The sequence below is a fragment of the Mesorhizobium sp. B283B1A genome (assembly GCF_020165735.1).
In the GTDB taxonomy this organism is placed as follows: Bacteria; Pseudomonadota; Alphaproteobacteria; order Rhizobiales; family Rhizobiaceae; genus Mesorhizobium; species Mesorhizobium opportunistum.
Genome location: NZ_JAIUIQ010000025.1, coordinates 1 through 92,219, shown reverse-complemented (window position 1 = coordinate 92,219; position 92,219 = coordinate 1). Strand labels below are relative to the sequence as shown.

The window sequence follows — 92,219 nt, the reverse complement described above, 5'->3', positions numbered from 1 at the left end:
CCCCCCCCCCCCCCCCCCCCCCCCCCCCCCCGGGTCTCTCTCGGTCAGGGGAGGTGAACCTACATCGGGCCCTTGTCGCCGGGCTTGCCGGGAAGCTCCTCAGGGAAGAGTTCGTATTTCGCCTGCTTGTCGGCGGTGACGAAGACACGTTCACGGACGATCGAATCCTCGGCCCAGTTGAACATGAAGATCGGCGTACCCTGCGGGATATTGGAGAAGCGCTTGTTGACGATCAGCGCCCCGGGATACTCCGTCAGGCCGATATTGTAGACGTGTTCCGTCGATATCTTCTGGAACTCCTTCATCAGGCTGGCGCGCTCGTCATTGTCCGACGAGGAGACGAACTTGTTGACGATGTCGACGAGGTCCTTTTCGAAAGGCATCAGGTCGACCTGGCCGCTTTCCGGCGCGCGGTGATCCCAGCTGGTCTTGGGACCGACCGGCGCGAGCTGTTCGGTGTTCTGCACGACCGAGGTCAGTTCCTGGTCGTTACGCCGGATCAGCCAGTCGAAGCGGCCGGAATATTGCGAGGCGTCGCGCTGGGTGCCGTTGAGGCCGTTCAGCACAACCCGAAGCCCGAGCTTCTCCATCTGGGCGACGACGCCTTCGGCGAGGCTCTTGTCGGTGCCGTAATCGTTGTTGACCAGCATCACGATCTCGACGTTCTTGCCGCCGGCGGTGCCGGCCGGGAAGTTCACGAAACCGTCGCCATCCGTGTCCTTGAGGCCGGCCTTGGCGAGTTCGGCCTTGGCGCCCTCGAGGTCGAAGGGATAATACACGGTCGACTTGCGGTCATAGAAGCTGGTGCCAGACGAGAAGCCGCCGGGATAGATGGCGGTGAACGGCCCTTTGACCAGGGAGTCGCCAAGCGCCTTGCGGTCGAGCGCCATGGTGACGGCCTTGCGGAAGTCCTCGTTGCGGTTCAGTTCGCGGATCGCCTGGCCACGCTCGTCAGGGTTGCCCCAGCCATTGGCGGAAAAATTCAGGCGCAGATTGTAGCCGATGAGCCGCGGGCCGAAGGCCAGACGTGCCGGCGCGTTCGCCACCGCCGCGCGCTTCAGCGAGGCGACGAAGTTTTCCGGCTGCTCGAGGTTGGAGAAATCGCCCGAGCCGGCGACCGCCTGGACGTCGCGGTCGGCCCAGGTCGATAGCTTGTATTGCAGTTCGTCGAGGTAGGGCAGCTGGTTGCCCTTTTCGTCGACCTTCCAATAGTAGGGGTTGCGGCGCATGACGATGATGTCGTCCGGCCGGTAATCGACCGGCACCCAGGCGCCCATCACCGGCATGTTCATATATTCCGGCGGGAAGGCATTCTTGAACTGGTCGTAGGTGTTCTTCGAATATTTGGGATGCTGCGGCTTCAATATGTGCGCGGGGCCGGGGCAGAAAGTGCCGTAGGCCATGGCGTAGAGGTACTGTTTCGGGAAAGCGTCCTTGAAGGTCCACTCGACGGTGTAATCGTCGATCTTTTTCAGCGTCGTGCCGACGCCGAAGGTTTCCTGTGTCGCACCATTCAACGGAGAGACGTTTGGGTCGATGACCTCGTCGTCCCAGTAGAACATGACGTCGTCGGCGGTGAAGGCAACGCCATCGGACCATTTTGCGCCCTCGACCAGATGCATGGTCAACTTGTGGCCGTCCTTCGACCACTCCCAGCTTTTGGCCAGGTTCGGCAGCGGCTCGGTGTCCTTGGCTTCGACCTGGAACAGCGGCGCGGTGCGCGTCAGGCACTCGGAGAGGCCGATGTCGATGCCGCCCCAGCCTTGCGTCTGGCCGGCGCCATAGTTCCAGCCTTCCGGCCGCCCGCCGATGACATGGCGCATCGTATCGCCGTAGACGCCAATGCCATTGGGCATGTTGGCGGTCTTGAAGACCAGCGGCTCCTTCGGCAGCCTGTCCTTCACCGGCGGCAGCTTGCCGGCCTTGACGTATTTTTCCGTCACCCAACCCGGCTCGTGATATTCCGGCAGCGCCTTGAACTCCAAGATGGAGTCGCGCGCCACATACTTGATCTTGCCTTCGGCCGGAAACGTCGCCGGCGTCGGCGGGACCGTCGGTTCGGAAGCGAAGGCGTTGAGCGCCGGAACGGAGACGCTCAGCGCCAGTCCAGCGACAATGCCAATGTTGCGTAGGTTCCTCATTATCTCCTCCCTCGTGTTCAGACTTTTTCTGCTGCTGGTCTTCTGCCTTGGCGGCTGACTGCGGCGGACCTGCCTCCCGTGGATCCGCGGCCGCTCCCGGGTTCAGCCGGTCTGCTTCAGCGCGGCCTTTTCGGCGCGCAACTCGTCCATCGAGCGCACCTTGCGCCGCGCGGCACCGGCCCATTCGCGGGTCTGGACCACGGATTTCGACAACCGCTCCTTGGCGGCCGGAACTGCATGCGCGTATTGCGGCAACCAGGCGGCCTGGGCGACGACCATTTCGTCGACCATCTGCCAGACCTCCTCCGGGGTCGACACCGCGCCAACCAGTGGATCATGCAGCACGGCGAGCTTCAGGAGATCGATATCGCCCGATATCGCGGCATGGACCGACATGCGCTGGACGTTGATCGAAGACATGCAGGTCGCCGCACAGGCCTCCGGCAGCGTGATGCCGGCGGCCATGTTGATGCCGAAACGGTCGACGAAGCCGGGCGACTCGATGATCGCGTCCTGCGGCAAATTGGTGATCACGCCGTTGTTCTTGACGTTGAAGTGGCCGCGATAGACGCGGTTGGTCTCCAGCGCCTCCAATATGTGGCTGGCATGCTCGTTGGAGCGCTTGGCCACGTCGATCGGCTTCGACGCCGCTTCAAGGAACTGCGGATACTCCGTCTCGAACCAGTTGCGGGTCTCGGTGGAGTAGCGGAGGTAGCCGCCGGTCTCGCCATGGATCCAGTCCGACATGTCGATCCAGCGCATGATTTCGTCCGGACGCTTCCGGTACCAGGGCAGGTATTCGGACAGATGGCCGTTGCTTTCGGTCGAATAGACGCCAAAGCGCTTCAGCACGTCGATGCGCAGCTTCTCCTGCTGCGAGTAGACCGGATGCGCCTCGAAGGCGGCAACCAGTTCGTCCTTGCCGATCTTGCGGCCATTCAGGCGCAGATCGATGAACCAGGTCTGATGGTTGATGCCGGAGCAGACATAGTCGAGCTCCCGAGGCGACTCCGCACCCAGCACCTTGGCGATCTGCTCGGCGCCGTGCTGGACCCCGTGGCAGAGCCCGACCGTATCGACCTTGCCGTACTCGATGGCCGCCCAGGTGTTCATGGCCATCGGGTTGGCGTAGTTGAGGAACTTGGCGTTGGTGTCGGCGACCTCGCGGATGTCCTTGCAGAAGTCGAGGATCACCGGGATGTTTCGTTGGCCGTAGAGAATGCCGCCGGCGCAGATCGTATCGCCGACGCACTGGTCGATACCGTATTTCAGGGGAATGCGGATGTCGTCGGCATAGGCTTCCAGGCCGCCGACCCGAACGCAGCTGATGATATAGCGCGCGCCTTCGAGCGCCTTGCGGCGGTCGGTGGTCGCCGTCACCCTGGTCGGCAATCCGTTCGCGTCGACAATCCTGTCGAGGATCGCCTTGATCATCTGCAGATTGTGCTCGCTGAGATCGGTCAGCGCGAATTCGATGTCCTTGAATTCGGGCACGCAGAGAATGTCGGTGAACAGTTTCTTGGTGAACCCGACGCTGCCGGCGCCGATAATAGCGATTTTGAAACTCATCACCTTCACCTCGATCCGATCGAATGCTAGGCAAGGAGCAACAAGCGGAGGATAAGGCCACGCGCCAAGGCGCGCCTGCCATTCAAGCCGGAATCCGGCTTTTCTCCTCCCGCCCGCTCCTCGACCGCGGGTCTTTCGCGTTCTTCGAGGCGGGATTATGCGCTTATTCGCGAGCGCGACCAGAGAAGGATTATGCTTTCAGGGGTAATTTTGTGCTGCAGGATTTGATCGCCAACGGACAGTCGATGCGCACGATCTCGCTGCCACGCGGCCGCCAGCGCCTGCATGCCATGCCGACAAGCACGGGCTATGAAGTGCGCGAGGACGAAATCTACGACTGGGATGGGCGCAAACGCGGCCAGACGCCATTCACCGTGCTCCAGCACACGATCAGCGGAACCGGCCGGCTGCGCTACGAGAACCGCGACTATCGCCTGCAGCGGAACGACACATTGCTGGTGCTGGTGCCGCACAACCACCGCTACTGGCTGGCCAGGGACGAGCGCTGGGAATATTTCTGGATCTCGATGAACGGCGAGGAGGCGCTGCGCATCCACAAGTCGATCCTCAGCGTTTCGGGTCCGGTGTTCCGGCTGCAGCCGGCGACGATCGATCATCTCGCCGATTGCAGCTTGCGGCTCGTCAAGGGCGCCGCTTCGCCGGGCGCTGCTTCGGCGATCGCCTACGAGGCCGCGATGGCGCTTTATGACGATGTCTTCGGCTCACACGCCTTTGCCGAGAAACAGAGCGCCATGCAGCCGGTCATCGATCACATCAACGCCAACCTCGACAAATCGCTGCCGGTGGCGGAGCTGGTCCAGATCAGCGGCCTCAGCCGGGCCCATTTCTCGCGCTGCTTCGCCGAGAGCGAAGGCCTGCCGCCAGCCGAATTCGTGCTGCAGCAACGCCTGCAGCGCGCGGCGAAGCTTTTGACCAAGGCCGACTTCCTGCCGGTGAAGGAAGTCGCCATCCTGTGCGGCATCGAGGACGCGAACTATTTTTCAAAGGTGTTCCGCCGGCTCTACGGAACCACGCCCAGCCAATTCCGCACCACCGGCATGTATGCCAGCTTGCGGACACCGCCCCGGGGTGGCGTCAGGGCGTCTGACGACGAGACCTGACGCCGCTTTTTGTTTCATGCGTGTCAGGCGGCGTGCAGCCTGCCACTATCCAGCCATTCGAGATCGGCCGGCGAAAGCTTGATGTCGAGGGCGCGCAGGCTGTCGTCCAGCTCGCCCAGCGTGCGCGGCCCGATCAATGGAATGGACGGGAAGGGCTGATTGAGCACATAGGCCAGCGCGATGTGGATCGGGCTCTTGCCCAGTCGTGCGGCGAGTTCGATCGCCCGGTCGCGGCGGCCGAAATTGCGCTCCGAATACCAGACCCGCACCAGTTCCTCATTGTCGCGCCGGTCGCGCCCGGCACGGTCGGTGAAGAAGCCGCGGCCCTGGCTCGACCAAGCGAAATTCGGCATCTGCCTGGATGTCAGCCAGGCCTTCCAGTCATCGGTGGAGGAGGTGATGCATCCTGCCCAGATCGGCTCCAGCATCTCGGCCAGCGAGAAATTGTTGGAGAGTGCGCCCGGCTTCTGCTTGCCGGTACGCTGCGCATAGGCAATCGCCTCGTCCATGCGCTGCATCGTCCAGTTCGAGCCGCCGAACGGGCCGCGAATGCGGCCTGCCTTGACCTCGCGGTCCATCGCATCGACGAACTCGCCGACCGGCACATCAGGGTTGTCGCGGTGCATGAAATAGATGTCGACATGATCGGTCTGCAGCCGGTCGAGCGACTGGGCGAGCTGCTTGGCGATCACGTCGGGATAGCAGAGCGGCGAATGCGCGCCCTTGGCGATGATCACCGACTTTTCGCGCACGCCACGGTTCTTCAACCATTGGCCGAGCAGCGTCTCGGTGTAGCCGCCGCCATAGACATAGCCGGTGTCGAACAGATTGCCGCCGGCTTCGAAGAAAGCGTCGAGCAGGATCGAGCCCGAGGAAAACGTACGGAAATCCTCGAAGCCGAGCGCCACTATGGATGCCTTTTTCGCCAGGCCTGGGATGGCGCGCTTGGCGATCGCTGTGCCGCCGGGGCGCAGCGGCCGGCCGGAAATGGTGCTGGTGCGCAGCGGGGCCTTTTCGATCTCATACTCCAGCCCGACGGCGGCGCGCCATCTGTCGAGCACGCGCAAGGTGCCGAGACTGTCGGCCCAGCCCATCCCCGGCCAGGCGAATTCCTGCCGCCCGGCGCGGATCGCCTCGCCGGCGCCGTCGACCTCGAAGGAATAGACATGGCGTTTTTCGTTGACGCTGATCGTCTCTCGCGATCCATCGGCGCCGATCACGTCGATGTGGCCGAGGCCGACGTCCCGGTTGCCGCCGGCGAACCAGAAGTCCGGCACTTCGATCCGCCCCTTGGTGCCGAGGATGCGCAGGACATTGTCCTGGTTGAGCGAGATGCTGCAGGAGACCTCGGCGACGATGCCATCAGGGAAATGCAGCAGCGCCGAAGCCCACTCATCGACGCCGGACTGGCCGAGATGGGCGGTACCCACCACCCTGTCGGGCTCGGCAAAGGGTTGTCCCGATGCCGCCCCGGCAATCAGCCGGACCATCGAGACGGGATAGCCGCCGACGTCCAGGATGCCGCCGCCGGCGAGATCGTTGGCATAAAGCCGGTGTTGTGGCATGAAGCCCGGCATGGCGAAGCCGAAGCTCGACTTGATCATCCTGATCTCGCCGATGACGCCGGACTTGATGAGTTCCACCAGCTTCAGCGTCTGCGGATGCAGCCGGTACATGAAGGCTTCGCCGAGAAAGGTACCAGCCTTGCGCGCGGCGTGGATCATGGCGTCGGCCTCGAAGGCGGTCAGCGCCAATGGCTTTTCGCACAGCACATGCTTGCCCGCTTCCGCCGCCCGGATCGCCCATTGCGCATGGCCGGGATGCGGTACCGCGATGTAGACGGCATCGACCTGCGGATCGTCGAGCAAGGCCTCATAGCCGTCGAGGATGCGGGCACCGGGGAAATTCTCCGCAAGGCCCGGCTTGGCGGGATTGCGCGCGCCGATGGCGACCAGTTTTCCGGTGTGCGAAGCGGCCACGCCGCCGGCAAAAGCCTGGGCGATGCCGCCCGGACCAAGAATGCCCCAGCGAATGGGCGTGGTTGCAGTCATTGTCATTCTCCTTGAAGGCTGGGAGGGGCGGCCAGTCAGCGCAGCCGCAGCCCCTTTTCGTCGAACAGGTAGGATTTGCGGATGGAAACGGTGACTTCGGACGTGTCGGGAACCTTGGCCGCGTCGCGCTGGATCACCACGTCTTCGCCGTGCGCAGTGCGGGCATAAAGAAAGCTCGTGCCGCCAAGGTGTTCGATCACGTCGATGGCGACGACGAGATCGGTTTCGCCTTCTCCGGCGACGCCGAAATGTTCGGGCCGCACGCCGACAATGACCTTCGTCCCGGCCTCCGGCGCGGTGCCGGTCAGCGGCTGGGTGATGCGGGTTTTCTCCTGGCCCGCCAGCTCGACCACGACACCGCGCGCATCGCGCCCGACGATGCGGCCCTTGATGAAGTTCATCTTCGGCGAGCCGACAAACCCCGCCACGAACAAATTGTCGGGATCGTCGTAGAGTTCGAGCGGCCTGCCGATCTGCTCGATATGGCCGGCGCGCAGCACGACGATCCGGTCAGCCAGCGTCATCGCCTCGGTCTGGTCGTGCGTGACATAGACCATGGTGGCGCCGAGCTCCTTGTGCAGGCGCGATATCTCGACCCGCATCTGCACGCGCAGTTCGGCGTCGAGATTGGAGAGCGGCTCGTCGAACAGGAACACCTGCGGCTCGCGCACGATGGCCCGGCCGATGGCGACGCGCTGGCGCTGGCCGCCGGAGAGCTTTTTCGGGCGCCGGTCCATCAGTTCGCTGATGCGCAGGATCTCGGCCGCGCGCTTCACCCGCCGCTCCGTGTCGGCTTTCGGATTGCCGGTCATGCGCAATCCGAAGGAGAGGTTCTGCTCGACGCTCATATGCGGATAGAGCGCATAGGACTGGAAGACCATGGCGATGCCGCGGTCGGCCGGTTCGACGTCGTTGACAACCTTGCCGCCGATGGAAATCTCGCCGCCGCTGATGTCCTCGAGCCCGGCGATCATCCTGAGCAGCGTGGACTTGCCGCATCCGGAAGGGCCGACGAAGACCACGAACTCTCCGTGCTTAATGTCGATGTTGGCGCCGTGGACGACCTCGAAGGTGCCGAAGCGCTTGACGACATTGTTGAGCGTGACCGTTGCCATGCTGCCCCTTACTTGATCGCGCCGGCGGCGATGCCGGCGATGAAATGGCGCTGCAGCAGCACGAAGACGACAAGCATCGGCACGGTCAGCATTACGGCGCCGGCCATGATGCCGCCCCACGATACCTTGGTGAGGCCGATCAGCGTGCCTAGCGCCACGGGTGCGGTCATCGAGCCCGGCTGGCTGTTGATCAAAAGCGGCCAGAGATAATTGTTCCAGGACGCGAGGAACAGGATGATGGCGAGTGCGGCCAACATCGGCCGCGCCAGCGGCAGTGCGACGAACAGGAAGATGCGCCATTCCTTCACGCCTTCGACCCGCGCGGCGTCGAACAGGTCGTCCGGCATCATCGAGAAGCTCTGGCGCATGAACAAGACGCCCAGCGAATTGAATAGTGGCGGCACGATCAGCGCTACCCAGGTGTTGGCGAGTTGGAAGTCGCGCGCCACCATGATGAATTGCGGGATCAGCACGACCGCATAGGGCAGCGTGATGGTGCCGAGGATGATGGCGACGACCACGCCCTTGCCGAAGAACTGGTAGCGCGCCAGCGCCCAGCCGGCCATCGAGGTCAAGAGCACCGACAGGAAGGTGTAGGTCACCGCCACCGAGACGGAGATGCCGATGGCGCCGACGAAGTTGGTGTCGCGTTGCAGATTGTTGAAATTGTCGACGAAATTGCCGTGCGGCAGCAACTCGATGCCAGGGCTGAAGATGCCGTTGTCGGGCATGGTCGAGAACACCACCATCATCCACAACGGAAACAGCCAGATCAGCGCCAGCGGCGTCAGGAAGAGATGCAGCAAGAGGCTGCGTCTCAGCCGGGTCGAGGAGAGCGAGCTCATTGCCTTTCCCTCGTCAGCCACAGTTGCACCAGCGTGATGGCGATCGCCAGCCCCGCCATTGTATAGGCGACGGCCGAGGCGTAACCGAAATTGAGCGAGCGGAAGCCTTGGCGGTAGAGCAGCAGGCCGAGCGTCTCGGTGCCGCCGCCCGGTCCGCCGCGCTCGGTGATCAGGAACGGCTCGGTGAACAACTGCATGGTGCCGATGATCGACAGCACCGTGCAGAACACGATGACCGGCTTCAACAGCGGCAAGGTTATGTAGAAGAATTGCTTGAGCTTGCTGACGCGGTCGAGCGTCGCCGCCTCGTAGACGTCCTCGGGGATGGATTGCATGCCGGCCAGAAGGATGATGGCGTTGTAGCCGGCCCAACGCCAGGTGACCGCGATCATGATCAAAGCCATCGCCGGCGTGACGTTGGAGAACCAGTCGATCTTGGGCAACCCGACGCTGTTCAGGAGCTTGTTGACGATGCCGAAATCGAGGCTGAACATCAGCCGGAAAACCGCCGAATAGGCGACCTCGCCTACCACGACCGGAGCGAAGAAGGCGAAGCGGTAAAGCCCCCTCGCCTTCAACAGCGGCGAATTCAAGAGCACCGCCATCACCATGGCCAGCGCGATCATCACCGGCACCTGGATGACGAGGATGAGCAGCGTGTTCTTCAGCGCGTTGAAGAAGGCCGGATCGCCGATCAGCCGGCCCCAGTTGAAGCCGGGGGCAAAGCGCCAGGGCACTGTGCGCGTCGCCTGGAACGAGATCATGAACGAGGAGATGATCGGCCACAGCCAGAAGACGGAGAAGATCAGGAGATAGGGGGCGAGGAAACGATAGGCCGTGGCGTTACGGTTGCGCATCTTCGTCCTCCTTCTCCCGATTGTTGTTTTAGGCCATCGTTTGGGCTGCCGTTCTCCCCTTGTGGGAGAAGGTGTCGTCGAAGGCGACGGATGAGGTGTTCCAGGGAACGCAAACGTCTCACTCCGCTGGGGCACCCCTCATTCGTCGCGGCGCTCACTCCTTGACCGGCAGTCCGGTCGCCGCGGCGATCTGGCTGGCGGCATCGTCGAGCGCTGCCTTGGCGTCGGCATAGCCGCCGGCGAGATATTTGGTCTGCACCGCGCGCATGATGATTTCGGCGTCGCTCTGGAACTGCGTGCCACGGCTGGGGACGACCTTGGGCAACGTGCCGAGGATATCCTTCCACACAGCCTGGCCACCCCAATAGGGCAGGCCTTCCGAGACGTAGGGATCATTCAGCGCCGACACCAGCGAGGGGACGAGACCGAATTCCTTCAGCATCGTGATCTGGCCCTCATTGGTTCCGAGCGTGTATTTAAGGTACTCGTAAGCCGCCTCCTTGTTCTTCGATACCGAGGTGATGGCCAGCGATGAGCCGCCGAGATTGGCGGCGCGCGGGCCGTCGGAGGTCAGGCTCGGCATCAGATAGACGCCCCATTTGCCGTTTTCGCCGGCCGATTCGGTGCGGATGGTGCCTTCATACCAGCCGCCATAGACCTGGGTGGCGACCGTGCCGGCGGTGTTGTTGGTGATCTTGGTGCCCCAGTCGGCCGAGGACATGATGCCGGCATCCTTCATGTCCTTGATCTTGGCCAGCGTATCGACACATTTCGGCTGGTTGACCGTGATCGACTGGCCATCCTCGGCGAAATAGGAGCAGCCTTGCTCGTTGGAGATCATACGGAAGAATTCGGTGTCGCCGTTGAAATCGGCATTGGTCATCGAGACGCCCGGATTGGCGGCTTGGATCTTCTTGCCGGCGGCGATGAAATCGTCCCAGGTCTTGATCGACGCCGGATCGACACCGGCCTTTTCGTAGAAGTCGCGGCGATAGAAGGCGGCGACCGGGCCGGAATCCCACGGCATCGCATAGGCCTTGTCGCCGACTTCCAGCTCCGTGCGCTTGAAATCGGGGAATTTCTTCTGGTCTTCGGCGCTGTAGCCCAGCGTGTGCAGGTCGACGAAGCAGTCGGGGAACTGGCTCCAGTAATTCTCGGCCTCGCCGTTCTCTATGGTGACGATGTCGGGCAGGCCGACACCGCCTGCGGCACAGCCGGCGATCGACTTGTCATAAGTCGGCTGGTTGCCGAGATCCTGGACCGTGACCTTGATGTCAGGATGCAGCTTGTTGAAGCCGGCGACCGTCGCCTTCAGCGACGAAGCGGCGACGTTCCAGCTCCAGATGGTGATTTCGCCAGATTGCGCGAATGCCGGGGCTGAGCCCAGGGCAAGCGCAAGCGCGGCGCAGGACAGTGTGATGCGCATTGAAATCCTCCCATTTCATTTGCTCTCTCTGCGAGCCGGGCTAGACTATGCAGCACGGAAGGCTTGTCCCCGACAAAGGGAATAAGGAATTGGCGGAAAGTAAGATGCCGGAACGGCCGTTTTACCAGCCTGGCGCCAGCAGCGTGGAAGGCCTGCCGCTGCTGTTGCAGATGTTTCACACCACTCCCCTGGTGATGCTCAAGCCGCACTGGCATGCCCAGGTCGAGGTGAATTTCATCGTGCGCGGCAGCGTGCACTACCGCATGAACGAGCACGAAATCTCGCTTTCGGCCGGTGAGATGTGCCTGTTCTGGGGCGGCCTGCCGCACCAGATGGACGATTTGAGCGACGACGCCGTCTATGCCGGCGCGCATCTGCCGCTGGTGCATTTTTTCCGGCTGCATCTGCCGGCGGACGTGCGCCACCGGCTGATGACGGGCGCCACGCTGGTGACCGGCGCCACCGATCAATCCGACAACGACAATTTCGCCCGCTGGAACCGCTATGCCCGCTCGGGCGACCCGGCCAAGGCCGAGCATGCCGTCAATGAACTTCTGCTGCGGCTGGAGCGGGTGCGGTTCGAGCCTTACCGGCTGGTGCCCGAAACCGCAGCCGGGCACGAGACGGGCAGTCCCTTCGACCAGCAGTCGTCGCGCAATGTCGGGCGCATGTGCGACTTCATCGCGGAAAACTTCCTCTACGACATCGATTGCGTGAACATTGCCGGGGCGGCCGACATCCATCCCAAATACGCCATGAGCCTGTTCAAGAAATCGACCGGCATGACGTTGAACGAATATGTCAACCTTCTGCGGTTGAGCTACGCACAGGCGCTGTTGATGCATCAGGACGCCAATGTGCTCCGCGTTGCCATGGATTCGGGCTTCGGTTCGCTCAGCGCCTTCAACAAATCGTTCCGCAAGCTGGCCGGCATGACCCCCTCCGATTTTCGCAAGGGCCTGGCCAGCGCCAGATAGCCCGCCGGCCGGTTGGGGCCTCGCCAGGGATGCGAGCACATTTCAGGATCTCGCCCATCGCCGCATCTCGATTATCGACTGGAATGCAGGCCGGGCTGCCGGCAAAGGGCTATCGCGGGCTGTGGCAAGGATGCCGAGGCCTGAAACAGTCCAGGCCGCGCACCATTCCGGGGATGAAAGCAGCATGGAAAGGCACCCACCACACGGCACGTCTTTTCCTGTCTGAAATCGCAACCTAGGCGCTGGACAGGCCGAATTCCCGTGCTATAACCCACGCGCTTTCAAGGGGCGCCCCACGGCGCCTTCATGAAATCCGGTCAACGCAATTTCAGTTACCGGAACAGGCCCAGATAGCTCAGTTGGTAGAGCAGCGGACTGAAAATCCGCGTGTCGGTGGTTCGAATCCGCCTCTGGGCACCATCCCCTCTTCTCTCGACAGTCTTTTTCGCCGAAGCCTCTACGCTTACGCCTCGGCAACCAGCTGAAATCCTTGCTGATTTCGGCGCGCAAAGCGCGGATGGTCGGGTTTTGTGGAATTTCGGCGCAATTGGTCCAACGAGGCGGGGGGCTGGTATTTTAGCTGGTATTGGAGATCCTGATGGTATCGATGCAGCCAAATGGAGGTCCCGAAAATGGCCCTTTCCGACGTAAAATGCCGAAATGCCCGACCCGTTTCCAAGCTCGTGAAATTGTCTGATGGTGGCGGGCTCCAGCTTTGGGTTCAGACTACCGGATCTCGCCTATGGCGCCTCGCGTATCGTTTTGGCGGCAAGCAGAAGCTTCTGGCATTGGGCAGCTATCCCCTCATCTCCCTCGCTGAGGCACGCGAGGCGCGCGATACCGCCAAACGTCTCCTCCTACGTGGCATCGACCCCGCACAGGAGCGTAAGTCGCAAAAGGCTTCGGCAGAGGACACCTTTCGCTCAATCGCGGAAGACTATGTCGACAAGCTGAAGAAGGAGGGACGTGCCGACCGGACCATCACTAAGGTCAAATGGTTGCTCGACTTTGCCTATCCAACGTTTGGGGACAAAAGTGTTCGGGAGATCGATCCGGCCACAATTCTTGCCGCTCTCCGCAGCGTGGAGGTTCGCGGTCGATACGAGTCAGCTAGGCGACTGCGCTCCACCATCGGCAGCGTGTTTCGGTATGCAATCGCAACCGCACGCGCCGATACAGATCCAACGATCGCCCTGAGGGGCGCACTCGTCGGTCCGACGGTCACGCCGCGTGCCGCGGTTACCGATCCAAGGGCATTGGGAGGCTTGCTGAGGGCGATCAAGGCATTCGACGGACAGCCTACAACCCGAGCCGCCCTGAAGCTGATGGCCCTGCTGTTTCCCCGCCCCGGCGAACTGCGCGCGGCCGGATGGGACGAGTTCGATTTCGAAAGCTCCGTGTGGAGCATCCCTGAAGGACGCATGAAGATGCGACGGCCGCACCGCGTACCTCTTTCCAGGCAGGCCGTCAGCGTCCTGACCTCACTTAGAGAAATCTCTGGTGGTGGATCGCTGTTGTTTCCTAGCGTTCGATCGGGATCGCGTCCGATTTCCGACAACACGCTTAACGCTGCCCTTCGCCGTATGGGCTATGGCAAAGAAGAAGCTACCGCGCACGGTTTTCGAGCAACGGCATCAACTCTGCTAAACGAATGCGGAAAGTGGCATCCGGACGCCATTGAGCGGCAACTGGCCCACATTGAGAACAACGACGTTCGTCGCGCCTACGCCCGGGCAGAGCACTGGGAAGAGCGCGTCAGGATGATGCAATGGTGGGCCGATTATCTGGATGAACTCGAGAGCAAAAACCCGCGGGCGATTTTCATTTCGAGCCCAACAGCGGCTTTTCAGCGGCCGCCGATACGAACCTCCAACCTCCGGAAATCATCCTGACGGTCGAATGGTTATCAAAACTGGACGGCCAAATGGACACCCGAAGGGTCCTACATTGCCAACCGTTATGGCGCCAGCAAGCACACCGGCCTTGTCGAAGACCTCAGGCGCGTAGGCGTCGAAATGGAACCACCATTCGAACACTTTCCACGGCTTGTAGATCGGCCAGCCGGCTGCAACGAACCAGGGCGCTCCGAGTGGCGGCTGATGGCCTAGCATGTGAGCGCACCATTGCGTTGCTGCCCAGACGCTGGAAACGACGATTGCGAACACGACGGCGATCTGCCCGATTAGCAGCTTGGTGGGCGTCATTGGCTTGCTCCGCGGCACCGACCCGCGGACAAATCATCGTGTCGCGCGGTGGGAACCGAAATGCAGCTTTCGTACGAGACCGTCCCAAAAGACGTGGACCCAAGTCAGATTCTGAATGCGGCATCAGCGAGCGCGCCGGGCCGCAATTAAGATCCCGTGTATAGCGACCTAACGCCCTCGAACGTCAAAATCTCCCAATCGGCGGGATTCAAAGCGCGGAACTGGGATTCGTAGACGGAGCCCTCTGCCCGCCGCTCAAGAGCATACATGGTGTTAGAAAGGGTAGCATAAACCCATTTTCGATCGGATCTCTCCTGGAAAGACGACTCGGCGATCATCGCTGATAGAATTTCGACGAGCGATATTCTCGTCTTCTTAGCACTCATGCGATCGAAGAGAACTTCATCTCGGTCGATTTGCTCTGCAGCTCTCATATCAAAACATGTGGCCAAATTCTCGCCATTGTAATAATCGCGCCTGACCTCGAACCCTCGACCATAAAGGCGTAATGCTTTATCCAAGTAAACCCGATCTTTTCTGAGCAACCAGAGCCGTTTGTAGACCGCTCCGGTGATCCCCAGCGTCTCGGGATCGTTAGAATCTTCAGGTTGGAGCTGATCTATGATCCGTAGGGCGCTAAGTAAGGCTTCTTCCTCGGTGGGAAGCTTGGTTTTGTAAGTCGCGAGAGCATATTGCTGTCGAAATGACGCTTCCTCAGGCTTAAGCTCGCAGGCTCTAGCGAAAGCAGCTGCTGCAGCCTTCATATCACTTCGTTCGAAAGCCTCCCGGCCTTCCCGCAAAACGCTGCTCAACGCCTCATGATGTTCTTCCGCTTCGTCAAGCAATTCGGCATATTCTTCATCGGACAGTCGAGGGCGCCGTAGCTTCGGCAAGAAGGTATATACAGGGCTGTCTGGAGTTGTCGATGCCATTGCCTTCACGATGAGGTCCGCCAGCTCGTTGCTGGCGCGAATGGCCTCGCGGTTGCCGATATCCTCGCCTAGATGCTTATAGTGAAACGTGTTGATGTGATTGAGGTCGAAATGCAGTTTGCCTTGATCCTCCTTCATTATAACCGTCGTATTGGGCCTAAGCGCATGCCGCACGCCTAGCTCATAGACCGCGTTCACGTTGCCTGTCGAAATGTCAGCTACAACCACATCTGCGCGCAGAAGCAGGTCATACATGGAGACGTCAATGACACCACTTCCATTGATATCGGTAGCACGGATTGCTCGGAGACCCGCCCTCTCGGCCGCCGGCTTGATTATGGCATCAAATGTCGCGTCAAGGTCAAGCGTTCGGCCGCTTTCATAATCAGTCTTTTTGCCAAATCCCATTACGACAAAGCATACTGGGCGCACATCAACATTGTGTTCTACGGTCTGCATATGGAACCCAGTCCTATTTGGATCATCTTACGCAACAAAACGCGCCACGGCATCTTATCGAGGCACTACTCCACTGGCTTATTTTGCGCATCGTCTAAGGTGGTTTTTCCCTCTTTGAATCCTGCGTTGGAGAAATTTCGTATGGAAATCGTAGGCGGTCTCTATCGGGAGCTATGCCTTCACCCGTCGTGGAATGTTGTTTTGGGTTCCGGCGGGCGAGCGGCCCGCGCTCTGTTACGTCTATCGCCTGAAAGCCAGCTGCACTGCTATTTCGAAAGCGAGAGCAGCTTCGATCGAGTTCGGCAGGATCTGGCAATCCGGGCAACCTTTGCCGGTCGAAGTACCCCAATCGTATTTGCCTATTTCCACCCCCTATCTCGCCCCCTTCTTCAGCCCCCGATAGCAGAAATTGAGAGAATGCCGGCTATCACGGTTGACGGTGACGCCGTGCTGCGTTTTGGTTTTGTCGAAGGCGACGCGGTCATTTCGGCCGATAGAGCGGTTTATGATCCTCAAGGCACTGACAACGTCATTCCGTTTCATGAGAATGGTTCACGTGCCAACGAATTGGCGCTGGTACTCAATGAACAAGAACTCCTTGCCGCAGCTCGAACCAGTAACCTGATGGATGGCGCAGCTGCGATGCTGATGGATCAACGCACTGCTTGCGTCATTGTGAAGAGAAGCGTCAAAGGTGCTGTCGTGTTCTCCCACGGCTCGGCGCCATCTGTCGTACCTGCATTTCTCAGCAAACGCGTCTTCAAAATTGGGACGGGCGACATATTTTCCGCTGCGTTCGCACACTATTGGGCCGAGGCTAAACATAACCCGCACGATGCCGCCTGCTTGGCCTCCATGCACGTCGCCTCCTATTGCGACAATCCTTTTGCGCCGCTCAATTCGATCGCTCCGGGCGAAGCGGTCGAAAAACGTCCCATAAGTGACACGGGAAACGTGCTTCTACTAGGGGCCATAGACACTTTGGGACGGCGCTACACAGTTGAAGAGGCCCGATTTGGCCTGATGGAACTCGGTTTGAATGTAATTTGCCCGGCCCTGGTGGCAGTCGATTTTGAGACGGCGCAGCCTTCGACCGTTCTGGTGTTGGTAGACGGCATTGACCAGGATGGGATTCGACTGGCCAAGCGGCTCAACAGCGACGGTGTGCGGTGCGTCGCACTAGTGGAGGCTAAATCCTTAGAGACTCTTTTTTCTGATTTTACGAACTGCGAAACAACCGACGACTTTTCAACGGCGCTGTACTTGGCCGGATGGAGTGCCTAACTCCACGAATTCTGCAAACGAGCGTTGCGCGGCCAACTGCATAGATCTACAGCTGCGACTGTTCACGTTGCGATTCGGAGGGGACGTGGCTGATATCTATTTAATTTACGCAAAAGAAGATCGAAATCGGATCGCAAAGTTATTCGAATTCTTTTCACAGACCTGGAGCGTGTGGTGGGACCAAATGATCCGCCATCGCTTTGCGATCGAGATTGAAGAGGAAATCAAGAAGGCCCGGTGTGTGCTTGTCTTCTGGTCTGAGGCATCTCGGCGGAAGGATACGGTACGTGATGAGGTGCGCCTCGCCGAGAAGAACGAAGTGCCGGTCGTCTCTGTCACCTTGGACGGAAGCGACGCGGCGTATGGCTTCGGCGGCTATTCAAACAGCGATCTGTCTGCGTGGGACGAGCGGCAGGATCATCCCGATTTAAAGATGCTGGTCAATCGGATTAACGCGGTTGTGCCAACCCGCAATCGGCCGAAGCGGCCCGCTTCTCTTACTGGGTTAGATCTGCCGTGTCTTTTCCTGTCTACTTCTTCGTTCGAAACGCAGCTAAAACCGAGCGAGGCAGTCAAGGCGCTAAATGTTTCACGATACCCTACGCTCCTGGTGTCAGCATGGGACCTAGTTTCGCGGCGCAGGCCAGAGCAATTGAGATCAGCGTTGGAGGAATACCGTAAGAACGGCGGATTTGTGCTTGTGGATTCCGGAAACTACGAAGCCTCACGGCTTACCAACAAGCGGTGGAAACCTTCCGATCTGGCCGCAGCTTTGAGCAATACCTCATACGACTGGATCTTTTGCTTCGACGACATGCGGCCAAGCAAAAAACCCGACGTCGCCGCCCGATCGATCATAAACGCCGTTGAGCGCGACCGGTCAGCGACATGCCTGAAGACTCTACCGGTTGTCCATGCGCCAAAAAAGGCATCGGGAGGGCATGATATTGAGGTGCTCATTGATACGGTTGTTGGGGTCGCACAAGGGCTGCAGCCAGAGTTGATAGGCATTCCGGAGCGGGAGCTTGGAGCTGGCCTCCTCCAGCGCTGTCGGACAATGATGGCGATTAGAGCTAGGCTCGGTCAGCTTCCGTTCTATCAGCCGGTTCACCTCCTCGGCACCGGTAACCCGTGGAGCATCGCGATTTTGACTGCAGCGGGCGCGGACACCTTCGATGGCCTCGAATGGTGTAGGGTTGTCGTTGACATGGAACACGACCGCCTTCACCACTTCCAGCATTACGACTTTTTCAACTTTCAGACGGGAGTAGCTGATTCTCCAGTTACGCGCGCAGCCTTCCTCGACGACAAGATCGACTTCGCGGGGAAGGTCGCCTTCCACAACATCGACTATTACAGTGCCTTTATGCGCGAACTGCGGAGCGCCATTTCGAACAATCGGCTGGAAGCCTTCGTCGCTGAACGGATTGGGAAAGCGGCCGCGCAACAATTGAACCGAGAGGTAGAAGGTTTGTTCCGATGAAAGCCTTCTCTGCCGCACAGCTGTCTATCGCCGTCTGCGCCATCTGCCCGGAGATCGAGACCCGGATCGCAATGAATCCAGAAGCAATGAGCGAGCGGCGGATGTGGTGGGAACTTTCAGCGTGCGTTCTGAGCAGTCAAGTTCCGTACGTGCTCGCCGCCAACGCTGCCTCTGCGATCGATGCCCAGGGAATTCTGCATGAGAGGGATTTTGACGATGAGCTCACCGACCATCTAACCAGCATACTCAGGAGCCCCGGGGGGGGGCGGAGTTATCGGTTCCCTGTTGCCCGTGCTCGGCAGTTGGCGGTCACGAAGCGACGCGTAGCCGACCAGTTCGGAACGCTCGGATCCCTTTTGACAGTGTCTGAAAGCCCTGATGCGGTTCGACGTTGGTTGGTTGAAAGCGCCCCTGGACTTGGTCCGAAGCAGGCGAGCATGTTTTTGAGAAATGTAGGAGCCAGCTACCAGCTCGCTATCCTAGATCGGCACGTATTAGAATACATGCGGCTGATTGGCCTCCGAACTGCGCAGTCAAAGCCGCTTACCACCATGAAGCAATACCGGCGCGACGAAGAAAGCATGCGTGACCATGCTCACGACCTTGGATTTCCCGTGGGAATCTTGGACTGGGCAATCTGGATTGTAATGAGAGTGGCAAAGAGGCAGGAAGGGGCCAGGATATGAGCATCGTAACGTTGGTATCGGGCGGCCTCGACTCAACGCTTGTCGCAACATTGGCTCGAGAGGAGGGCCTCTCTCAGTATCCCCTCTTCATTGATTATGGGCAACGGTCGAGAGATCGGGAACTTGCCGCGTGCAAAGGGGCGATGGCGAGGCTCGGTCTTCCAGAGCCAAAGATCGCAGACCTATCAGGCTTCGGATCGCTCGTTCGGTCGGGTTTGACGGACCCCTCGCTGGATATCGTCAGCGATGCGTTCACCCCTGGTCGCAACCTACTTTTCCTTCTTGTCGCTGCCGCCTTCGCCTTTCAGAAGAATGCCGATGCCGTGTCAATTGGCCTGCTCCATGAGGAAACCAGTCTTTTCCCAGATCAAACATCGGCCTTCCTCTCGGATGCGGAGAGCATGATCGAACGCAGCATGGGCCGAACCATCAGAGTGTTGGCGCCCCTCTCGCAGTTCCACAAAATCGACGTTGTGGAGCTTGCCCGACTCAAAGGGATAGTAGGCACCTATTCCTGCCACGAAGGCGGCGAACAAGCGTGCGGTGAGTGCATTGCGTGCAACGAATTCAAATTCGGAAGGGCTGAATAATGGGCGGAGGAGGAGGAGGAAATTGGAACCGCCTGGGAGACGTTCGATCTCTGGAGGAGAAAGCGAAAGCCGCTCTCGCTGGCGGAAAACGGAACGTCTTCATCAGCTTCGCGACCGAAGACATGGCCGAGGTAAATCTGCTGCGCGGTCAAGCCAAGAACGAAAACAGCGATATTGAGTTCAACGATCATTCAGTTCGCGAGCCGTATGACAGCGAACGGGCGGACTACATCAAGAGCAAGATTACCGAACGGATAACGCGGTGTTCGACCACTGTGGTGTACGTTTCTGAAAGCACGGCGCAAAGCCGCTGGGTCCGCTGGGAGGTCGAAAAGAGCTTGGCTCTCGGAAAGACTGTGATCGCGACACATGCAGGTCCGGCGTCATCCGCGTTGATCCCAACATGGCTTGCTCATCCGGCGATAAAGGTGGTGCCGTGGAGCAAGCTGGCGACCGAACTGAAATGATCCGAAAATCCCCCTTGGACCACGATCACCGGGACCGATTATGAAGTACCCCGTATTGTACGAAAGCGCTAACGATGCATCCAACAGAAGCCAATGGTGGTTTCTAGCGCTCGTGCGCCTTGAATATTTTCTGCTGTTGGTCGCTGCGATGTTTTCGCTCGGTTGGAGTTCCAGCCGTGCCTACTTTGCTGCGTACGCTGGGTTCTTCGCATGTTCGATGATGGTGATGGTCTATCGCTCCATGAAGAAACCTGAACGAACGTGGTATCAGGCGCGGGCGCTCGCCGAGTCGGTGAAGACCCTTACGTGGCGGTTCGCTATGCGCGCCGAGCCGTTCGACGATGTCAGGTCAAGCGACGCTCGCCGCGACTTTCGCGATTTGCTTGGAGAGGTGCTTAAGTCCAATCACTCCGTCAGCGACGCACTTGTCGGTCTACAGTCGACAGGAGATCAGCTTCCTGACGAAATGCAGGAAATGCGTGAGAGAGACTTGGAGGAACGGCGGCAGTGTTATCTTAAGAAGCGAATTGCGGATCAGCGAGAATGGTACGGGAGGAAGGCTCTGGCTAACAAGGCTGCGGCACGCCGTTGGCTCGTCATTTCGTGCACGGCTTACGCGCTCGGTCTGATTTTTATTGTAGCGCGCGTTGTTGACCCATCATCGGAAGGTTGGCCGACGGAGCCGCTTGTTGTGTTCGCGTCAGCCGTAGTCGGGTGGACGCAAATCAAGAAATTCAATGAGCTGGCGGCGGCATACACCCTAACGGCTCAGGAGATCGGCCTGGCGGAGGTCTTGATCCGAGATGCTGCAACTGCAGCAGCGTTTTCCGCCGCGGTCAACGAAACCGAGCTTGCGTTTTCTCGCGAACATACTCAGTGGGCTGCACGCCAACAGCAGGGGGGCTGAGATGACGTCGCATACAGATCTGACTTACGTCATTTTCGACGGTGACAACGATGGTTGGGCTTATCGGTACATGAGAGGCTGGCAGGCAAACGAGAAGATCGACTTCAACTTCTTGGATGCACACGATCTCGACAGCATGACAAGCAGCGCTCAGAGCGAAGGGTACGTCAAGCGGAATTTGAGGGAGCGAATGCGTCAGTCTTCGGCCGTGATTGTGCTGATCGGCGAGAAGACCAAAAATCTTTACCGTTTTGTACGTTGGGAACTGGAATTCGCGCTCTCTCTTGACCTTCCGATCGTAGCGGCCAATCTGAACGAAAGCCGCGAGCAGGATACTAATTGTCCAAGCATCGTCCGAGACCAATGCGTTCTGCACGTCCCATTCAAGATGCGGGCAATCCGATTTGCATTAGATAATTGGCCAGACGAATATCGGCGTCTAAGCCAAGCACAGAGAAGCGAGGGAGCGAGGCACTACAACTCCGTTGTATACAAAGGGTTGGACTTGTAGCAACGGGGTCAACCAACGGTATACGGAGATCGTCGCGACTCAACGGCAGCAGTCTATGAAACGCCAGGCCCTCTCCTTTGCTGACCGATGTCCCAAGAAATCCTCTTTCCGCTCACGATCCCGGATCCCGCCTTGCCGAGGTGCCGCTCGAGCACCGGCCGCCATGGCACCAGTGTGAACCGCGCGACTTTTCAACGACGGCATATTTCCTCTGGCAAGCGCGACGGAGCGGCGGAGCCTATCTCCTTCGCGATGGCGTCCACATTGCGCAACCGGAAGCACTCGACAACAGTATCGTGCGCGTCAACCCGTCGGCCCGCAAGCGCGGCTACTTTCATTCAGTATCCAATGATCGCTGATTTGAGAGCCGCCACAATTCTATCGCGGGTGAAGCTGGTGGCCCATGCGGTACCGACCCCCAGAAGCCCCGACGGCGTCGTGTAGAGGCTCGATAGCTTAACAGCCGCTAACTTTAGCCTTACGTCCGATTGCCTTGCTCTTTCAATTTCCCAAGTCATCCACTTGCTCGTCGAACTTTTTTCACCCACGATCACAAGAAGATGGGATGACTCCTTCATCTTCTTGGTCAAGGACGATTTTATTACTGGAGCGTCGTCGCTGTCTATTGCAACATTCGGTCCGCGACTGTCGAATTCAAAATCAAAGTCTGGATTAGCATCCCAAGCCTGCAAAAGGCGCTTGTAATGGGCGTCCTCAGAGTGATCGTAGCTTACAAATGTTCTCGCCGTAGACATGACAGCCCCCTCTCGTTTATTATTACAGCATCGGCGATTCACACCGCAAAATCAACCGCGGAAGACTCTGCAGGCAATACCGGGGTCAAATGACGTGGAAGGCTGCCTTAGAGTCCGTGTCGGAGTTGGTCAGGGCGACCTGCTTCCGAGACACCTTTCGAAGAGGCAGAGTCCGGCTCACCTAACTCTAGATTCCGTGTGATTGCCTATTCTATAAACCCTCCGTCAAGATTGCAGCGGCGACAAGCTACCCAAACATTATGCGCCCGCCCAATCGAACCTGAAATCACACAGTCGGCGGACTTGCGCGGAGTGGGTCAATTTTGCACGCGGCCAGTGAGCAGCGCGTGAAAGAGCAAATGAATAGGCGTGTCGCCAATATTTTCGCATTGCTCTAATCGATTATAGTTGTGAAGAGCGATTTCAGCCCGTTTACTTGCCGCTTAAGTCACGCATAAAAGATGGGTAGCACCGATTCGGTAGCTTATCCCCTATCTTTCGCGTACTCGCGGCCCGTGGCGCCGTGTGGACGATTGAAGATCGCCGGTCTCACTAGCAGGTGGGCACAAGGCTTGGGGCGGTTGGCAAGCCACAGGAGTAGGACAATGTCGAAGGATTCGGATAAGGGCGATAATCACGGCGGCGGGCCAGGCAAGATCGAGATTTCAGTGGTGGTGAACGGCCAGCCCACGCAGGTCGAAGCCAATCCCAACCAGCCGCTGCACGTCGTTCTTACCAAAGCCCTTGAAAACACGCAGAACGTCGCCCAACCGGCCGAGAATTGGGAATTGAAGGATGAGGCCGGCAACTTGCTCGACGTCGACAAGAAAGTTGGCGATTTCGGCTTCGCGAATCCCGTGACCTTGTACCTCAGCCTGAAGGCGGGCGTCGCAGGTGCCTGAACCCCAAACCGTCGATCCTGTGGTCTCCCGAGCGAAATTCGATCGGGAGATCGGCTGGTTCCTTGGACAAGCGGGCGTTTATCGGGCGCATGGATGCTTCCTGATCGAAGCAGTCTTCCCGAGCGCCTTCTTCATCTTTGCGCCGCCGAAGTTAAAGCCACAGGTAATCGGTGCAGCTGTCGAGATCGACTTTTCCAATTACGACCTCCGACCTCCATCGGTGGTCTTCGTCGACCCATTTAAGCGCCAGCCGATTGCCCGCAAGGATCTACAACTTAAGATGCTGAGACGGTCGCCGCTACCCGGACCCCCGACGGAGATTGTTCCGGTCTTGCCGCAGAACACCGTGCAGCTGCAGCTGACGGACTTCATCCAGGCCAATAGTATGGAACACGCGCCCTTCCTCTGCATGGCAGGCGTGCGGGAATACCACGACAATCCAGCCCATTCAGGTGATTCATGGCTTCTCCACCGGGGTTCTGGAGAAGGCTGTTTGGCCTTCATCCTGTACCAAATAATCAAATACGGACTCACTCCAGTAGAGCAGCTTCAGCTTCAAATTTCAGTGGTGGGGCTGGCAGCACCCCTGCCAGCCATCCCGGAATGACCGCTCTGGAGGCCGTCAGTACAGTTGACCTCCCCCGAGACTGTGTGTCCGCTGTACAGGCGCATTTGCGCTCTGTTGGACAGCAGGGCCATGAAGGCATGGCGCTCTGGGTCGGCGTTCAGCAAGAACAGCACTTTGCCGTAACAGAAGCGGTTATCCCGGCGCAACGTCACATCCGCACGAGCGACGGCGTATGCGTGATGGTTCCTGCCGAAGAACTGCACCGGCTCAATGTTTGGCTCTACAGACGTGGCCTGACGCTCCTGGCGCAGATTCATAGCCATCCGGGCCGGGCCTACCATTCGACGACCGATGACGCCTACGCGATAGCAACCACGGTGGGGTGCCTGTCGCTAGTGGTGCCGAATTTCGCGCGCGATCCCTTCGATCTTGCTCGGGTCGCTGCCTATCGACTTGACGCGGAGGCGAACTGGAATGAGGTCGCGCCCGCAGCCCTGATGCGAATGATCACGATAACGAGCTGACGATGACCCTTGCTAATTTCATCGACCGCGCTGCTACGGCAGCATCTCAGGTCCTGACCGACTTTCATCTGGGTGACTTCAAGGCAGCTCTCGAAAAGCAGGTCGTGGCCATCGCTTTCGACAATCAGGCGGCCTCGTGCGCCGAAGGCCAGGCGACGCTGGATCTTGCGGTGAGGTTGCTCGCCAGACTCTATCCGGTTCTGGCAATACTCCCCTTGGACAGCGCAGCGAGTTCTCAAGCCCAAGCGCTAGAGCGCCTGGCAAAGTCGATCAATCCAAGAATCGGCATCCGGCGTTCCGGCAAGTTCGCGACGGTCGGCATCGTTGCAGGGGCGACGCGCCCATCACTTCGGTGCCCAACCTTCTTCATTGGATCGGACGGCTGGGCAGCAAAGCTGTCGCATACGGACCCGGTGAGCTCCGGCTCGAGTTTGCTGCCCTATGGAGCTGGGGCCGCCAGTTGCTTCGCCGCCGCCAACGTCTTTCGAACGATCTTCGCCGCCCAGCTGACCGGCGCCGAGTCGGACGAAAACATCGATCTCTCCTTATACAGCTATAACAAGACCAAAGTACGCGACGCAGGCCCGACCAAGTTTAGTGTCGACCTTGGTGAAATGCACTTCGTTGGGCTGGGCGCGATAGGCCATGGCTCGCTTTGGACGCTGGCGAAGCAACCCGACCTTTCGGGTCGGCTGCATGTAGTCGATCACGAAACGATCGAGCTCTCAAACCTGCAGCGCTACGTATTGGCCGGCCAGGCAGAGGTCGGCATGTCCAAGGCGGTCCTTGCAACCACCGTCCTTCGATCGACCGCTCTCGAGGTCGAGGCGCATCCGCTGAAGTGGGCAGAATATGTTGCGCGCCGCGGCGACTGGGTCTTCGACCGAGTGGGTGTGGCGCTTGACACCGCTGCCGACCGTCTGGCGGTCCAAGGTGCTCTGCCCCGATGGATCGCGAACGCCTGGACGCAGGAGCACGACCTCGGCATCTCACGGCACGGTTTCGATGACGGCCAGGCTTGCCTTTGTTGCATGTACATGCCGTCCGTGAAATCCAAGGACGAGCACCAACTGATTGCCGAGGAACTCGGACTACCGGATGCACACGAGCAGGTGAAAACGCTGCTGCAGACCAATGCCGGCGTTCCTGACGACTTTGTAGCTCGAGTGGCCACAGCGATGGCGGTCCCCTTTGAGCCGCTCGCCCCGTTTGTTGGCCAGCCGCTGCGTTCCTTTTATCAGCAGGCTATCTGCGGCGGTCTGGTGTTCCAGCTTAGCGGCGGCAGTCGTCTCGTACGGGCCGTGGTTCCAATGGCCTTTCAGTCAGCGCTTGCCGGGATTATGCTTGCCGCGGAGCTGGTCAAACATAGTGCGGGCTTTCCTATGAGCTCGACGACGAGCACCCGCGTCAATCTCCTTCGACCTCTTGGACCTCACCTGCACGATCCCAAGGCCAAAGATTCCAGCGGCCGCTGCATCTGTAGTGACGAGGATTTCATTGCCGCGTATCGGAGCAAATACGGCGAACAGCTAAACAACGTGTCCGCCGCCTAAGCTAAGCACAGTCTCCGTTACGCACGGCGGGGCGACGGGTTGTGTGCGATGACGCCGTATAGCGCCACTATGACACGCTCGGCCCGCTCCTCTGCCGCTCGATAGTCCAGGAAATCCCCTCCCTGCGCATGATCCCGGACACCTCCTTGCCGATGTGCCGCTCGAGCACCGGCCGCCATGGCACCAGTGTGAACTCGCGCGACTTTTTAACGACGGCATATTTTCCGCTGGCAAGCTCGATCGATCGGCGCAGCGTTCCTTCGATTCGATCGCCACTCCGCGCTTCGGTATAAGTGAGCCCGAGCTCGTCCGACAGCTGCCGGGCAACACGGTTCAGTTCGCGCTGGCGCAACATCGAAAGCATGTTGGCGCGGTAAATGATCCGATCCTGCTCTTCATGCGAGAGGCCCTGCGCCATCAGCCACTGCCGCCGACGGGCTTGCGCCTCCTGGACTTCACGCCCGAACCCAGAGTCGCGGAACGCCGCCGGTCTCTCCGCAACCAGCTCCCGGTCGATCCAGGTGGCACCGTCAAAGCGGACCTGCTGCTCCAGTGGCATAGAGGAGAGCTTGTCGACGGCAACAGGCTCGGCCCTGGCCCGTTGGCGCTCGTAACCTCCGACGCGCTCGAGATGGCCCGGGGCGATGATCCACGTGCCGTTCGGCTTGCGCTCGACGCCCCCGGTGGCGCGGCGGATCGCCTCTAGGCGGCGAACATGGGTTTCGGCAAAGCGTTCGGTGGCGGAGGGATCATACTTGAGGTGAATGTCGATGCTGTAGCGACCATCGTGGGCGGCCGCGATCCCGGCAATCGCCCGATCGACTTGCCTGGGCTCGGTATTCCTCGGCGCGACACGCACGATGCAGCCGTAGGGCGTCGGTTCCGTCGCCTCGCCTCCAGGCCAGCCGAAACAGGTTGTCCTTGGCTAGGCGCGCAGCGATCCGGTAGCCGCTGCTCAGTTTCGCGCCCTGGATTTGCCGCTGGAAGGACGAGCGGCGATCCTCGATGCGCGATAGCAGCGGTCGATATAGAACCGTACTCCCCTGCATCGCCAGCACGCGGGAAGCCCGGATGCGTATCGAGCCAAGCCTGGATGCCTTCCTGGACCATGCCGAGCGACAGCTCGTCGAAATTTCGCTCCATCCCGGGATGGTTGGACAGGAAGATCGATCGCTTCCATTGCCAGATACAGGTCGACGCGGACGGTATGCGCCATGATATCGACGCGCCGGCGCCGAGCAGCAGCATGTGGCCCACCTCGGTGTTGACGGAGATCGAACGGACGAACGCGTCGAGGGGAAGGATGCTATCATCACGACCGGCGGTGCGGGCGAGGGTATGATCCTGATGGTTCATCGTCACTCCGCCAGCTCGAGCAAATGGCCAAATGGTTAGGCGCTCTGCGCGATTCCTTCCAGTATTGCCACTCGGAGCATGCTGTTCGAATCGGATAGTTTCATCCCACATCAGATAATCCGCGAGAGCGCCGCAAGAATCGCAGCAGTAGCGTTGTCGGGATGGCACTCCGAGTGTCGGCTTTCGTCAAGGTGGAACCACAGCTTCTCGCGACTCAATCCCAAGACCTGTCAGTCCGCTCCCGTGAAGAGTTTCGGGCGCCGGCAGGCGTACGCAAAAACCCTGCGCGACGTCTGAGTAGTGGCTCACGGATCGCCAGCTCAGCGAAAAGCCGTCCGCCGACTTGCCCATGGCTTGCTCTCCTGCCGGAATGCATCCGTAGACAAGTTGCTGCCAGCTTATACCGAACGAACTAGTCAGGCCGCTTCCGCTTAAAGCCCTTTCCTTCTAAGTCGGCACGATCTCCTCGCTGCGAAAGGGCAACAAGGATGCAGCTTTGTGCTTCGACAACAACACGCCACGAGTCTCAGAAGCGAGACCGCGTCCATGAAGAGTGATGCAATTTCTTATCCCCCACGAGGTCTAACTCGTGAGGAAGCTGCTCGCTACATCGGTGTCGGATCAACGCTTTTTGATGAAATGGTTGCCGATGGCCGCATGCCGAAGCCCAAGCGCATCAATAGCCGCGCTGTCTGGGATCGTGTGGCCCTCGACATGGCTTTCACCTCGTTGCCCGATAAAGATGGTGATCTTCAGGAACTGCTGGAAAGAAGCAACCGGGACAGTGAAAGAAGAAGATAAATACGCTATTTGCGTATGCGCCGTAGGCGTAGTATGAGCATTGCCGGGCGAAAGGCACGACATGAACGAGAATGAGAAACTTGCGCAGGACGTGAAAGCCTGGCGGGCCAAGGAAGGATTCACTGCAGAAGCCGCGGCCAAGGCATTAGGAATACCAAGGCGCACGTTTGAGGGCATCGAGCAAGGAAGAGGCTTCCCCTATCCGCTCCTGCTGCGCGTTGCCATGGAAAGCAATGCTCTTTCGCTTACGGGAGTGCAGGAGAAAACGCACCGTAAGGATTAGCTGCGGCAGAACTGCCGGAGGAGGATTTTGATGGCCAGACCCTATAAGGATGCCCGCTACCCCGGCGTCTCTTCGCGCGTCAAGAACGGCCGGATCGTTTATCGCTATCGGGTAAAGGGCATGCCCGAAATCCGCCTTCCGGGTAAGCCCGGCGATCCCGAGTTCGAGGCCGCTTACGAGAAGGCCACGCAGGGCCAACACAAGAAGGCAGCTATCATCGATTTACCCGGTCGGGCATTGCCAAAAACTTTTGGCCATGCCGCGCGCCGGCTTGAAACGACAATGGAGTGGCTCGATTTTGATGAAGCGACGCAGCGGAAGAATGCGCGACTGATTGAGCGTTTTCTTAATCTGCGGGTCGATCCAAATTACCCACTCACTTGGCGCGATACTCCGGTGCAACATCTCGACGCGGATCGGCTTCGCGCCATTATCGAAAGCATCTTCAGGAGCAACCGCACAGTCGCCAAACATATGCTGGTTGCCATCAAGAAGCTTTTATGGGTCGCGACCGATGTCGAGAAATGGATAAAGCCGCAGGATGATCCTTCACTGTCAATTCGCGTACGCGTGCCCAAATCGACCAAGAACCCGGCTTGGCCAATTGCGATCCGAGAAAAGTACGAGGAGCGGCATCCGATCGGAACGCCGGCTCGGACGTGCTACGCGCTTGGTTTCTGGCTCGGCAACCGACGAGGCGACATCGCTGACCTTGAATGGGATGATCTCGTGACCGAGGAGATCGAACTGTTCGACGGTTCCTTGGCATTGATCGAGGCGTTCGCCTTCCGACAGAAGAAGAACCGAAATCGTCATGGCGGACGGGAGATGTTTATCCCGGTGGTGGACAAACTGGCGGCTGCGCTAGACCCGCTTGACCGCTCGAAGGGTGGAACCGTCTTGAAGAATGGCTATGGCAACCCGTTTTCAGAAAAGAGCCTGACAGGCATGATGCAGCATTGGGCACGACAGGCCGATATTCCTGACGGCTATACGCTTCACGGCCTGCGCCGTACCTTCGGCACCTACCTCGCTGAATGCAACATCCAGGCCCGGGCCATCATGGACGCCATGGGGCATTCCTCCATGACGGTGACGGATGACTACGTGCGTGAGGCCAACAAGAAGCGGATCGCGGTTGATATTGCTCGCGCGATCAACGAGCGCGAGGCCAAACGCGACGCCATGAAGCGACGGGCAAACCTCCGCATCGTCAGATAATCACACCGAGTCGGAACAAACCGGGACCACGGCCCTTGTTTTGGCCCATAATGGACCCAAAACGTTTTGGGCCGAGGGCACTTTTCCGAAATAAAATCAATGGTCATGGTGGGCCCGGAGGGACTCGAACCCCCAACCAAGCGGTTATGAGCCGCCGGCTCTAACCATTGAGCTACAGGCCCCACGTGCGCTGGATTAATGTTTTTCGCATCGCGGCACAAGGCTTTCCCGACGGGCTTCCGCAGATCGCCCAAATCAACCCATAATCGCGCTCTACGCGACGCTTGCGACCTGATCGCAGACCAAGGAGATTTTCATGACCAGACATTTTTTGCCCCTCGCGCTCGCCGCTGCAGTCGCTTTTCCGGCGATGGCTGGAGCCACCGATTTGCCGACGCCGCCCCGTATCATCGTGTCGGGTGAAGGCGAAGCAACCATTGCTCCCGACCTGGCCCTTTTGACGCTGAGCGTCATGCGCGAGGCCAAGACCGCGCGCGCGGCGCTCGACGCCAACAACGACGCCATGGCCGCGGTGATCGCTGCGATGAAGGCGGCCGGCATCAAGGACCGCGATCTGCAGACCGCGGGCATCCAGATCAATCCGCGCTACAACTACACCAACAAGCCGGACGGCAGCCAGGAGGCCGAACTCGTCGCCTACCAGGTGACAAACACGCTGTCGGTGCGCGTGCGCGACGTCGACAAGACAGGCGAGATCCTCGACAAGGCGGTGTCGCTCGGCGTCAACCAGGGCGGCGGCATCGCCTTCACCAACGACAATCCGGCGGCCACCGTCACGGAAGCACGTAAGAAGGCGGTCGCCGACGCCATGGCCAAGGCCAAGACGCTCGCCGAGGCGGCCGGCGTCAGCCTCGGCCGGGTACTCGAGATCACGGATCAGAACATCAGGCCGGCGCCAATGCCGATCAACGCCAAGGCCTTCGATGCCGCGGCCGGCGCGGCTCCGGTACAGGCCGGCGAAAACGCCTACAACGTCCAGGTCACCGTTACGTTCGAACTGAAGTAGCCGGTTCCGGTGATTCCATTGGCCGAGCCCACGCCCGGCCGGGGGATTATCCGCCAGCGCATGAAAAACCCCGCGGGATCGCTCCCGCGGGGTTTTTTCGAGCCGCACCCGTCCGATTGGGAAAGGGGCTCCGCTACTACAGACCGACCTCCCGGCTAACCCTCGCAGAGGGTTATGCCGCCATCGACTTGGCAGATCTCCCGCTCAGCGGTTGATGATCGGGCAACCGCGCTCGTTGGCGAACACGATGACGACGCGGTCCCCATACTGGCGTCCCATGACCTTGACGACACGGCGGTTGGCGTCGACGATGCGGGCGCGACGCAGTCCCATACGCTCGGCCTTGTCGAGGGCCCGGTCCGGCGAACAGCCACGGCGCCAGCCGTCGCCGCGCCAGTCGTCGCGGCGCTCGTCACGGCGATGCCGGTATCCGTCGTCGCCGGCGTAGACGCCAAAGCGCGGGTCGTTGTTGTTGCCGAAGCCGAGATAGAGGCTGTCGGCATGGGCGGGAATGGCCGCCAGCGTGCCGAGGCCGACCAGGGCCGAAAGGGCCGCCGTCTTGATCGTGGTGTACATGGTTCTCTCTCCTTGTTGCGGGCTTGCGCCCGTCCTCGTGAAACCGATGGTGGGAGAATGCACTAGCCTGTCTGAACTATTTACGAACTCGCCGTTCATCTGCGGTTCATGTGGCGGGAAAGGGAAAGCTTGGCCGGTTCTCCACCAATATGCCCCCCAAACGCCCTGCCCCGGTTCATGCTTCCGGCGCGCCTTGCGGTTATGAGCCTCAAGGCTCCTCGTCGAGCATATAGTCAAAATAATCCTCGGGCTCGGCGAGCTCGGTCTCGCTCGCCTTGACGCGGCCGCGCATCGAGATGCCGGCCTCGTGCACGGTCTCGGCACTGCCCGACACCAGCCGGTGCCACCAATAGAGGTCGCGGCCCTCTGCCACCAGCCGGTAGGCGCAGGTGCTGGGCAGCCAGCTGATGGTGCGCACGTTCTGCGACGTCAGGCCGACGCAATCGGGAACGCGCGCCAGCCGGTTGGCATAGTCGGCGCAGCGGCAAGTCTGCGCGTCGAACAGCCGGCAACCGACGCTTGTCCAGTAAATCTCACCGGTATCCTCGTCCTCGAGCTTCGACAGGCAGCATTTGCCGCAGCCGTCGCAGAGCGATTCCCACTCGGCCGGACTCATCTCTTCCAGCGTCTTTGTTTTCCAGAACGGCGTTTCCATTTTGGGGATGTGGCCCCGGCGGAGGCCGAGGTCAAGCACTGCAATCGCCGCCAAAGCCGCTCCACCATAGGAAAAACATGAAGTTGCCTTCAAAACGCCGGTCAATCGTCCTTCGTTGCCGGTAATGCCCGCAAACCGGAACCAATATGGATGATGAAGGTTTGGGCAGGGATGGGACCCCACAAGGAGAAATTTCGATGAAACGCCAACCACGGATTCTGGCAGGCACAGCACTTGGCCTGTTGATGGCATCCGCGCCGTTGGGCGCATCCCCGCTTCAGGGAAGTGCCGCGTTCGGCTCCATGCAACGCGGCACCGCACCGTTGGTTCTGGCCCAGGCGGCTTGCGCCGAGGGCGAATCGGCCGAAGCCTGCGCACAGCAAGGGGAACAGAAGCCTGAGCGCAAGAAGCGCGAGCAGCAGCAGACCGAACAAGCACCCGCCGGCGAGGCTGCTCCCGCCACCGACGAACAGCAGCCGCGCAGGAAAAAGCGCGACCAGCAGCAACAGGTCGAACAGGCACCCGCCGGCGAAGCCGCTCCCGCCACGGACGAGCAGCAGCCGCGCAGGAAAAAGCGCGACCAGCAGCAACAGCAGACCGAGCAAGCGCCGGCCGGCGAAGCCGCTCCCGCCACGGACGAGCAGCAGCCACGCAGGAAAAAGCGCGATCAGCAGCAACAGCAGACCGAGCAGGCGCCGGCCGGCGAGGCAGCCCCCGCCAACGACAACCAGCCAGGCGAGAACCCGCGCAAGAAGCACAAGCAGGGCCAGCAAGAGGCCGCGCCCGTGCCCACCCCAAAGGAAGCTCCGGCCGAACAGCCGACACCCAAGGCAGAGCAGGCCCCTGCCGGCGAACAGGCTCCCGCCCAGGGCGAACAGCCCCAGGACAAGACGAAGAAGCACGGCAGGAAGCCGGCCGGCGAGCAGCCTGCAAACGGCGAGCAGCCCGCAAACGGGCAACAGCAGCAGACTGGCGAGCAGCCGGCGACGGGTGAGCAGCCTGCCACCGGCGGCAAGGCCGCGCCTGTCCAGGGCGAAACCCCCGTGCAGGGCGAGGCACCCGCTGACAAGAACGCCGCCCCCATTCTCGACAGCCAGAAGGATGCCCGGCGCAAGGGTCGCGGCGAAAACGGCCAGGGTGGCAGGAAGCCGGCCAACCAGAATGGCGAGCAGCAGAACGGAGATCAGCAGAATGGTGGCCAAAACGCTCAGCAAGGCACCGATCAGGGCCGCAAGCCCGTGGTCGCTCCTGTCGACCAGGGTCCGCCACCCACCGACGACAAGTCGGCCCAGCAGGCAATCCAGCCTGAAAAAATCGCCCCGGTGACGGAGGAAAAGGGCAAGCGCGTAGAGCGAGCACCCGATGAGAACGTCCGCGACCGCCAGCGTCCGAAAGGCGTCAATGTCGTCAGGGAACTCGGCGATCGCGTCATCCTGCAGTTCAACAACCAGACATTCGTCCAAAGCAATGATGCCCCGCGCATGACCCGCGGCGCCAGGAACGTGTACTATGAGGATCTGTCGGGCGATCGCACCCGGGAAGTCGTCGAACGTGACAACGGTGTCCGGATCGTCACCATCCGCAACCGTTATGGCGACGTCATCCAGCGTTCGCGCATTGCGCCGGATGGACGCGAATATGTGCTGAGCTATGTCGACGAGCGGCACTATGAGGATGAAAACGACTGGCGCGATCCCGGCGACGACCTGCCGCCGATGCGGCTGACCATTCCGCGCCGGGACTACATCCTGGATTCCGAGGATGTCGAAAGCGACGACGACTACTACACCTTCCTCGAACAGCCGCCGGTGGAGCGGGTCCAGCGTCTCTATTCGATCAACGAGGTCAAGCGTTCGGCGCGCGTGCGTGACATTGCGCGGCGCATCGACCTTGACACGCTGAACTTCGAATTCGGCTCGTCCTCGATCTCCGATACCGAGGTGCAGAAGCTGCAGGGCGTCGCCGACGCCATGGAGAAGCTTTTGAAGAAGAACCCGGCCGAAACCTTCCTGATCGAAGGCCACACCGACGCCGTCGGCACGCCGGAGGCAAACCTGGCCTTGTCGGACCGCCGCGCCGAGGCGGTTGCCGAAGCGCTGACCAACGCCTTCGGCATCCCGGCGGAGAACCTGACGACGCAGGGCTATGGCGAGGAGTATCTGAAGGTCGACACCTCGGCGCCCAACCGGGAGAACCGGCGTGTCGCGATCCGCCGCATCACCCCGCTGGTGGCGCCGGTGGCCAGCAACAACTGACCCTGATCCGGAAAGATCATGGTCCATTAAACCTGTATTTCCAGGAGCTTGAGCCGGCTTCTGGAATCAGATCGGCAACAAGGCCCCATCCCGGAGGACCGGGATGGGCGGGAATGCGGACGACAGCCCGGGTTCAACAAGAATTGTCCGGGCATCAGGTCCGGCTCATTGAAACGTGAGGCGGCCTACCCCAGATTCAGGGCTGGGCGTTCCCTGCCCCGTCCCGACTCCAGCGGGACGCACTGAGCCCCGCCGGCCCTCTCCGGCGGGGTTTTTTGCTTCCGCGATTTGCCTTGCAAACCGCGGCGAGCTGACCGAAATACGGGTCCAGCATCGACGAGAGAAATCACCGCAACCAGCCCATGAAGCGGCAAGAAGGACGTGGCGTGAAGCCTCGCTCATCCGAGCGCTTGCTGGCATTCGGGTAAGTTGATACCATCTATTGGTATTGGAGACCCACCATGCCCAAGAACACCTCCGTTACCCTAGGCGACCAGTACGATGCCTTTATCCAGCGGCAGATAGCGAATGGCCGTTTTGGGTCGGCAAGCGAAACCGTTCGAGCCGGCCTTCGTCTTTTGGAAGAGCAAGAGCTAAAGCTGGAGCAACTCCGCTCCGCCATAGACGAAGGGGATATGTCAGGCGGTCCAGAGCCATTCGACTTCGACGCTTTTCTAGAGTCGAAGAAGCGTGGATGAAGCGAACCGTCAGGTTCTCGCCGAAAGCGAAAGCAGATCTCGACCAGATTTGGGATCACTCCCTGAAAGAATGGGGGGCCGAGCGGGCGGAGGCCTATATCCGCACCATTCGCTCAATCATAAATTTGATAGACCAATTTCCGGCGATGGCAAAAAACGCGGAGAATATTCGGCCTGGTCTGTTGAAGTATGCCGTTGGCTCTCACGTACTTTTTTTGCGAATTGCCGATCGATCAATCGACGTTGTACGCATTTTGCATCAGCGAATGGACTACCCAAGGCATCTTTAGAAGGTCGTCCTGATCTTCGTATTGGAATTCGCAAACACCTCGTCCGGCACAAAAAAGTCGCCGGCCAGCGGCCCGGTCGCGCCGGGCGCGTAGACGGAAAAGTCGCTGACCCCCTCGGCGCGCAGCACCTCCTCGTCGATATAGAAATTGCCTGACGTCTCGCGTGACGGCCGCATGAAGATGGCGCGGGCGGCGTCGGCCATGATGTCTGGCGAACGGCTCATTGCCGCCACCGTCGCGCCGCCCAGAAGATTGCGCACCGCCGCCGTGTCGATGGTCGAGATCGGCCACAGCGAATTGACCGCGATGCCGTCTCTGGCGAACTCGGCGCTCATGCCCAGCGTGCACATCGACATGCCGAACTTGGCCATGGTGTAGGCGACGTGGTTCTTGAACCATTTGGGCTTCATGTCGAGCGGCGGCGCCAGATTCAGGATGTGAGGATTGCTGGCTAACTTCAGGTGCGGAATGCACATTTTAGACACCAGGAAGGTCCCGCGCGTGTTGATCTGATGCATCAGGTCGTAGCGCTTCATATCGGTCTCCAGCGTGCCGGTGAGCTGGATGGCGCTGGCATTGTTGACGCAGATATCGATGCCGCCGAATTTCTCCACGGTCTTCGCTACGGCTTCGGCCACCTGCGCCTCCTCGCGGATGTCGCACAGCATTGGCAGCGCCTTGCCGCCGGCCTGCTCGATCTCTTCAGCTGCGGTGTAGATCGTGCCCGGCAGCTTCGGATGCGGCTCGGCGGTCTTGGCGGCGATCGTCACATTGGCGCCGTCGCGCGCGGCGCGCAGCGCGATCGCCAGGCCGATGCCGCGCGACCCGCCGGAGATGAACAGCGTCTTTCCCTTGAGCGACATTTTTCCTCCGCCTGCATTGGTTCATTGCGCAATCCTTGCCTGTGGCGCGGCGGGATACAAGTGCTTGCCACGGAAGGCGATGGTGACGCTGCGGAGGGTCCCATGCCCTGTTGGCTGCAAACGGGTGGCGCTACAACAAATTTGGCATATTATTTCCCACCGAATGGCAGATCATCAAATGGCTTTGTTGATTGAGAATAGCGAAGTGGAGCAACTGGCGCGAGAGCTTGCCAGCAGCCGCGGCGTGTCCGTGACGGAGGCGATCCGGCAGAGCCTCGAAAACGAAATTACTCGTGAAAGCCCGATGTTCCGGCCAAAGGAGTCTGAGTTGATGAGGCTTTTGGAAATTTCAGAACAAGCAAGTCGGATACCAAAGCGCGATCACCCAATGACGGAAGATGAGATACTCGGTTACGACGAACTCGGAATTCCGACCAGATGATGAACACCTCGTTCGCGGCGTCGCGCTGCCCCTCACCTGCAGGCACTTTGTCCCCGTATAGTGCAAGGGGCAGTACTGACGCTTCCGCTGATCGCCAAATCCGCCGGATACATCGCTCCTAGACCAGCACCAGCCCCTGCCGCATCGCAATGGCGATGGCGTCAGTGCGGTTGGCCGCACCGAGTTTGATCAGGATCGCGGCGACATGGAACTTCGCCGTGTGCACGGAGATGTTGAGCCGGCGTGCGATCACCTTGTTGGGCGCGCCTTCGGCAAGCAGCGCCAGCACTTCCGCCTCGCGGGGCGACAGCGCGGGGCGGGCGGCGTGCTCGTCCGCTTCATCCTCGAACAACTCGCCGTCGCCGGCATGGAAATCCTCATGGCGTCCGCCCCTGCCATCGATCGAGACGCGATAACCGGCCGCCGCCAGCCGTGCCGCCGCGGCGATCAGCAAATCGTCCGCGTCCATTGGCATGACGGCAAACACCTCGCCGGCGGGCCGTTCGCCGCCGGCGCGCCCCGACAGCAGCACGCGCGGCATGGAGGCCGGCACGGCATCTCCGCTGCTCTCGTCGACGATGGCGACACCGGCCGTGCCGCCGCCAGCCACCACCGGCAGCAGGTCATCGGAGGCGGCAAGCGAGGCGGCCAGATGCTCGGCGCGCGCGGCATCGGCAAGCGCGACCAGCACCACCAGCCGCCGCGAGGCGGCGCCGTCAGCCATGATCCGGTCGCCGGCGAGCGTTTCCATCGGTCCTCTCAGCTCAGCGGCTTTTCGCCGATGGTCAATGCCACATCGCGCTGTTCGCCGCCACGCACCACGCCAAGGGTTACAGAAACCCCGGCGCTGTCGGGCCCGAGCCTGCGGATCAGGTCGCGCGGGCCGTGCACGGCCTCGCCGTTCCATGCCACGATGATGTCGCCCAGGGACAGGCCTGCGGCCTTGGCGGGGCCACTGTCGTCGAGGCTCATCACCATCGCGCCCTTGGCGTCGCGGTCACGCACCGGATGCAGGCCGGCGCCGAGATAGCCGCGCGCGACATGCCCCTTTTCGCGCAAGGTGGCAACGGCTCGCTCGATCGTCTCGTAAGGCATGATCAGCGCGCGGCCGCGCGGCCCGAACAACAGCATGCCGATCAGCGCGCCCTTGGCGTCCAGCACCGGGCCACCCTCGAAGCGGCCGCCGGCGCCGATGGCCAGATTGATGCGCCGGTCGATCGTGCCGCCGCGCATCGAGCGCCAGGCCGGACCGACTTCGCCGACCGAGCCCGATACGGCGAGCGCCGAGCCCTGGCTACGGCCGATGGCCATGGCGATGTTCCCAGGCCGAACGGCATCGGCCTTGGCAAGTACAGGCGTCGTGGCGGTATCCGCGGGCTTCAGCAGCGCAACGCCCGTCGAAGGATCGCGGCCAACCAGCTCGGCCTTCACCGTCCCGCCTGAGGCCAGCGTCAGCTCGATCTCCTCGCCCGCCTCGACGGCCTCCTCGGCGGTGACGAAATAGCCGTCGCCCCAATGGAAGGCGCTTGCCGTGCGGTGATGGTGCGTGGCGAAGCTCGCCATTGCCGGCGCCGCCTTGGCGGCGAGATCGGCAATGGCTTGGGAAAACGCACTCAGATTGAAATCGCTCATAGGGGTCTCCTGGGTTTCTTGCATGTCCCAGATATCGCGCGGCAGCACGCTGGAAGGTACTCGCCTGACGGCTAGTTGCCGGTTTGACTGGCCATCTGGTCAGGTCGCGGCGCTTCCAGCCGCTCCGCACATATAGTGCGTGTCGCCCAAAAGTGCTCAGCGGTTTCGGGAGAACGGCACCTACAGGAAAAAGGCATCGCCACGCCTGAAAACACGGAGCCCTTCCATGGCCCTCGCCGCCGCCAAATTCGAACCCGACGATACATTGCTCGACGCCTATTCGACGACGGTGGCGGACGCCGTCGACCGCATCGGTCCTGCCGTCTGCCGCATCGAGCGGGTCGGCGGCCAGGGCGGCCACGGCTCCGGCTTCGTCATTGCGCCGGACGGGCTGGTCGTCACCAACTTCCACGTTGTCGGCGACGCCAGAACGGTGCGCGTCTCGATGCCGGACGGCGCCTCCAGCGAAGGCCGCGTGCTTGGCCGCGACCCCGACACCGACATCGCGCTGGTGCGTGCCGACGGCAGTTTCGTCGATGTCGCGCCGCTTGGCGATTCCAAGCGGCTGCGGCGCGGCCAGATCGCCATTGCCATCGGCAATCCGCTCGGCTTCGAATGGACCGTCACCTCGGGCGTCGTCTCCGCGCTCGGCCGCTCGATGCGGGCCTCGACCGGCCGGCTGATCGACGATGTTATCCAGACCGACGCGGCACTCAATCCCGGCAATTCCGGCGGGCCGCTGGTGTCGTCGGCCGGTGAGGTCATCGGCGTCAACACCGCCATGATCCACGGTGCGCAAGGCATCGCCTTCGCGGTCGCCTCCAACACCGCCAGGTTCGTCATTTCGGAGATCATCCGCTTCGGCCGCGTGCGCCGCGCCTTCATCGGCATCTCGGCCGACACCGTCAACCTGCCGCGCCGCGCGGCACTGCTATCGCAAGTGTCGAGCAAGACGGCGGTGCGCCTGCGCAGCATCGAGAAGGACGGCCCGGCGGCCAAGGCAGGCCTCAAGGAAGGCGACATCATCGCCGCCATCGACGGCCGCCCGGTCACCGGTGTCGATGATCTCGTGCGCATGCTCGACGCCGAGCGCATCGGCCGCGAGACGCTATGCACCGTGGTGCGCCGCACCGGCGTCAGCCAGGTGACGGTGACGCCGGTGGCGCGGGCTGGCTAGCGACGCGGGCCGCTGGAGTATTAACGGAAACGAGCCCGAAACTGCCCACCGGTCGCTATTTGATTTCCTCCCCCTGATTGCCCAGACGGGCCTTCAGCAGGGTAACCAGACCTGCCTGCATGCTGTCGAGGCTCTTGATGAAAGCGGTTTGCGGCCGTTCGCGAAGGGCCACGCGCATGGCGTGGAATCCAAGCGCACGGTAAGCTTCCATCTGCTCTTCCGAAAAGAACTGATCGCTCGTCGGCTCGTTCGGGAAAAGCGGATAACGACGCTCGTAGTCGAGAACATAGTCGGGTTCGTCGCCGGTCACCGATGCCTTGACATAGAGAAGGATCCCTTCGACAGGATCATTCTCGTAGAGGATCTTGCCGACCGCGAAATGCCTGAGATGCAGCTCCGATTCCGGCGGGATGATCTTGTTGCGGTTGGCGTCTCGCATCAGCGCCGCATCCCTGACTGGCCGCCAGTCGAGCGAGATGCGCACGCCGAGATCGATCCTCGCGAAGCGTTGGACATCGGTGAACGCACCAAAATTCATGCCGGCATCGGCTTCGGCATCGACCACGATGATCAGCTTGCACTTACGCTTGAGCAGTTGGTAGAGGCCGATATTGTCGATATGGCCGCCATCGGTGATGTAGACGCGCGAACTGTCCGAACTCAACTGCCCCGTCGCCTCGGCGAGAAGATACAGCCGCAATATGTCCTCCCAGCTTCGCCGGGAAGTATCCTCCTCGGTCGCACGCCAGACCGGTCTTTCGCGCTCGTCCTCAAACGCGGTCCCACTCGGATTAGGAAGCCAGAACCCCAGCCGCAGGTTGAGCAGGGCCAGGGTTGGTCCGAGCAGGCCGAGACTGATGCGACCCATGCTCGAGGAGATGGCGGCGCCCGAAATCGCTGCCGCCGCCGCGAGATCCAGCTGCCCCTCTTCCCTGGCCATCGCGGCGGAGGTCGCATAGCCGGTCGATTCACTGCCGACGAAATGTTTTGAGAACAGAAAGAACTCGGCATTGCGTCCTCGCTTGCTCGGGTCGACTGCTGTCGGGCTGACAGTGGCCGGTGCTGGAGGACGGCGGCCTGCTAGGACGATGTCCGGGCCGCCCCACCAAGCTCGCAGCCTTATGGCAGCAGCGATCTTTCTTCCCACCCAGCGGGTCGCGCCGGCGACAAAAGACTTTCTCGGCGGATCGGCGGCCTGCCTGGCGCGGCGGACGTTCAATGTGCCATTTATCAGCAGATAGGGCGCCTTCACACCGAGGTCCTTCAACGCGATGTCAGCCTGACCTTCACTGCCGCCAAGGCGAAACGCCCAGCGGAGCCGGTCGCGGTAGAGGCGGTGCAGGCCGTTGGCGTTCTCGGTGAAATTGAAGGCCACCATTATGACGATAACGGTGATGGCCAGATAGTTGAGCAGCACCGTGAATTCGTCCGCCTGCCAGACATCTTTAACCATTCTCGCGGCCACCGCGAAAACGACGGAACCCGCCACGACCGCCAATATTTTGGCGACCATCGACCCGCTATAGTCATGAACCATTGCGGCAAAGAAGCTGCTGAGCCGGCCAGGCTTCAGGTCGTCGACGAGATAGCGAACCGCAAAGGTTCGCCCCGCAAGAAACAGCGCCATGCAAAGGGCAAGCACGGTAAACAAGATATGGTTGTTGGCCGTTAGCCAGTCGGGGCCATAGGCATAGCCGGTGGCACGGCCAAATATCCACGATACATGGAACCCATGAAATGTGATCGGAGATATCTTGATGCCCCAAAGGGTAATGAGCAGAAAGAAACCATAGATGAGCAAAGGCAAGGCAAGGCCGAGCGCCAGGAATGCCGCGCGCGCCAGATAACCACGGATCTGGTGGCCGATCTTCGGCGAGTTGAGGGCTTTCTGCACCCAGGAAATCAGCATACCCCTGAAGGCCGCCGTGGCTGTGACCACCGCCGCGGCAGCCGTGATCAGAGCCTTGAGCGTTTCCAATGTCGTCTGCCGATGGCCGAATTTCGGTGAGGTCACCTCGATCAGCCAGAGGATGATTTTGGGTTGAACTTCGATCAGGAAGAGACCGCCTGTGACCAGCAGCAGAGTACGGCCATCCTTGGCCCAGAGGCTGTCCTGTTCGAGATGCTCGCCTTTGCGCGCGGCGGCGTAGCTATCGGAGTAGGAGCGCCGCAGCCCCCAGGCAACCAGCCAGACGGCAAAAACGACCAGGGCCGAGCGCGACAGCACGAAAGGATTGGCCACGATGGATCGCAGGCTGGCGGTCCATCCCGTCCCGCCCCAATCGTCTCCGAACATCCAGTTAGCGACATCGAGAACGATGCTGTGCCCGAGGTGGTCGGTGGTCGGGTTCGTCAGGATAACGAACGTCGCCAGGGGCAGGACCAGTGTCAGAAGCAGGAGGAAATTCACCATCCAGCCGCGCATCAGGATGCCGATCGACAGCGTGATGTCGCGAAAGCCGCGCGGCGCCAGGAAACGGCTGTTGTCGCGGATATGGCCGACGAGCGGATTGTCGTGCACATCGTCGCCCGACGCGAAGGGAAAATCGAGCGGCTCGTCCTTGCCCGTTTTCGCCTGCTCGAGCTCCTGACGCGTCATATCGGCGACCATTGCCGATCCGATATAGCCACCCCCCGAGACCGTCGACAGATAGTCGATCCGGGGCGTGAGCTTGTATTGGTCGAGTGCTTGAAGTGCGCCGAGGCAGAACGAAGCCGATCTTATCCCGCCACCCGAAAGTGCGACACCGAACAGCCACGCCGGATTCCCCGTGGCGACGGAATCAGGCTTGCCCCCGGTTACATCTCTTGGAACGACATTTACACCAAGCGCCTTGCGGCGACGGATGATCGAACGATGCTCCAACTGCAGAACCGTCTCGAAGTCCTTGGCCATGGCCTCCCCCGACGCCGCCATTATTGGAACAATACAACAGGCAAAGAAGGTTCTCTGCAAGGATTATTGCCGCTGGAGAAGTCGAGGCGGCGGCAACATCATCCGTGACTTGAAAATCACGAACGATCTTATGGCATCCGGCGCTTTGCTTCGCGGATGGCCACGGCTCCTGCGTCCCGCCTCCCGAGAAGTACTGCCAGGCAGCGCTATGCTCCCGCCGCGCCCTGCGCGTACTGTGCCAGGAATTCTTCGCTGGGCGGGATCGGCTTGATCACGTCGATCAGCACGCCATTGGGGTCTTTGGTGATGAAATGGCGCTGGCCGAAAGGTTCGTCGCGGAGCGTTCGCAGTATCGGCAACCCGGCGGCAAGAATCCTTTCGTAGACCGCATCGGGATCGCGCACTTCGAAATTGATCAGCAGGCCCGATGTGCGTCCGCGTCCCTCTTCCGGGATCGTCTCATGGTCGCCCCGGACGATGCCGAGATTGACCCTGCTGCTCTCCACCGATTGGAGGTGCACGTACCAGTCGCTTTCAAACAGCGGCTTGAAGCTGAAATGCTCGACATAGAAGCCCGCCGTGCCGGCGACATCGCCGGTCATCAGCACCGGATAATAGCTCGTGGTCTTCATCTTTCCTTCTCCCGTCAACCAACATACAGTCTGCATGTAAATTGAATTAACATACAGGCTGTATGTATGCAACGAGAATCCGCGCGCCGCTCCAACCGCGACCGTACCGAGGCCACGCGCGCCGACCTGATCGCGGCGTCGCGAAGACTGTTCACGGAAAAATCCTATGCCGAGACGGGCACGCCGGAAATCGCAGCCGCCGCCGGCGTGACGCGTGGGGCGCTCTATCACCACTTCGCCGACAAGCAGGCGCTGTTTGCCGCCGTCGTCGAGCAGGAGGCGCAGGCAGTGGCCGACGAGATCGATCGCGCCTCCCCGTCCTCGCTCGAAGCCCGCAATGCGTTGATCGCCGGCTCGGACGCCTATCTCGCCGCCATGCGCGCGCCCGGCCGCACGCGGTTGCTGCTGCTTGATGGCCCTGCCGTGCTCGGCCGCGCCGCCATGGACGCGATCGACAACCGCCACGGCAACCGCTCTCTGCGCGAGGGCCTGGTCGCGGCGATGCGCGCCAACGCGATGACACGACTGCCGGCGGAAGCACTGACCGCGCTGCTTGCTGCTGCGTTCGACCGCGCGGCACTTGCGATCGAGGCAGGCGCCTCGGCCGAGGACTATCGCGCAGTTCTCATGGCGCTGATCGACGGACTGTCCCGCGCCTGACGCGATTCATCGTTTCCCCCCAAACAGCGGTAAACCAAGCCCGTCTCAGACCGGCAGCCCGAGTTGTCTTCGCAGGCTTTTGTCGAATGCGAATGCGGGGACGAAGCGGCGCAGCAAACTGACCTGGCGCGCCATCTTTCCCGCCGCATAGCGCTTCTTCGGAGCGGGATCGACCGCAGCGGCCAGAACCGTCGCCGCTACCACTTCGGGCGCATCGCCTTTTTCCATCGATTTCCGCACGGCCACGGTCATGCCGGAGCGCGCGGAGTCATAGATATCGAGCAACTGATCGGGGGCGGCGAGATTGTCCTCGAATGAAGTACGGGTGTAGGCCGGCTCCTCCACCGAAACGCGAATGCCGAACGGGCGCAATTCGTGATCGAGCGATTCGGAATACCCCTCGATGGCATGTTTGGTCGACGCGTAGAGCGCGAAATAGGGGGCGGGGATGAACCCCTGTACCGAACTCAAATTGACGATTCTGCCCTTCCCCTGGTGCCGCATTGCCGGCAACACCGCGTTGGTCACGCGGAAGACGCCGAAGACGTTCACGTCGAACAGCGCCTGGGCCTGGGCGGTCGAGGACTCCTCCGCACCGCCAAACAGACCCATGCCGGCATTGTTGACGAGCAGGTCGATGCGTCCGGCCTTGGCCAGGACGTCGTCGACGAGTTTCGCGACAGACGCATCATCGGTCACGTCGCAGGTCAGCATGGTAACGCCGTCGGATTGCTTGGAGGCCGTGCGACGGCTGGTTCCGAATACGCGATAGCCCGCGCTTAGCAAGGCATCAGCCGTAGCGCGACCGATGCCGGAAGATGCGCCTGTCACGAGGGCGACGCCGGGATTGATCTTGTTCATGGAATTCGCTTCTTTCTTTGAGCCGGATTTGTGTTCTTGAAATGCGGCGTGCGCGGGCGCGGTCACGGGCAACTCAGCCGGAGGATCCTTCCGCGCTCGCGCTCGATGACGTGTCCGTCCAGCGCCGGAACAACGCACTGGCATTGACCCCTCCAAAGCCGAAGCCATTGGAGATCGCGTAGTCCATCTCCAATGGCCGGGCCTGGTTTGCGACGAAATCGATCCCGTTGCCGGCCGGATCGGGGGTCGTCAGGTTGAGTGTCGGCGGCGCGACCTGATCCCTGAGCGCAAGGATCGTGAAGATGGCGCCAAGCCCGCCGGCCGCTCCCAGCAGATGTCCGGTCGCCGCCTTTGTCCCGCTGACAGCTATGCTGAAATCCGTGCCAAAGACCCTTTTGATCGCCTCGATCTCCCCGGCATCGCCGACCGGCGTGGAGGTTGCGTGCGCATTGAGATGGCGGACGTCCCGTGCCGAAATGCCGGCTTGGCTGATCGCGATCTCCATGGCTCGGCGGGCACCGTCGCCATCCTCGGGACCCGATGTGATGTGATAAGCGTCCGCCGTCGTGCCGTAACCGACGAGCTCGGCGAGCGGCTTGGCGCCACGCGCGAGCGCGTGGCTCAATGCCTCGACGACCAGGACACCGGCCCCCTCACCCATGACGAAGCCGTCACGCAACATGTCGAACGGACGGGAGGCCTGATCGGGACGGTGATTGAAGGACGTCGAGAGGGAGCGTGCCGCGGCGAAACCGCCGAGACTGACCGCGTTCATGCAGGCTTCGGTTCCGCCGCACACCGCGATGTCGGCTTCATTGGCGCGGATAAGACGCGCCGCGTCGCCGATCGCCTGAATGCCGGCCGCGCACGCCGTCACCGGAGCGCCAAGCGGTCCCTTGAAGCCGTATCGGATGGAAATCTGTCCCGCTGCCATGTTCACCAGGAACGATGGCACGGTGAATGGCGACAGACGCCGAACACCGCGCTGATCGACGGTTCTCACAGCTTCGGTTATCGCCGGAAATCCTCCGACACCCGAAGCGATGATCGTCGCGGTACGGGCCTTGTCATCGTTCGAGACTGGTTTCCACTTCGCCTGGGACAGCGCCTCTTCCGCCGCCGCCAGTGCGAAGAGGATGAAGCGGTCTGCCCTGCGCTGTTCCTTCGGGGCCAGGACGGTGTCTGGATCGAAGCCGGCTTCGGGGTCTTCCTGCAGGGAAGGAACCGTTGCGCCGATCTTTGCCGGCAAGTCTCCCACGACATCGTCCGCAAGCCTCCGGATGCCCGAGCGGCCAGCCAAGAGGCGGGACCAGGAAGTCGGCACGTTGGCTCCGAGCGGGCTAACTGCTCCCATGCCTGTGATAACGATACGACGCATGTTTACTCCGGTTGTCATTCTGTTGGATTCCTTCGCGCGACGGTGTCGTGGCGACCACATCGCGATCACCGCTCGTTCATTTCGGCAAATGGCATGCCGCGAGGTCGTCAAAGATGCGCAGTCCGTACCGGTACGGAGCTATTCCCGCAGAGCCGCAATTTGCCTGACCTCGCCAGCGGCAGCACTGAGAAAACGCCGCGACATCTCCTCGTCTTTCAGGATGCGGGAGATCGTTACGGCACCCACCATGAGCGACAGCACCGCCATGGCTTTGTGGTGGTCTCCCGGCCCTTCGGACCCAGGCATCAATTGGTCGAGAATCTCGAGGTGAGCTGCTGTCCCATCCTGGAACGGCTCTCTCACCTCCTCGCTTTGACGCGCCGCGTCCGAGCCAAGCGCCACCAATGGACAACCCTCGCCCTTCGTTTCGCGATGTCCGGGTGAAAGGTAGAAACCGATCACGGCCTCGAGCGGGTCAGGGCTTGCGGCGGCAGCGGTCGACCATCTCCGGGTCGCGTGCTCCATCGCCCGCCTCGATGCTTGTGCGGCCAGATCGTCCTTGGATTCGAACTGCTTGTAGAATCCACCCTGAGTGAGGCCGGCGCCCTTCATCAGGTCCTTCAGCCCGATGCCATCGAAGCCATGCTCTCGAAAAAGCCGGCTCGCGGCGTCGATCACCGCTTCGCGATTTGCTTCCGCCTGCGCACGGCTCACTCTCATGTCGACCTCTAATTTAGATTTCGTTCGTCATCTATATCAGAGATAGAGTTCGACCGCAATCTATTTGAGGCGCCGGGTGCCAAGCCGGCTGCCAACAAGGGAACGGCAATGCCTTGTTGTGGCCTGACGTCCTCGTTCGGCCATCGCCGAGATCACCCCTGCGCGTTGGACGTTTCCGGCCCTTCCGCGGGCACCTCACCCGGCTCGAACTCGTTGAAGCAGCCGAGCCCGCGCTTGAACCGCTCGATCAGCCAGGCTGCCGCCGGCTTCGGGCTGGTGTCGTTGCGATGCATGGCAAACAGCGGCGAGCGCACCTCGCTGAAGGGTTCAAGGTCGAGTTCCACCAGCCGGCCACTTGCCAGATCGTCTGATATCAGCCAGCGCGGCAGGCCGCCCCAGCCGAGGCCCTCGCGCATCAGCATGTGTTTGGTGCGCATATCCGTGAGACGCCAGGTCCGGTAGGCGAAGACACCGAAGTCGCGTCCCTTGGTGCGCTCGGACTGATCGGTCACGACAAGCTGGGTGTGTTCGCGCACATCCTCGAGCGCCAGCGGTTTCGGCAGCAGCGCCAGCGGGTGGCTGGGGGCCGCGGCCAGCACGATCGACATGAAGCCGATGCGCACGAGATGCACGTCGACATCGCCCAGCAAGCCGCCAATGCCGAGATCGGCCTGTCCGCTGACCACATGATCGGGGATCAGGCCGAGCGTGCCGATATGCAGGCGCAGCATCACGGTCGGAAACTGCGTCTCGAACGCCTTCAGCACCCGCACCAGTACCGACGAGGGCAACGACGCATCGACCGAGAGCGCCACCTCGGCTTCCAGCCCGTGATGATGGCCGTCGGCGCGCGAACGCATGCGCTGCAGAACGCCGATCATGCGCCTTGCATCCTCCAGCATCGCCCGGCCGATCTCGGTCAGTTGCGGCTCACGCGTGCCCTCGCGCTCGAACAGCTTGAGCCCAAGCTGCGCCTCGAGATTGGCGATGCCATAGCTGATGACGGATTGAGCCCGGTTGAGCTTGCGGCCGGCGGCCGAGAAACTCCCGGTGTCGGCAACGGCGACAAGGATCTGCAGCTGGTCGAGTGTCGGATTGGGTTGCATCTTTATATCTATTTTGTGGATGGATCGTATAGAAAATATACCAGTTTATCCGATGGATCGATAGCTCCATATGTGGCGGGACAATTCATTCCACTGGAGAGACCCGCTATGTCCATTCTTCTCGTCACTTCGAGCCCGCGCGGCGCTGCCTCGCACTCGACCCGCATCGCAACCGAATTCGCTGAAAAGCTCGTCGCCGCCGATCCATCGAACACGCTCGTCGTGCGCGACCTCGTCGCCAAGCCGCTGCCGCACATCGATGCGGACTATGCAACCGGCATCTACACGCCCGTTGAAGCCCGCACCCAGCGCCAGGCCGAGGTCGTCGGCGTCTCCGACGTCGTGCTCGACGAATTGTTCGCCGCCGACACGGTGATCCTGGCCACCGGCTTCATCAACTTCAACATCTCCTCGACGCTGAAGTCCTGGGTCGACCATATTTCCCGCTCCGGCAGGAGCTTCGCCTATGGCGAAAACGGGCCCAAGGGCCTCGTCACCGGCAAGAAGGTCTATGTCGTATTGGCTTCGGGCGGCGTTTATTCCGAAGGTGCGGCCGTGCAGTTCGATCACGCGATTCCCTATCTGCGCGGCGTGCTCGGCTTCCTCGGCATGACCGATGTCGATGTCATCCGCATCGAAGGCGTCAGCATGGGCCCCGACGCGGTGGCGGCCGCTTTGGCCAAGGCGACCGCCAAAGTGGATGCCGTGGTGGCGGCAAGCCGGGATGTCGCGACAGCCGCCTAGGGGAAGGCTCGAATGGAAGGGCAGACGCTTTGGCGCCTGCCCTCTCTCGCTGTCCAATGGCAGCCCTTCTCGCTCGCTTTCGGATTTAGACAGGGCGGAGCGCCCGATCGTTGGCGCGCGGCTTGACGAACCGCCTTGGTTCGCTGACAATCAACGTGAACCAAGGTGGATCGTTATCATGACAGCTTTTACCGTACGCCTCCCCGATGACACGGCAAATAGGCTGGACCAGCTCGCCGAAAAGCTCGATCGCTCGCGCTCTTATATGGCAGCCCAGGCCATCGAAGACTTTGTAGCCCGACAGGAGTGGCAGCTCGCGGAGATAGAGGCCGGATTGGCCGAGGCCGAGCGCGGTGAATTCGCCAATGATCAAGAACTCGCTGCCGTGATTGGGAAATACGTCAAGCCCGCGCGCTGATTATGAGCGGCAAGACAATCCGTTGGACCAAGCGGGCATTGCGTCGGCTTGACACAATCGGCGCGCACATCGAGAAAGACAACCCCGAAGCCGCTGCTCGTGTGATTGCGCGCATCTTGTCCGCGGCGGAGTTGCTCATCGAACAGCCGGCCATGGGCCGCGTTGGGCGGATCAAGGCGACGCGAGAACTCGTTTTGGTCGATATTCCCTATATCGTTCCCTATCGCGTAAGCCGAGATGCCGTCGAAATACTGACCGTCATACACGCCGCCCAACAGTGGCCGCGAACCCTGTGAGCCCGCCGCTTTTTCTAGCCGATGAAATGCCTGAGCAGACCCGCCGCGGCGACCCCGATCAGCACGGTCGGCAGCATGGATAGCCGCGTCGCGGCGACAAAGGTGATGGCCAGCGCCAGGAGATCGGCCGGGTTCCGCGACACGAAGGCCGGCGCGATGACCGAGATCAGCACGCAACCGGGTGCCGCCTCCATCACCGCCGTGGCACGCGCGCCAAGCGTGCGGTTGCGCAGCACGAAATAGCCGCCTATGCGCGTCAGATAGGTGACGCCGGCCATCAGCACGATGGTGAAAAGGGTCGCCGCATCGATCATGCGTCACCTGCCATCAGCCAAGCCGCGACCAGCCCCGACACCGCACCCGCCGCGACGTACCAGGCGCCGGGAACGAAGAGACAGACGAGTGCGGCGACAACGAGGCTGACCAGCCAAGGCCGTGCCGCCGCCACTCCCTTCCACATGCCGCGCATCAGCACCAGGAAGACGGCTGGAAACGCCATGTCGAAACCGTAGGTCTCGACATGGCCAAGCATCGGGCCGAGCAAGGCGCCCAGCGCGGTGAAGGCCACCCAGGTCAGATACATCGCCAGTGCGGCACCCATGTAGTAGCGCGGGCTGAAGGCCGGCGTGATGCCGGCAGCAGTGCGCTGTCTGGCATCGGTCAAGCCCAGCGCCCAGCTTTCGTCACACATGAAGAACAGTGCCGGAAACACCTGGCGCCGCGGCAGGTCGCGCAGGAACGGCGCCAGCGCCGCTCCCATCAGCAGATGACGGCTGTTGACTAGGAAGGTGATGGCGACGATGAGCACGATACGCGGCGGCGACGTCCACAACTGGATCGCCGCGAATTCCGAGCCGCCGGCGAAGTTCAGCCCCGTCATCATGGACAATTCGATCGTGCTCAGCCCTTTCTGCGTTGCCTGCGCGCCGAGCACCAGCGCATAGGGAATGGTACCGAGCAGCACCGGCGCGCAGGATGTCACGCCCCGGCGGAACTCCGATCCCGAACCGTCGCCCGCCGCCTCGACTGCCTGTGAAATGGTCATGCCCCGGAAATGCCCATGATCTTGCCGTCGGCGGCCATGCGGCGGCCGCTCCCTGCCTTCGAACTCTCGTGATGTCGGCCGCAAACATACCCACACCTTCCCGCAATTTGCTTGCGAAGATGGTTGCTTTTGGTCGATTTTTGGCATCTGATATCACAGATCATCGGAAAAATGGAATCCAGAGCCATGCGGCTCGATGACATCGACAAGCGCATCCTGCGGGCTTTGCAGCGCGACGGCCGCATGGCCAACAACGATCTGGCCAATGAGGTCGGCCTGTCGCCCTCGCCTTGCCTGCGGCGCGTCAAGCTCCTGGAGGAGGCCGGGGTCATCGACCGCTATGTCGCCGTGCTCAACCCGGCAAGCATCGGCAAGGGCCTCACCTTCTTCACCCGCATCTGGCTGAAGGCGCAGGACGAGGACACGATCGAGCATTTCGCCACCGAAGTGGCCAAGCTGCCCCAGGTCATGGAATGCTACCTGATGCTCGGCGATTGCGACGCCATGGTGCGCATCGTGGCGGACAGCATCGACGACTATCGCCGCTTCCAGTCGGAGCATCTGAGCCGCATCAAGGGCGTCCAGAACGTCAAGACCGACGTCCCCAGCCAGACCATCAAATACACGTTGGAACTGCCGATCTGAGATACCCCGCAAGGCGGCAGGCTGCCAGAAACAGCGCCATTCCCCGACTGGATAAAAAATGCAACCAGATTGTAGGATCGGCGCCGGCGGAAGCGTCCTTCGGACGCAAGCAGCGCACGGCTGCCCTCTGGCATGGGAGATTTGAATGAGCCTTTCCTATCGTTGGGTCATCGTCGCGGCTGGCGCGCTGATGTCCTGTGTCGCCATCGGTACGATGTTTTCGCTGGCGATTTTCCTCGAGCCGATGGCGATCGACACCAGTTGGTCGCGCGCCGGCATTTCGAGCGCCATGACGCTCAACTTCCTGGTCATGGGCCTTGGTGGTTTCGCCTGGGGCGCCATGTCGGACCGCTTCGGCGCCCGTATCGTCGTGACGATCGGCGCCGTGCTGCTCGGACTGGCGCTGGTGCTGGCCAGCCGCGCCGGCTCGCTGCTGGCCTTTCAGATCACCTATGGCGTGCTCGTCGGTCTCGCGGCGAGCGCCTTCTTCGCGCCGATGATCGCGCTGACCACAGGCTGGTTCGAGACCAATCGCGGCCTTGCGGTTTCGCTGGTCTCGGCCGGCATGGGTGTCGCACCGATGACAATCTCGCCCTTCGCCCGCTGGCTGATCTCGGCCTATGAATGGCGCACCGCCATGTTCGACATCGGCATCATGGCCTGGGTGCTGCTGTTGCCGGCGGTGCTTTTGGTGCGCCAGCCGCCAAAACCCGCCCCGGCTGCCGGCGGCTCCACGCCGGTTGCCGAAGGCGCCGGCCTGACGGTCGGCCAGGCGCTGCGCTCACCGCAATTCATCGTGCTGGGGCTGACCTTCTTTGCTTGCTGCGCTGCCCACTCCGGCCCGATCTTCCACATGGTGAGCTATGCCATGCTGTGCGGCGTCGCTCCGATGGCGGCGGTCTCGATCTACAGCGTCGAGGGCCTCGCGGGGCTTGGCGGCCGGCTTCTCTACGGCGTGCTGGCCGACAGGCTCGGCGTCAAGCCAGTCCTGATCGCGGGCCTCGTGATCCAGGCGATCGTCATTGCCGCCTATCTCTCGATCAGCCAACTCGACCAGTTCTACATGCTGGCGGTCATCTTCGGCGCCACCTATGGCGGGGTCATGCCGCTCTACGCCGTGCTGGCGCGCGAATATTTCGGCCAGCGCATCCTCGGCACCGTGTTCGGCGCCGCTACCATGCTGTCCAGCCTCGGCATGGCGCTCGGGCCGCTCGCCGGCGGCATGGTGTTCGACGCCTATGCCAACTACCACTGGCTGTTCATCGGCTCGGCCCTTATCGGCCTCGGAGCCGCGGGCATAGCGATCGCCTTCCCGCCGCTGCCGCAAAGGCAGTTCCGGACAGCATAGACATCAACCGTTTGGGGGCGCTTGGCGAAGCCGGTCTTCGCCAAGGCCCATGGCATTGTTATGCCGACTTGAGGACCGTGAATGGCCGTCTTTGGACGGCCCGCTTTGCCTGGAGATTCGCTGCGGGGACGGGGCGGCCGACATGGAAGCCCTGGACCTTGTCTATGCCGAATTCACGCATGAGGGCCATCTGCTCCTCGGTTTCCACGCCCTCGACCAGGATCTTGTGGCCGCGATTTCGCACCAGGGCAATAATGTCCTGCAGCATCGCCCTGCCGTTCGGCGTGGCGCAGTCGTGAAGGAACGAGCGGTCGATCTTCACAGTGTCGAAATCGATCAGGCGAAGCCACGAAAGGCCGGCGAAGCCGGTGCCGAAGTCATCGAGCCAGATCTTGATCCCCAGCAGCTTCAGGTCGCTGATGCAGCGAAGGATATCCGAGTGCATCTCCATCTCCAGCCCTTCGGTAATTTCGAAGGCCAGCCTGTTGCCGGTCACGCCGGTCTCGCCCAGAATGGTCGCAACGGACGCGGCGAAGCCAGGGGTTTTGAGCTGGATCGGAGAGACGTTGACACTGACGAGACGGACGTGATCGCCCGCCAGGAGCTCGGCGCATACCGTCCTTATGGCCCAGCGTCCGAGTTCCAGGATCGACCCGGTCCGTTCCGCGACGGGAATGAACAGGCTCGGCGGAACCAATGTGCCGTCGAGCATCTTGAGGCGCATCAGCGCCTCCACGGCTTCAAGCCGGCCTGAGGCGACGTCCTTGATCGGTTGATAGACGAGTGAAACGAGATCCTGCCCGATCGCGATCTTCAGCAAGGCCGCAAGGTTCTCGCTCTCGTCGCTGCTCTGGGGGTCCGTTGGATCGAACAGCCGGGCACAATTTCGACCGCCGGCCTTTGCCAGATAGAGCGCGCGGTCGGCCTCGTGGATGATCTTCTCCAGCTTGGCGCCGGTCTGCTTCCTGGTGAAGGCGGCGCCAACGCTCGCCGTCACGATCGAGATGCCGTCTCGCCGCAGCTCGTGGGCAATCGCCAGGTTCTCAACCGTGCGGCAGATGGCTTCCGCAAGATCCGCGACCTGGTCTTTCTTCTCCATGCGGGCAAGCACGATGAATTCTTCGCCGCCATAGCGGCCGATCGAACCATTGTATTGCTTGATCATGTCGCTGAGGGCGTTGGCGACCTGGATCAGGCAGCGGTCGCCCTCCTGATGGCCGTAGCAGTCGTTGAATTTCTTGAAGAAGTCCACATCGATCAGGATCGCCACAAAACCGGCGCCAAGCTTTTGCCAATCGTTCCAGTAGTCGCGCAGCTTCTCGTCGATCGCCCGCCGGTTCTCCAGGCCTGTAAGCGGATCGGTCCGCGACAGTCTCAGCAGGGCCTTGCCGCGTTCGGTGGCTTCCTTGTGCTGAATTCTGGCTTCCAACGCGTTCAGGAAGACGTTGTAGCGCTCCTCATTCAGTTTCCAGTTCACATATGACGTGAAGGTGAAACATGAGATGTAGAAAGTCGCGAATACCATTTTGTAAACAGGTGTAGTGGGCATGTAATAGTTTACAATATACAATATACATAGAATTATAGTAGAGGTTATGATGGATATCTTGAATCTGAACGTAAAAAATAGATTGGCACTCATCATGAATATGGTGCCGAAGACCATGTAATAAGAGACGCTTTCTTTGTCTGCGCTCATGACCGCCGGGCACAACCAGCCAACATAGCCAAAGATGATGGCCGCGGCGCAAGTCACGTCCAGCCATCCCGTCGCGGCTCGCCGGCGAAGTTGTCCTTCCAGGATCAAGAGCGCCGTCAAGCCAACCGCGAAGCGAGCCGCGATCGTACGGGCAGCCACATCCGGGATCAGCAGCAGATCCGATACGGAGAACAGGACGTAGATGGCAACAGCGATCCAAAGCCCCGGTCTGGCTTCCTTTCTTCGCTTCGCCTGGGCTTCGGTGCGGTAGAGGGTTCGGAGTTCGTAGGGTCCCAGTTCGTAGCGCGGTTCGAACGGCTCCGCATGCGCTATGTCGGCCAATCCAGGCGACACGCGTTCGCTCGCGATACCCCCCAGGGAAAGGGGATCAGGCGTTCCGGCCTCTCTTCTCGTTTCTGCCCCCACGCGGGCCGGCTCCTCAAGACGCGACAGCGACTGCGATGCACAAAATCATGCAATCGTGCAGCACAAGTTTCGGTTAACTCAAACCCGAAATTCGACTTGGACGGCACCTAACGACCCAAGATGGTTAGCGGGAAATTAATCATAACGATAAAATGCCCGCGAGCCGACATTGGCAAACCAAGCATTCTACGCAATAAGTTAACTGACTGTTAACTATGGAGTCTTGGTGTGCAAACTGTGTTTGACGGTAAAAGCCTGATTACGGCCGAAATGATCGCCGGGAGCCTGCGCCGCGGTAGGCCCGAGCAGCATGGCGAAGCGTTCGAAACCGCTCGCGTCGAGCTGGCGCTCGTTCTCCACACGGCGCATCAGCAGATCGAACAGGGAAAAAATCCTGCCGAGATCATTCGCCGTCTGATGTCGCTTCTCGAAGCGATGCGTTCCAGGCTCCATCCCGACGTCTGGCAAGCTTTGATTCCGGTGGCGCAGAACCATCCGATCCTGGAATATTTTCTCGAGGACCCGCTGACGCGGTGGTCCTTCAACAAGCCCAGGGGCTATGCCGGCGACGCGCAGTTGCTCGACTACATCTATTGTGATCCGCACGTGGCCGAGAGCGTGGCCAACGCCTCGGAGATCGGCAAGGCGCTCTACACCCATACCCAGGACGTGCCGTCATGCGTCGCGGCACGGGAACGGCGCGATCTCTTGACCCGCTATGTCGACGAGATTGCAGCCAAGAGCGGACCGCAAACCGAGGTCCTGGCAATCGCGGCCGGTCATTTGCGTGAAGCCAATCGCTCCGTCGCGCTGGCAGAGGGCCGCCTCAAGCGCTGGGTTGCGCTCGATCAGGATCCCCAGAGCGTCGGGTTGATAGCACGCGACTTCCAGGGCACCGCGATCGAAGCCGTCGACGGCTCGGTGCGGACCGTGCTCACCAGGGGCCACAAGATGGGCAAATTCGACTTCATCTACGCCTCCGGCCTTTACGACTACCTCCAGCACAACGTCGCCGTGAAACTCACCAAGACCTGCCTTCAGATGCTGAAGCCGAACGGGACGTTCCTGTTCGCCAACTACGCGGAAGGCAACCCCGATGCCGGGTACCGGGAAATGTTCATGGACTGGGTGCTGCTGCTGCGTTCGGAGGTCGACATGTGGAACATCGTCAACGCCAGCGTCGATCGCAACACGGTCGAGGCGCGGGTGTTCTTCGGCGAGAATCGCAACGTGCTCTACGCGGTCATCGAAAAGCACGGATAGCAACCGTCTGGACTGCGCACCGGCCGGGATGAGACCTCGGCCGGTGTATTTGTGGCTGGGCGTGATGATGTTCGACGCTCACGCCGACTGGCCGTCATCGACCCTCATCGTCCGTGGCGGTCGCCCCTGCCCGCGCGGCTACTCCGAAAACCTCACGCTCACGCCGCGCTGCCTGAAATAGGCTTGCATCAGCTTGCGGCCCGAGCGGTTGCTCTGCGCCAACTTGGTCGGATCGAACACCGCCTCTTTTATCCCCTCTCGTGTCAGCGCTGCCTTGAGCGTCGCGATATGCGCGTCGATTTCGGCATTGTCCGCCCGCAGCGAGGCATAGATATTTTCGGTCGCCTCGGCCACGGTCAGTTCGCTCACGGGTGTCGTCCTCTGGTTGGTTTGGCGGCGGCTTAGCACAGATTCGCGGCTCCGCCGACCCCGATGGGACCATCAGTGCACGGCGCCTGGGTTTTGGTAGGTCAGTCCTGATTGGCCAGACATTGGCTCGACGGCAACGCCGCAGTTCTCCATCCTACCCGAAAATCCGCTCGCCCTGTTCATCGACCAGTTGGATGCCCTTCTTGATCGAGATGTCGACGGCGTCGTCGAGCCCGGCAAAGCGGTCGGCGCGGATGAACTTGTGTTCCTTGACCACGCCGTCGACCTCCTTGGAGACGACGCCGCAGGTCTGGTACTGGCCCTCGGCCTTGTAGGGCGTGGCGCTGATCAGGAAACCCTTGTGCTCGACCTGCTTGGCCGGTGCCGCATTCGCGGGCTCGGCCTCGCCGCCGCCGCCGAAAAGACGTTTCAGAAAAGACATCGCTCAAATCTCCTTGTTCGCCCTGCAAACCGCGGCTTGTTCACGATTCACGGCGCTGTTGTCCCAGCATGCGCGAATGTGCCGCCGCGTTCCAGCCCCCTGATGAAGACGGAGACCAGGAGCTCGATCTGCCGGTCGATCTCGTCGGCCTGCCCTCGCACGGATCTCGCCGCATAGCCGCTGGTGACGATGCCATGCACGCTTGACCATAGCGTGCGCGCGGCAATCCGGCGCGTATCGTCGTCGAGGTCGAAGTCGCCGCCGGCGAGCACGCCGGCGATGATCTCGAACAGCTGGTCGAGCCGCGCTTCATAGGCATCTGGCTCGCTCAGCGTCGGACGGCGCCTGTTGAAGGCGAGCAGTGCCGGCCAGCTGCCGGGATGCGCCTCGACAAAGCGCACATAGGCGCTGGCCAGCGCCAGCAGGCGTTGCCGCACATCGGTGATGCCGCGCTTGCCGAGATCGGCCATCGCCGCCGCCCCGGCGGCGCCCAGCCGGTCGAGCAGCCGCATGTTGACGGCACGGTGCACACCGTCGAGATCGGAAAACAGATTGTAGACCGAGCCGACCGAGATGCCCGCCTGCTCGGCGATGGTCCTTGCCTTCAGATTGTCCATGCCGCCTTCGTTGAGCAGCGCCTCGGCAATGGCCAGCACCCGATCGCCCGTCTCTTCCTTGTCCAGTGCCATTTCAGTCCTTGTGAATGCGCTTGCCTTGCGAGAGCGGCATGCTGTTTCGCCCCCCGAAACTTCCCTCTGTTTACCATATTCGGGATTTCGTGAACAGCGTTCAAAAGTACTTTGAACAATGTTCATTTCCTGCTATGTTGGCTTAGTGAACAATGTTCACGCCACGATTCGAAGGGAGAAGTATCATGCTTAACCTGATCAGGACATTGCTCGACGGCGCCAGCGCATGGGCCGAGGACGGCCTCAAGGATCGCTTCGCCATCGACCTTCTGGCGCAGCGCATCCGCGACGCCGAGGCGGGACTTGCCGCCGCCAAGCAGACACTCGCCACGCTGATCGTGCGCCAGCGTGCCGAACAGGCCGGTCTGGGCCAGCTCGACCGCCGCCACGCCGATCTCGAAACACGCACGATCAGCGCGCTCGCCGCCGGCAACAACGGGCTGGCGGAAAGCGGTGCCGCGGCCGTCGCCGAGCTGGAGAATGAACGCGAGGTCCGCCGCGCCACCGTGCAGAGCCTTGGCGAAAGGACGTTGCGGATGCGCGTTTCGGTGGAGCGGGCGTATCGCCGCATCATCGACCTCAACCAGGGCATGATCTCGGCCCGGGCCATCGATGCCGAGCGCAAGGCGCAGTCGCGGCTGAATCGCTCGATCGGTCAGTCCGCAAGCCTCAACGACGCCGAGGAGCTTCTGGCCCGCATCAAGGCCGGCAGCGACCCGTTCGAGGAGGCCGGCATCCTCGACGAGATCGACGGCGAGCTGCGTCACGAAGCGATCCGCGACCGCCTTGCCGATCCGGCCACGGCCCGGCGGTGAAGGTGCGTGCCCACGACGTGCTCGAGCGCCTGAAGACCATCAACTGAAAACCAGCCTTCCAGACCTTGCTTCCATCGACATCACCAACCAATGGAGAATTCCAATGAACGCCAATCAGACCTACATCATGTTCAACACCGCTTCGGTCGGTGCCGCCTATTTCATGCTCGGCCTGTCGCTGTGGCTGGCGCCGGTCGACCTGGCGACCAAGGGCTACTGGGCCATGGGCATCCTGCTGCTCACCGGCAGCCTGGTGAACCTGGTCAAGTACCGCACCGACGAACGCCTGTCGGCCGAGATGACCGCCAAGATCGAAAAGGCGCGCAACGAAAAGCTGATCAGCGAATATGTCGGCAAGGAATGATGCCGGCACACCTGACGAAAAAAGCCCGGTCACCCGGGCTTTCTTGGGGCTTTGCAGCTTGGTTCCTCGCCCCCATGTAATGGGGGAGAGGTGGCCGCGAAGCGGTCGGAGAGGGGGCTGCGGCGTGGGCGAGTTTCCTCAGAATTCATTAGAGGTCGAGCCCCTCTCCGTGGGGGGGGGGGGGCCCCTCTCGGTCTCGGCTTCGCCGAGCCAACTCTCCCCCGCTTTGCGGGGGACAGGGACCCAATCCTCGCCCGGTCGGCGCCCGATGGCGCCCGATTACGTCACTTGTGCGACAGCGCCTCCAGCGCTTCGGCGGCGGCTTCGAGAATGGCGATCGCCTCGGCCTGCTTTTCAGCCGGGGCATCGACGATCTCACCGAGCGCCGCGCGCAGGCGGTGACGGATGGCACGGAATTCATCGCGCGTTTCCGAGCGTTCGCCACGGCCGCCCCGGCCGCCGCGACGGTCCTCGCTGTCATCGTTCCAGCCAAACCAGTCGCGCGCCTTGGCCATCTTGCGACCGAAGCGCTCGAGATGGTCGAGCACGCCGTCGATCATCTCGCGGTTATCGGCAAGATGCGCCTGCCCGGCCTCGGTGATGGAAAACACCTTCTTGTTGCCTTCGCTCGACGAGATGGCATAGCCGGCCTCTTCAAGGAAGGTCAGGGTCGGATAGACCACGCCCGGGCTCGGGCTGTAGATGCCGCTGGTGCGCTCTTCCAGCGCCTTGATGATGTCGTAGCCGTGGCGCGGCGCCTCGGCCAGCAGCGACAGCGTGATCAGCTTAAGGTCGCCGTCGGCCAGCATGCGCCCGGCGCGGAACATGTCGCCCGGGCCGCCGCGCCCGCCACCGCGACCGCCATGGCCGAACGGGCCAAAGCCGCCGCCCCCTCTGCCACCAAATTTGCCGGCCATGTGCATGAACATGCGTTCGCCGAAATGACCGCGCCCGAAATGATTGTCTTTGTGCATTGATTGCTCCTTGAGTTCTATCTCACGATATATCTTAATTAGGCGCGCACTCCCATAGAGTCAAGATATATCTTACGATGTATCTGATCGCACACCAGGCGCATGGGTTTGCCGATCCGGGCCTGTCATCTCAGACCAATGCGATGGATAAATTTGACTACCAGCGGCCGTTGCGCCGGTTCCAAGCATAGAGCAGGCCGGCGAAGCGGTCGTAGGCAAAGCGAGTCAGCGGCAAGGTCAACCGGTTGCCGAACAATCCTGCCAACCAGCCCTCGCCCGGCGTCACCTGCCACACGGCAATCGCCACATCGGCGCCGACCAGCAAGCGGCCATCCGCGTCGATGGCGTGCAGCCGGCGACGGATATCCTCGAGCGAGGCCCCAAATCCGCTGAGCGCCGCCGGTTCCAGGTTGATGTCGCGAAATTCGATCCGGCCGGCCTTGACCGCTTCGATCAGCCGGCGCTTCTGCCTGACGATGCCCGCATCGCAGACCGGGCAGCGCGTGTTGTACCAGACGGTCAGCAAGGGTGTGGTTCTATCATGGTCATTTGCCGCGCATGGCCACCTTCGGCCCGACGCATTGGTTGTCGCGAAACAGCACCCACTCCTCGCATAGGCGCCCGTTGGGCAACCGGCAGAATCCATATTGGTTGCCGGCCTTGTCCTTCCTGATTGTCAGGCGCCCGCCAACCTCCCCGCAGTGGACGGATGCTGGATTGACCATGCCGACCGGTTTTTGCGCGGCGGCGCTGGCATGGATCGGCATCAAGGACAACGCGGCAAGGCCGATAGCCAACATCGAAGAATAGCTCATCGCGATCTCCCTCGCCGCATTCTATCACGGCGAGGCGTCCCGTCCTGCGGCAAAGCGCCGTCAAGCCGGCACCCGGTTATCGACTTCCGGAACCCTGCCGGCCGCTTCATCCAAGCGAAGTGATGATCTCGCGATAAGCGAATTCAGGGAAAGCCTTGAGCGTTCGCGTCCGGATATTGCCGCTCGCCGCCAACATCAGCGCGAAACGCGCCAGCACAGCGTCGTCGGGCGCTTCGACCACCGCCACCATGTCGTAATCGCCCATGGTCAGGTAGAACGATTTGAACGATCCGCCCATCTCGCCAAGCTGCTTCCTGGCCGCGTCGAGCCGCTTGGGCGAGTCGCGAACGTTTTTCGCGCCCTGCTCGGTCCAGGTCATCAGCATGATGTAGGTCGTCATGGCACACCTCCCTCCGGGGCCACGGAGCACGGCGGCTTCGCCGGGGCGGGCATCCGGGTTGTCGCCCAGAAATTGCATCCGACGCGAAATTATCCTCCCGCAACGACCGTCCCGCAAGCACGTATTCATGCCATCATTTGCAGGCTTGAGGCGACAGCCGGCGGCGACCACGGAAAGCCGGTTCAAAACCCGCCCGATTGCGGCATTCTCCTTCGCGGCCATGGCGGAAATCCCAAGCTGACATCCGAGACCGGTCCACCGCCGGAGGGCTTCATGCGCGGGAAAACAGACCTGCCGCCGACCGGGGAGCGTCATCGTCAAGGGAGCGCGGCTGAACGTGCCGTTGAAGAAGCAATTTCCAACCGGAAACGAAAAAGGGCGCCAGTCGGCGCCCTCAATTCTTCGCGGAGATGACTCCCAGCTCAGCTGTCGAGGAAGCTGCGCAGCTTGCGCGACCTGCTCGGGTGCTTGAGCTTGCGCAGTGCCTTGGCTTCGATCTGGCGGATGCGCTCGCGGGTGACCGAGAACTGCTGGCCGACTTCTTCCAGCGTGTGGTCGGTGTTCATGCCGATGCCGAAGCGCATTCTGAGCACACGCTCCTCGCGCGGCGTCAGCGAGGCGAGCACCCGCGTGGTGGTCTCGCGCAGGTTGGCCTGGATCGCCGCGTCGATCGGCAGGATCGCCATCTTGTCCTCGATGAAATCGCCCAGATGCGAATCCTCCTCGTCGCCAACAGGCGTTTCGAGCGAGATCGGCTCCTTGGCGATCTTCAGCACCTTGCGCACTTTTTCGAGCGGCATGGCGAGCTTTTCGGCCAGTTCCTCCGGCGTCGGCTCGCGGCCGATCTCGTGCAGCATCTGGCGCGAGGTGCGCACGATCTTGTTGATCGTCTCGATCATGTGCACCGGGATACGAATAGTGCGCGCCTGGTCGGCGATCGAACGGGTGATCGCCTGTCGGATCCACCATGTCGCGTAGGTCGAGAACTTGTAGCCGCGGCGGTATTCGAATTTGTCGACCGCCTTCATCAGGCCGATATTGCCTTCCTGGATAAGGTCGAGGAACTGCAGGCCGCGATTGGTGTATTTCTTGGCGATGGAGATGACGAGGCGCAGATTGGCCTCGACCATTTCCTTCTTGGCGATCGCGGCCTCGCGCTCACCCTTCTGCACCTGGTTGACGATCTTGCGGAATTCCAGGATCGAGATCGCCGTTTCGGTGGCCAGGTGCTGGATCTCGGCGCGCAGCTCCTTGATCGCATCCTTCTCGTTCTTGGTGAATTCCTTCCAGCCGCGCGAGGTCAGATTGCCAATCGCGCGCGTCCAGTTCGGGTCGAGCTCGGAACCCTGATATTCCTTCAGGAACTCCTCGCGGCGCACACCGTAGCTTTCGGCGAGCCGCAACAGCTTGCCTTCGTTCTGCACCAGCCGCTTGTTAATGTCGTAGAGCTGCTCGACCAGCGCCTCGATGCGCGCGGTGTTGAGCGACAGCGACTTCACCGCCTTGATCAGCTGGTCCTTCAGCTCCTTCAGCCGGCGGTCCTGACTGGGCGACAGCGTGCCGGCCGCGGCCAGACGGTTCTCGACCTGCTGGTCCTGCAGCTTGCGCAGCTTCTTGTAGGTGTCGGCGATGACGTCGAGCGTCTCCATCACCTGCGGGCGGAGTTCGGCTTCCATCGCCGCCAGCGACAGGCTTGCCTCGTCCTCGTCTTCCTCGTCGTCATCCGTCAGGCCGCGCGTATCGGCGCCGACATTGGTGATGTCTTCTTCCTCGTCGCGGCCGCGGCGCGGCTTTTCCTCGGCCTTGGGAGCCTCCTCGATGCGTTCGACCACCGGAGCCTGCTTGGCTTCGGGACCGGCATAGGTGGCTTCGAGGTCGATGATCTCGCGCAGCAGGATCTTGGATTCGTTGAGCTCGTCACGCCAGATGATGATGGCCTGGAAGGTCAGCGGGCTTTCGCACAGGCCGGCGATCATCGTCTCGCGGCCAGCTTCGATGCGCTTGGCTATGGCGATTTCGCCCTCGCGCGACAGAAGCTCGACCGAGCCCATCTCGCGCAGGTACATGCGCACCGGATCGTCGGTGCGGTCGGTCGGCTCTTTCTTGGTGGTGGTGGCGGCGACCGCCGTGCCGGTCTGCTCGGCCAGCTCGTTGGCGTCTTCCTCGGCATCGGCCGCGGTGTCGCCGGCCTCGGCCTCTTCGCCCTGCTCGTCGTCCTCGACGACGTTGATGCCCATGTCGGACAGCATCGCCATCGTGTCCTCGATCTGCTCGGAGGTCACTTCCTCGGAAGGCAGCACCGAATTCAGCTCGTCCATGGTGACATAGCCGCGCTTCTTGGCGGCCTTGATCATCTTCTTGACAGCATCATCGGAAAGATCGAGCAGAGGGCCATCGGTGGCGCCTTCGCGTTCGGTCTCGACCTCTTCCTTTTCCTTAGTCGCCATAGTTTTTATCTTCTCCTAGCGGCCGGACATCGGGGCCGCGTAAGCTGTCGGACCAGTCAAATCGGATACGCTCGTTTTTCTAAACGCGCTTCACCGGGCCACGAACCGCATCAACTCTATTGTTTGGTGCATGCCGTTGTCCCAAAACCGGTTTCCACTCTTGGGCGACCACTCTTGGGCGACATGCATTAAGTCCAGATTAACCCTGATATCTGTGGCAGGCGGCCTGCCTGTCCAGTGACCAGTACCTCACATCGCTGCATTCCCGTCGATGCGGGTGCGGGTTAACGTTTCGAATCGTCCTGATTCCGCCATTCTGTCCGAAGGTCAAGCGCCTGTCGCATGATTCGCATGAAAAAAGCGAATCAATTACCCGACTTAGCGCGCCCCGCCCCCTAAGAAGGCACGGCCGCGCTCTCATTCCCGCACTCAGATGCACTTAGGCTCGACCAGCCCTGCCCGAAGAGACGCCAAATCCTTCGATCAGCGCTTCCGTCGCTTGTACATCCCTGAATTGCGCCTGAATTTCGATCAGATGGCGGAAGTTTTCGTCCGAGGGATCCGCTTCGAGCGCCGCTTCCGCCTGTTTCAGCTCCTTATGTAAGGTGCGCGCGCTGCGCTGCAAGTGCAACGCCTGGTTCAGAGCGTCGCGGGCATCGTCGAGTGCCGCCGTCTCCAGCGCCGGCCATTGCCGCGCCCGCCGGATCAGGCCGACGGCACGCTCCCAGATCTCGGCGCAGCCGGCACGCTCGATCGTCGCCACCACGGCTTGGCGGTCATTGGCCATGTCGTGCGCCATGGCGTCGAGGATGGCACCATGCAGCCGCTGCAGATCGGCATTGGCGAGGTCGAGGAACTCGACATGGGCGAAATTCTCGTCGATCAGCGGCGGATGGTTGACCAGCGCGACGATGATCGTCGCCTCGCGTACCGACATCCCCTCGCCGCGCTTGACCAGCGCCGACTGGCCGAGGCTTTCGGTGATCGCCATGCGGCCGCTGCCAGCCTTGGCGAACTGCCCGCCGGGTGCGGCCGCCTTGCCCTGCCCGGGTTTCCAGTCCTGACGGTTTTGCCGGGCACCGCGCTGGGAGCCGAAGAAACTCAGCACCCGCTCACGCATCTCTTGGCTGTAGTGATAGCGCAGGCTTTCGTCGCGGATGCGGCTGGTCAGTTCGCGCAGCGTCTTCTCGAGTTCGGCCCGCCGCTCCGGCGTGTCGAAGACGCCGCCTGCCGTCTCGCGCATCCACAAAAGGTCGACCAGCGGCCGCGCGTCGGCCAGCACCGCGCGGAATGCATCCGGCCCCTCGGCCTTGACCAGATCATCGGGATCCTTGCCCTCCGGCAGCAGAGCGAAGCGCGCCGAGCGCCCGGCCTGCACCGATGGTAGCGCGAGATCGGCGGCCCGCCATGCCGCCTTCAGCCCGGCCTTGTCGCCGTCGAAGCACAGCATTGGTTCCGGCGCCATGCGCCACAACAGTTCGAGCTGGTTTTCGGTGAGCGCGGTGCCGAGCGGCGCCACGACATTCTCGAAGCCGGCCTGCGCCAACGCGATCACGTCCATATAGCCTTCGACGGCGATGACCGTGCCGCCCTTGGCGAGCGCCCCCTTTGCCATCGCTTGGCGGGCGCGGGCGAAATTGTAGAGCACATTGCCCTTGTGGAAGAGTTCGGTGTCGGGCGAGTTCATGTATTTGGCCACTGCATCGGCGGCCAGCGCGCGGCCGCCAAAGGCGATGATCTTGCCGCGCGAATCCGGGATCGGGAACATGATGCGGTCGCGGAACCAGTCATAGGAGACCGGGATGTCGTCGCCGTGGCGGACCAGCCCGCAGGCCTCGATGTCCGCCTTCGGCACGCCTTTTGCGGCGAGATGCTCCTTCAGCGCATTGCGACTGTCAGGGGCGAAGCCGAGCCGGAACGAATGTTGCGTCGCCGGCGTCAGCCCGCGGTCGCGCAGATAGGCGCGGGCTTTTGCGCCTTCTGGTCCCTGCAGCCGCTCCTGGAAGAAAGCTGTCGCCATCTCCATGACGTCGGTCAGGCTGGCGCGTTCCTTCTCGCGCTGTTCTTCCCGTTCGTCGCGGACCGGCATCGGCACGCCGGCCATGTCGGCGATCTTCTCGACCGCTTCGGGAAAGCTCAGTCCCTCGAGTTCGGTGAGGAACTTGAAATGGTCGCCCGACACCGAGCAGCCGAAACAGTGGTAGCGCCCCTTCTTGTCCTCGCAGTGGAAGGACGGGCTCTTCTCGCCATGGAACGGGCAGCAGGCCCAATAGTCGCCGCGCGACGTATTGGTTTTCTTGCGATCCCACGCGACGCGCTGGCCGATGACCTGTGAAATCGGCACGCGGTCGCGGATCTCATCGAGAAAGGCGGGTGGAAAGCGCATTGAGGGAACTCGTTTCGCCACCATATAATCATGCCAGCGAAATCCGACGACCCCCAATACCGGCCATACCCGGTTTCCACAGGGCAAAGACGGCGTGCTACCGATATTCTGTCGGTCAATCGCCTTCGTCGACCAAACTCTCGACCGGCAGTTCAAGCGCGCGGGCCAAACGCAACCAAAGAGCGACGTCGCCGCCGCGCTTTCCATTTTCAATTTCCGAAAGATAGTTTTGGGTCACGCCAACGGAGGCGGCAAGGACCGCCTGGGTCTGCTTGCGGTACCTGCGCCAGAAGGCGAGCGGAGAAGTCGCGACCACAAGAGCCCGCGCTTCATCCGGCGTAAGGCCCGGAAGCTGACCGGCGCGAAACCCGCCAAGCGCCTGAGCGTGCTCCAGCGACTCGCGCAAAGCATCCAGTTCGCTGCGCGGCAGGATGGCCAGTTCCTCGCCTCCGGGGGTCGTGACATAGGCGATATTGTTCATCTCGGCATTCCTTCAATCATAGACTGATCCACGCGGCCCGATTTTGGTAACGACGATCTCCTGATCCGTCTCCTCGAACACCACGCGATAGTCACCGACCCTCAAACGCCTAGCCGTCGACCCTTGCAACGCCTTGACCATGTTGGCAAGGCTGTTTGGGTCGTCAGCATATGCTTCTATCTTCTATCTTCGACAGGATCCTCTCTGCATCCGCCCGATGCTTTCGCAGCGCCTTGGCAGCCAGTGGGAGAAGGATAACCCGCTTCACCTCCGAAATATCGCATATTGCGATATTTAAGGCAAGTCGATTCAGGCAAATGCTGGAGCGCGCACGACAAGAAAGGCGGCCGTTGCGGGCCGCCTTCCTTCAAGTCCAGCGCTGGGTTCTTTAGTGTGCGGCAAGCGCGCCGAAGATGACGCCGGAGAGGATGCCGACCAGCACATAGTCGTTGCCGACGCGGATCCATTCCTGGCCGGGGCCCGGGCGGCGCAGGCCGTAGCGGCCGTAGTCGCGAACCGGCTGGTGCTGCCTCCAGCCGGAATATCGCTGGCCGTTGCGCCAGTTGTTCCGCTTCACGATGACTTTCTTCTGAAAGACGCGCTTCTGGATGACGCGCTTCCTGACATCCCGGTGAGTCGGCTTCTGCCAGTCGACCTTGGTGTAATTCGACTGCGGCGCGACCGACGGGTTGATCGGTGCGGCCTGGCCGGTGAGCGAGGTGGCGGCCAACATCGAGAAAGCAAGCGCGGAAAGGACGATGCGTTTCATGGGAAGTCTCCTTGGGTTGTCGATGTCCCGAGGAGTAGCGGTCAATGGATGAACTGAAACTGAACACCAGCATTACAATTATGTAATGAATTCGCTGGTTTAGCGCAATGAGTTGAACAGTCACGCAAGGACAGGCACCAAAAGCGCGGCAGAGCTGGCCGAACTGCCGTCCCGCCCGTGGCCCCGAAATGCAACCAATTTCGCCTCCGTCCATTTTCCGACACGGCCCGTCGCGCCCCCGTGGGCCGTTGAAATCGACAAATTTTATTATCCGGCTAAAATATTCCAGCTATTATCCCTGCTACCATCGATGACTGCCATGACCGTGATTCGCACCCCAGCTTTCCGCCCTGCCCATCGCGCTGTCCGCGTCGCGGCCCGTTCCTGCGTGCAGGTGCCCCGATGAGCGGTTCCGTCGTCCTTCTGCATCTGGCCGGCGCCGTGGCGCTGATGCTGTTTGCCACCCGCATGGTCAAGACCGGCGTCGAACGCGCCTATGGCGATGTGCTGCGCCACAAATTGCGCGCCACCATGCGCAATCCGATCATGGCGGTGCTGGCCGGCACTGGCCTTGCGATCGCCTTGCAAAGCTCGACCGCAGTCACCCTGCTGGTCGGTTCCTTCGCCGGTTCCGGCATCGTCTCGGGTGCCGCGGGCCAATTGGCGGTGCGCGGCGCCGAGATCGGCTCGGCGCTCGTGGTCAAGCTTTTGACCTTCGATCTGACGCTGCTGGTGCCGCTTTGCCTGATCACCGGCACGGTGATGTTCATGGCCACCGAGCGGCGCGACTGGCGCCAGACCGGCCGCATCCTGGTCGGCATCGGCCTTTTGATCCTGTCGCTGGAAATGATCGGCCAGGCGTCGGAGCCGCTGCGCAACAGCCAGCTCATGCCGGTCATCATCAACTACTTCTCCAGCGATTCCATCACCGCCTACCTGCTGGCGGCGCTGATCACCTGGCTGTTCCAGTCCAGCATCGCGGCGGTCCTGCTGATGGCGACGCTCGCCGGGCGTGGCCTTATCAGCCCCGAACTCGGCGTCGTCCTCATCCTTGGCGTCAATCTCGGTTCCTCGATCATCGCGCCGATGCTGACCCGCTCGGCCGGGCCCGCCGTGCGCGTCGTGCCGATCGGCAATCTCCTGATGCGCGGGCTGGGCTCGCTGGTCATGCTGGTCCTGTTCATGATCTTCAGGCCGCATGTCGGCTTCCTCGGCGCGACGGCGTCGGACCAGATCGTCAACGCTCACATCCTGTTCAACGTGATCATCCTGCTCGCCGGCCTGCCGCTGGCCGGTTTCGTCTACCGCGTTTCCGAGAAGATCGTGGCGCTCGGCACCAAAGCCGCGCCGGCCGCCTCCCTCGACATCGTCGAGCTTTCCGCGCTCAACGAAAGCGCGCTCGACGTGCCCAGCCAGGCGCTGGCCAACGCCACGCGCGAGGTGGTGCGGGTGTGCGAGACGGTCGAGATCATGCTGAAGCGCATCATCGAGCTCTATGAGAGTGCCGACACCGACAAGATCAAGGCGCTGGCCGCGCTCGACGACCGCGTCGACCGCAAGCACGCGGCCATAAAGCTCTATCTTGCCAAGGTCACCAAGAACCCGCTGACCGAGGACGAGGCGCTGCGTTGCCAGGAGCTGATCGGCGCCTGCGTCAAGCTGGAGCAGGTCGGCGACATCATCGTGCGCAACATGCTGGTGCATGTGAAGAAGAAGTTCGACCGCGGGCTGGAATTCACCGACGAAGGCTGGAGCGAATTGTGCGCCTTCCACGGCTCGGTGCTGGCCAACGCCCGGCTTGCCTTCAACGTGCTGGTGTCGCGCGATCCCGAAACCGCCCGTCAGTTGGTGCTGGAAAAGGACCAGTTGCGTGACCGCGAGAAGGAAACCAGCGCCAGCCATTTCCTGCGGCTGCGCGAGGGTACCGCCAAGAGCGTCGAAACCAGCTCGATCCACCTCGACACCATCCGCGACCTGAAGCAGATCAACTCGCTGCTGGCGTCGATGGCCTATCCCGTCCTGGAAGAGCGCGGCCTGCTGACAGGATCGAGGTTGAAGGCCAGCTGAGGCGGTGAAGCTGCCAATCTCCCCACCTGTGGGGGAGATGTCCGGCAGGACAGAGGGGGGGCGCCGTAGAGCGCGGCCTTTGATCGCCTTTTGATTTTTTAATTTGCCGCAGGCGTCAGTCCCAGGGGCAGAAAATTGATAGGGTGGCGGGACAGCGCCCCTCTCTGGCCTGTCGGCCATCTCCCCCACTTGGGGGGAGATTGGCAGCTTCACCGCCTTGCACCCTCACTGAAGAAAACCTAAACCGACGCCCACAATTTCTGGATTGCCCGCAAGGCCCATCCGTGGTTTGAGGCCGTTCCAGCCAAGGCTTTTCCCATGTCGCTTCCACTCATCGCCCTGTTCATCGCCGCTTTCGCCTTCGGCACCACCGAGTTCGTCATCGCCGGCGTGCTGCCGCAGGTGGCACAGGGGCTCGGCGTCTCGGTTCCCACATCGGGTTATCTCGTTTCGGGTTACGCCTGCGGCATCGCCATTGGCGGACCGCTGCTGGCGCTCGCCACCAAATCGATCTCGCGCAAGACCTTGCTGCTCGGCCTCGCCATCGTCTTCACCATCGGCCAGGCGGCCTGCGCGCTGGCGCCGGACTTCACCTCGATGCTCTTGTTGCGTATTGCCGTCGCGGTCGCGCATGGCGCCTATTTCGGCGTCGCCATGGTGGTGGCGGTCGGCCTTGTGCGTGAGGACCAGCGTGGCATGGCGGTCGCCGTCATCCTGTCCGGACTGACCGTCTCCAACGTCATCGGCGTGCCGGCGGGCACCGCGATCGGCAACATCTGGGGCTGGCGCGCGACCTTCTGGGTGATGTGCGCGCTGGGCGTCGCGGCAACTTTTGCCATGGCCGCCCTTCTGCCGCGCACCACGGGATATCAAGCGAAGCATGCCGGCCTTGCCCGCGAGGTCCGCGTGCTGGCGCGCCAGCAGGTCTGGACCTCGCTGATCCTGATGCTGATGCTGATGATCGGCCAGTTCGGCCTGTTCACCTACATCACCCCGACATTGCTTGAGATCACCGGGCTGGACGAGGATCTGGTGCCCTGGGTGCTGCTGCTCAACGGCGTCGGCGCCACGCTCGGCGTCTTCCTCGGCGGCAAGCTCTCCGACTGGAAACTGATGCCCTCGCTGATCACGATGCTTGGCCTACAGGCGGTGACGCTGGCGGTGATCTATGCCGTCAGCCCCTATCCCCTACCGATGATCGTTGCGATCGTCATCTGGGGCGGCCTCAACTTCGCCATCGGCACGCCGATCCAGACCCGCATCCTGGCCTGGACCGCGGACGCGTCGAACCTCGCCTCCTCGCTGATCCCGTCCGGCTTCAATGTCGGCATCGCGCTGGCGGCGTCGCTGGGTGCCGCCATGCTGAACAGCGGCTTCGGCTATCGCAGCCTGCCGCTGCTTGGCACTTTCGCGATGCTGGTCGCCGTGCTCGTGGCACTCGCCTCGTATCTTTGGGAAGCGCGCAGCAATGCCACGCCGCCGCTGACGGCCGCCGCCGAGTAGCGCCTCAACCACCCCCACCCCATCCGTGCCCTGTCCGACCACGCGCCGTGTGCTGACGAGCACGGGTGAGGATGGCGCCGGCTACAGTTTGATCCGGAACCGCAAACTCTCCGCCCCGCCATAGGCGGCATCCTCGAAGAAGCGCTCGACCAGCCTGCCGCCATTGGCCAGGATCACCTTGTGCGACGCCGGGTTGCCCGGCTTGGCGGTGATCTCGACGTGAGCCAGGCCAACCGCCCTCGCCTCGTCCAGCATCAGCCGCAGCGCCTCGGTCGCGTAGCCGCGCCGCCGCTTCCACGGCACCACCGCATAGCCGATATGGCCAAGCACATGCGGCGGCAGGTCCGCCGTGCCTTTCTGCCAGCGCAAGCCGATCGAGCCCGATGCCTCGCCGTCCCAGATCCAGCGGCGGAAACCCGGCAGGCGTGGCACTTTCGTCCCGTCGGGCAAGGTGATCGGGCCACCTTTCGCCTCGGGATCGTCGAGGCTGGCCAGAAACGCCACCGGATTCTCTTCTATCGCCGCAAGTTGCTCGCGCGTCGCCTGCAAGAGCCGCACATTGTCCGGCGACCAGCCGCGCTCAAGCGCCGCCTTGTAGGACGGCAGATGTTCAAGCGCGGGTCTGACGATCTCGACCATGATCCATGCTCTCTAGCCGTGGCCGGGAGAACGCTCAAGCCGCCTGGAAGCGGATCTCGCCCTTGTTGAGGAAACACGCCTTGCTGAACAGCGACAGGTCCAGCGGGTTCGGCAACCGGATATCGCCGATACCGGGAAACGGCTTCGTCGATGGATCGTATGAGCGGTCGATCTGCGAGATGAAGACCAGGATCACGCCGCTGTCGCGTGCGAAGGCCTTCAGCATGCGAACCTGGTCCATCAGCTCGGGATTCTCCCGCTTCTGGTCGAGCAGCTGCAGATAGTCGATGACCGCCAGCGTGCCGCGCGGCGCCGATCCCAGCACTTTGACGATATAGCCGGCGCTGATGGCATCGGAATTGTCGAACTCGAACAGTCCGCCGAACTGCTGCGGCTCGATGCCGATGGCGCGAAGCCGGTCGAGCACATCGCTTTGTGTATATTCCAGAGTGAAGAACACGCTGCGATGGCCTGACTTCATGGCTTCGGCCGCGAGTTCGAGGCTCATCAGGGTCTTGCCGTGGCCCGGCCGCGCGCCAACCAGGACCAGATCGCCGGGCGCCAGCCGCGCAAACAGCCTGGCGGCGGGCGAGATTTCGGCCACCTTGGCCGCGAGCAGGCTCCAGCCGGCAAAACCTTCGCGAGCGGCAATACGGTCAAGTGCCTGGTGGAGCGGGATTTTTGCCTCGCGCGACAACAGCCTGGCTTGACGCTTCAGATGGTAGATGGGCGCGATCATCGCAAAACCTCCTGGTGCGAGCAGTTTTCGCAACCCCTCCTCATGCCTTGTGCTCGAACAGTCGGTTCGGTGATCGGAGTGCCCCGCATGAACGAATGCTTTCCCGGCGGAGGGAGGAGGCACGGGCCGTGCCAGAATCAGATGATAGCGCAATCCCAAGGGATCGAAAATCGCGCACATCCCTGGATCCGCAGTCGAGCGGCGCAAGCCTTGAGCCAGCATCCCGGCCTACGGACGTTTTGCGCGCCGCCTTCGTGCCTATTTGACGGAGCGCTAAACAAGATGTGTTTCGCCGATTGGCGCGAGGCATTTTATGATCGGCTGCTTGCGGCAAGGATTCGCAAGGCTTCGACAGGAGAATTGAACCGGTGCGGTTGAGATCTGTCCCTTTGGGTATCGTCGCCGGCTTGTCGCTTGTCGTCATCGCTTTGACGGTATCGGCCCGGTCCTTCGCCGCGCTGCAGCCATCCGATATTCCGGCCTGGCTGCAGGCTCATGTCGGTGACGGCGATGGCCAAATCTCGCAAGTGGTCCTGGAGCGGGCGCGCGCGCTTTACCGCAAGAAGGTCGCGCAGGGCGCCGTCAGGAACCCCTGCTATTTTGCCATGGACGCCACGCGTCCCGGCGATCTGGGCAACGGCGTGCTGGGGCGCCGGTATTACGTCGTGTGCGAAGCCAGCCAGTCGTTTCACGCCATTTCGTCGGGACATGGTGGCGGCCGCAACCTGAAAGGCACGGTCGATTTCTCGAATGGCAGGCGCTGCGCGAAGAATTTCGGCAATGCCATGGATTCGGAGCTGACCGCCGGCGGAGCCTACATGACCCGCGAGGCGAAAACCTCGTTCAAGGGCTATTACCGCACTGGCGCGAAGCAGGACGTGGCCTTCCAGCGCACCTTCATCCAGTTCGATGGCGAAGGCGAAGCCGCCAACGCCAGGCAGCGCGTGATCGGCGGCCATGCCGCGCAGGTGCTGCACGGCATGTGCATGCGCAAAAGCCCGAACAGCTCCTATGCCGACCACGATGGTCTGGTGCCGTTCGGCAAGCTGGTGGACTATGCCGGCGGCCGCAGCAATGGCTGCACCAGTTGGTCGCCTTCGGATGCGCGGCAGATCATCTCGATGGTCAAGGACAACCCGACGACGCTATACATCTACCCGGAATCGCGCGACATCGCCGCCGTCGCGCAAGCATCGGCCAAAAGCCATTCGCTGTCCGGCACAGATCTCTACTGGAACGCCTCCTGCCTGAAAGAAATCGGCGCGCCGAAATTCTGGCCGCGCAAAACCCTCGAGCCGATCATCGTGCAATACAAGAAAGACCATCCGGCGGCACCGTCGCAACCAGTGCCGATCTGCAAGGAGCCGTGAGGACCACTACGTCGCCAGACAGCAGACCACGGACTCTCGGTCAGCGCAGGAAATCGAGCACGGTTTTTATGAACTCCGCCGGATACTCCACATTCGACAGGTGAACCGCGGGCAGGACAACCAGCTTCGCGCCGGGCACCGCCGCGGCGATCAGTTCGCCGTGGCTGGCCGCCGTCACTGTGTCGTGCTCGCCGGCGATCACCAGCGTCGGCCGGTTGATCAGCGCCACGCTGCGGCGAAGGTCGGCATCGCGAACGGCGGCGAACAGACCCGCCAGGCCTTGCCGGTCGATCGTCAGCAGCATGGTGCGGAATTCCGCGATGATGGGCTCGTTGGCCGCCACCATCTTGGCGGGGAACCAGTTGTTGAGGAACATTTCGGCGGTTTCCGACATGTCGGGCGCCTGCTGTACCGAGACAATCCGCTCGTCGAAATAGCTTGCCGGCCCGAGATGCGACGAGGTGTTGCTCAGGATCAGCCGGTCGATGCGCTCGGGCGCGTGGACGCCGAGCCATTGCCCGACGAAGCCACCCAGCGACAGGCCGAGGAAATGCACGCGTCCAAGGCCGAGCGCATCGAGCAGCTCGATCACGTCGCGGCCGAGCCGGTCGAGCGAATAGGCCCCGATCGGAACACTCGACCCGCCATGGCCGCGAAAATCGTAACGCAGAACACGGAAATGCCGGGACAGCTCGCCGACCTGCCCGTCCCACATATGCAGCGTCGTGCCGATTGAGTTCGACAGCATCAGCACCGGCTTTCCGGCGTCGCCGTCGAAGCGGTAGGCGATGCGCGTGCCATCGCCGACAGTCACGAAGTTCAGCTCACTCATGATGAAATTCCTTCTGGAACGTTGAATGAGGCTAAGCGTAGCTGCGGCCGGCTTTTGGTGATATTACAAAGATAGGACAATCTCTGTAGTCAAAGCTGACATGGCCGAATTCACCTTGCACGACTTGCAATGTTTCGATGCCGTGATCCGCACCGGCGGCTTTCAGCCGGCGGCCGCCCTGCTGCACCGCTCGCATCCGGCGGTGTTCGCCGCCGTCGCCAAGCTCGAACGGCAGCTTGATCTCGTTCTCCTGGACCGCAGCGGCTATCGCGTGCGCCCGACCGAGGCAGGGCTGTCGTTCCACCGCCGCGCGCAAGCGCTGCTGCGCGAACTGGAAGGTCTGCGTGTCCACGCCGCCCAGCTCTCGATGGGCGAGGAAAGCGAAATCCACGTTGTGATTGGCGACCTCTGCCCGCGCCCGCAGGTGCTTGGCATGCTCGGGCGGTTCTTCGCTCAATGCCCCGGCACGCGCCTCCATCTGCACTTCGAAGCCGTCGGCGGTCCGTGGGAGCGCCTCTTCGATGACGAAGCCGATCTGATCCTGCACTGGGTCGATAAGGGCGATGCACGGGTGGAATGGGTCGATTTGTGCAAGGTGCCCTTCATTCCCGTGGTGGCGCCTGGCTTTCTGCCGCAGCGTATCAAGGAGCCGATCACTCCCGATCAGATGCAGGCACTCACCCAATGCGTGATGCGCGACAGCGCCCGCCATTCGCCACAACAAAACTATTCGCTGATCGAAGGCGCGCCGCAATGCCTCGTGGCCGACCAGGGCATGAAGAAGGAGATCATCCTGCAGGGCCTCGGCTGGGGTCACCTGCCCCGCTTCCTGATCGAGGACGAGTTGCATGACGGGCGCCTGCGTTCCATTGCCGGCCGGCATATGCCGGGCCGCACCGACGAGCTGGTGGTGGCGCGCCGCCGCGACCGCCCGCACGGCCCGGTCGCGAACCGGCTCTGGGACCATATCCAGCAGGAAGCGCCGGCACTACGCCGCGCGTTGGAGCCTCGGAGGCCCGCCGGAGAGATGCCGACCAACCAGTCGCGAAAGGTGCAAGTGGAAACCGGTCGTTAATGACGGGCCGTGACTATCGGCATAGGCCGCGATTGGGATCATTTGCATCCTCGCCGCGTTGACCACCTGAGACGAGCGCACCATAGCGCGAACGGCAACGCCACAGTTGGGAGAGATGACAATGCCTGACAAGAAAATCATGGAGAAGGCCCGAGAGGACAAGCGCGAGGGCAAGTCGCCGAGCACGCAAGCCGGCGAGTTTGTGCGGGACGAAATCGAAAAGGTCCGCCAGGGGAAGCATGGCGCACGCTCGACGCGGCAGGCTATCGCCATCGGACTTTCCGAGGCGAGACGGGCAGGCGTGGACCTGCCCCCGCCCGAGAAGGGCAAGGTGAAGGAGAGCACGCGCAAGAGCGCCGAATATGCGTATGAGGCTGGCCAGGGCGAACGCAAGCCGAAACGCCGGCCGCGAGTCTCGAAAGCGGTCTCCAAGGTGCTCGAGCGCGAGCCGAAGAACACGGCATCGCACGAGGCGCTGTCGCAGCAGGCCAAGCGCGCGGCCTCGCGCCGGACGGCCGAGGAACGCTCGGCTGCCGCGGAGAAGGCGGCCGAGACGAAAGGTGCATCCGGTCGTTCCGCCGCCGCACGCAAGGCAGTGCGCACCAAAGGCACCCGCGGCAGGAAGCAGGCGGCGCGGAAGTCGGCCAGAACGCGTACACACCACGCGTAGGTCAAGATGGCATTTGTGCCTCGCGGACGGATCCAGCGGGCCGAAACGCGCCTGGCTGCGCTCCAGATTTGTCGATTGGAACCGACGGACTGCAATCTAGTTAGTAAGCCAGCCCAGTTAGTGAGCCGGCCCAGTTAGTAGGCCGGCAAGTCTGGTTGCAGCCTTGCCGCGATTTGACCGGCGGTCTCAAGGCCGACCAGCTGAGCTTCGGAAGCGTGGAAAGCACGCTTGATGGAGAAAATCATGAACCAGTGGTCAAACGCCAAGCTTTGTGACGTTGCAAATCTGATCCTAGGAGCAATTCTGTTCGTGTCTCCCTGGCTATTCGCCTTCGCGTCGGGAACGCAGTCCCAGAATGCCATGGGCAGCGGAATAGTGATTGTCGTACTTTCGATCGCCGCCCTCGCCGCCTTTGCTGTCTGGGAGGAGTGGCTGAACCTCGTTGTGGGTCTTTGGGTACTCGTGTCTCCCTGGGTGCTTGGATTCCAGGCAACCACGGCTATGAGCGTGCATGTTGTAATCGGCGTTCTGGTCGCGGTCCTGGCTGCGATCGAGCTCTGGATGATGCATCAGAACCCTCCGACGCAGTCCGCGGCCTAGCAGGACCGCCCTGCTCATCGGCGATGACACCTGCTCATCGCCGATAACGTTGGAAACGCCGGCTGGCGGATGATGGGTAAATGAGCGCGGAGCGCCCGCAACCGGCCGCTCCGTTGCTAACGGCAACCCGCAGCCGAGCCATGCGTGACAGAGAAGGTGTCGATATGAAAGCAGTTCGTATCCATGCTTTTGGCGGGCCGGAGGTTCTTTCCATCGAACAAGTCCCCTTGCCTCAGCCGCTTGACGACGAGGTTTTGCTCAAGGTCCGCGCAGCGAGCGTCAATCCGGTCGACTACAAGATCCGCGAAGGTTCGAGGAACCAGGCTCTGCCGGTCACGCTCGGGCGCGATGTGTCCGGCGCGGTGGAAATATGCGGCACGCGGGCGCACACGCTGAAGAAGGGCGACGAGCTATTTGCCATGCTTGGTCAGGACCGAGGCGGCAATGCCGAATACGTCGTGGTCAAGGCGACGGAGGCGGCCGCCAAACCGGATCGTCTAAGCCACGTCGAAGCCGCGGCGGTGCCGCTTGCGGGCATCACCGCGTGGCAGGGCCTGTTCGATCATGGAGGCCTCAAATCCGGCCAAAGGGTACTCATCCATGGCGGCGCCGGCGGCGTCGGTCATATGGCGATCCAGCTGGCCAAGGCCGCAGGTGCGTTCGTCGCGACAACCGTTTCGGCCGAGGATGTCGTCTTCGTCCGTGAGCTTGGCGCCGATCAGACGGTCGACTACAGGAACCAGCGTTTCGAAGAGGTCGTCGATGAGGTCGACCTTGTGTTCGACCTCATCGCGGGCGACACGCAGGACCGCTCCTGGGAGGTGCTCAGGCCAGGCGGGACACTCGTTTCCACGCTTTCCCAACCTTCGCAGGAAAAGGCAAACTTGCATCGGGCGCGTGGCGTCTCCTATGTGGCCGAGCCGAATGCGGCGCAGCTCGCGGAGATTGGCCGCCTTATCGACGCTGGCAAGGTCACCCCCTTCGTGCAGGCTGTCTATCCTCTTGGAGAGGTCGCCACAGCCGAGGAACGGCTGGAAAACGAGCATGTCCGCGGCAAGATCGTGCTCGAGGTGTCCGCTTAGCAGCCTGGCCGAGCCGCCGCGACGATGAGCGCTACCGGTTTGGATGTTTTCGACAGGACGCTACAGACAACGAACATCTGGCTCGACGAGATTATGAAAGATCATGGGCCGGATCGGCGGATTGCCTGGCACATATTGGGTGCGGTCTTGCGGACCATAAGGGACAGGCTGCAGATCGGACTTGCGGCCAAGCTTGGGGCGGAACTGCCGCTCTTGGTGCGCGGTGCTTATTACGACCACTACCGGCCCGCAGCCGAGCCGGACAAGACGCGCTCCCTGGAAGATTTTTCGCAGCATATCGACGAGGAATTGAAATCGATCCGCCCTGTCGATCCCCAAGATGCCGCGCGCTCGGTGTTCCGGGTTCTTACCCGGCATATCGACCTTGGTCAGTCGGCCAAGGTGCGGGACGCGCTGCCGAAGGAAATCCAGGCGCTCTGGCCGGAGAGCGTCGGCGCCAAGTAGCGGCGTCACCGAATCCGGCGGCTCGCCAACCAGCCGACCCGGGACTGGCGCCCTGCGGGGCGTCAGTCCCGCAAACGGTTTGCGGCATGGTCCTGGCGCTGCTCGGTCGCGACCTGTTTGGAGTCCAGACCGCGTTCCCGGGAATGCTGTGCCTTGTCGCGATTGGAAAGGACCTGGTTTTCTTCCAGCTTGTCCTTTGGCGTTACAGTCATGGCACCTGTGCCAGACCCCTTTCCCTGTGAACCTGCTCCGATGTGCTTCTTGCTACCGCGTGCCATGGGCTGCCTCCAATTCATGCCAAGGGCTGCCTCCAATTCATGCCAAGATGTTGCAGGGTCGGTGCCTAGTTGCGGTTCTTGTGATGGACGCTTTCCTGATTTTTGCCGCGAAGGATGTTGCGATCGTCGGGATCGACGAGATCAGGTGTGTCGGTCCTCATGTCCGAGCCCTTGCGCAGCGCTTCACGTTCCGCTGGCGACCGTTTCAGGTCCGCCTTCGCATCGAAATCCTTGCTGGCGTTTTTGGTATTTTCCCGCTCTTCAATGATGCGCATCTGCTGATCGTGGGTTCTGCGTCCGGTCATCGCTTCCTCCGGCATATTCGTGTTGGCGTCGCAGGCTGAGGAGATGACGCAGGGTCATCTGAGTGGCCCGTTGCGGCATCCCCAATCCGAGCCTGTCCTCATGGTGATAATGGCAAGGCGCCGGGATCGTTCCGAAAGCTGCTCGCCATTTGGTGACTCGGCGGTATCCGAGTTTCAATTCCAAGACATGGGTTCGGAGGCGACCAGGTCGGCTGAAATCGCTCCGGAGGTGGATGATGGACAGCGCCCCTACTGCAGCAGCCCCTTGACGATGCCGCTTGCCTTGCCGAAATCCATCTGGCCGGCATATTTCTGCTTCAGCGCGGCGATCACCTTGCCCATGTCCTTCTGGCTGGCGGCACCCGTCGCCGCGATCGCCTCGCGCGCCGCGGCCGCGATCGCCGCATCGTCGAGCTGCGTCGGCAGGAAGCCGCGGATGATCTCCATCTCGCCGCGCTCCTGCGCCGCCAGTTCCGGCCGCTTGCCGTCCTCGAACGCCTTGGCCGATTCCTCGCGCTGCTTCACCATCTTGGCCAGGATCTGCAGGATCTCCTCGTCGCTGGCCGGTCCCTTGCCGGCGCCGCGATTGGCGATGTCGCGATCGTGTATGGCGGCCTGGATCAGCCGCAATGTCGGCAGCCGGTGCTTGTCCTGGGCCTTCATCGCGCTCTTCAGGGATTCGGCGATTTTTCCGCGCATCATGCTTTCTCCTTCGGCCGGCGCGGACAATAGCGCCGGCGGCAAGCCAAGGCAAACCCTCATATCACGTGGCAAGTGTCTGATATTGCTGGATGAAATATTTCGCCGCCGCATTTCGCATGATCATTGACCGCCCCGCCCCCTTCCCCTATGTACTCAGCCTTGCATGAACTGAAGCCTGACTGCGTGGAGCCGCGAATTCGCCGCTTCGCGCCGTTTGCCGCGCGGATGGCCCAACGGGCCGGTTGCAAGCGCGCGGCCTGATAGGAGTGCCGACATGGCCGAGATGACGCCCGCCTGGGCAATCGAAAAGCCGACCGCCTTGCTGGTGCTGGCCGACGGCACCGTCATCGAGGGTCGCGGCCTTGGCGCCACGGGCTCGGCTGTCGCCGAAGTCTGCTTCAACACGGCACTCACGGGCTACCAGGAAATCCTCACCGATCCGTCCTATGCCGGCCAGATCGTCACCTTCACCTTCCCGCATATCGGCAACATCGGCACCAACGGCGAAGACATCGAGGATCTCAATCCGGTCGCACGCGCCGGCGCCGTGGGCGCGGTGTTCAAGGCCGACGTCACCAATCCGTCCAACTACCGCGCCGCCGGTCACCTCGACCAGTGGCTGAAGAAGCGCGGCATCGTCGCGCTTTCGGGCATCGACACCCGCGCGCTGACCGCGCTGATCCGCGAAAAGGGCATGCCCAACGCCGTCATCGCGCACGCGCCCGACGGCGTCTTCGACCTCGAAGACCTGAAGCGTCGCGCCGCCGCCTGGTCGGGTCTGATCGGGCTCGACCTTGCCAAGGAGGTCACTTCGGGCCAGTCCTCGGTCTGGCGCGAGACGCCCTGGGTGTGGAACGAAGGCTTTGGCGAACAGGCCGAGCCCTCCATGCACGTCGTCGCCATCGACTACGGCGTCAAGCGCAACATATTGCGCCTGCTTTCCGGCCTCGGCGCCAAGGTCACCGTGGTTCCGGCCAGCACCGGCTCGGAAGAGATCCTGGCCATGCAGCCCGACGGCATCTTCCTCTCCAACGGCCCCGGCGATCCGGAAGCCACCGGCGACTATGCCGTGCCGGTCATCCAGGATCTGCTCAAGACCGACATTCCGGTGTTCGGCATCTGCCTCGGCCACCAGATGCTGGCGCTGGCGCTGGGCGGCAGGACCGCCAAGATGCACCAGGGCCACCACGGCGCCAATCATCCGGTCAAGGACCACACCACCGGCAAGGTCGAGATCGTCTCGATGAACCACGGCTTTGCCGTCGACGCCGACTCGCTACCCGCCGGCGTCGAGGAGACCCATGTCTCGCTGTTCGACGGTTCGAACTGCGGCATAGCGCTGACCGGCCGCCCGGTGTTCTCGGTCCAGCATCACCCCGAGGCCTCGCCCGGCCCGCAGGACTCGCACTATCTGTTCCGCCGCTTCGTCAATCTGATCCGCGAAAAGCGCGGCGAGGAATTGCTGGCCGAGCGGGCTTGATCCTGCAAGATTGACGATCTGCGATAATATCGCTTAACTCATAGCGATAAATCTGCGATACTGGTCTTGTGAAGACGATCATCCTTTCGGTATCGGCGGCTCGCGATCTAGACAATCTGCCCGCCGATGTCCGCGAGCAGGTCTCCGAAGGTTTGATCGCTTACGCAGTCAGCGGCCGTGGAGATGTAAAGCGTCTTTCCGGCAGGGACGGTTACAGGCTGCGGATCGGGCGCTACCGCGTCATATTCGATGAAGATCGCGCCACGATTCTGGCTATCTGTATCGGCAAGCGTGAAACGACGACCTACAGTCGACCATAGGACAGATCACATGAACGCTCCGCAAATCATAAGGACCCCAACCGGCGAAGAACTGGTCGTCATCCCGAAGGCGGACTACGAGGCATTGCTTCATGCCGCCGAAGAAAACCTGGAAGACGCTGCCGATGTAGCAATCTACGACGAACGGAAGGCCGGGCTCAAAACGGAAGAGACCCTGCCTGCCGACGTGACCATGGACATTTTGCGGGGCTCCAGCCGCCTCAAGGCGCTGCGCAACTGGCGCAAGCTGACGCAAGCCGAATTGGCGGGTGCAATTGGTGTCAGCCAGGGTTTCCTGTCGGATCTCGAATCCAATCGCCGTAAACCATCAGCGCAAACCAGCAACATGCTGGCCAAGGCACTGGACATTCCGGCCGAGTGGATCGAACCGTAGAAGCGCCTAAGCCACCGGCCGGCCTTCGCTGGCTTCCAATATGGCGAACCATTGCTGGCGGTCGAGCACGATATCGAGCGCCTTGACCATCGCGGCCAAACGTTCTGGGTTCATCGAACCGAGCACCGGCACTGGCCGGGCGGGATGGCGCAGCAGCCAGGCGATGGCGACAGCGGCGAGATCGCCGGCACCGATCTCGGCTGCCACCGCCGCCAGCGCCGCCCGCACCCGCGCCTCGCGCGCTTCCCTGCCGGTGAACAGCGAGCCGCCACCGAGCGGCGACCAGACCATCGGCGCGTAGCCGAGACGCTGCGCGTGGTCGAGGCTGCCGTCGGTCAGCGCGGACGTCTTCAGCACCGACATCTCGATCTGATTGGTGGCCAAGGGAAACGGCAGCCGCGATGCCAGCAGGTCGAACTGCGACGGCGTGAAATTGGACACGCCGACCGCCCTCGCCTTGCCTGATTTAACCAGCGCGGCAAGTGCCGCCGCCGTCTCGTCCGCATCCATCAGCGGATCCGGCCGGTGCAGCAGCAACAGGTCGAGATAGTCGGTGCCGAGATTGGTGAGCGAACGGTCGACCGAGGCTGTGATATGCGCGGCGCTGGTGTCGTAGTGCTTCAACCGGTTTCGCGGCCTGTTGGCGGACGCCAGCATGATGTCGCATTTCGAGATCAACTCGATCTGCTCGCGCTTGCCTTTCCAGCGCGCCAGCCCGGCGCCGAACGCCGCCTCGACCTCGTAGTGCCCATAGATGTCGGCATGGTCGAAACTGGTCAGGCCGAGATCGACGGCGCTGCCGATCAGCCTTGCGACTTGATCGGCATCCGGGCGCACGGCTCCGTCGAGAAGGCGCCAGGCACCGAAGACCAGCCGCGACAGCGACACGTCCTTTGTCAGCGCAATGCGGCTGTCGTGGCTCATACCTGTGCTCCGTCTTCGGCAACGCCGGTGGTGACATTTGCACGCGTCGCCGGCCGCGCCACCTTGGTGACAAAGACGATGACCGCCAGCGTCAGGAAGCACGCACCGACCAGATAGGGCGCACCACCGAAAGTCACCGGCGCGCTTGGCCCGGTGAACCAGGAAAAGATCGCCGTATAGAGCAGCGGCGTGATGATCGAGGTGATCGAGAAGATCGAGGTCATCGCGCCCTGCAGTTCGCCCTGTGCCGACGGCGGCACCTTGGCGGCGGCGAGGCTTCGGAGCGGCGGATCGGCCAGCGCTTCCAGGCAGCCGACGACGATCACCGCATAGATCATCCATCCCTGCGAGGCGAAGGCGTAGCCGAACGCGCTCGCCGCCGTGAATGTCAGCCCGATGACCGCCGTTCTCCACTCGCCGAGCCTGGGGATGATGCGCGGCAGAACCGTGCCCATGATGATCGCGCCGCATAGGCCGAAGGCGCCGAGCGAGAAGCCGATCTGCTGTTCGCTCCAGCCATAGCGGTAATTGGAGACGAACGACCAGACCGCCGGGTACATCATGTGCCCGAGCGTCATCAGGAAGAAGACGAGCCCGATCCAGCCGATGCCATGATACTGGCGCATCTGCAGCAGCGTGCCGACCGGTTGGCGCGTTTCCACTCGAAGCGGCGCCGATGCTTTTCATCCAGCGTTTCCGGCAGGAAGAACATCGCGATCAGGAAGTTCACGAAGGCAAGCCCGGCGGCGAAATAGAACGGCACCCGCGGTCCGAACGTGCCGAGCAATCCGCCGAGCACCGGCCCGATGACGAAGCCGACGCCGAAGGCGATGCCGAGCAGGCCGAAATTCTTCGCCCGGTTCTCATCGTTCGATATGTCGGCGATGAAGGCCGATGTCGTCGAATAGCTGGCGCCCGAAATGCCGGCCAGCACGCGCCCGATGAACAGCATCGGGTAGGACCACGCGACCGCGCAGATCAGGTTGTCGATCGAGAAGGTCAGCACCGAGGCGAGCAGGATCGGCCGCCGTCCGAACCGATCGCTCAAGCCGCCCATGATCGGCGCGAAGAAAAACTGCATCGCCGCATAGACGAAGAACAGCCAGCCGCCTTCGATCGCCGCGCCGCTGATGCTGACCCCGGTCAATTCCCTGAGATAGGCCGGCAGCACCGGCATGATCATGCCGAAGCCGATGATGTCGAGCAGCAGCGTGGTGAAAACGAGCGCCAGGCCCCGCCTGGCGGTTTTGGGATCGATCATGACGGGTCAAGCTCCTCGGTCCGCCCCGGGGCCTGGGCGAACGCACCTTATAGGCGAGGCCGCAATAAGGAACAATGCGGGAACAAGCAGGAATGTTTGATCCTGACATCCCCTGACGGCGTGTTCGCCGTCAGGCTACCGGCGTGAATCGAGTGCTCAGATTGCACCGCTCATCGTATTGCAATCCGAAAGCTTGCCGCTCTTGTAGCCGCGCGCCAGCCAGGTCTGCCGCTGCTGCGAGGTGCCGTGGTTGAAGCTTTCCGGCACGACATAGCCCTGCATTTTCTTCTGCAGCGTGTCGTCGCCGATCTGCTTGGCGGCGTTGAGCGCGCTTTCGAAATCGCCCTGCTCCAATATGCCCTTCTGCCCGGTGTAGTGCGCCCAGACGCCGGCGAAGCAGTCGGCCTGCAACTCGATGCGCACCGACAGCTGGTTGGCATCGGCTTCGCTCATGCCTTGCCGCATCTGGTTGAACTTGCCCATGATGCCGGTGAGATTCTGCACGTGGTGACCGACCTCATGCGCGATCACATAGGCACGAGCAAACTCGCCGGAAGCGCCGAACTGCTGGTCGAGCTGCTGGAAGAAGGTCATGTCGAGATAGACCTTGTGATCGCCCGGACAATAGAACGGTCCGGCAGCCGCAGAGGCAAAGCCGCAGGCGGAGCGGACCTGGCCGGAAAACAGCACTAGCTTCGGGTCTTCATAGGTCAACCCCTGCGACTTGAAGATGCCGGTCCAGGTATCCTCGGTCTCGGCGAGCACGGTCGCCACGAACTGCTTCATCTCGTCATTGGCAGGGGCGGTCCCGCTGTCCTGGCCGCCGCTGTTGTCGGTGATCTGGCCACCGCCGCCGGGCAGCAGGCCGCCATCGCCACCGCCCAGGATCGTCGAGGGATCGAAGCCGAAATACCAGCCGGCGAGGACCACCAGGATGACGAGGAAGATGCTGCCGCCACCGCCGGCACGGCCGCCGATCGGGATGCGGAACTGGCCAGGGCTACCGCCGCCGATACCGCCACCGCCGCTGTCGCTGCGGTCGTCCTCGATATTGTCACTCTGACGACGGCCTTTCCAGAGCATGGCAACTCCCCGTGATGTAAACGTCCCCGTTGCTCCGGCAGGCCGGCTCAACCCAACAAACAATTATCCCAATGGTTGCACCAAGTCACAGTATTTTTCAGCGCCCGCGTGACGGCTTCAGAGCACTGGCCGTGACCGGCGAACGCCTGTAGCATCGCCGCAACGGGAGGGGCACGTGAGACTGAAGACGATCGGTCGATTCCTGTCGCTGCTCGCGACCCTGCTCTGTCTTGGCGTCATGGACGCCGACGCGGTGACGCTCGATTCCAGCGTTGCCGTCACCGATCCCGCCACCTTGCAGGCGCTGGAGCGTGACGGTCTTTCGATCAGTCGCCTGCTCGGGCCGGCACTCGGCCTTACCCGCGAGGTTGACAATCGCGGCCTGTTTTCGGTGCCGGCGCTGGCCACGGTGCGCGACACGGTCAAGCTCCAGATCGCCGAGGAGCCGAAGACCAGCCCCGATCCCTATGTCGCCGCCATGGCGAAATCGAAGGACACCAGCCAGAAATTCAATCCGAAATACATCGACGACGACGGCTCTACGCTCGACCTGACTGGCATCGTCAACCGCATGGACCGTGGCTATCTCGGCCACACCGAATGCGGTGAGATCAGGCTGATCTACCGCTTCCACTATTCGGTCGCGGAAAAGCCGGCCAAGGGCAAGCCAATCGGGGGGAAGACTGCGCAGCGCATTTCCTCGCGCCTGCCGTTGACCATGAGCCTGGTGTTCAACGCCAAGCCGAAGCAGGCGCAGGCCCGCGCCTCGAAGGATCTGCCTGATACCACCGATGTTTCCTGCGCCGACGTCGCCCGGCGCTGGCTGGCCGCCGGGCAAAAGGACCTGGCGCCCGAACAGCTTGCCGCCTGGCTGCGCTCCGACGAAGGCCCGTTGTCGGGTGCCATGCTGAATTCCTCGCAGGTCATGCGGCTCGAACTCAACATGCAGGTGCTGCGCCTGTCCGCCTCGACGCGGCGCGATTTCGGCGGCCACGCCGAGTATCTCCTGAAGATCTTCAAATGGGATCCGGCGACCTCGAGCTTCTACGAATCGAGGATGGAGAACCAGATCGATCGGGCGACGGTGCTGGCCGACAAGCCGGCCTTCGCCAAATGGCTGCTCACCGACCGCAACATCTACGACCTCGACCATGGCCGGCTGGTCATCGACGAAAAATTCCTGGCCAAAAGCGCCGTTTCGGTCGCGCCTGGAGGCCTCAGCCGCTCGCAGAACAACATCGCCTATGGGCTGGTCGACGATGCCGATATCGACAAGGCGCTGAAGGACTATGTCACTCGGGGCAATACGCTCGCCACCATCAAGTCCGTGGCCGGCTTCGAGCTGCGGCTGAACGAGATGAGCTGTACCGGCTGCCACCAGACGCATGGCATTGCCGGCTTCCACTACACCGGCGCCGACCCGGCCAGCGAGCCGCGCCGCAACGCCGTCTTCGTGCCTGGTTCGGCCGTCTTCTTCGCCGACCTGCCGCGCCGCCGCGCCATTGTCGAGCAGTTCGCCGCCGGCGGTCATCCGGATTTCACCAGAGGTTTCGCCGCCCGTCCCGACCAGAAATATGCCAAGGCGCTGAAGGGCACCGACCTCTACAATGGCTGGGGCTCGATCTGCTATAGCGGTAAGGACGCAAGCTTCGAGGACTGGACCTGCGGCGCCGGCCTGCGCTGCGCCGGCGTCCACGAAAGCTCCATCCACCCGGGTTTCGGCACCTGCGTCAGCGAGAAGGGCACCGCGGTCGGCGACCCCGTCGAGTTCGGCGAGATCAAGATGTCGACATGGGGCAGCGACCAGTATTGCCGTCTGTCGCCGGCCACCGCCAAGGCATGCGCCATCGACCCCGCACGCGACAAGAAACCGGTGGTGAAGCTCGCCGGTTATGGCGCGGCGCGTCAGCGCTACGACAACCCGCAGCAGAAGACCGGCGGCTTTCCCGGCGGCATGCTGCGCAAGGCGACCTGCGACAAGCTTCCCGACGAGGCCACCTGCGGCCGGCTGGCCAAGACCGGCTTCAACGACTGCATCGCCGCGGGCAAGGATCACAAATTCTGCACCAGGGAGTTCACCAAGACCGCCGGCCTGCGCGCCTGCGACAAGGCGCATCCCTGCCGCGAGGACTATATCTGCACCGCCGGCTATGACGACCTGGCCGAAGCCAAGCCCGGCGAAGGCACCTGCATTCCGCCCTATTTCATCTTCCAGTTCCGCGTCGACGGCCATCCCAGAAGCTGGGTGCAGGATGTTCGCGAGTGAACCAACCCTGCATCGCGCAACGGACTTACCCCTTCTGCTTGGCGCCGGCGCTCTTGCCGTCCGAGCTTTTCGAACGCTCCTCGAAACGCGCCGCGCCCTTCTTCAGGGGGTGACCGGTCTCGGCCTCGGTCTTGCGCTCGTCCTTCGCAGCCGCCTGCTTCAATCCGCTGGCCGCCTGCTTGCCCTTCGCCGTCGGTGCCTGTTCAATGCCCATCGCTTCCTCCTTTGGCGCGCGACATCGCGCGGTCCCAGGAGCAACGTGCATGACATCGGACGGTTCCGGCGGCTCGGGGAGCGGCTGGCGCGGCTCAGCGCGCCGTCATTGCCTTGCGGAACGCTTCCAGCGTCTCGGCGCTGACATGGTGCTCGATGCCTTCGGCATCGATGCGCGCCGTCTCCGCGCTGACGCCGAGCGAGCGCAGGAAAGCTTCCACAGTCTGGTGGCGGATGCGGCTTTCCTCGGCGACCTTGCGGCCGGCCTCTGTCAGGAACACGCCGCGATAGGGTTTTCTCGACACCAGTCCGTCGGCGCACAGCCGCGTCAGCATCTTGGCCACCGTCGGCTGGGCGACGCCGAGTCGTGCGGCGATATCGACCTGGCGCGCCTCGTTGCCGTCCTCGATCAGATCGGCGATCAGCTCGACATAATCCTCGACCAGCGCGCTGCGGCGCGCTTGGCGCTGCTGCCGGAATCCTTCCGAATGGACGTCGGCGTCAGGCAGTGGCTCGCGCGGGACCGGTCTGTTCTTCAGCGCCAATGCGCGCTCCTCCTCGGGAGTTTAGCCGTTGCTGCTTTATAGCACGGGCTCTGATTCTTCAGGCCGTTTATTTGCATTCCCCCCTAGCCGCAACCGGCGTTCCCAATTGCCTCTGTCACCAGCGCTTCGAGGTATCGGATAAAAAGCACATACAATGAAATATAGCATATTGCATAATGTTGAGCCATGGCATAGGTTATGGACATTCCCGAACGTCTCGGAAAGCCTGTCCATGTCAGAAGCAGAAGCCACAGCCTCCCGTTCCGCATGGCACTTCGCCAGGCGCGACGAGGACGACCAGCCCAGCCTGCGCGAGGTCAATTCTTCGATCGCCGTGCCGAGTTCGGGCGTCTGGTTCCGCCGCCTGTTCGCCTTCATGGGCCCCGGCTACATGGTTTCGGTCGGCTATATGGACCCCGGCAACTGGGCCACCGACCTCGCCGGCGGCGCGCAGTTCGGCTACACGCTTCTGTTCGTCATCATGCTGTCCAACCTGATGGCGATCCTGCTGCAGGCGCTGGCCGCGCGGCTCGGCATCGCCACCGGCCGCGACCTCGCCCAGGCCTGCCGCGCCTACTACCCGCGCCCGGTCAATTTCGTGCTGTGGATCGCCTGCGAGCTCGCCATCATCGCCTGCGATCTCGCCGAAGTCATCGGCACCGCGATCGCGCTGCAGCTGCTGTTTGGGATTCCGCTGATCGGCGGCGCTGTGCTGACGGCGCTCGACGCCTTCCTGGTGCTGCTTTTGATGAACAAGGGCTTCCGCTATCTCGAAGCCTTCGTCATTGCACTGCTGATCATCATCTTCAGCTGCTTCGCCATCCAGATCTTCGTCGCCGCGCCGCCGGCCGGCACGATCCTGCATGCGATGTTCGTGCCGTCCTCCGATATCGTCACCAACCCCGCGATGCTCTACATCGCCATCGGCATCATCGGCGCCACGGTGATGCCGCACAACCTCTATTTGCACTCCTCGATCGTGCAGACACGTGCCTATGAGCGCACCGAGAAGGGCAAGCGCGAGGCCATCAAATGGGCGACGACGGACTCCACCATCGCCCTGATGCTGGCTTTGTTCGTCAATGCCGCGATCCTGATCGTCTCGGCGGTCGCCTTCCACGAGACCGGCCATCACGACGTCGCGGAGATCGGCCAGGCCTTCGAACTGCTGTCGCCGCTGCTCGGCCTCGGCATCGCCTCCATCCTGTTTGCCGTGGCGCTGCTGGCGTCGGGCCTGAACTCGACGGTGACGGCGACGCTCGCCGGCCAGATCATCATGGAAGGGTTCCTGCGCCTGCGCATCCCCAACTGGGCGCGCCGGCTTTTGACCCGCGGCCTCGCCATCATCCCGGTGGTGGTCGTCACCGCGCTCTACGGCGAAAAGGGCACCGGCCAGTTGCTGGTGTTCAGCCAGGTGATCCTGTCGATGCAGCTGCCCTTCGCGGTGGTGCCGCTGGTGCAGTTCGTTTCCGACAAGAAGAAGATGGGCAATCTCGCCATTCCGCGCGGCGTCGCAGCCCTTGCCTGGGTGGTCGCGGCGATCATCCTGGTGCTGAACTTCAAGCTGCTCTACGACACGATGTTCGGCGGCGGCTGAGGTCTCACCGGCAGTTCGCACGTTCCTGAGCATGATCCGCGACAGATCGCCGGCCCGCGCTATCTTCCGTATTGGCATGAGCAATATCGAGGACATCAGGAAATTCTACGCGCGGCTGATGGCGGCCAATGCCGCCTCGCCAGACCCGCGCCTGGAAGAGGTGTTCGCCGAGGTGCCGCGCGAAGTCTTTCTTGGCCCAGGGCCGTGGACGATCATCGCCGGCAACGGCAAGGTCACGACGCCGAGCGCCGACCCGGCGCACCTCTACCAGAACGTGCTGGTGGTGCTCGATGCCGACAAGGGCATCAACAATGGCGAGCCGTTCCTGCACGCCATGTGGATCGGAAAGCTGGCGCCGAAACCCGGCGAGGCCGTTTCTCATATCGGCGCTGGTACCGGCTACTACACAGCCTTGCTGGCCAGGCTGGTTTCACCTGACGGCACCGTCACCGCGTTCGAACTCGACGGCAGGCTGGCCGATCTGGGACGCAAAAATCTCGAAGCCTGTGGCAATGCGACCGTCATCCATGGCGATGCCGTGACCACGCCCTTGCCGCCATCCGATATCATCTATGTCAACGCCGGCGTCGTCGCCCCTCCGGCCGGATGGCTGGAGGCGTTGCGCCCAGGCGGCCGCATGATCTTTCCCTGGCGCCCGGCCGAGCGCGTACCGCTGGCCGTGATGGTGACCCGTACCGACAGGGGCTTCGCCTGCGATCCCTTCATGCGCTCCTGGTTCATCCCATGCTTCGGCGCCTCGGTGGCGGAGCTTGCCACAAAAATTCCGACCCGCGACGAGGCGACGCGCAGCCGCTCGATCTGGCTGACCAGCGACAGGACACCGGACCGCACCGCCACCGCGATCTTCAGCGACGTCTGGTTCTCGTCGAAAGGTCTCGAAGCGGCACCGCGCGCCCGGAAATGACGGAGGGCCGCCAGGAATTTCGCGTGCCCTGTCGGATTGGCCGCCGATCGCCCGTCCTTGGGGCTGGAATCCGGCCACGACGGCATGGATTGGAGAAACGGGAGCATTCGAATGAGAAAGATCATCGCAGCCACCTTCGTCAGCCTCGACGGTGTCATGCAGGCGCCCGGCGGTCCGGAAGAAGATCCGGTCGGCGGCTTCAAGTTCGGCGGCTGGACCTTCCACTACTTTGACGAGGTGGGGGGCGCGGCGATGGATGAACTCTTCTCCAAGCCCTTTGCCCTGCTGCTCGGCCGCAGAACCTACGACATCTTCGCCGCGTACTGGCCGTATCAGAAGGATCCGATCGCGGACGCCTTCAACCCCGCAACCAAATATGTGGCGACCCACCGGCCGGACACTTTGACCTGGCAGAACACGCAATGGCTTGGGGAAGATATCGTCGCCACGGTGCGCGGCCTCAGCCAGGAGGATGGACCTGACCTGCTCATCCAGGGATCTGGCAATCTGATCCAGACGCTACTCGCCAACGGGCTGGTCGACGAGATCCGGCTGATGACCTTCCCGCTGTTGCTGGGCAAGGGCAAGCGCCTGTTCGGCGATGACGCGATGCCGGCCGCCTTCAAGCTCGCCAAATCGCAGGCCACCAGCACCGGCGTCATCATCGCCACCTACGAGCGCGCGGGCGAGATCGAGGTCGGCTCGTTTGTCACGGGAGAGCCGTCCGAAGCGGAGCTCGAGCGGCGGAAGAACTGGAAGTAGCGGGACGGCCCTGGCACCTTTCCTCTCTACTGAGGAGACCAAGGTCTGCTTGTCTCAAGCCGCAACCTGCCGCCGCGCCAACCCATCGCGGATGTACCGTGCAAACTCCTGCGCCGCCGGGCCGACGCCATGCCTTGGCAGATGCAGGTTGATGGCAAAATTGGGCAGCGGCGGCAGGCCCGACTCGAACGGCAGGATGTCGAGGTCCGGAGGCACGGTCGAGGCGAGCCAGGCGGTGACGGCGAGGTCCGATCGCACCGTGGCCGTCGTCGCGTCGATATTGCCGTTCTCGAACACGGTGCGCCATTCCAGCCCATGTTCGTTGAGCGCCGAAAGCACCGCCGGGCGGAAAGCGCAGGTGTCGGCGACGATCGAAACCGGCAGCGGCCGCTTGGCGCGGGCAACGCCACCCTTAGCGCCGACCCAGACCAGCCGGTCGACGGCAAGGCATTCGCCCGCCGTGGGTCCGACCCGCTCCTCGATTACCGCAAGGTCGATGGTTCCTCCCGCAAGGGCCGTGGCCAGTTCTGGCGACGAGGCGCAGACCAGCGAAATCTCGACCTGCGGATAGGTCTCGGCATAGGCCTTCAGCACCGGCGCCAGCAAGGTGCCGACGAGATCGTAGGGCACGCCGAGCCGCACCTGGCCGGCGACAGCACTTCCCGCCATCTCGGCCCAGATCTCGTCGTTGAGGTTGAGCAGGCGCTTGGCCTTGTCGAACAGCCGCTCGCCGGAGCGCGTCAGGCGCAGGCCGCGCCGGTCGCGCTCGAAGAGGCTGCAGCCGAGCGTGTCCTCCAGCCGCTTGACCTGCTGGCTGACGGCGCCCTGTGTCAGATGCAGCGCATTGGCCGCCGCCGTCATGCTCGCCTTGTCGGCCACGGTGACGAAGGTGCGCACCAGCGCGGTATCGAGATTGCGGATCATCCCAGCATTATAAACGCTAATGTCATGCATCGCAAACATTGCATTTACTGATATAAGTTCAAGCCTACCATGGAGCCTCCGACGAAGGACGCCCCATGCTCCAGCCCATACTGCCGCTCGTCCTGTTTGCCTTCGTGGCCACCGCCACGCCGGGCATCGCCACCACCTTGTCGACCGCCTCGGGTGCGCAGTTCGGCTTTCGCCGGTCGGTTCCGCTGATGATCGGCAGCGCCGCCGGCCTCGCCACGGTGACCGCGGCCGCCGCCGCCGGCCTTGCCGGCCTGCTGCTTGCGGTGCCCTCGCTGCAATTGGCGATGAAGGTGATCGGCTCGCTCTATCTCCTGTGGCTGGCGCTCAAGATCGGCCGCGCCGGGCCACCCAATCTCGATGTGACGATGGCCAGGCCGAACAGCTTCCTTGGCGGCGCCGGCATCCAGTGGATGAACCCAAAGGGTTGGGCGATGGGACTGGGCGCGGCGGCCTCCTTTGCAGCCCTTGCCGATGGGCCTGGACAACTCGCCTTGCTGCTCGGCTCGACCTTCGGCCTCGCCGCCGCCATCTCGCTGTCCGTCTGGTGCGTCGCCGGCATGGTATTGGCCCGGCTGCTCAAGACCGAATGGCAATGGCGCGCGCTCAACATCGTGCTGGCCCTGGTGCTGGCCGCCTCGATCATTCCGATGTGGCGGCCGGCTTGAGGTACGGATTGGTTCTGGAAGGTCTGCGCCAGTACCCCCACCCGGACCTGCGGTCCGACCTCCCCACAAGGGGGAGGTGGGGCGTCCAGCTCTTCCGCTCCACAACACCGCTGTTGTATGGGCAAACAAGGCGCTTCTCACCTTACCCCTTGTGGGGAGGGTCGCTGCGAAGCAGCGGGGTGGGGGTGCGGCTTTTGCAAGCAAAACAGCGT

At 62.0% G+C, this 92,219-nt stretch carries 94 protein-coding genes, 2 tRNA genes and 4 pseudogenes; 49 read left to right on the top strand and 51 right to left on the bottom strand.

Features of this window, described 5'->3' with window-relative positions; all coding sequences use genetic code 11:
- Positions 1 to 59: 59 nt before the first annotated feature.
- Complete coding sequence (locus LB577_RS21385; RefSeq protein WP_224688213.1) at positions 60 to 2,141, bottom strand: ABC transporter substrate-binding protein; 2,082 nt, start codon at positions 2,139 to 2,141, stop codon at positions 60 to 62.
- 102 nt (positions 2,142 to 2,243) lie between these two features.
- Positions 2,244 to 3,710 carry an alpha-glucosidase/alpha-galactosidase gene (locus LB577_RS21380; RefSeq protein WP_224688212.1) on the bottom strand — a complete coding sequence of 489 codons (1,467 nt, stop codon included), beginning with the start codon at positions 3,708 to 3,710 and terminating at the stop codon, positions 2,244 to 2,246.
- Between the two features lie 245 nt (positions 3,711 to 3,955).
- Between LB577_RS21380 and LB577_RS21375 the strand changes: the two genes are divergently transcribed.
- Positions 3,956 to 4,831: an AraC family transcriptional regulator gene (locus LB577_RS21375; protein ID WP_263496187.1), complete on the top strand. Its 876-nt coding sequence runs from the start codon at positions 3,956 to 3,958 to the stop codon at positions 4,829 to 4,831.
- Positions 4,832 to 4,854: 23 nt separating this feature from the next.
- Here LB577_RS21375 and LB577_RS21370 read toward each other — a convergent pair whose 3' ends face one another.
- From LB577_RS21370 to LB577_RS21350, 5 genes are all read right to left on the bottom strand, one after another.
- Complete coding sequence (locus LB577_RS21370; protein ID WP_224688210.1) at positions 4,855 to 6,882, bottom strand: aldo/keto reductase; 2,028 nt, start codon at positions 6,880 to 6,882, stop codon at positions 4,855 to 4,857.
- Between the two features lie 35 nt (positions 6,883 to 6,917).
- Positions 6,918 to 7,997 carry an ABC transporter ATP-binding protein gene (locus tag LB577_RS21365; protein ID WP_224688209.1) on the bottom strand — a complete coding sequence of 360 codons (1,080 nt, stop codon included), beginning with the start codon at positions 7,995 to 7,997 and terminating at the stop codon, positions 6,918 to 6,920.
- A gap of 8 nt (positions 7,998 to 8,005) precedes the next feature.
- Positions 8,006 to 8,842: a carbohydrate ABC transporter permease gene (locus LB577_RS21360; protein WP_224688208.1), complete on the bottom strand. Its 837-nt coding sequence runs from the start codon at positions 8,840 to 8,842 to the stop codon at positions 8,006 to 8,008.
- Positions 8,839 to 9,699 carry a carbohydrate ABC transporter permease gene (locus tag LB577_RS21355; protein ID WP_224688207.1) on the bottom strand — a complete coding sequence of 287 codons (861 nt, stop codon included), beginning with the start codon at positions 9,697 to 9,699 and terminating at the stop codon, positions 8,839 to 8,841. The genes LB577_RS21360 and LB577_RS21355 overlap by 4 nt, the downstream gene beginning before the upstream one ends.
- Positions 9,700 to 9,853: 154 nt before the next feature.
- The gene (locus LB577_RS21350; RefSeq protein WP_224688206.1) at positions 9,854 to 11,125 is read right to left on the bottom strand and encodes an extracellular solute-binding protein; all 1,272 of its coding nucleotides are present in this window, start codon (positions 11,123 to 11,125) and stop codon (positions 9,854 to 9,856) included.
- 104 nt (positions 11,126 to 11,229) lie between these two features.
- Here LB577_RS21350 and LB577_RS21345 point away from each other — a divergent pair, with 104 nt between their 5' ends.
- The 3 genes from LB577_RS21345 to LB577_RS21335 all read left to right on the top strand — a co-directional run bounded on the left by LB577_RS21345 (position 11,230) and on the right by LB577_RS21335 (position 13,994).
- The gene (locus tag LB577_RS21345; protein WP_224688205.1) at positions 11,230 to 12,102 is read left to right on the top strand and encodes a helix-turn-helix domain-containing protein; all 873 of its coding nucleotides are present in this window, start codon (positions 11,230 to 11,232) and stop codon (positions 12,100 to 12,102) included.
- Between the two features lie 344 nt (positions 12,103 to 12,446).
- Positions 12,447 to 12,522: transfer RNA gene (locus LB577_RS21340), tRNA-Phe, on the top strand.
- A 212-nt stretch (positions 12,523 to 12,734) separates the two neighbouring features.
- The gene (locus tag LB577_RS21335; protein ID WP_224688204.1) at positions 12,735 to 13,994 is read left to right on the top strand and encodes a tyrosine-type recombinase/integrase; all 1,260 of its coding nucleotides are present in this window, start codon (positions 12,735 to 12,737) and stop codon (positions 13,992 to 13,994) included.
- A gap of 72 nt (positions 13,995 to 14,066) precedes the next feature.
- On the opposite strand, the pseudogene LB577_RS21330 reads toward LB577_RS21335, so the two are convergent.
- Both LB577_RS21330 and LB577_RS21325 read right to left on the bottom strand, forming a co-directional pair.
- Positions 14,067 to 14,306: pseudogene (locus tag LB577_RS21330) on the bottom strand (conjugal transfer protein TraG); the annotation flags it as partial.
- A gap of 146 nt (positions 14,307 to 14,452) precedes the next feature.
- Positions 14,453 to 15,697: a TRAFs-binding domain-containing protein gene (locus tag LB577_RS21325; RefSeq protein WP_224688203.1), complete on the bottom strand. Its 1,245-nt coding sequence runs from the start codon at positions 15,695 to 15,697 to the stop codon at positions 14,453 to 14,455.
- Positions 15,698 to 15,838: 141 nt separating this feature from the next.
- On the opposite strand from LB577_RS21325, the gene LB577_RS21320 reads away from it, so the two are divergent.
- The 7 genes from LB577_RS21320 (at position 15,839) to LB577_RS21290 (ending at position 21,625) form a co-directional block, all read left to right on the top strand.
- Positions 15,839 to 16,981 carry a carbohydrate kinase family protein gene (locus tag LB577_RS21320; protein WP_224688202.1) on the top strand — a complete coding sequence of 381 codons (1,143 nt, stop codon included), beginning with the start codon at positions 15,839 to 15,841 and terminating at the stop codon, positions 16,979 to 16,981.
- Between the two features lie 85 nt (positions 16,982 to 17,066).
- Positions 17,067 to 18,464, top strand: coding sequence for a TIR domain-containing protein (locus tag LB577_RS21315; RefSeq protein ID WP_224688201.1), 1,398 nt, complete (start codon positions 17,067 to 17,069; stop codon positions 18,462 to 18,464).
- Positions 18,461 to 19,150 (top strand): DNA lyase, encoded by a 690-nt coding sequence (locus LB577_RS21310; protein WP_224688200.1) that lies wholly within the window; start codon positions 18,461 to 18,463, stop codon positions 19,148 to 19,150. The genes LB577_RS21315 and LB577_RS21310 overlap by 4 nt, the downstream gene beginning before the upstream one ends.
- Positions 19,147 to 19,740, top strand: a complete 594-nt coding sequence (locus LB577_RS21305; protein ID WP_224688199.1) for a 7-cyano-7-deazaguanine synthase — start codon at positions 19,147 to 19,149, stop codon at positions 19,738 to 19,740. The genes LB577_RS21310 and LB577_RS21305 overlap by 4 nt, the downstream gene beginning before the upstream one ends.
- A complete protein-coding gene (locus tag LB577_RS21300) occupies positions 19,740 to 20,207 on the top strand; it encodes a TIR domain-containing protein (protein ID WP_224688198.1) in 468 nt (155 codons plus the stop codon). Before LB577_RS21305 ends, LB577_RS21300 begins: the two co-directional genes overlap by 1 nt.
- Before the next feature lie 40 nt (positions 20,208 to 20,247).
- Positions 20,248 to 21,114, top strand: a complete 867-nt coding sequence (locus LB577_RS21295; RefSeq protein ID WP_224688197.1) for a DUF4231 domain-containing protein — start codon at positions 20,248 to 20,250, stop codon at positions 21,112 to 21,114.
- Position 21,115: 1 nt separating this feature from the next.
- The gene (locus LB577_RS21290) at positions 21,116 to 21,625 is read left to right on the top strand and encodes a TIR domain-containing protein (RefSeq protein WP_224688196.1); all 510 of its coding nucleotides are present in this window, start codon (positions 21,116 to 21,118) and stop codon (positions 21,623 to 21,625) included.
- A gap of 53 nt (positions 21,626 to 21,678) precedes the next feature.
- Here LB577_RS21290 and LB577_RS21285 read toward each other — a convergent pair.
- A pseudogene (locus LB577_RS21285) lies at positions 21,679 to 21,833 on the bottom strand (DUF3363 domain-containing protein); the annotation flags it as partial.
- A gap of 130 nt (positions 21,834 to 21,963) precedes the next feature.
- Entirely contained in the window at positions 21,964 to 22,380 is a 417-nt protein-coding gene (locus tag LB577_RS21280) for a TIR domain-containing protein (protein WP_224688195.1), read from the bottom strand.
- A gap of 605 nt (positions 22,381 to 22,985) precedes the next feature.
- Between LB577_RS21280 and LB577_RS21275 the strand changes: the two genes are divergently transcribed.
- From LB577_RS21275 to LB577_RS21260, 4 genes are all read left to right on the top strand, one after another.
- Complete coding sequence (locus LB577_RS21275) at positions 22,986 to 23,282, top strand: DUF2604 domain-containing protein (RefSeq protein ID WP_224688194.1); 297 nt, start codon at positions 22,986 to 22,988, stop codon at positions 23,280 to 23,282.
- On the top strand, positions 23,275 to 23,889 hold the full coding sequence (locus LB577_RS21270) for a putative metal-binding protein (protein ID WP_224688193.1): 615 nt from the start codon (positions 23,275 to 23,277) through the stop codon (positions 23,887 to 23,889). Before LB577_RS21275 ends, LB577_RS21270 begins: the two co-directional genes overlap by 8 nt.
- A gap of 98 nt (positions 23,890 to 23,987) precedes the next feature.
- A complete protein-coding gene (locus tag LB577_RS21265; protein WP_249491010.1) occupies positions 23,988 to 24,374 on the top strand; it encodes a Mov34/MPN/PAD-1 family protein in 387 nt (128 codons plus the stop codon).
- A gap of 2 nt (positions 24,375 to 24,376) precedes the next feature.
- Positions 24,377 to 25,927 (top strand): E2 ligase fold family C protein, encoded by a 1,551-nt coding sequence (locus LB577_RS21260; RefSeq protein ID WP_224688191.1) that lies wholly within the window; start codon positions 24,377 to 24,379, stop codon positions 25,925 to 25,927.
- Positions 25,928 to 25,994: 67 nt separating this feature from the next.
- Here the strand turns inward: LB577_RS21260 and LB577_RS21255 are convergent.
- A pseudogene (locus tag LB577_RS21255) lies at positions 25,995 to 26,807 on the bottom strand (DUF3363 domain-containing protein); the annotation flags it as partial.
- 1,022 nt (positions 26,808 to 27,829) lie between these two features.
- Between LB577_RS21255 and LB577_RS21250 the strand changes: the two are divergent.
- From LB577_RS21250 to LB577_RS21240, 3 genes are all read left to right on the top strand, one after another.
- Positions 27,830 to 28,084, top strand: a complete 255-nt coding sequence (locus LB577_RS21250) for a helix-turn-helix transcriptional regulator (RefSeq protein WP_224688190.1) — start codon at positions 27,830 to 27,832, stop codon at positions 28,082 to 28,084.
- Between the two features lie 61 nt (positions 28,085 to 28,145).
- Positions 28,146 to 28,367: a helix-turn-helix domain-containing protein gene (locus tag LB577_RS21245; RefSeq protein WP_224688189.1), complete on the top strand. Its 222-nt coding sequence runs from the start codon at positions 28,146 to 28,148 to the stop codon at positions 28,365 to 28,367.
- 30 nt (positions 28,368 to 28,397) lie between these two features.
- Complete coding sequence (locus LB577_RS21240; RefSeq protein ID WP_224688188.1) at positions 28,398 to 29,588, top strand: tyrosine-type recombinase/integrase; 1,191 nt, start codon at positions 28,398 to 28,400, stop codon at positions 29,586 to 29,588.
- A gap of 106 nt (positions 29,589 to 29,694) precedes the next feature.
- On the opposite strand, the gene LB577_RS21235 is transcribed toward LB577_RS21240, so the two are convergent.
- Positions 29,695 to 29,770 (bottom strand) — tRNA-Ile (locus tag LB577_RS21235).
- Positions 29,771 to 29,904: 134 nt separating this feature from the next.
- Here LB577_RS21235 and LB577_RS21230 point away from each other — a divergent pair.
- Entirely contained in the window at positions 29,905 to 30,615 is a 711-nt protein-coding gene (locus tag LB577_RS21230; protein ID WP_224688187.1) for an SIMPL domain-containing protein, read from the top strand.
- A 204-nt stretch (positions 30,616 to 30,819) separates the two neighbouring features.
- On the opposite strand, the gene LB577_RS21225 is transcribed toward LB577_RS21230, so the two are convergent.
- Positions 30,820 to 31,191, bottom strand: a complete 372-nt coding sequence (locus LB577_RS21225; RefSeq protein WP_224688186.1) for a hypothetical protein — start codon at positions 31,189 to 31,191, stop codon at positions 30,820 to 30,822.
- Between the two features lie 208 nt (positions 31,192 to 31,399).
- A complete protein-coding gene (locus LB577_RS21220; RefSeq protein ID WP_224688218.1) occupies positions 31,400 to 31,846 on the bottom strand; it encodes a YcgN family cysteine cluster protein in 447 nt (148 codons plus the stop codon).
- A gap of 197 nt (positions 31,847 to 32,043) precedes the next feature.
- Between LB577_RS21220 and LB577_RS21215 the strand changes: the two genes are divergently transcribed.
- The 3 genes from LB577_RS21215 to LB577_RS21205 all read left to right on the top strand — a co-directional run bounded on the left by LB577_RS21215 (position 32,044) and on the right by LB577_RS21205 (position 35,089).
- Complete coding sequence (locus LB577_RS21215; protein ID WP_224688185.1) at positions 32,044 to 34,101, top strand: OmpA family protein; 2,058 nt, start codon at positions 32,044 to 32,046, stop codon at positions 34,099 to 34,101.
- A gap of 461 nt (positions 34,102 to 34,562) precedes the next feature.
- Entirely contained in the window at positions 34,563 to 34,799 is a 237-nt protein-coding gene (locus LB577_RS21210; RefSeq protein WP_224688184.1) for a type II toxin-antitoxin system ParD family antitoxin, read from the top strand.
- Positions 34,796 to 35,089 carry a type II toxin-antitoxin system RelE/ParE family toxin gene (locus LB577_RS21205; protein ID WP_013893673.1) on the top strand — a complete coding sequence of 98 codons (294 nt, stop codon included), beginning with the start codon at positions 34,796 to 34,798 and terminating at the stop codon, positions 35,087 to 35,089. The genes LB577_RS21210 and LB577_RS21205 overlap by 4 nt, the downstream gene beginning before the upstream one ends.
- Here the strand turns inward: LB577_RS21205 and LB577_RS21200 are convergent.
- Complete coding sequence (locus tag LB577_RS21200) at positions 35,086 to 35,952, bottom strand: SDR family oxidoreductase (RefSeq protein WP_224688183.1); 867 nt, start codon at positions 35,950 to 35,952, stop codon at positions 35,086 to 35,088. The two genes, LB577_RS21205 and LB577_RS21200, sit on opposite strands and share 4 nt — an antisense overlap.
- A 178-nt stretch (positions 35,953 to 36,130) precedes the next feature.
- On the opposite strand from LB577_RS21200, the gene LB577_RS21195 reads away from it, so the two are divergent.
- A complete protein-coding gene (locus tag LB577_RS21195) occupies positions 36,131 to 36,394 on the top strand; it encodes a type II toxin-antitoxin system VapB family antitoxin (RefSeq protein WP_023767085.1) in 264 nt (87 codons plus the stop codon).
- Positions 36,395 to 36,512: 118 nt separating this feature from the next.
- Here the strand turns inward: LB577_RS21195 and LB577_RS21190 are convergent, their stop codons facing one another.
- Together LB577_RS21190 and LB577_RS21185 are read right to left on the bottom strand one after the other, a co-directional pair.
- The gene (locus LB577_RS21190) at positions 36,513 to 37,145 is read right to left on the bottom strand and encodes a helix-turn-helix transcriptional regulator (RefSeq protein ID WP_224688182.1); all 633 of its coding nucleotides are present in this window, start codon (positions 37,143 to 37,145) and stop codon (positions 36,513 to 36,515) included.
- A gap of 8 nt (positions 37,146 to 37,153) precedes the next feature.
- Positions 37,154 to 38,026 (bottom strand): S1C family serine protease, encoded by an 873-nt coding sequence (locus LB577_RS21185; protein WP_224688181.1) that lies wholly within the window; start codon positions 38,024 to 38,026, stop codon positions 37,154 to 37,156.
- Between the two features lie 226 nt (positions 38,027 to 38,252).
- Here LB577_RS21185 and LB577_RS21180 point away from each other — a divergent pair, with 226 nt between their 5' ends.
- Positions 38,253 to 39,203: a S1C family serine protease gene (locus tag LB577_RS21180; protein ID WP_224688180.1), complete on the top strand. Its 951-nt coding sequence runs from the start codon at positions 38,253 to 38,255 to the stop codon at positions 39,201 to 39,203.
- A 55-nt stretch (positions 39,204 to 39,258) separates the two neighbouring features.
- Here the strand turns inward: LB577_RS21180 and LB577_RS21175 are convergent, their stop codons facing one another.
- The gene (locus tag LB577_RS21175) at positions 39,259 to 42,099 is read right to left on the bottom strand and encodes a patatin-like phospholipase family protein (protein WP_224688179.1); all 2,841 of its coding nucleotides are present in this window, start codon (positions 42,097 to 42,099) and stop codon (positions 39,259 to 39,261) included.
- 206 nt (positions 42,100 to 42,305) lie between these two features.
- Positions 42,306 to 42,731, bottom strand: a complete 426-nt coding sequence (locus tag LB577_RS21170) for a VOC family protein (protein ID WP_224688178.1) — start codon at positions 42,729 to 42,731, stop codon at positions 42,306 to 42,308.
- A 66-nt stretch (positions 42,732 to 42,797) separates the two neighbouring features.
- On the opposite strand from LB577_RS21170, the gene LB577_RS21165 reads away from it, so the two are divergent.
- A complete protein-coding gene (locus tag LB577_RS21165) occupies positions 42,798 to 43,391 on the top strand; it encodes a TetR/AcrR family transcriptional regulator (protein WP_224688177.1) in 594 nt (197 codons plus the stop codon).
- 45 nt (positions 43,392 to 43,436) lie between these two features.
- On the opposite strand, the gene LB577_RS21160 is transcribed toward LB577_RS21165, so the two are convergent.
- From LB577_RS21160 to LB577_RS21145, 4 genes are all read right to left on the bottom strand, one after another.
- Positions 43,437 to 44,252, bottom strand: a complete 816-nt coding sequence (locus LB577_RS21160; RefSeq protein ID WP_224688176.1) for an oxidoreductase — start codon at positions 44,250 to 44,252, stop codon at positions 43,437 to 43,439.
- 73 nt (positions 44,253 to 44,325) lie between these two features.
- Positions 44,326 to 45,630 (bottom strand): beta-ketoacyl-ACP synthase II, encoded by a 1,305-nt coding sequence (gene fabF / locus LB577_RS21155; protein ID WP_224688175.1) that lies wholly within the window; start codon positions 45,628 to 45,630, stop codon positions 44,326 to 44,328.
- A 138-nt stretch (positions 45,631 to 45,768) separates the two neighbouring features.
- A complete protein-coding gene (locus LB577_RS21150) occupies positions 45,769 to 46,350 on the bottom strand; it encodes a TetR/AcrR family transcriptional regulator (protein WP_224688174.1) in 582 nt (193 codons plus the stop codon).
- A gap of 152 nt (positions 46,351 to 46,502) precedes the next feature.
- Positions 46,503 to 47,456: a LysR family transcriptional regulator gene (locus tag LB577_RS21145; protein ID WP_224688173.1), complete on the bottom strand. Its 954-nt coding sequence runs from the start codon at positions 47,454 to 47,456 to the stop codon at positions 46,503 to 46,505.
- A gap of 108 nt (positions 47,457 to 47,564) precedes the next feature.
- Here LB577_RS21145 and LB577_RS21140 point away from each other — a divergent pair, with 108 nt between their 5' ends.
- The 3 genes from LB577_RS21140 (at position 47,565) to LB577_RS21130 (ending at position 48,914) form a co-directional block, all read left to right on the top strand.
- On the top strand, positions 47,565 to 48,200 hold the full coding sequence (locus tag LB577_RS21140) for an FMN-dependent NADH-azoreductase (RefSeq protein ID WP_023779100.1): 636 nt from the start codon (positions 47,565 to 47,567) through the stop codon (positions 48,198 to 48,200).
- Positions 48,201 to 48,378: 178 nt separating this feature from the next.
- Entirely contained in the window at positions 48,379 to 48,618 is a 240-nt protein-coding gene (locus LB577_RS21135) for a CopG family ribbon-helix-helix protein (RefSeq protein ID WP_023767097.1), read from the top strand.
- Between the two features lie 2 nt (positions 48,619 to 48,620).
- Entirely contained in the window at positions 48,621 to 48,914 is a 294-nt protein-coding gene (locus LB577_RS21130) for a type II toxin-antitoxin system RelE/ParE family toxin (protein ID WP_023767098.1), read from the top strand.
- Positions 48,915 to 48,928: 14 nt separating this feature from the next.
- Here the strand turns inward: LB577_RS21130 and LB577_RS21125 are convergent, their stop codons facing one another.
- The gene (locus LB577_RS21125; RefSeq protein WP_023767099.1) at positions 48,929 to 49,228 is read right to left on the bottom strand and encodes an AzlD family protein; all 300 of its coding nucleotides are present in this window, start codon (positions 49,226 to 49,228) and stop codon (positions 48,929 to 48,931) included.
- Positions 49,225 to 49,959, bottom strand: coding sequence for an AzlC family ABC transporter permease (locus tag LB577_RS21120; RefSeq protein WP_224688172.1), 735 nt, complete (start codon positions 49,957 to 49,959; stop codon positions 49,225 to 49,227). The genes LB577_RS21125 and LB577_RS21120 overlap by 4 nt, the downstream gene beginning before the upstream one ends.
- Positions 49,960 to 50,145: 186 nt before the next feature.
- Here LB577_RS21120 and LB577_RS21115 point away from each other — a divergent pair, with 186 nt between their 5' ends.
- Both LB577_RS21115 and LB577_RS21110 read left to right on the top strand, forming a co-directional pair.
- Positions 50,146 to 50,604, top strand: coding sequence for an Lrp/AsnC family transcriptional regulator (locus tag LB577_RS21115; protein ID WP_224688217.1), 459 nt, complete (start codon positions 50,146 to 50,148; stop codon positions 50,602 to 50,604).
- Between the two features lie 145 nt (positions 50,605 to 50,749).
- Positions 50,750 to 51,952 carry an MFS transporter gene (locus tag LB577_RS21110; RefSeq protein WP_224688171.1) on the top strand — a complete coding sequence of 401 codons (1,203 nt, stop codon included), beginning with the start codon at positions 50,750 to 50,752 and terminating at the stop codon, positions 51,950 to 51,952.
- A gap of 58 nt (positions 51,953 to 52,010) precedes the next feature.
- On the opposite strand, the gene LB577_RS21105 is transcribed toward LB577_RS21110, so the two are convergent.
- A complete protein-coding gene (locus LB577_RS21105) occupies positions 52,011 to 54,077 on the bottom strand; it encodes a putative bifunctional diguanylate cyclase/phosphodiesterase (protein ID WP_224688170.1) in 2,067 nt (688 codons plus the stop codon).
- 228 nt (positions 54,078 to 54,305) lie between these two features.
- Here LB577_RS21105 and LB577_RS21100 point away from each other — a divergent pair, with 228 nt between their 5' ends.
- A complete protein-coding gene (locus tag LB577_RS21100) occupies positions 54,306 to 55,340 on the top strand; it encodes a class I SAM-dependent methyltransferase (protein ID WP_023779108.1) in 1,035 nt (344 codons plus the stop codon).
- A gap of 138 nt (positions 55,341 to 55,478) precedes the next feature.
- Here the strand turns inward: LB577_RS21100 and LB577_RS21095 are convergent, their stop codons facing one another.
- From LB577_RS21095 to LB577_RS21085, 3 genes are all read right to left on the bottom strand, one after another.
- The gene (locus tag LB577_RS21095; protein WP_013893650.1) at positions 55,479 to 55,709 is read right to left on the bottom strand and encodes a hypothetical protein; all 231 of its coding nucleotides are present in this window, start codon (positions 55,707 to 55,709) and stop codon (positions 55,479 to 55,481) included.
- 154 nt (positions 55,710 to 55,863) lie between these two features.
- A complete protein-coding gene (locus LB577_RS21090) occupies positions 55,864 to 56,151 on the bottom strand; it encodes an HlyU family transcriptional regulator (RefSeq protein WP_224688169.1) in 288 nt (95 codons plus the stop codon).
- 47 nt (positions 56,152 to 56,198) lie between these two features.
- Positions 56,199 to 56,840, bottom strand: coding sequence for a TetR/AcrR family transcriptional regulator (locus LB577_RS21085; protein ID WP_224688168.1), 642 nt, complete (start codon positions 56,838 to 56,840; stop codon positions 56,199 to 56,201).
- Positions 56,841 to 57,025: 185 nt separating this feature from the next.
- On the opposite strand from LB577_RS21085, the gene LB577_RS21080 reads away from it, so the two are divergent.
- On the top strand, positions 57,026 to 57,655 hold the full coding sequence (locus LB577_RS21080; RefSeq protein WP_224688167.1) for a PspA/IM30 family protein: 630 nt from the start codon (positions 57,026 to 57,028) through the stop codon (positions 57,653 to 57,655).
- 103 nt (positions 57,656 to 57,758) lie between these two features.
- Positions 57,759 to 58,019, top strand: a complete 261-nt coding sequence (locus LB577_RS21075) for a YiaA/YiaB family inner membrane protein (RefSeq protein WP_023779112.1) — start codon at positions 57,759 to 57,761, stop codon at positions 58,017 to 58,019.
- A 284-nt stretch (positions 58,020 to 58,303) separates the two neighbouring features.
- Here LB577_RS21075 and LB577_RS21070 read toward each other — a convergent pair whose 3' ends face one another.
- The 9 genes from LB577_RS21070 to LB577_RS21030 form a co-directional block, all read right to left on the bottom strand.
- Positions 58,304 to 58,993, bottom strand: a complete 690-nt coding sequence (locus tag LB577_RS21070) for a PadR family transcriptional regulator (protein ID WP_023767108.1) — start codon at positions 58,991 to 58,993, stop codon at positions 58,304 to 58,306.
- A gap of 157 nt (positions 58,994 to 59,150) precedes the next feature.
- Positions 59,151 to 59,519, bottom strand: a complete 369-nt coding sequence (locus LB577_RS21065; RefSeq protein ID WP_224688166.1) for a thiol-disulfide oxidoreductase DCC family protein — start codon at positions 59,517 to 59,519, stop codon at positions 59,151 to 59,153.
- A 19-nt stretch (positions 59,520 to 59,538) separates the two neighbouring features.
- Entirely contained in the window at positions 59,539 to 59,808 is a 270-nt protein-coding gene (locus LB577_RS21060; RefSeq protein ID WP_224688165.1) for a DUF333 domain-containing protein, read from the bottom strand.
- Between the two features lie 106 nt (positions 59,809 to 59,914).
- On the bottom strand, positions 59,915 to 60,208 hold the full coding sequence (locus LB577_RS21055) for a GYD domain-containing protein (protein ID WP_023767112.1): 294 nt from the start codon (positions 60,206 to 60,208) through the stop codon (positions 59,915 to 59,917).
- Between the two features lie 422 nt (positions 60,209 to 60,630).
- Positions 60,631 to 62,655, bottom strand: coding sequence for an RNA polymerase sigma factor RpoD (gene rpoD / locus LB577_RS21050; RefSeq protein WP_013893641.1), 2,025 nt, complete (start codon positions 62,653 to 62,655; stop codon positions 60,631 to 60,633).
- A 439-nt stretch (positions 62,656 to 63,094) separates the two neighbouring features.
- On the bottom strand, positions 63,095 to 65,041 hold the full coding sequence (gene dnaG / locus LB577_RS21045; protein WP_023767114.1) for a DNA primase: 1,947 nt from the start codon (positions 65,039 to 65,041) through the stop codon (positions 63,095 to 63,097).
- Between the two features lie 115 nt (positions 65,042 to 65,156).
- A complete protein-coding gene (locus tag LB577_RS21040; protein ID WP_224688164.1) occupies positions 65,157 to 65,522 on the bottom strand; it encodes a helix-turn-helix transcriptional regulator in 366 nt (121 codons plus the stop codon).
- Between the two features lie 12 nt (positions 65,523 to 65,534).
- The gene (locus LB577_RS21035; protein WP_249491006.1) at positions 65,535 to 65,663 is read right to left on the bottom strand and encodes a type II toxin-antitoxin system RelE family toxin; all 129 of its coding nucleotides are present in this window, start codon (positions 65,661 to 65,663) and stop codon (positions 65,535 to 65,537) included.
- Positions 65,664 to 65,910: 247 nt separating this feature from the next.
- Positions 65,911 to 66,291: an RcnB family protein gene (locus LB577_RS21030; RefSeq protein WP_224688163.1), complete on the bottom strand. Its 381-nt coding sequence runs from the start codon at positions 66,289 to 66,291 to the stop codon at positions 65,911 to 65,913.
- A 402-nt stretch (positions 66,292 to 66,693) separates the two neighbouring features.
- On the opposite strand from LB577_RS21030, the gene LB577_RS21025 reads away from it, so the two are divergent.
- Positions 66,694 to 68,358, top strand: coding sequence for a Na/Pi cotransporter family protein (locus tag LB577_RS21025; protein ID WP_224688162.1), 1,665 nt, complete (start codon positions 66,694 to 66,696; stop codon positions 68,356 to 68,358).
- 318 nt (positions 68,359 to 68,676) lie between these two features.
- Positions 68,677 to 69,861 (top strand): MFS transporter, encoded by a 1,185-nt coding sequence (locus tag LB577_RS21020; RefSeq protein WP_224688161.1) that lies wholly within the window; start codon positions 68,677 to 68,679, stop codon positions 69,859 to 69,861.
- Between the two features lie 81 nt (positions 69,862 to 69,942).
- Here the strand turns inward: LB577_RS21020 and LB577_RS21015 are convergent, their stop codons facing one another.
- On the bottom strand, positions 69,943 to 70,500 hold the full coding sequence (locus LB577_RS21015; protein ID WP_224688160.1) for a GNAT family N-acetyltransferase: 558 nt from the start codon (positions 70,498 to 70,500) through the stop codon (positions 69,943 to 69,945).
- Between the two features lie 34 nt (positions 70,501 to 70,534).
- Positions 70,535 to 71,239 (bottom strand): DNA helicase, encoded by a 705-nt coding sequence (locus tag LB577_RS21010; RefSeq protein WP_224688159.1) that lies wholly within the window; start codon positions 71,237 to 71,239, stop codon positions 70,535 to 70,537.
- A 368-nt stretch (positions 71,240 to 71,607) separates the two neighbouring features.
- Between LB577_RS21010 and LB577_RS21005 the strand changes: the two genes are divergently transcribed.
- Positions 71,608 to 72,609, top strand: a complete 1,002-nt coding sequence (locus LB577_RS21005; RefSeq protein ID WP_224688158.1) for a murein L,D-transpeptidase catalytic domain family protein — start codon at positions 71,608 to 71,610, stop codon at positions 72,607 to 72,609.
- A gap of 40 nt (positions 72,610 to 72,649) precedes the next feature.
- Here the strand turns inward: LB577_RS21005 and LB577_RS21000 are convergent, their stop codons facing one another.
- Positions 72,650 to 73,441 (bottom strand): alpha/beta fold hydrolase, encoded by a 792-nt coding sequence (locus LB577_RS21000; protein ID WP_013893633.1) that lies wholly within the window; start codon positions 73,439 to 73,441, stop codon positions 72,650 to 72,652.
- A 100-nt stretch (positions 73,442 to 73,541) separates the two neighbouring features.
- Between LB577_RS21000 and LB577_RS20995 the strand changes: the two genes are divergently transcribed.
- The 5 genes from LB577_RS20995 to LB577_RS20975 all read left to right on the top strand — a co-directional run bounded on the left by LB577_RS20995 (position 73,542) and on the right by LB577_RS20975 (position 77,333).
- Positions 73,542 to 74,516 (top strand): LysR family transcriptional regulator, encoded by a 975-nt coding sequence (locus LB577_RS20995; protein ID WP_224688157.1) that lies wholly within the window; start codon positions 73,542 to 73,544, stop codon positions 74,514 to 74,516.
- Positions 74,517 to 74,637: 121 nt separating this feature from the next.
- Positions 74,638 to 75,186, top strand: a complete 549-nt coding sequence (locus tag LB577_RS20990; RefSeq protein WP_224688156.1) for a DUF6496 domain-containing protein — start codon at positions 74,638 to 74,640, stop codon at positions 75,184 to 75,186.
- A gap of 243 nt (positions 75,187 to 75,429) precedes the next feature.
- The gene (locus LB577_RS20985; protein WP_140572030.1) at positions 75,430 to 75,786 is read left to right on the top strand and encodes an SPW repeat protein; all 357 of its coding nucleotides are present in this window, start codon (positions 75,430 to 75,432) and stop codon (positions 75,784 to 75,786) included.
- A 164-nt stretch (positions 75,787 to 75,950) separates the two neighbouring features.
- Positions 75,951 to 76,868, top strand: a complete 918-nt coding sequence (locus LB577_RS20980) for an NADP-dependent oxidoreductase (protein WP_224688155.1) — start codon at positions 75,951 to 75,953, stop codon at positions 76,866 to 76,868.
- Between the two features lie 24 nt (positions 76,869 to 76,892).
- A complete protein-coding gene (locus LB577_RS20975) occupies positions 76,893 to 77,333 on the top strand; it encodes a DUF2267 domain-containing protein (protein WP_224688154.1) in 441 nt (146 codons plus the stop codon).
- A gap of 62 nt (positions 77,334 to 77,395) precedes the next feature.
- Here LB577_RS20975 and LB577_RS20970 read toward each other — a convergent pair whose 3' ends face one another.
- From LB577_RS20970 to LB577_RS20960, 3 genes are all read right to left on the bottom strand, one after another.
- On the bottom strand, positions 77,396 to 77,611 hold the full coding sequence (locus LB577_RS20970) for a hypothetical protein (RefSeq protein WP_013893626.1): 216 nt from the start codon (positions 77,609 to 77,611) through the stop codon (positions 77,396 to 77,398).
- 65 nt (positions 77,612 to 77,676) lie between these two features.
- Positions 77,677 to 77,916: a hypothetical protein gene (locus tag LB577_RS20965; protein ID WP_013893625.1), complete on the bottom strand. Its 240-nt coding sequence runs from the start codon at positions 77,914 to 77,916 to the stop codon at positions 77,677 to 77,679.
- Positions 77,917 to 78,165: 249 nt separating this feature from the next.
- Complete coding sequence (locus LB577_RS20960; protein ID WP_224688215.1) at positions 78,166 to 78,615, bottom strand: GatB/YqeY domain-containing protein; 450 nt, start codon at positions 78,613 to 78,615, stop codon at positions 78,166 to 78,168.
- 277 nt (positions 78,616 to 78,892) lie between these two features.
- On the opposite strand from LB577_RS20960, the gene carA reads away from it, so the two are divergent.
- From carA to LB577_RS20945, 3 genes are all read left to right on the top strand, one after another.
- Positions 78,893 to 80,098 carry a glutamine-hydrolyzing carbamoyl-phosphate synthase small subunit gene (carA, locus tag LB577_RS20955; RefSeq protein ID WP_224688153.1) on the top strand — a complete coding sequence of 402 codons (1,206 nt, stop codon included), beginning with the start codon at positions 78,893 to 78,895 and terminating at the stop codon, positions 80,096 to 80,098.
- Between the two features lie 68 nt (positions 80,099 to 80,166).
- Positions 80,167 to 80,418 (top strand): type II toxin-antitoxin system RelE family toxin, encoded by a 252-nt coding sequence (locus LB577_RS20950; RefSeq protein WP_224688152.1) that lies wholly within the window; start codon positions 80,167 to 80,169, stop codon positions 80,416 to 80,418.
- Positions 80,419 to 80,428: 10 nt separating this feature from the next.
- Complete coding sequence (locus LB577_RS20945; RefSeq protein WP_224688151.1) at positions 80,429 to 80,812, top strand: helix-turn-helix domain-containing protein; 384 nt, start codon at positions 80,429 to 80,431, stop codon at positions 80,810 to 80,812.
- 6 nt (positions 80,813 to 80,818) lie between these two features.
- On the opposite strand, the gene LB577_RS20940 is transcribed toward LB577_RS20945, so the two are convergent.
- From LB577_RS20940 to LB577_RS20930, 3 genes and pseudogenes are all read right to left on the bottom strand, one after another.
- Entirely contained in the window at positions 80,819 to 81,736 is a 918-nt protein-coding gene (locus LB577_RS20940; protein ID WP_224688150.1) for an aldo/keto reductase family oxidoreductase, read from the bottom strand.
- Positions 81,733 to 82,997: pseudogene (locus LB577_RS20935) on the bottom strand (TCR/Tet family MFS transporter). The gene LB577_RS20940 and the pseudogene LB577_RS20935 overlap by 4 nt, the downstream one beginning before the upstream one ends.
- A gap of 156 nt (positions 82,998 to 83,153) precedes the next feature.
- The gene (locus LB577_RS20930; RefSeq protein WP_224688149.1) at positions 83,154 to 84,080 is read right to left on the bottom strand and encodes a neutral zinc metallopeptidase; all 927 of its coding nucleotides are present in this window, start codon (positions 84,078 to 84,080) and stop codon (positions 83,154 to 83,156) included.
- Between the two features lie 175 nt (positions 84,081 to 84,255).
- Here LB577_RS20930 and LB577_RS20925 point away from each other — a divergent pair, with 175 nt between their 5' ends.
- The gene (locus LB577_RS20925; protein ID WP_224688148.1) at positions 84,256 to 86,346 is read left to right on the top strand and encodes a hypothetical protein; all 2,091 of its coding nucleotides are present in this window, start codon (positions 84,256 to 84,258) and stop codon (positions 86,344 to 86,346) included.
- 25 nt (positions 86,347 to 86,371) lie between these two features.
- Here the strand turns inward: LB577_RS20925 and LB577_RS20920 are convergent, their stop codons facing one another.
- Both LB577_RS20920 and mntR read right to left on the bottom strand, forming a co-directional pair.
- A complete protein-coding gene (locus tag LB577_RS20920) occupies positions 86,372 to 86,560 on the bottom strand; it encodes a hypothetical protein (protein WP_224688147.1) in 189 nt (62 codons plus the stop codon).
- Positions 86,561 to 86,654: 94 nt separating this feature from the next.
- A complete protein-coding gene (gene mntR / locus LB577_RS20915) occupies positions 86,655 to 87,104 on the bottom strand; it encodes a manganese-binding transcriptional regulator MntR (protein ID WP_013893617.1) in 450 nt (149 codons plus the stop codon).
- 232 nt (positions 87,105 to 87,336) lie between these two features.
- Here mntR and LB577_RS20910 point away from each other — a divergent pair, with 232 nt between their 5' ends.
- The 3 genes from LB577_RS20910 to LB577_RS20900 all read left to right on the top strand — a co-directional run bounded on the left by LB577_RS20910 (position 87,337) and on the right by LB577_RS20900 (position 90,388).
- Positions 87,337 to 88,701 carry an Nramp family divalent metal transporter gene (locus LB577_RS20910; RefSeq protein WP_224688146.1) on the top strand — a complete coding sequence of 455 codons (1,365 nt, stop codon included), beginning with the start codon at positions 87,337 to 87,339 and terminating at the stop codon, positions 88,699 to 88,701.
- A 76-nt stretch (positions 88,702 to 88,777) separates the two neighbouring features.
- Positions 88,778 to 89,626 carry a protein-L-isoaspartate O-methyltransferase family protein gene (locus LB577_RS20905; RefSeq protein ID WP_224688214.1) on the top strand — a complete coding sequence of 283 codons (849 nt, stop codon included), beginning with the start codon at positions 88,778 to 88,780 and terminating at the stop codon, positions 89,624 to 89,626.
- Between the two features lie 111 nt (positions 89,627 to 89,737).
- Positions 89,738 to 90,388 (top strand): dihydrofolate reductase family protein, encoded by a 651-nt coding sequence (locus LB577_RS20900; protein ID WP_224688145.1) that lies wholly within the window; start codon positions 89,738 to 89,740, stop codon positions 90,386 to 90,388.
- Positions 90,389 to 90,442: 54 nt separating this feature from the next.
- Here the strand turns inward: LB577_RS20900 and LB577_RS20895 are convergent, their stop codons facing one another.
- Positions 90,443 to 91,312, bottom strand: a complete 870-nt coding sequence (locus LB577_RS20895; RefSeq protein WP_023767131.1) for a LysR substrate-binding domain-containing protein — start codon at positions 91,310 to 91,312, stop codon at positions 90,443 to 90,445.
- Positions 91,313 to 91,407: 95 nt separating this feature from the next.
- Between LB577_RS20895 and LB577_RS20890 the strand changes: the two genes are divergently transcribed.
- The gene (locus tag LB577_RS20890) at positions 91,408 to 92,007 is read left to right on the top strand and encodes a LysE family translocator (protein ID WP_224688144.1); all 600 of its coding nucleotides are present in this window, start codon (positions 91,408 to 91,410) and stop codon (positions 92,005 to 92,007) included.
- The last annotated feature ends 212 nt before the right edge of the window (positions 92,008 to 92,219 follow it).

What these genes read in the sequence shown, in the direction of transcription:
- LB577_RS21385 (WP_224688213.1), bottom strand. Translation starts at nt 2,141, where the DNA reads ATGAGGAACCTACGCAACATTGGCATTGTCGCTGGACTGGCGCTGAGC.
- LB577_RS21380 (WP_224688212.1), bottom strand. Translation starts at nt 3,710, where the DNA reads ATGAGTTTCAAAATCGCTATTATCGGCGCCGGCAGCGTCGGGTTCACC.
- LB577_RS21375 (WP_263496187.1), top strand. Translation starts at nt 3,956, where the DNA reads ATGCGCACGATCTCGCTGCCACGCGGCCGCCAGCGCCTGCATGCCATG.
- LB577_RS21370 (WP_224688210.1), bottom strand. Translation starts at nt 6,882, where the DNA reads ATGACTGCAACCACGCCCATTCGCTGGGGCATTCTTGGTCCGGGCGGC.
- LB577_RS21365 (WP_224688209.1), bottom strand. Translation starts at nt 7,997, where the DNA reads ATGGCAACGGTCACGCTCAACAATGTCGTCAAGCGCTTCGGCACCTTC.
- LB577_RS21360 (WP_224688208.1), bottom strand. Translation starts at nt 8,842, where the DNA reads ATGAGCTCGCTCTCCTCGACCCGGCTGAGACGCAGCCTCTTGCTGCAT.
- LB577_RS21355 (WP_224688207.1), bottom strand. Translation starts at nt 9,699, where the DNA reads ATGCGCAACCGTAACGCCACGGCCTATCGTTTCCTCGCCCCCTATCTC.
- LB577_RS21350 (WP_224688206.1), bottom strand. Translation starts at nt 11,125, where the DNA reads ATGCGCATCACACTGTCCTGCGCCGCGCTTGCGCTTGCCCTGGGCTCA.
- LB577_RS21345 (WP_224688205.1), top strand. Translation starts at nt 11,230, where the DNA reads ATGCCGGAACGGCCGTTTTACCAGCCTGGCGCCAGCAGCGTGGAAGGC.
- LB577_RS21335 (WP_224688204.1), top strand. Translation starts at nt 12,735, where the DNA reads ATGGCCCTTTCCGACGTAAAATGCCGAAATGCCCGACCCGTTTCCAAG.
- LB577_RS21325 (WP_224688203.1), bottom strand. Translation starts at nt 15,697, where the DNA reads ATGCAGACCGTAGAACACAATGTTGATGTGCGCCCAGTATGCTTTGTC.
- LB577_RS21320 (WP_224688202.1), top strand. Translation starts at nt 15,839, where the DNA reads ATGGAAATCGTAGGCGGTCTCTATCGGGAGCTATGCCTTCACCCGTCG.
- LB577_RS21310 (WP_224688200.1), top strand. Translation starts at nt 18,461, where the DNA reads ATGAAAGCCTTCTCTGCCGCACAGCTGTCTATCGCCGTCTGCGCCATC.
- LB577_RS21305 (WP_224688199.1), top strand. Translation starts at nt 19,147, where the DNA reads ATGAGCATCGTAACGTTGGTATCGGGCGGCCTCGACTCAACGCTTGTC.
- LB577_RS21300 (WP_224688198.1), top strand. Translation starts at nt 19,740, where the DNA reads ATGGGCGGAGGAGGAGGAGGAAATTGGAACCGCCTGGGAGACGTTCGA.
- LB577_RS21295 (WP_224688197.1), top strand. Translation starts at nt 20,248, where the DNA reads ATGAAGTACCCCGTATTGTACGAAAGCGCTAACGATGCATCCAACAGA.
- LB577_RS21290 (WP_224688196.1), top strand. Translation starts at nt 21,116, where the DNA reads ATGACGTCGCATACAGATCTGACTTACGTCATTTTCGACGGTGACAAC.
- LB577_RS21280 (WP_224688195.1), bottom strand. Translation starts at nt 22,380, where the DNA reads ATGTCTACGGCGAGAACATTTGTAAGCTACGATCACTCTGAGGACGCC.
- LB577_RS21275 (WP_224688194.1), top strand. Translation starts at nt 22,986, where the DNA reads ATGTCGAAGGATTCGGATAAGGGCGATAATCACGGCGGCGGGCCAGGC.
- LB577_RS21265 (WP_249491010.1), top strand. Translation starts at nt 23,988, where the DNA reads ATGGCGCTCTGGGTCGGCGTTCAGCAAGAACAGCACTTTGCCGTAACA.
- LB577_RS21260 (WP_224688191.1), top strand. Translation starts at nt 24,377, where the DNA reads ATGACCCTTGCTAATTTCATCGACCGCGCTGCTACGGCAGCATCTCAG.
- LB577_RS21250 (WP_224688190.1), top strand. Translation starts at nt 27,830, where the DNA reads ATGAAGAGTGATGCAATTTCTTATCCCCCACGAGGTCTAACTCGTGAG.
- LB577_RS21245 (WP_224688189.1), top strand. Translation starts at nt 28,146, where the DNA reads ATGAACGAGAATGAGAAACTTGCGCAGGACGTGAAAGCCTGGCGGGCC.
- LB577_RS21240 (WP_224688188.1), top strand. Translation starts at nt 28,398, where the DNA reads ATGGCCAGACCCTATAAGGATGCCCGCTACCCCGGCGTCTCTTCGCGC.
- LB577_RS21230 (WP_224688187.1), top strand. Translation starts at nt 29,905, where the DNA reads ATGACCAGACATTTTTTGCCCCTCGCGCTCGCCGCTGCAGTCGCTTTT.
- LB577_RS21225 (WP_224688186.1), bottom strand. Translation starts at nt 31,191, where the DNA reads ATGTACACCACGATCAAGACGGCGGCCCTTTCGGCCCTGGTCGGCCTC.
- LB577_RS21220 (WP_224688218.1), bottom strand. Translation starts at nt 31,846, where the DNA reads ATGGAAACGCCGTTCTGGAAAACAAAGACGCTGGAAGAGATGAGTCCG.
- LB577_RS21215 (WP_224688185.1), top strand. Translation starts at nt 32,044, where the DNA reads ATGAAACGCCAACCACGGATTCTGGCAGGCACAGCACTTGGCCTGTTG.
- LB577_RS21210 (WP_224688184.1), top strand. Translation starts at nt 34,563, where the DNA reads ATGCCCAAGAACACCTCCGTTACCCTAGGCGACCAGTACGATGCCTTT.
- LB577_RS21205 (WP_013893673.1), top strand. Translation starts at nt 34,796, where the DNA reads ATGAAGCGAACCGTCAGGTTCTCGCCGAAAGCGAAAGCAGATCTCGAC.
- LB577_RS21200 (WP_224688183.1), bottom strand. Translation starts at nt 35,952, where the DNA reads ATGTCGCTCAAGGGAAAGACGCTGTTCATCTCCGGCGGGTCGCGCGGC.
- LB577_RS21195 (WP_023767085.1), top strand. Translation starts at nt 36,131, where the DNA reads ATGGCTTTGTTGATTGAGAATAGCGAAGTGGAGCAACTGGCGCGAGAG.
- LB577_RS21190 (WP_224688182.1), bottom strand. Translation starts at nt 37,145, where the DNA reads ATGGAAACGCTCGCCGGCGACCGGATCATGGCTGACGGCGCCGCCTCG.
- LB577_RS21185 (WP_224688181.1), bottom strand. Translation starts at nt 38,026, where the DNA reads ATGAGCGATTTCAATCTGAGTGCGTTTTCCCAAGCCATTGCCGATCTC.
- LB577_RS21180 (WP_224688180.1), top strand. Translation starts at nt 38,253, where the DNA reads ATGGCCCTCGCCGCCGCCAAATTCGAACCCGACGATACATTGCTCGAC.
- LB577_RS21175 (WP_224688179.1), bottom strand. Translation starts at nt 42,099, where the DNA reads ATGGCCAAGGACTTCGAGACGGTTCTGCAGTTGGAGCATCGTTCGATC.
- LB577_RS21170 (WP_224688178.1), bottom strand. Translation starts at nt 42,731, where the DNA reads ATGAAGACCACGAGCTATTATCCGGTGCTGATGACCGGCGATGTCGCC.
- LB577_RS21165 (WP_224688177.1), top strand. Translation starts at nt 42,798, where the DNA reads ATGCAACGAGAATCCGCGCGCCGCTCCAACCGCGACCGTACCGAGGCC.
- LB577_RS21160 (WP_224688176.1), bottom strand. Translation starts at nt 44,252, where the DNA reads ATGAACAAGATCAATCCCGGCGTCGCCCTCGTGACAGGCGCATCTTCC.
- fabF (WP_224688175.1), bottom strand. Translation starts at nt 45,630, where the DNA reads ATGCGTCGTATCGTTATCACAGGCATGGGAGCAGTTAGCCCGCTCGGA.
- LB577_RS21150 (WP_224688174.1), bottom strand. Translation starts at nt 46,350, where the DNA reads ATGAGAGTGAGCCGTGCGCAGGCGGAAGCAAATCGCGAAGCGGTGATC.
- LB577_RS21145 (WP_224688173.1), bottom strand. Translation starts at nt 47,456, where the DNA reads ATGCAACCCAATCCGACACTCGACCAGCTGCAGATCCTTGTCGCCGTT.
- LB577_RS21140 (WP_023779100.1), top strand. Translation starts at nt 47,565, where the DNA reads ATGTCCATTCTTCTCGTCACTTCGAGCCCGCGCGGCGCTGCCTCGCAC.
- LB577_RS21135 (WP_023767097.1), top strand. Translation starts at nt 48,379, where the DNA reads ATGACAGCTTTTACCGTACGCCTCCCCGATGACACGGCAAATAGGCTG.
- LB577_RS21130 (WP_023767098.1), top strand. Translation starts at nt 48,621, where the DNA reads ATGAGCGGCAAGACAATCCGTTGGACCAAGCGGGCATTGCGTCGGCTT.
- LB577_RS21125 (WP_023767099.1), bottom strand. Translation starts at nt 49,228, where the DNA reads ATGATCGATGCGGCGACCCTTTTCACCATCGTGCTGATGGCCGGCGTC.
- LB577_RS21120 (WP_224688172.1), bottom strand. Translation starts at nt 49,959, where the DNA reads ATGACCATTTCACAGGCAGTCGAGGCGGCGGGCGACGGTTCGGGATCG.
- LB577_RS21115 (WP_224688217.1), top strand. Translation starts at nt 50,146, where the DNA reads ATGCGGCTCGATGACATCGACAAGCGCATCCTGCGGGCTTTGCAGCGC.
- LB577_RS21110 (WP_224688171.1), top strand. Translation starts at nt 50,750, where the DNA reads ATGAGCCTTTCCTATCGTTGGGTCATCGTCGCGGCTGGCGCGCTGATG.
- LB577_RS21090 (WP_224688169.1), bottom strand. Translation starts at nt 56,151, where the DNA reads ATGTCTTTTCTGAAACGTCTTTTCGGCGGCGGCGGCGAGGCCGAGCCC.
- LB577_RS21085 (WP_224688168.1), bottom strand. Translation starts at nt 56,840, where the DNA reads ATGGCACTGGACAAGGAAGAGACGGGCGATCGGGTGCTGGCCATTGCC.
- LB577_RS21080 (WP_224688167.1), top strand. Translation starts at nt 57,026, where the DNA reads ATGCTTAACCTGATCAGGACATTGCTCGACGGCGCCAGCGCATGGGCC.
- LB577_RS21075 (WP_023779112.1), top strand. Translation starts at nt 57,759, where the DNA reads ATGAACGCCAATCAGACCTACATCATGTTCAACACCGCTTCGGTCGGT.
- LB577_RS21070 (WP_023767108.1), bottom strand. Translation starts at nt 58,993, where the DNA reads ATGCACAAAGACAATCATTTCGGGCGCGGTCATTTCGGCGAACGCATG.
- LB577_RS21060 (WP_224688165.1), bottom strand. Translation starts at nt 59,808, where the DNA reads ATGAGCTATTCTTCGATGTTGGCTATCGGCCTTGCCGCGTTGTCCTTG.
- LB577_RS21055 (WP_023767112.1), bottom strand. Translation starts at nt 60,208, where the DNA reads ATGACGACCTACATCATGCTGATGACCTGGACCGAGCAGGGCGCGAAA.
- rpoD (WP_013893641.1), bottom strand. Translation starts at nt 62,655, where the DNA reads ATGGCGACTAAGGAAAAGGAAGAGGTCGAGACCGAACGCGAAGGCGCC.
- dnaG (WP_023767114.1), bottom strand. Translation starts at nt 65,041, where the DNA reads ATGCGCTTTCCACCCGCCTTTCTCGATGAGATCCGCGACCGCGTGCCG.
- LB577_RS21040 (WP_224688164.1), bottom strand. Translation starts at nt 65,522, where the DNA reads ATGAACAATATCGCCTATGTCACGACCCCCGGAGGCGAGGAACTGGCC.
- LB577_RS21035 (WP_249491006.1), bottom strand. Translation starts at nt 65,663, where the DNA reads ATGGTCAAGGCGTTGCAAGGGTCGACGGCTAGGCGTTTGAGGGTCGGT.
- LB577_RS21030 (WP_224688163.1), bottom strand. Translation starts at nt 66,291, where the DNA reads ATGAAACGCATCGTCCTTTCCGCGCTTGCTTTCTCGATGTTGGCCGCC.
- LB577_RS21025 (WP_224688162.1), top strand. Translation starts at nt 66,694, where the DNA reads ATGAGCGGTTCCGTCGTCCTTCTGCATCTGGCCGGCGCCGTGGCGCTG.
- LB577_RS21020 (WP_224688161.1), top strand. Translation starts at nt 68,677, where the DNA reads ATGTCGCTTCCACTCATCGCCCTGTTCATCGCCGCTTTCGCCTTCGGC.
- LB577_RS21015 (WP_224688160.1), bottom strand. Translation starts at nt 70,500, where the DNA reads ATGGTCGAGATCGTCAGACCCGCGCTTGAACATCTGCCGTCCTACAAG.
- LB577_RS21010 (WP_224688159.1), bottom strand. Translation starts at nt 71,239, where the DNA reads ATGATCGCGCCCATCTACCATCTGAAGCGTCAAGCCAGGCTGTTGTCG.
- LB577_RS21000 (WP_013893633.1), bottom strand. Translation starts at nt 73,441, where the DNA reads ATGAGTGAGCTGAACTTCGTGACTGTCGGCGATGGCACGCGCATCGCC.
- LB577_RS20995 (WP_224688157.1), top strand. Translation starts at nt 73,542, where the DNA reads ATGGCCGAATTCACCTTGCACGACTTGCAATGTTTCGATGCCGTGATC.
- LB577_RS20990 (WP_224688156.1), top strand. Translation starts at nt 74,638, where the DNA reads ATGCCTGACAAGAAAATCATGGAGAAGGCCCGAGAGGACAAGCGCGAG.
- LB577_RS20985 (WP_140572030.1), top strand. Translation starts at nt 75,430, where the DNA reads ATGAACCAGTGGTCAAACGCCAAGCTTTGTGACGTTGCAAATCTGATC.
- LB577_RS20980 (WP_224688155.1), top strand. Translation starts at nt 75,951, where the DNA reads ATGAAAGCAGTTCGTATCCATGCTTTTGGCGGGCCGGAGGTTCTTTCC.
- LB577_RS20975 (WP_224688154.1), top strand. Translation starts at nt 76,893, where the DNA reads ATGAGCGCTACCGGTTTGGATGTTTTCGACAGGACGCTACAGACAACG.
- LB577_RS20970 (WP_013893626.1), bottom strand. Translation starts at nt 77,611, where the DNA reads ATGGCACGCGGTAGCAAGAAGCACATCGGAGCAGGTTCACAGGGAAAG.
- LB577_RS20965 (WP_013893625.1), bottom strand. Translation starts at nt 77,916, where the DNA reads ATGACCGGACGCAGAACCCACGATCAGCAGATGCGCATCATTGAAGAG.
- LB577_RS20960 (WP_224688215.1), bottom strand. Translation starts at nt 78,615, where the DNA reads ATGCGCGGAAAAATCGCCGAATCCCTGAAGAGCGCGATGAAGGCCCAG.
- carA (WP_224688153.1), top strand. Translation starts at nt 78,893, where the DNA reads ATGGCCGAGATGACGCCCGCCTGGGCAATCGAAAAGCCGACCGCCTTG.
- LB577_RS20945 (WP_224688151.1), top strand. Translation starts at nt 80,429, where the DNA reads ATGAACGCTCCGCAAATCATAAGGACCCCAACCGGCGAAGAACTGGTC.
- LB577_RS20940 (WP_224688150.1), bottom strand. Translation starts at nt 81,736, where the DNA reads ATGAGCCACGACAGCCGCATTGCGCTGACAAAGGACGTGTCGCTGTCG.
- LB577_RS20930 (WP_224688149.1), bottom strand. Translation starts at nt 84,080, where the DNA reads ATGCTCTGGAAAGGCCGTCGTCAGAGTGACAATATCGAGGACGACCGC.
- LB577_RS20920 (WP_224688147.1), bottom strand. Translation starts at nt 86,560, where the DNA reads ATGGGCATTGAACAGGCACCGACGGCGAAGGGCAAGCAGGCGGCCAGC.
- LB577_RS20910 (WP_224688146.1), top strand. Translation starts at nt 87,337, where the DNA reads ATGTCAGAAGCAGAAGCCACAGCCTCCCGTTCCGCATGGCACTTCGCC.
- LB577_RS20905 (WP_224688214.1), top strand. Translation starts at nt 88,778, where the DNA reads ATGAGCAATATCGAGGACATCAGGAAATTCTACGCGCGGCTGATGGCG.
- LB577_RS20900 (WP_224688145.1), top strand. Translation starts at nt 89,738, where the DNA reads ATGAGAAAGATCATCGCAGCCACCTTCGTCAGCCTCGACGGTGTCATG.
- LB577_RS20895 (WP_023767131.1), bottom strand. Translation starts at nt 91,312, where the DNA reads ATGATCCGCAATCTCGATACCGCGCTGGTGCGCACCTTCGTCACCGTG.
- LB577_RS20890 (WP_224688144.1), top strand. Translation starts at nt 91,408, where the DNA reads ATGCTCCAGCCCATACTGCCGCTCGTCCTGTTTGCCTTCGTGGCCACC.